We start from the raw sequence: 112,242 nt of genomic DNA, 5'->3' as shown, positions 1-112,242 counted from the left end.
CTTGGCCAGATCCAAACCAATCGTGGTAATCGTCATCTCGGATGGCTCCACTATCAGAGGTACGCAAAGATGGCGTCCTCACCTTTGGCACTATAGATGCCGTGATCGGGAGCCATCCACCCCATCTGAAACAACTGTATCACGAATAAGCCCGGTCTATTGCCGGGCTTATTCATGCGCGCTGCGTATCACCAATATCGCGCGGCAAGAACGCAGGTCAGCGCCAGTGTGTCTGCGGCCAGAAACAATGCCGTCACTGCCATAATGCCCTGATGCATCAGGCGGGATGCGCCTATCTGCCCCGCACGTGCTGCTCGAGGGAAAGCGACGACGAGAAAGGGCGCGATGGGCAGGAAATATCGCCCCTGTATCCCATCGACAACCGGCGCCCCCACCGGCGTCCAGATTACGTAGATCGAGAAATACACAGCTCCGACAGCCAGCAACATCGCGAGAATCGTCACGCTTACACTTGTGAGTGATTGAAGCGCCGCACGCTCCCGCAAGCCAGGCAACAAACTAACGGCAACGGCGAGGACTACAGCGAGATAGATCAGACGGTAATATCCGTGAGGGAGAACGATATCCAACCAACCGAGGACGCCAAAGAACTCATGGATCGTATGGCCAAGATTGCTGCGCAGTGACCGCACAGCCAGCCCAGGGAGATCAAAAGGATGGCTTAGAATCCACGCGATCTGACCGCTATCGGATACGCCAGTCCGATCAGTAAACTCGATTTTTGTAGGTTTCAGCGCGAGCCGGTTCCATATCTCAAAGGCCGCGACACTACATGCAAACGGAATGCCTCGAACAAGCCGCGCATTTGGCAGGCTAAGTCCCAGCGGTACCAGGCTACAAAGCAAGAGTGGCGGCTTACTAATCGTCAAGATGCCGAAGAGAATACCGATCCCGACCCAAGCGCGAATTCCACCGGGATTATCCCGGTCAAAACGGGTGATGAGAGCCGCTGTCAGTACCGAGAGCCCGATCAGAACGCCATCCTGGGAGCAGGAGCCACCCAGGGCAAGCGCCATCGGCAGGCTAGAGAGCACGATCAACAGCAATGTGCCGCGCCGCGCCAAGGCTATACCGAGGGCGCAAAGCGCCAGCATCGACGCCATATTGGCGAGCCGGACAAGATAGAGGGTGTCGATGATCCTGAAATGCGCATGACGTCCTATCCAAGTGACGAACGCGGCCGGAAGATAGGTGACAGGCGCATAGATGACGGTGTTAGGAAACGAGAACCAGCTTCTCTGATCGGCCCAGCGCCTCTCGGAAAGAGCCAGAAACTCAGTCATCGGCATTTTCATGGCGGTATTGGAGTGCAGATCGCCGAGCAATTCCAACTCACTCGGAAAATTCTCAGCCAGATAGCCACCAGCCTCCCGCGTGCCTTTCTTGAACCCGACAATCCCGCCTTGGGAGATCTGGGTGATGCGCGCGAAATGATTGCGTTCATCTGGCACCTGCCCCGGCGGAGTCAGCAGAATGCAGGCCATTCCCATAAGCGCAGCAAAGAACAGATAAAGGATCGCCGGTGAAACCAGCGGCAGGGTTTTCAGGCGCGCGAACACGCGATCAAAACTCTGCTGAAGGGCGGAGAATCAAAGATGCCTGCACCGTCATGACGTCACGCATCCAGGCAGGGCGGAGCCTGCAAGGCGAGATAGGCGAGACGCTTGTTTTCCTGACGGCCAAGAGTGACGCTGTTCAGGATCAGGCCGCAAACCAGAGACAGGGCGGCCAGAAGCTCGAGCCCCATCGCAAGCACCGCCGAGGGAAGATGCGGCACGGAGTGTGTCTCGACAAAATCAAGCACCGATCGCATCCCGACCAGCATTCCGATCACCGCAAGAACGACCCCGATCATCCCGAAGAACAGGAACGGACGCTCCTGCTTGAGCAGATTGACGATCGTCCCCAGGATCCTGAAGCCGTCGCGATAGGTGTTCAACTTCGAGAACGAGCCCTCAGGACGTTCGATATAGCGCGTCGCGACCTCGCCCATGGACATATTGAGCTGAAGCGTATGAACGGTGAACTCCGTTTCGGTTTCGAACCCGGCTGACAGCGCAGGGAAAGACTTGACGAATCGCCGGCTGAACACCCGGTAGCCGGAGAGCATATCGGACTGCCCTCGCCCGAAAAGATTGACCACGAGCCCGGTGAGCACCTTGTTGCCCAGTACATGGCCAGGACGATAGGCTGCGGCTTCTTCATGGATGCGCACGCCCATCACCGTGTCGTGACCATTCTCCAGCGCGAGGCGTACCATTTTTGGTGCGGCCTGGGCCTCATAGGTTCCATCGCCATCAATCAGCACATAGAAATCGGCTTCGATATCCGCAAACATGCGGCGTATGACATGGCCCTTACCCTGAAGGCGCTCACGCCGCGTAATCGCCCCCGCCGCGCGGGCCAGTTCCACCGTCCGGTCGGTCGAATTATTGTCATAGACGTAGATCGCGGCGTCAGGAAGGGCGGTACGCATGTCACGTACCACCCCAGCAATCGTCACTTCCTCATTATAGCAGGGAATGAGCACGGCGATCCGGTGGGCGGACAGCGACAAGGGACTGCCTACTGCGGAATCCGGGCGTGGGGTTTCGGCCTGCATCACTCTCTCTATGAAACGATCCTGATACCGGGCTCCTAGCATCTCGACACAGGCGACGCCAGATCATCCCGCTCGCGACCCCGGCCCCATCCCGGCACGAGGATCAGCAATATGCCGATCATGACATCAAGAATGCGGCGCGTATCCCGCTCTCCTATCCGACAGGACGCATATGACTGCGCAGGATCGTCTGAAGTTTGGGCAAGAGATCCTGGGGGTCCTGCTCCCAGAGCGCCGGACTGATCAACTCGATCGACCAAGGCCCCTTATACCCACTGGCACGCACGGCCTCGGACCATGCCGGAAGATCGATTTCACCCTGCCCTGGCAGACAGGAACGCAGCACGGTTTCATCCCACGCCTCCCCCGCAGCAGGACGACGCCCATCGCAGAAATGCACACCGAAGATCCGCGCGGGATCGAGCCGCGCAACGTCTTCGGGAGTCGCGCCAACTGCATGGAAATGCCAGAAATCAACAACCACGCCGATATTGGGCGCGCCGACGCGATCGAAAACTTCCTGCGCCTGGCTGAGGGTTCGAAACTGCGTGAAAGCGGGTAATTCGATCATGAAGCGAATGCCATGGTCGCGCCCGATCGCGGCGATAGCCCCTATATTGCGGACCATGATGTCCATGATCCGCTCTTGCGGCAGATGATCGATACCATTTCGGGGAAGCACCATCACGGTTGCGGCACCGAGCGCTTCGGCCTCGCGCGAGATCTTCCTTGCCTCCTGTAAAAGCGCCTCAAACTCTGAAGAGTCATGACGCTCGATGTGGTCGAGCGCGCTGACATAACTGACGCGCAGCCCTGCTGCGTTCACATGTTGCCGCACATCTTCCAGAGTGCCGCCACAGGCGAGGTAACGGGCCAGTTTGGGATAGAAGATTTCGAGATCGTCAAAACCTGCCTGAGCGGCGACACGGATATCGGTGATCAGATTATTATGAAAACTGGAAATACCATGAAGGGCCGTACGCATGACGTCTTGTCCTTTGAGCTTCGTTTCGGGGAGGAGTGCCCCTTTGGGACGTACTTCTCGAACCACTCAGAACGTGACCGGTCCCGCTGCTCTGGCCCATGCAGGTCTTGATGGAAAACCATCGAAATCGCCATTCGCTTTCCGCGCCCAAGCCCTAGGCTCAGAAAGTTACATGAATGTCATATTCGAGGTTATCCATGTCTCACAGGGCATTTCTTCTTATTCAGCCGCGGTCGCGCATTGCGCCGGGGTGCTTCGATGATCCCTCCCCAAGGCTTCCCTCTGCCTGTTACCGGAGGGTATGGCCATGAACCGAATCAGTGCGCTCATAGGCGTGTCATCCGAGCGTCATGACGTCTCTTACGTTCTGCGGATCTGTGCCGTCGCTGCGCTCGGCGGAATCTTGTTCGGCTATGATACTTCCGTCATCTCGGGGGCCATCGGCCCGATCAGGGCGCATTTCCAGCTCAGTGACGCCGCCACGGGCTGGGCCGTGTCCAGTGTAATCCTTGGCTGTATCATCGGTGCTTTCTCCTCTGGCTGGCTTGCCCACACGCTGGGGCGCCGCATGGCTCTGTTTGTCTGCGCGATCCTGTTTTCGGTTCAGTCGATTGGAGCCGCCCTCGCACCGGATTTTCTGCAATTCGTGCTCTACCGTATTCTGGGTGGGCTGGCGGTAGGCATCGCCTCCGCCGTGTCGCCCATGTACATGTCTGAGGTCTCTCCCAAGGATATGCGCGGAAGAGCGCTTTCTATGGAGCAATTCGCCATCGTTCTTGGGGCCCTGCTCGTTTACGTCGTGAACTACCTCATTGCCGCCCGCGCCAGCACCGCCTGGCTCGAGACGATGGGCTGGCGCTGGATGCTTGGCTCAGAGATCGTGCCGTGCCTGATCTTCTGCGCGACAATCTTCCTCATTCCCGAGTCACCGCGGTGGCACATGATCCGCGGGCGTGAGGATCACGCTTTCCGCACGCTCAGCCGCATCTCGAATGACGCCCATGCGCGCTCACTCATGGCGGAGATAAGGGAGTCCATGTCCCGACATGGCGGAAAGGGCCATGCACTCGGTACGATTCTGAAAGACAAGCGCGCACGCTGGATCGTGTTTGTGGGCGCGATGGTGGCCGGGTTACAGCAATTCACAGGCATTAATATCGTCGTCTATTACGCCCCAATGCTGCTGAGCGCGACAAGTGGAAGCCTGCAGAATGCCCTGTTCCAGACGATCTGGATTGGTGTCGCCAATCTCGTCGGGGGAATGATCGGTGCCTGGATCGTCGACAGGAAGGGCCGTCGGCCGCTCATTCTCTGGGGCTCCCTAGGCATGACTCTTGGGCTGCTTGTGTCCTCGGTCGCGCTATACACTCAGGATACCGGCCTTCTGGCCCTGTTCGGTCTGCTCTTCTACATGCTGATGTTTGGACTCTCCTGGGGGCCGGTCGCGTGGATTCTCGTATCGGAGATCTTTCCCAATCGCATCCGTTCGGCCGGAATGAGCCTTGCTGTCGCCTCGAACTGGGTGATGAACTTCGTGGTAGCTCAGGGCTTCCCGATGCTCGCAGGCAACAAAGCTTTGAACGAGGCTTTTCACGGCGCCTTTTCGATGTGGCTGTTTGCCTTGCTTTGCCTCGGATCCATGATTTTCGTTCTGCGCTATGTCCCCGAAACCCGTGGTGTGTCTCTCGAAAAGATCGAGGAAACCATGCTCGGTAATCCCAACGCTTCGGCATCACGGCCCCTCAAGGCCCAGAGCGGCATCGGTCATCCGGATCCCGTCTGACGCGCGCGATCCTGCCCGCGCTAACGAGCCCTTCGCCCTCGCAGAACTTTCTGAAGGCGCGAGGGCTCATGAGCATGATTTTTGGAAGACTCAGCGATTCGAAAAGGCGGCGATAGCGCGTTCTGTTATCGCGTGTCGCGCCGAGAATATGCCGGATCATGGCGAGCCTTACGGGTTCTCTGACCCGCCCGGGAAAAGCCCCGGGCCGCACGCCAGGGCGGAAGCAACGCCGGATATAGCGTCCCACACTGAGCCAACTCGGGCAGTCCAGAAGAATAACGCCTGTGGCGCGATCGAGCCGCTCCTGCAGACAGGAGGAATAATTGCCCTCAATGACCCAACCAGGATTGGCTAGAAGCCGGGCATGATCACCATGAAAATCCTGAATGCTCCGCAAGTTCTCGAAGCCGCCCGGCTCATAGCGAATCAGGTCGAGAGAATATACAGGGATGCCGCGCGCTCGGCTGATAAGACATCCCAGTGTGGACTTGCCACTATTCGAAGGGCCGATGATGGCGATACGCGCGCCGAGCGCCTCAAGACAATTCGTCAAAACTAGAATCCCTCCGGCTCTACCCCTGAACGCTCCGCTCGCTTACCTGACGAAGTCAAGCACAGTGATCACCAACCCTTTACCGCTCTGAACCCATGGGCGTCCGGATGCATGATGACCGCTCCTGTGTCACAATATGGGCTCTACCCACCTTATGCGACGCTGCCATCACAGGAGACCATCATGAATCGTCACCACGAACGGGGAATGGGTCTCGCGGAGTGGTCGCTCCTCCTGGTACTGGCCTTGCTTTGGGGCGGGTCTTTCTTTTTTTTCAAGGTTCTTGTCGCCTCGATCCCACCTTTCACGGTGGTTCTGGGGCGTGTGGGTCTGGCGGCAATAGCGCTCAATCTCCTTCTGCTCGTTCGGCGCGATCCGCTTCAGATCGACCGGTCCTGGTGGGGGCAGCTTGCCCTGCTCGGCACACTCAATAATGTCATCCCTTTCACCGCTATCGCCTTTGGCGAGACGCGTATATCCAGTGGTGTCGCTGCAATTCTCAACGCATCCACCCCCGTCTTCACCATAATCGTTGCGCATTTCCTCACACATGACGAGAAGCTGCGTTGGGGCAAGATCGTCGGAATCATCACGGGATTCTGCGGCGTAGCGGTGCTGATCGGTCCAGCCCTGTTCAACACGAACGCCCAGCACCCTCTTATCGGCGAGCTCGCTTGTCTGGCTGCGGCTTTAAGCTACGGATTTGGGGGGGTCTACGCACGCCGTTTCAGAAAACTGGCCCCCATGAAAATCGCAACCGGACAGCTCAGCGCCAGCGCGCTGGTCGTGCTGCCTTTTTCTCTCATCATCGACCGCCCCTGGACACTGCCGACACCCAGCGCCCCGGTCGTCTGGGCCTTCGCCGGGATCGCCTTCCTCAGTACAGCGCTCGCGTTCATTCTCTATTTTCGGCTTCTCAGCACGACCGGTGCGACCAATCTGTCCCTCGTAACCTTTCTTCTGCCCGTCATGGCCCTGCTTCTCGGCACAGCGTTTCTTGGCGAGACCATTCGCTGGTATGCCATTGCTGGGCTCATCCTGATCGGATCGGGCCTGGCCGCGATCGATGGGCGTCCATGGCGCGCAATCACCGGGCGAACAACCTCCGTCAGCACCCCGCCCGTATAAGGCCGATTCTGCCATGCGCGCCCGTCGCTTCATTTGACGCGTGATGAGAGTACCAGGCAGGAATGTCAGGCAGATCTCAACCGTGTACGAGTTCCAGCTTCAGCGCCAGCAACGCAACCTGATCCGGCGAATGCCTGTGAAGATGTAACTGTTTTCCGCGCTCGATCCAATACATCCCGCACGCTGACTCTGCACTTGAGCCGGTCGATGACCCCGGTAGACAATCGATTTCCGTCACGGCTTCCGGCTCGGAGAGCACAATCTTCCTGATCGCCACACAGGGGATGGGCCGACCATCGGCATCGACGACGGGAAGCTGGGGAAACTCGAAGAGAAGAGTCTGGCTTGCGGGTAAAAGTATATAACAACATTCGTCACCGGACATCCCCAGCCGGTCAAGATGCCGGCCGAACTCATCGGTAACAGTGATGCACGGGTCCTCTATTACTGAAGGGTCATTCCGCCTATGACTATTTTTCGTTGGAAACTGGATGATATTCCCAGTATCCGAGTTTTCTATAGACGAATTTTCTTGATCCATTTTGGCAAAATAATGTATCATTCTACAGTTTCTACCCCATCACTACGAACTGGCAACATTAGCTGGTCAATTCTAGCACTGCCGTTACCCGAGTGCTTCGCGGATGACCGGTCTGGTAGATAATTTTCTTCCTACTATAAACTTCGGGCGTTAATAGTAAGTATTTCCTGACGATAGCATCCGAAAACACGGCGCGAATATCGCCTTTGAGGATCGATCATGATCGGAAAGTTCATGATGACGGGTGGTTTGGGATGAGCAGAATACGAAAAAGGCGGCCCGAAGGCCGCCTTTCAACGCCGTGAGGTCACGCAGCCTTACGGCAGGATCTCCGTCTCGGCGAAGAAGAATGCGATCTCGTTCTTCGCATTCTCAAGGCTGTCGGAGCCATGCACGGAATTGGCTTCAATGCTCTCGGCATACAGCTTGCGCACGGTACCATCAGCAGCCTGAGCCGGGTTGGTGGCGCCCATGACGTCGCGATGATGCGCAACAGCGTTGTCGCCCTGCAGCACCTGCACCACCACCGGCTCTGCCAGCATGGAGGAAACGAGGCTGCCGTAGAACGGACGCTCGGCGTGAACGGCGTAGAATGCCTTGGCCTGATCTTCCGTCAGCTTGATACGCTTCTGGGCGACAATGCGCAGACCGGCTTCCTCGAAGACGGCATTGATCTTGCCGGTCAGGTTGCGACGGGTTGCGTCAGGCTTGATGATCGAAAGGGTGCGTTCCAGAGCCATGGGGCATCTCCAGCATTAAAAAAGAAAAGCGTTGGACGCCCCTCCCCTAGAGCAAAACGACAACTCCTGATAGTCCGCTTGGCATCAAAACACGTCCATCCTGCCTGAGGAAATCCCGTGAGCCTGCTGACCATCACCGATCTGACACTGCGCATCGCCGGGCGTGTGCTGCTCGACACGGCCTCGCTCAGTATCGATCCCGGACGCAAGGTCGGTCTGGTCGGGCGAAATGGTGCGGGGAAGTCCACCCTCCTCGCTGCAATTGCGGGCGACATCCACCCCGATGGGGGGGCGATCCAGCTCTCAAACCGGGCGACGATGGGGCGCGTCAAGCAGGAAACGCCCGAAGGCGATGCCTCGCTGATCGAGACCGTCCTGGCAGGCGATCTCGAACGCGCGCGTCTGCTGCACGAGGCCGAGACGACAACTGATCACGCCGCAATGGCAGACATCCATGAGCGCCTCCTGGCGATTGACGCCCATTCCGCCCCGTCGCGCGCAGCAAGCATCCTGTCGGGGCTCGGTTTCGATCATGCGGCCCAACTCCGGCCGGTCTCCTCCTTTTCGGGAGGATGGCGCATGCGCGTCGCACTGGCCACCGCCCTCTTCCTCAATCCGGATCTCCTCCTGCTCGACGAGCCGACGAACCATCTCGATATCGAAGCGACAATCTGGCTGGAAAACTGGCTGAAGAGTTTTCCCGGCGCGGCTATCGTAGTCAGCCATGACCGGTCCCTGCTCGACAGCGTGGTCGACTCGATTGCCCATCTCGACAAGGGAAAGCTCAGCCTGACACCAGGCGGCTATAACGAGTTCGTCCGTATCCGCACCGAGCAGGCGTTACAGCAGAACCGCGCGGCGGAACGTCTTGCTGCCCAGCGCGCCCATATGCAGTCCTTCGTCGACCGGTTTCGGGCGAAGGCGACGAAGGCGCGGCAGGCGCAGGCGCGCCTCAAGGCCCTGGCACGCCTGCCTCAGATCGACTCAGTCGTTGAGGACAGCCCGACGCGTTTTTCCTTTCCAGAGCCTGCGCCCCTGCCGCCCCCGATGCTCATGCTCGACAGGGTAACGGTAGGCTATGAGGGCAAGTCCGTCCTCTCCAACCTGTCCTGCCGCCTCGATCTGGATGACCGCATCGCCCTTCTCGGTCAGAACGGCAAGGGGAAATCAACGTTTGCCAAGCTTCTGGCAGGACGGCTCGAACCGATGAGCGGATCGATGCAGCATTCGCCGCGCCTGCGTATCGGGTATTTCGCCCAGCATCAGGGAGACGAACTGATCCCGGGAGACACCCCGATCGACCATATGAGCCGCGCCATGCCAGAGGCGCCCCCCGTCGCGGTTCGGGCCCAACTCGACCGGTTCGGGCTTGATGCTGGCAAGGCTGAATCCCGTGTGCGGGATCTCTCGGGTGGTGAGAAGGCGCGTCTGCTCCTTGCGCTCGCGACACGCAATGCCCCGCATCTGCTTCTGCTTGACGAACCGACCAACCATCTCGACCTCGATGCCCGCGATGCGTTGATACGCGCCTTGTGTGACTTCGAAGGCGCCGTCGTGCTGATCAGTCATGACGCCCATCTGGTTGAATCGGTAGCCGATCGCCTTTGGCTCGTGGATGACGGCACCATTACCCCGTTCGATGACGACATGGACGGTTACCGAAACTGGCTTGTGGAACGCGCACGAAAAGCTGCAAGCGATACCAAGACAGACGGCGACTCCGAGAATGCTGGCCGCAAGGAAGTACGACGCGACCGGGCCGAGCAACGCAAGGCGCTCGCGCCGCTGCGCAAGGAAGCAAAAGCAGCCGAGCACCTCATGGAGCAGCTCGGCAAGGAACGCTCGAAGATCGAGGCGCGGCTTGCCGACCCTGCCTTGTACGAAAAGAGCGATTCCGGCGAAATTACCAAACTCAACACCCGACTTGGGGCGCTGAAGCTCGAAGAATCTGCCGCAGAGGAGCGATGGCTGGCGGCCGAAGCCGAGATCGAGGCCGCGAACCAGAACTGACGAATATCGTTACAGTGTCATCAATGTATCGAGAGCGGGAAATGATGTCCGAATCCCAAGCCAAAGACGCCCCGACCGCCGGGCGCGAATTACTGCAGATCTTTCGTATCCTGCGCTTCACGCTCATCATCACTGTCGTCGTCCTTGCGGTATGGCTCATTGGCGACGTTCTGATGGTTGTGTTCGCCTCCACGCTCTTTGCGGTTATTTTGCACGGGCTTGCGCGTCTGCTGCGGGACAAGGCCCGCATGCCCTATCAGCTCGCTGTCGGTTTGGTGGCGCTACTGATCCTTGTGGCGATTGCCGCCCTTTTCTTCTTCAGCGGCCCCCAGATCGGCGATCAGTTCGTCAAGCTCAAACAGGCGCTCATCACCCAGTACGGCCAAGTGCGCGACCAGATGGGTACGAGCGCCTGGGGCCAATTTGCGCTCGATCATCTGCCCAAGTCGCTCGGTGGCAATGAGCAGAGCAGCGGCCCCTCTCTAGGAGCCGGAATCGCCAATTCGGTCACTGGCCTTCTCAGCAGCGCCTTTGGTCTGCTGGGCACCATCGCCGTGATCCTGATCGCGGGGCTTTATTTCGCCATGTCTCCCGCCATCTATGTGGATGGCATGTTGCGCCTCGTGCCTGAGAGCCATCGCCCGATGGCGCGCAATCTCATGCTGACCGCTGGAGCGACACTCTGGTCCTGGACCATGGGGCAGGCTTTCGACATGCTCGTGGTCGGCCTCGCCTCCGGTATTGGCCTGGTATGCCTCGGGGTACCTCTTGCCATGGCGCTCGGTGTCGTGGCCGGGCTTTGCAACTTCATTCCCTATATCGGCGCCATTCTGGGTGCGATCCCTGCCGTGCTGATCGCCCTTTCGCAGGGAACACGCACGGGGCTCATGGTGGCCGGACTCTACTGCGTTATCCAGTTTCTGGAAGGCAATGTGCTGGCCCCGTTCATCCAGCGTCATGCCGTGCACATGCCGCCCGCGCTCGCCATTCTCTCTCAGACCGTCTTCGGGACGATCCTTGGAGTGCCGGGGCTGATCCTGGCCTCACCGCTTACAGCCGCGCTGCTTTCGATCGGCGATCACGCCACAGCACCGCTGGAAGAGGAAATGCGCACTGGCAAGGCCATGGGCGATGCGCCCCTAGCCCCTGCAGCAGCTGAATAGCATATGTCGGGCACTCTCCTGGCGGCGGATTGCCGCGCCGCCGGGACAAAGCCCCCTAGACGTCCATCAAATTCCCAGGATAGCGCCTGTCCGCTCCCGGATTTCACGACAGGCCGTTTCGTCCTTGCGTAGATCAAGCCCATAACCTGGGATGACAGCCCTAAGGCGGTCCTGCCATTCAGGCAGCCGGTCAGCGAAATTTTTCTGCACCACCTGCAACGCGACTGAAGCCGCGATGGAGGCACCTGGAGAAGCGCCGAGCACGGCAGCCAGAGTGTGATCGGCGGTGCTAAGCACTTCGGTGCCGAATTTCAGGGTACCCCGGCCATTTTCCTTCTTGATGATCTGAACCCTTTGTCCAGCCACCGCGACGCGCCAGTCATCGGAACGGGCCGCAGGATAGAACGCGCGGAGCGCATCAAAGCGGGCCGTTTTCTTCTGGAGAACCTGACCGATAAGATACCGTACGAGATCCCGGTTATCGACCATGACATCGAACATGGCCTTGGCATTATCGGTGGTGATCGAACGGGGAAGATCGCTCCAACGACCCGACTTGAGAAACTTGGTGGTAAAGCCCGCATAGGGACCGAATAGCAGATAGGGCCTCCCGCCGATGATACGCGTATCAAGATGGGGCACCGACATGGGGGGAGAGCCAACGGCCGCCTTGCCGTAGACCTTCGCCGAATGGCGCTGGCAGAGATCGAGGTTATCGGCGTGCAGAAACAAACCACTGACGGGAAAACCGGCATAGCCATGCGCCTCTGGCAGATCCGCCCCCTTGAGCAATTCAAGAGCTGCGCCCCCTGCGCCCACGAACACGAAGCCGGCTGAAACTGTCTTGGCCTGCCCTGTCTCGAGATCCTGCACGCTGACGCGCCAGCGCCCACCGGTTTCTCGGTTGAGGGACGTCACCTTGTGACGGTAATGCAGATCGACCCCGCTCTCCTGCTCCAGCCTGCTGAACAACGTGCGGGTCAGGGTCCCGAAATCCACGTCGGTTCCCTGCTCGACGCGTGTTGCGGCCAGCGGTGTCCCAGACGAACGACGTGCCATCATGAGCGGCGCCCATTGAGCGATCTCTTCAGGGTTTTCGGTATAGCGCATGGTGTCGAAACAGTGATGACTGACCATCGCCTCGTAACGCGCCTTGAGAAAAGCGACGTTTTCCTCCCCTTGCACAAAGCTCATATGAGGACAGCGACGTATGAAGCTCTGCGGGTGCTCTATCCATCCCGTCTGGGTCAGATGAGCCCAAAGCTGACGCGACAGATCGAACTCCGTGTTGACGTCAAGCGCCTTGGCAATATCGATACTGCCATCCTTGCGGCGGGTGGTGTAATTAAGCTCGCAATAGGCTGCATGTCCGGTCCCGGCGTTGTTCCAGGCCTCGGAACTTTCCTTCGCGCAGGAGTCGAGGGCCTCGAACATCGATATGCTCAGACCAGGATCAAGAGACCGGATCAGGGCGGCAAAACTGGCGCTCATGACGCCAGCACCGATCAGCACGATATCGGGTCGCTCTTGGCAGGTCATGGTCATGAGGCAGCTCTTCCAGTCAGGGGACAGATGGTCGACGCTTGCGAGACGCGTCGTATCGGCACGCGTGCGTCGGGTCTCTTCAAACACAGCTTCATAGCATCAATCGAGCCCCCCCGGCCGTGAATCAGCCGGAGTTGATCAGATAGCGGGTCGAAAATCACAGATTGGGCGATACGCAAGCCGGTGATTTCACAAGTTTCTGCGCCAACAGAACGAGATCGGGCAGAAGAGCCTCGATTGTTGTCTGCACCGCCGCAAAACCCGGCGAGGGCTCCAGGCTCAGCTCGTCCAGATACAGATTACGGCCGATCTCCACCTGGATGACATGCACATTGTCCGACGGGCAACCGTGTCGCGCTGTGATATAGCCGCCCGCATAGGGACGATTGCGACCGACGCTCAGATTTCGCGCGGAAAGCATCCCCGCAAGCCCGTCAACGATCTCCCCCCCGCAGCTTGTTCCGTGCAGATCACCCAGAACGATGTCGGGCAGACGCAAATGCGGCAGCGTGGGCATGGAATGCAGATCGAGCATCAGACAAACACCGAACCGCGCCCTGCACCGAGCGATCAGCGCTTCGAGCGCCTCATGGTAGGGTAGCCAGCATGTCGCTATGCGCGCATGAGCCTCGGACAGAGGCAGTTGATGACGATAGATCCCTTTACCCGGCCCTGCGATGCGCGCCATCATTCCGAGACCGCTCCTGACCTTGGCTGTGTTGGTCAGGGCCCCTTGCGGGAGGCGTTCGCGAAACATCCCGGGGTCCAGCTCCCAGGCGTAGCGATTAACGTCGCAATAGGCGCGCGGAAACTCGGCACATATAAGCGGAATGCCCAATTGAGGGGCCGCCCTGAAAAGCAGATCAACATAAGCATCCTCACTGCGACGAAGCGACAGCAGATCGAGGCGGGACTGACGGAGGAAGAGCGCAGGATAGCGGCGTCCCGAATGCGGCGAAGCCAGGATCAAAGGGGCTACCGGCTGCGCGCTCTCCTGCAAAGAAAAAGCTGAAGAAAGACAAGGCTCTGCATCCAGAGAGGGGCCGAAAATCATTTTTTTTCCGCTTTGGTGATTTTTTTAGAAAACCCATCTTGCCAGCCCCGTCAACGCCCGCTAAAACGCCGCTCACGGACCGGATGGGCGCATAGCTCAGCGGTAGAGCACTACCTTGACATGGTAGGGGTCACAGGTTCAATCCCTGTTGCGCCCACCATCCGGTCCGCTGAATACCCCCGACAATCCAACGCTTAATGACGGTCGCCTTCGAAGCGAAACCGGCACATTGCCTTGCACTTCGCGCTGCTGCCTTGACTACACGACGCTGCGCGAAGAGGTCCGGGTCGCCACCCGCCCCCGGCCGATTGGATGGCCCCAGCGCAGACTTCAAAAAGCGGCCACCCCAGGATCTGTCAGCTTTGATCCACGTGACATGCCCCCCCTTCTGCGTGGAACGCTTCGTGCTCCCTGCAATGACATCTTTCCAGATTGACCGTTACGTTTGGTTACGGTCGGATATGGGCGCTCCCTTCCCTGCGTCGCCCTCCATCCACGGCCTCCCGATAGCGGCCTAAGCTGTCCGAGCGACACCGCCAGATGATTTCTACTCCGAGATTCCTGCCCTCGCGCTCGCTCGCTCGCTTGCAGCGTGACGGGATCGGCGCGTCAGAAAAGCTCGAAGCGTGCGGAACAGCCCAGATGAGCGCAGACATACCGAAGATTAATGAAACCGCACCTAGGGGAATCAAATTAACGTCAACGTTCCGTTTGCCATGCCATGATCCAGGGTCGCACTTTAACGACCAGTCCAGTCCTCTTTCCGGAGGCGAATCGTTTCGTTCCATCTCGGGCATTCTGGACGCGCCATAACGCTTAAAATCCGTAGAGTTCCCGCGTCACGAGAAAAAATTTTGTTCGCGGATTGCTCTTGCTTCTTAAGCGTTAATGAACGTTAAATAACCTTAACACCTCTTTGTGAGGTACGTGACATTTTGTAAGGGAGCCTCATGTTCAGGAATACGATTCTCATTCTCGTCGCGCTCGGCGTCTGGGCGCTTTCCTCAGGCATAAGCGCATGTGCGCTTCCCGACACTACGCAGTTGACGGACATGCTCGACTTGCTGGGCGAGGTCGTGTTCGCGCTTGGCCTGGTAACGGTCTTCGCGCGGCTCGCGATCGGCATGGCGCGCGCACCGGCGCAGCGCCGGCCGATTCGCTAACTTCCGTCGGGGCCAAATGACGGGCCGCGATCGCGCTGATGCGTGACGATGTAAGGGAAACACGCATGGACAGCGAGTGACCTCTTTCAACCCTCAAGCGCATTTTCCTCGGCTTCAGGAGTGATCGACCAAGGTTCACCGGTCGAGAAGCGCCTATTCGTCCCATCGAACGCTTACGAATGTCGCAAGGTGCCTGCCGCTCCGCCCGCCTCAAGAAAACCTGATCCGGGCGGGGAGCGCTTGATCTGTTAAGGATGGCTTGCGACGCTTCCCGAGCCAGCGCTTTCGCGCTGGCTGTCTTGCGGGCTACCAGTCCATATTCGGAGAGCGACGTCATCGGCCCCGTGGAAAATTCACGGCATCGATGTTCTCAGCCCCGGTCAGCGTCGCTTCACGCCCAGTGACCTGAAGAGGGGAAACTGATGCAAGCACGGAGAAACGCGCGCTCATGGCCCAGCCTCGCCCCCCTTCTGAAATCCTCTCCTCCGTTTTCCCCGACAAGCATAAGCTGATGCGCAACCTGGTGCGGAGGGCTGCGGAGCTCGGCCCGGTACCTTATGCCATTGTCTGGCCCTGCAGCGGCCACGCTCTCGGGGGCGCCGTGGAGGCGGCACGGTTTGGCATCATCATTCCCATCCTCGTGGGAGACGGGGATACGATCGCGCGTGTTGCAGAGGAATCGGGACTCGATATCTCAGGAATGCGCATCGAGCAGGCCGATGATCCGGCCAGGGCCGTCTCTCGTGCGATCGCCCTGATCCATGAGGGTGAGGCAAAGGGGTTGACCAAGGGCAGTCTGCACACGGACACGTTTATGGCCGGGGTGATCCGGCAGGAGAGCGGCCTGCGCACGAAACGCCGAATGAGCCATGTTTTCTGCATCGCGGTCCCCGATTATCCCGACCTGATCCTCGTTTCGGATGCGGCCATCAATATCGTGCCCGACCTCATCACCAAGCGCGATATCACCCAAAATGCCATCGATCTGCATCATGCGCTCGGCCTGGGAACGCCACGTGTGGCCCTGCTTTCCGCTGTCGAGACGATCAACACAAAAATCCAGGGTACGCTGGATGCGGCAAGCCTGTGCAAGATGGCTGATCGCAAGGAAATTACGGGCGGAATACTCGATGGCCCTCTCGCCATGGATGCCGCTGTCAGCCTCGACTCCGCTCAAACCAAGGGAATCGACTCCCCCGTTGCGGGCAAGGCTCAGATCCTCATCGCCCCCGATCTCGAATCCGGGAATATATTGGTGAAAGCGCTCGCCTTTCTGGGCAAGTCCGCGACCTCGGGTATCGTGATGGGTGCCAAGGTGCCGGTCCTGCTCACGAGCCGTGCCGATGATGCCACGGCCCGCCTCGCCTCCGCAGCAATAGGCGCGCTTTACGCGCGGGCGCTTGCCGAGCAGGCGGCCTGAGAGCGCCGCAGCCGGAGAGGCCATGGGCAACCTTTCGACATCTGCCGCCGGATACGCGAATGTTGGGTGCCCTTCGAAGCCTCTCCTCAAAGACGGCCGGCGAGCCATTCCTCCTGAGGAGGCGTGAAGCCGTGCCATGCGGCGGCACCCATCTCCATGCTGTTATGCGGAACGTATTTCATGACCATCAGTCTCGCCCCCTGAGGTGCCAGTTTGGCCAGCACATCTCGCAGGTCCGAGATGATCAGATTGGAAGAGATGATCCAGAAATTGTCGATTTCGTGAAATCCCTCCGTAAAGCTAACGAGCTTCTGCTCAAGAGCCTCGTAGGTCATGCCGGGTATCTTCTCATAGGCAACAAGGTAGGTGGTCAACTTAGACAACTCCAACATTAACGGCCATAGCGGCTAAAAAACGGTTTTTGACTGCACTGCGGCTTTAGGTCGTCAAAAAATATGACAGTGACGTGAAATATTTGCCATAGACGTGCCGCTATCAGCGTATTTCTCCCCAGACAGGAGGCACGAAGAATGACCATTTTCGAAACCCATTACCGCTCGTTCCGCGTCTGGCTGCGCCAGTTCGCGGTCAAAGATCAGCGCCTCCCCGAGGCATGACGCTGCCTGGGCCCATGTAGGAACCCGGAGGTGGTCTATCGATCACCGGTGAGATCGCCTCAGCACTGGGCCAGGCCTCCTCACCCGGACGGGGCGGAACCATAGCAAAGCGCGAACGGGGGAGCGCCTCCGGACATTCCGCCCGCATGCGCATGATGATTTTTTCGCGAATGTCGCATCGCAAATCCCAGCTCTGCAGGGCATTGCGGGCGCTGGCGATAATACGAATCTTGAGGGTCTGCGCGTCACAATCGGCCACCTGACAATCGAAGACCTTCCCGTCCCACAGCGGACAGGTCTTGATGATCTCATTCAAAAATCCGCGTATCGTCTCGATCGGGGCCTCGTAATCGACGTACAGAAACACCACCCCGATGATCGCCGCAGAATTATGCGTCCAGTTCTCGAAGCGGTTCTCCAAAAAATAGGAAATCGGGACAATATGACGCCGCCAGTCCCACACGCGCAGCACGACATAGGTCGATGTGATTTCCTCAACCCATGCCCAGTCGCCGTTGATAATGATCAGATCCTCCATACGGATCGGCTGGGTGATGGCGATCTGCACGCCCGCCAGCAGGTTGGTCAGCAATCCGCGCGCCGAAAGGCCCACAATCAGCGAGGCCGCTCCAGCTGAAGCGAAGAGCGACACGCCATATTGTCGCACTGAGTCGAACGTCATCAGCGCAGTGGCCACCGTGACGATACCCACCAGAATTTCGGTAAGCCGACGAAGCACCCTGATCTGGGTCTGATGCGTGCGGATCATGATGTCATCGCTATGGTCGCGCGAGGTGATCCGCTGCAGATAGGCCTCGGTCATGATCCGGAAGGCCACGATTGCCGCGTAGCCGACCATCAGGATACCGATAAAGAGCAGCAGCTTCTGAAGGAGCTGCGTGGTTTCCCAGGTGAAGCCCGAAGCCGCTGGCAAGGCGGAAAGCAATACGGCCAGAACCACCATCACGCGCACCGGCCGACGCATGGCCAGGATGATCTTGCGCAGAACCGCATCCTCCCGGTTGCCGAAAATGCGCAGGATGATCACTGATACGAGCTTGCTGGCGTAAAAGGCGACGGTCGCCAGCGCGAAGAGCATAAGAATGGAGACGAGCTGCGCAGGCAGCCAGTCGAAATAGGAACGCAGGGCGAAAAGTGAGCTCAGAAACTGCTGCTTCAAACTGGAGATCCGGATCCTTGGGAGGGATGGGTCGTACCGGGCTCATGCCCGGGCATCATGGGATAACCCCTTGGGATACAATGCCACAGAGTATGGACTGCGTAAAAACACGAAGCACCAAAAAACCTCGCAGGGGAGTGTTGACACATCGTCCCAACCCTTTTAATTCCACGCCCACCGGTCGCGATGGCGGCGTAGCTCAGCGGTAGAGCAGGGGAATCATAATCCCTTGGTCGGCGGTTCAAATCCGTCCGCCGCTACCATCCGACCGGTATTCCCACATAGACACAAACCGTTTCGCTGCGTAGACATCGCTCATGAGAGCGCCCCTCGCCGTGGTCACAATGGTCTATAACGAGCCCGTGTTTCTGCCGGTCTGGCTGCGCCATTATGCGTCCCAGGTGGGGATGGCGGCGTGTCATGTCATCGATCATGGTTCGGATGACGGCTCGACCAGCGCCCTCCCCTGCAACATATTGCGCCTCCCACGTTCCCCCCAGGACGATGCACGGCGCACGCGGATGATCGGTCTTTTCTGCGCCAGTCTGCTGGAGTGGTATGAGGCCGTCATTTACTGCGACGTCGATGAGATCCTCGTCGCCGACCCCGCCATATATGGCTCTCTTACCGAGCTTAGTCAGGCGCGCCCGGCGCCCTGCCTGACCGCGACTGGCTTCGATCTGCTGCATCGCGTCACGGTAGAACCGGCGCTTGATTTCAGCGCGCCCATTCTTGCACAGCGCAGCGCTCTGCGCTTCTCTGCGGCCATGTGCAAGCCGTGCCTGATCAGGGAACCCGTCACATGGTCGCCGGGCTTTCATAGTATCCGTGAGGACCTGCCAAACCCTAACCCCGCGCTGATGCTCTTCCACCTGCGCTATTGCGATGTCGATGAAGGGCTGAAACGCCTTGCGCGCACACGGACGCAACCCTGGTGCAGCGAGGATGCGGGCGCGCATCAGCGTATGCTTGATGAGCCCTGGCGAGAAATGCTTGGAAACATGGCCGGGCTTCCGTTCCAGCCCGCTACCCTCGGTGAGGAAGACCCCGCCCTCAAGCCCTGGCGTGAGCGGCTCATCCGCGAAGGCAAGGAACGGGCACAAGACCCGTATCCTATCGATCTTGGGTTGTCCGGTGACAGGCTATGGGCCGTACCGGAGCGCTTCAAGACACAATTCTAAAGACTCGGAAACCGCCTTATTCAGCAGTTTCCTCAACAGCTTCCTCGCTCTCATTTTCGGCCGCACCCTCATCCTGGCGTCGGTCGTCCTGATCATGCTGCGCGCGTGCACGTTGCTGATGACGCTCCTGGCGCTCCATCTGGCTCTGCTGTGCGGCCTGGGTCATGGCGTTGAGAATGCGGAAATAATGCTCGGCGTGCTGAAAATAGGCTTCCGCGAGGATGCGATCACCCGTCCCGGTCGCGTCACGACCAAGCTGCAGATACTTCTCGAAAAGCTGCTGGGCCGTGCCACGCACGCGCATATCCGGACCGTTGCTGTCGAACACATGGTTGCGGTTCAGGGGCGTCTGGCCATTCGAATGACGCGACCCGCCACCGCTCGGACGATGGTGACGGCTTCTCATACGTTTCATGTTCATGGATCCGCGTAGCACTTTCGTATTCGCAATCCCGACCCGCTTGCAGCGGGATGCGGCGCGATTGCAGGGAATGAATGACCCTTGGTTTGTCTCTAGCTGGCCGGATGACATGATCAGGCCATAAATCCGCTCAGCCTGATCATACTGATCACTGCACGATTGCGGAAAACAGTTCGTCTTGTCGGTGCATGCACCAGTGACCGCGACGGACCGATCAAAGGAAACTAGCAAGTTTGGCGCGACCTGCCAATCATTATTCGTGACCCGGACTCAGAGTGCTGTCCTTCCTCTCGAAGCATAAGGCCCTGATAACGCCGCCAAGATCAGAGCGGGCCTCACACAGCTTCAGCCCCTCCTCCTGTGCGATCCTCGTGACATCCCTCTCCTGCCCCTGGCCAATCTCGAAGATCACTAAACCGCTCGGAGACAGATAGTCAGATGCCTCAGTCAGAATTGCGCGATAGGCGTCCAGACCATCATTCCCTCCGGCCAGAGCGCGAGTTGGCTCATAATCCCGTACCTCCGGCATCAGTCCGGCGATCTCGCCAACCGGGATGTAGGGCGGGTTGCTCAGAATGAGATCAAATTGCCCCTTCAGAGCGGCAAACCAGCTTCCTGCAAGAAACACACTGCGCGTCTCGAGCCTGTTGCGCGCGGCATTATGCGAAGCGAGACATGCTGCCTCAGGCGCGAGATCGATGCCCACGCCGAAAGCCTCCGGATATTCGCTCAAGGCAGCCAGCAACAGACATCCGGTTCCCGTGCCAAGATCGAGTATCGTCCTGACAGCCACCCGGTTCGGTCGCAGAGCGAGCAGAGCCTCGATAAGGGCCTCGCTATCCCCACGCGGGATGAGCGTTGCCTCGGAAACACCGAGCGTCAGGCTCCAGAATCCCGTCTCTCCCTCGATCATGGCCATGGGCTCCCGCCGGCAACGCCGTGTCACAGCGGAAACGAGCCGCCCTCGAGCGTCCTCCGGAATGGTATCACGCGTCAGAAGTCCCGCTGCATCGCAACCGAGCGCCCAGCAGGCCAGACGACGCGCTTCCATCCTGGCGGACTCGATTCCGGCCTGAGTGAGCGCCCGCGCCATGTCGTCGAGCACTTGTTTGAGCGAGACTGGATTTGCGCTCACCTGTTTCTCCTGAATCGGCTTATAGAACAGCCATGAGAAAGATCGTCTTCCTACTCGCCGGGCTGTTCGGCGCGCGTCCTGCCCTGGCCCTTGCTGAAAGCTTCACAGTCACGGATGACCGGGCGCCCATCGAGATTTCCGAGGTATCGCGTCTCTATATCGACGGAACTTTGGCGGCGACATTCCGGCTGGATGACAAGACCCCGAGCCTGACCAAAACAATCGAGATCCCGTTGGGCAGGATCAACCATCATTACGCGCTGTGCGGCCAGATTACGGTCATCAACCCCGAGGGACGGGCCGAGACGCATCAGGTCAGCAGTGAAGGCACGCTGAACCGCCCAGAGGGGCATCACCTCCTCGCTCTGGGCGACGAAGGCTTCACCGATTTCTTTCTGCGTGATCCCAATGACCCGGAAATCGCCGAGCATCATCCCGGACATGCCGAAATCTGCGCCTCGCCTGTCAGTTGATCGACGCAACGCAGCAAGGATCAATTCAGCCCTTCTGCTGCAAGTAGGGCTGTCTGCTCCTCCTGCGTCAGTGCATCGATGATCTCGTCGAATTCGCCCAGCATCACCCGGTCAATCTTGTGCAGGGTCAGATTGATGCGGTGATCCGTCACCCGCCCCTGCGGAAAGTTGTAAGTGCGTATCCGCTCCGAGCGATCGCCCGTGCCAACCTGTGACTTACGGTCGGCCGCGCGGCTGGCATGAGCCTGAGCGCGTTGCATCTCGTACAGGCGCGCGCGCAGGATCTTCATGGCTTTCGCCTTGTTCTTGTGCTGGCTTTTCTCTTCCTGCATCGCCACCACAATGCCGCTGGGCATGTGGGTGATACGAACGGCGCTTTCGGTCTTGTTGACGTGCTGCCCGCCGGCACCTGAAGCCCGATAGACATCGATACGCAGATCGCCCTCGTCAATCGCTACATCCACCTCTTCAGCCTCGGGCATGATGGCGACCGTCACTGTTGAGGTATGGATACGCCCCTGGCTCTCCGTGGCGGGAACGCGCTGCACACGATGCACCCCCGACTCATACTTCAATCGGGCAAAGACCGATCGACCAGACACGGTGGCGACGCCTTCCCGCAGCCCGGAAAGGTCGCTCTCGTCATATTCCATGATTTCGAAACGCCAGCCATGGAGATCGGCGAAGCGCTTATAGGCGCCGAAGAGTTCGGCCGCGAAAAGTGCAGCCTCATCTCCGCCCGCAGCGGGACGGATTTCCAAAATGGCGCTGCGCTCATCCGCCTCGTCACGCGGCAGCAGGGCAAGACGCACCTGCTGATGCAAACCACCGAGCTGGCGCTCGATGACCTCGATCTCACCCTGTGCGAGCTCACGCATCTCGGGGTCGTCCAGCAGAGTCTGCGCCTCCTTATGCGCTGCCTCCGCCTGACGATAGGCAAGAATGGACGACACAACTGGCTCGAGCTCGGCGAATTCGCGCGACGCCCGCACAAAATCCTCACCCTGCATCTCGCCGCTGGACATCATCGCCTGTAGTTCATCCGACCGGGCGACAATACGCTCCAGCCTGTCGTCCAGTGCCACGGTTACTGTGCTTTCAGAAAATGATCCGCCAGAGCGTCCAGGGCAATTTCGGTTTGCTCACGCTTACCGAGGTCGCGCACCGTCACGGCGCCACGGGCCAACTCATCCTCACCCACAAGCACCATATGGGCTGCACCGGATTTGACGACGCGCTCCATACGCTTCTTGAGCGATGAACGGGTCTCGATCTCGGCAGCAAAACCCGCATTCCGCAGGCTCTGCGCGGCCGCGATGGCGGCAGCCAGCGTCGCCTCACCCGTCGGCAGGATCGCGACAGGGCGCGGCTGAGCAGGAGCGGACTCGATCAGGAGCGCGAGACGTTCGATACCGCCTGCCCAGCCAATCGCTGGCGTAGCCGGACCGCCCATCTGGGCCACAAGCCCCTCATAGCGGCCCCCGGCGAGAACCGTGCCCTGAGCCCCAAGGCGGTCGGTCACGAACTCGAACGCGGTATGGCTGTAGTAGTCTAGGCCGCGCACGATATGTGGATTCTCGACAAAGCCAACACCGAACAGATCAAGCTTGCGACGCAGATCGTCCCAGAAGATTCGCGATGCCTCGTTCAGATAGGCGCCGAATTTCGGCGCTTCTTCCAGAAGCGCGCGGTCCTGCGGCGATTTGCTGTCGAGGATTCGCAACGGGTTGGCTTCGAGGCGGGCACGGCTCTCATCCGAGAGCGCCCCCTCATGCGCCTTGAAATACGCCACCAGAGCCTCACGCCATGCCTGTCGGCTGTCGAGATCCCCCAGTGTGTTGATTTCGAGGGTGACTGCGTCGCCCAGACCCAGCGCCTTGAGGATGGCATGCGCCATAGCGATGGTCTCGGCATCCATCAGAGGATCGGTTGCCCCCAGCAACTCGGCCCCGATCTGATGAAACTGACGAAAGCGCCCCTTCTGCGGGCGCTCGTAGCGGAACATCGGCCCGTTATAAAAGACGCGCTGCGGGAGGGCCTGGGTCAGACCGTTGGTCACGAAGGCGCGGCAGATAGCTGCCGTTCCTTCCGGGCGCAGGGTAAGACTGTCGCCGCCGCGATCCTCGAACGTGTACATCTCCTTGGTGACGACGTCCGAGGTGTCGCCAAGGGTGCGGGAGAACACGCGCGTGTCTTCGAAGATCGGTGTCGACCACTCGTCGTAGCCATAACGGCGCGTGACTTCGCGCGCCGTCTCCACCACATGGGCATGGCGGCGCGCGGTATCGCCAATCAGGTCATGCGTGCCGCGAACCGGCTGCAACTGGCTCATCTTCTCAGACGCCCGCCAGCGCGGCCTCGGCCTTCTGGGCCTCGTCCTGCGCAGCCTTTTCAGCTTCGATCTTCGCCACGCGCTCTTCCACGAGGTCGACGATATGCTCGATCATATCCTGACCTTCGTTCAGTCGATGATCCTGCTTGCCGGCCGAATAGACCATGTGGCGGCCAGCGCCACCACCGGTCACACCCAGATCGGTCATAAGGGCCTCGCCCGGGCCATTCACCACGCAACCGATGATGGAAAGCGTCAGCGGCGTCTTGATGTGCTGCAGGCGGTCTTCCAGGGTCTGCACCGTTTCAACCACGTTGAAGCCCTGGCGCGCACAGGACGGGCAGGAAATGATCTTCACACCGCGATGGCGCAGGCCGAGGGATTTGAGGATGTCCCATCCAACCAGAACTTCCTCTTCCGGAGGGGCGGAGAGCGAGACGCGCATCGTATCGCCCACGCCCGCCCAGAGCAGATTGCCCAGACCGATGGAGGATTTTACGGTACCGGCACGCTTCGACCCGGCTTCGGTGATGCCGATATGCAGCGGGTGGTCGCATACTTCGGCGAGCTGCTGATAAGCCGCGACGGCCATGAAGACGTCCGATGCCTTCACGCTGATCTTGAATTCGTGAAAATCATGATCCTGCAGGATCTTGGCGTGTTCCAAAGCGCTCTCGACCAGCGCATCGGGGTTGGGCTCACCGTATTTCTCGAGCAGGTGCTTCTCGAGTGACCCGGCATTCACACCGATACGAATGGAGCAGCCATAGTCACGCGCCGCATTCACGACCTCACGCACACGCTCGGCGCTGCCGATATTTCCAGGGTTGATACGCAGGCAGGCGGCGCCGGCCTTGGCGGCCTCGATAGCCCGCTTGTAATGGAAATGGATGTCCGCAACGATCGGCACATTCACTTCGCGCACGATCTCGGCAAGCGCTGCGGTGCTTTCCTCGTCCGGGCAGGAAACGCGCACGATATCGACGCCCGCGATCTCCGACAGGCGGATCTGCTCGATTGTTGCCTTGGCATCCGATGTGAGCGTGTTGGTCATGGTCTGGACCGAAATCGGCGCATCGCCGCCGACCGCTACCTTGCCAACATGAATCTGACGGGATTTGCGACGTTCGATATACTGGTAGGGGCGATATCCGCTCATAATCTCGTCTCCGTAACGGGTGGCGCGGCAAGGCCTGCCGTGCAACCCGGGGGCGCTGCCGGAACCCCGTTCCGTGTCACCACCCCTTGTCCATTGTCATGTTGGCCAGAGCATCCCGATTGATCGAGGGCGCTCTGCCCGTCTTGTTAGCGCGGTTGCGCCGTCTTTTCCAATTGGCTTCGATTGAGCCGGTCCGTCTCGGACTCATGCTCGGCTGCCGTAACCTTTGGTGCGGCACCCGTCTTTTTCAAGGCTGCAGAAGCACCCGTCGCGCGTGAGGTGTCGCCATTCTGCGTCTCATCGTGCTGCGGCAGAGCGCCCTGACCCGGCAGGCCCTGCGCCGGACCCGAGGACACGTTGCCGGGCATCGGGGCCGCGACAACGCTGCCCTCCTGTCCCAACTGGCCCGAGCGGATCGCGTCAGCCGTAACCGTCAGATTGCGACGTACTGCGCCGACGCGCCCCAGTGCGGCCGTGGTGACATCGCCGGCACTCAGTGTCAGGCCGCCCGCGTTGCCAAGCGTCATATGGTAGGGGCCGTTCTCTTCCGGCCCCTGCCAGGTCTCGCCCGATTTCAGCACCCGACTAAAAACGGTCGCGTTATTCTTGTCCCGGATCGACACCCAGGCATCTGCGCCCGCATGAAGAACGATCATGTTCGCAGCGGGTGACGCTGCAGTCGTCGTCACGGGATTAGCGGTATCCGGAGTGGCAGCGGCCGCGGGTGCCGGGACAGCGGGCGTCGTCGCGTTCGAGGGAGTCATTCCGGTGCTCGGTAGCGGCGGAGCGACAGTAGCGGGCGCTGGGGTTAAGGCTGCGCTCTGCTGGCCATTCTGCTCAGCCGGTATGGCATTGGCTGGAAGCGGCACGGCACCGGGCTGATTCGCCGCGCCCTGAACGGCATTCCCGGCATTATCCGGACTGGCCGCGTTTCCCTGTCCAGTTCCCGCCTGCGCGGCATTCGTCTGGGCTGGGGCAAGCTGAGGGGACGGAGCAAGCCCCCGATCGGGCATGACCGCCGCAATCTGCGGCGACGTCGTGCCATGCTGCGTGACCCCGGGCATGATCTCCGCCACTGGCGGCATCTGATGGGTCGGGGCGGGATCAGCGCCAAAGAAGTGATAATAGCCGATATAGGTCCCGACCAGGACGGCCAGCCCCGCGCCGACCCAGAGCCCGACCGGCACGCCACGCTCGGAGACGGGCTCAGGAAAACTCAACTCGGGCTTGGCCGCCAGCGCGCCACGGGCATCCTGCCGGAAACGCGCCACGGCCTGATCGGGGTCCATACCCAGGGCCTGAGCATAGCTGCGTAGAAAGCCCAACGCGTAGGCGCTGCCCGGAAAAACCGACAGATTGCCTTCCTCGAGCGCGCGCAGGTAGGTCTCGCGAATACGTAGCCAGTTGGCCACATCTGGCAAGGCCCAGCCGAGCTCATCGCGCCTGGCGCGCAAATCGGCCCCGAGGCCGCGCGCGCCCTCGGCATTGCCGCCCTGCCATCCCGGAATACGGTCTGTCGTCTTCTCTGGCATGATTACCCGATTGCGGTCTCTGTGGGGTGAAGATGCCCGCAACGGGCCTCTCTTGCAACCAGCGCGTCCACGGCCTGCTCAACCAGATCGTGCAGGATCTCGGCAACCGGGCGTACGGCCTTCACCATACCTACCGACTGACCCGCCATGACCGAGCCCTCTTCCACGTCGCCCTCGATCACTGCACGACGCAGGGCGCCCGCCCAGAAATGCTCGATTTCGAGCTGGGCCTCTTCCTTGGTGAGTTCGCCGGAGGTGAAGCGCGTCAGCGTAGCCGCCTGGTGTGCCATGAAACGACGCGTTCCCGCGTTGCTCAAGCCGCGCACCGGAATGACCGGAAAACGCTCATCGATCTGGTTAGAGGTGACCGCATCACGGGCCGAGGCGCGCACAAAGGCCTTCTTGAAGGCTTCATGAGCGATACTTTCGCTGCTCGCTGCGAAGAGCGTTCCGAGCTGCGCGCCCGAGGCCCCCTGCTCGAGATAGCCCAGCACTGCATCGCCACGGGCCAGACCGCCTGCCACGAAAACCGGCACATCATGGATATGGGGCAGGATCTCCTGCGCCAGCACATTGAGGGACACCGGACCGACATGACCGCCAGCCTCCGACCCCTCGATCACGAGCGCTTCGATCCCCTGCTTGACCAGGCGCTTGCCGAGCGCGAGGGCCGGGGCGAAACCGATTGCCCGCGCGCCACCGTCGCGCACCTGCTTGATGGTCGCGCCGCTGGGCACGCCACCGGCCAGAACCACATGGCCAACCCTAGCCTCGACGCAAACATCGACGAGCTTATCCAGCTCGGGATGCATCGTGATCAGATTAACGCCAAAAGGCTTGTCGGTCAGGGCCTGGGTCGCGGCGATTTCCTCGGCCAGACGATCCGGGTTCATCGCACCGCAGGCGATCACACCGAAACCGCCAGCATTCGAAATGGCGGAGACCAGATTACGCTCGCTCACCCACGACATCGCGCCGCCGAGAATGGCGGTCGGGGCGCCCAGAAAGGCGCAGCCCGGTGTCCAGAGGCGCTCAAGCGTTGCGCGGGCTTTCTGACGGGCTTGCTGCTGAGCCTGATCAGTGTCGGTCATGCTCATTCCCCATCCAACCCGTAAGCCGTGTGCAGGGCGCGCATGGCGAGTTCCATGTATTCGGCGTCGATCAGCACCGAGATCTTGATCTCGCTGGTGGAGATCACCTGCACATTGATCCCGCGCTCGGCAAGGGTCTGGAACATGGTGCTGGCCATGCCGGAATGGGAGCGCATACCAATGCCCACGACGCTGATCTTGACCACGTCATTGGCGGTGTGGATCTCGCCATACTGGATATCGGCTCGCGCAGCCTCGAGCGCGGCGAGCGCGCGCGCCTGGTCGCCCTTGGGAACGGTGAAGGTCATGTTGGTCGAGCCATCGGAGCCGACGCTCTGGACGATCATGTCCACATTCACCCGCGCCTCGGTCAGGGGGCTGAAAATGGCGGCGGCGATGCCCGGACGGTCCGGAATGCGGCTGACTGAGATCTTTGCCTCGTCCAGAGAATAGGCGATCCCCGTGACCAGTTCCTTTTCCATCATCTCGTCCTCATCCACCACCAGCGATCCCGAGAGCTCCGTCTCGGGTTCAAAACTCGACAACACGCGCACGCGCACTTTTTCTTTCATGGCCAGACCGACTGAGCGCGTCTGGAGTACCTTGGCCCCTACCGAAGCCAGTTCGAGCATCTCCTCGAAGGTGATGCGATCCAGCTTCTTGGCCTTTTTTACGATACGCGGATCGGTGGTGTAGATTCCATCGACATCGGTATAGATATCGCAACGATCGGCCTTGATGGCCGCCGCCACGGCGACAGCCGAGGTATCGGAGCCACCACGACCCAGCGTGCTGATCCGCTCACCCGGCGCGACACCCTGGAACCCGGCAATGACTGGCACCTCGCCCCGCTCCATGCAGGCGATCAACGCCGCGCCTTCCACATCGCCAATACGGGCTTTGCCGTGCGCCTCGTCGGTACGAAAGGGGATCTGCCAGCCCTGCCAGGATCGGGCCGGAACGCCGAGCGCCTGGAGCGCAATGGCTGTGAGACCGCTCGTGACCTGCTCTCCACTGGCGACGACGGCATCGTATTCGCGTGCATCGGCCATCGGATCGAGCGCATTCACATACCCGACCATCTGATTGGTGACGCCCGCCATGGCCGAAACCACCACCGCGACCTGATGCCCCTTTTCACGCTCCTTGCGCACGCGCTCGGCAACGGCGCGAATGCGGTCCAGATCAGCGACAGAGGTACCGCCAAACTTCATGACGATCCGGGTTGGGCACGGGTCTGAAGACGTCATAATTGTGCACCTGGCTCCGTACGTAGCAGAAAGCGGTCAATCACAGAGCGCCGGGGAAGGATTTTCCAGCCTGCGATGTTGCGCAAGGAAAGGCCGGTCACATACTAAGTCCAGATCGCGCCGTCCAGATACTCTGGAACAACGGACCCATTTCTGTATGCCTGGAACCACAATGCCGGATCACGCAGCCTCTTCCGTCTCTGATCGCGAGATCGCCCATTTCGACCAGTTGGCCGCCACGTGGTGGGACCCCAAAGGCCCCATGAAGCCCCTGCACGATATGAACCCGATGCGTACGGAATGGGTCAACGCCCATCTTCGCCGACTGGTAGGGCTACGGGGCGGTCGGCTTTCTCTACTCGATATCGGCTGCGGTGCAGGCCTTGCGAGCGAGGCCTATGCGCGCATGGGGCATGACGTTCTCGGGCTCGACGCCTCTCCAGAGGGAATCCGCGCGGCTCAGGCGCATCTGGCTGAGCATCCGCTCCCCGATAATTCCGGCCCCCTCACCTATCGTAATGGCAGCGCCGAGGCGCTGGTGCGGGAGGGGCAGAGCTTCGATGCCATCTCGGCGCTTGAAGTGATCGAGCACGTCAATGACCCGCAGGAATTTCTCGGTCTACTGCGCAGCCTGACGCGTCCGGGCGGTCTGATCGCCGTGTCCACGCTCAATCGCACGCTGCTCTCGCTGGCCGTTGCCAAGATCGGAGCCGAATATATTGCGCGGCTCCTGCCGGTGGGCACACATGACTGGCAGAAATTCATCAAACCCGATGAGCTGCACAAAATGGGTCGCGCGGTCGGTCTGCGCATGATCGACGTGGCCGGGATGAGCTATCGCCCGATGCACTGGCGCATCACACGCGATACAAGCATCAATTACATCACGATGTTCGTAAGGGATTGAGGGCCCTCCGGGATCGAAGGGGACAACCCAGCTGGTGTCCCCTTTCCCCTGCAGCGCATAGGGAGATGATCTCCCGGTACGCGCCGCATGACCCTCAGATTTCGGTATCCATGAAAGCAAAGGTGGTCGGGCTGCCCACCGGTGTGAAGTTCTCGGTAAATCCGAGCTGGCCGCTGGCCTTGTCGATGCGGAACGAGGTCACGGCATCGCTGCGCTGATTGGCACAGAAGAGGAAGCTGCCCGAGGGGTCGAACATCATGGCACGGCCGTAATCGGCATGCATCCAGGCTTCGTCCTGCAGGGTCAGGGTTCCATCCTCCCCAACCTTGAACACAGCCAGCGAGTCACCAAGTCGGTTCGACGCATAGACAAAACGGTCATCCGCTGAGATCAGGATCTCTGCAGCCAAGGTGCTGCCCCGGAAATGCGACGTGACCGTGCTGACCGATTGCAGGTTGTTAATTGCCCCGGTCTGGGGATCGAAGGCGCTGACAACGATCTTCGAGTCCTGCTCGCACAGATTATACATCAGCTTGCCGGAGCGGTTGAACTGGAAGTGACGGGGAGCACTGCCCGGCGTCATGTCGTAATAGGGCGTCTTGGCCGGAACGAGCTTGCCGGTCTGGAGGTTGAGCGTCCAGACATAGACGCGATCGAGCCCTGCATCATCGGCGATTACGAACTTTCCGCTCGGATCGCTCTGAATCATGTGGGGATGCGAGCCCGAGTGATCCGAAACCGCGAAATTGCCCTGGGGGTTGTCAGCGGCGCGCTCGGGCTGGCGGGGTCCCGTATTATGCACCACATCGGTTGCCGGTCCGAGCGAGCCATCGGGACGGATGGGCAGTACAGCAACAGAGCCACCCATGTAATTCGCCACCAGAACGTATCGTCCCGAGTGGTGAACGCTCAGATGCGCGGGTACCGCGCCACCGGAGCTGACGGCATTCAGCTTCTTGAGCGAACCGGTCTTGCGATCCACCGCGAAGGCCGTGACCGAGCCGTCACCATCCTTGTTGAAATCGTCGATCTCGCTCAGCGCGTAGAGAAAGCGCTTGTCATGGGACAGGGTGATGAAAGAGGGGCTGGCAATATCGGTAAAAGTCGTCACCGGAGTCAGAACGCCGGTCTGGCGATCCATCTCGAACACCGCAATACCTTCGCCATTGCCCGCGCCACCCGGAGGCGCATGCTTGGTGTAGCCGCCTACGAAGCAGATGGTCTTGGAGACCGGTTTGGGCGGCGGCGGCGGTGTGGCCGGTGCCTGATCCGTTGCGTCCTGTGCCAGCGCGTGGCCACAGCCCAGAAGTCCCAATGTACCCAACGCAAAGCCGCGACGGGAAAGCGAAGTCGTCATGTTCTGCTCTCAAGCTCCTCGAGCGATCCTCCCGCTCAGGGCAGTTTGCACTCCGGACCGATCGTGCCGTGATAACGGGTCCAGGTCTGCGTCTTGCCGAAGAGGGGGATTCCCAGAATGAACCCGCGCAGCTTGAGCACCTCAGACGACTCGGCATGGATACGGGCGTCGTAGGTCCGTCCGGTCTCCGGGTCGAGGATATGCCCCCGCCACACGTTCTCGTCCCTGATTAGTCGGAAATCGGTCAGCATGACCAGCCCACATTGTGAACGTCCCCACACATCCTTGGGAACCGGCCCGTCATATTGCATGCCGATCAGCCTTCCGCAGAGTGTATCGCCACAATGTCCAATCTGGAACACACCATCGTGATCCTGCGCCAGCCACAGCCCCTCCTCAGGAGCAGGCGGATTACCCGCAATCTGGGCAAAGGCATCTCGGGACGGAGAAGAGAGGGCAAGAAGGAGAAGCGAGAACAGGACAAGGCAGCGCACGACCGTTAAACGCACTACCGACGGACGTTCGACAGATCGGCCTGCGACACGGTCAGTTATCCGAGCGATCGATCCACGGAACCGGGGTAAAGTCCACGCCTTCATCTTCGAGCCTTTCGCGTTCGGTATCGCTCATCGTGCCATAGATGCCGCGCGCCGGTTGCCGGTCACCATCCTGGTTCGCATCATGACGCCTCAACGCCTCTTCGGCAAATCGATCACCCACGTCTTCGCACTGCGCCTCAACCTCTTTCCGCAGCTGACGCAGGGCAAGGCGCAGCTGATCTACCGGAGAGAGCGGCGCAGGGTCTTTTCGCGCTATGGCGGGTCTGGCGAGCGCAGGCGCCATGAGGCTTTTGGATACTTCCGTCGCGCCACACTCGGGACAGGAGACGAGCCCGGTTTCCTTCTGTCGATCGAAAGCGTCACCCGAGGGGAACCACCCCTCAAATTCATGCCCTGTCGGGCAATGCAGGCGATAGCAGATCATTCCTGAGCGAGAATACTGTCGAGTTCCCCGGTCGATTCCAGCTGCATCAGATCGGTGCAGCCCCCAAGGCAGCGCCCATCGACGAAAATCTGCGGCACAGTGCGCCCCCCGCCCGAACGACTGATGGAGTCGAGGCGCGCCTGCGTGCCATGGGGAGCATCGATTTCGGTGAAAGGGAGGTTTTTCGAGGCAAGAATCTGCACCGCGCGTACGCAGTAAGGGCAGCCAGGTTGGGTATAGATTTCGATCTTCGCCACGTTGGGGGATCACTCCTCTGCGTCAATGATGTCTCCCCCCGGGTCAGAGGCCACGTGTTTCACTGCCCGGGCTGCAACGAGCAGGTCCACACGCCGCGCACCCGCCTGAAGGAGCCTTGATGCGCAGATGGAGGCGGTAGCGCCGGTGGTCAAGATATCATCGACCAGAACGACATGCCGCCCTGCCACGCGGATACGCGCAGCCGGGCGAAGAACGAATGCATCTTCAAGCGCACGACGCCTTTCACCGGGATCGAGCCGTGCGAGCGTTTTCGTCGCCCGTATCCGGATAAGGGCATCCGGAACAAGGCGCGCCTGAGGCGCCAAGCGCGAAAGGACACGCGCCAGAATAGCCGCCTGATTGAAGCGCCTGTGCCAGAAACGATGCCTGTGCAACGGGACCGGCACGAGGCATTCGGCCTCTGCGAGAATGTCCGCCCCGCCTTGTTGCATCGCTCTGGTGAGGAACGGCGTAATGTCGAGCCGATCGGCGTATTTCAGCTGAAGTACAAGCCTGCGCGCGGTCCCCTCATACTGGAAAGCCGCGCGTGCTGCGTGCCACAGGGGGGGAGACTGCGCACAGGTGGGGCAATACCCTCGGGAATCCGCATAATCCGGCGCGGGGAGAGGCAAGGCACACCGTGTGCACGCACCGGTGAGATGCGACAGCCCGGTGAAGCAGGCAGCACAGACAAGCCCTGATGAGCCGGTTTCGGCACTGCATGCAAGACAGATCGGGGGAAAGAGAAAATCGAGCCCCGCGCGAGCCAGCTTGCGGAAAGGCGTCATGAGGCTCGCGGAGCGATCACTCGATCACCACCAGATCAACGAGCATCGTATTGATCAGGACCTTTCCCTGATTCTCGAAATTGACCGTGACTCGGTGACCCGTAACGCTCTGAATTTGACCAATACCCCAGTCAGGGCAATGCGGATGGGAGACGAACTGACCGGGCTCAAAGAAACTCACATCGTGCTTCATGCGCCGTGCCCCGCATCTGCCGGGTCAGCATCGTTGTTTTTCGGCCTCTCGATCCCGACCCTCGCAAGCATTTCATCGACCCGCGCCAGAAGCGCCGCGCAGACCGTTTCATCCTGTCCCTCAGCGCGGGCAACAAGGGCTGGCTGGGTGTTGGAGGCCCTGAGAAGCCACCAGCCCCCCTTTTCACGCACCCGGACGCCATCGATCAGCGTCATCTCCATCCCTCCCGCCCTGCATCGCGCGATCACGGCGTCGATCACCTGAAATTTGCGGTGATCAGGGCACGCGAATCTGATCTCGGGCGTGGCGACAGCGCGCGGTAGCGCTTCATGCAGCACCGAAACAGGGCGGGACTGATGTGCCAGGAAGTCGATCATCCGCATGGCGGCGTAGAGCCCGTCGTCGAAGCCGGGCCAGTGATCGGCGAAGAAGAAGTGACCCGACATTTCACCGGCGAAGACGGCCCCCGTTTCGCGCATGGCGTTCTTCACCTCGGAGTGCCCACTCGGACAAAGAGCCGCTTTTCCACCAGCCGCGACGATACCGTCGAAAAGAACCTGTGACATCTTGACGTCGCCAAGAATCGTGGCCCCGGGCCGTTCTTCTAGGATCGCCTGCGCCAAGATCAGACTCAGCATGTCCGCAGGGATAATCCTGCCCTGCTCGTCGATAACGCCCATGCGGTCGGCATCGCCGTCAAAACCGAACCCGATATCTGCGCGATGGTGAAGCACTGCGTCGCGCAATTGCACCATGTTTTCCGGCAAGGTCGGGTCCGGATGGTGGGCCGGGAAACTGCCGTCTATCTCCGCGTTGAGGATGACATGTGTTCCCGGCAGGCGCGCGACCAGAGCCTCGAGCACTCTGCCTGCGGAGCTATTCGCATTATCCCACACCACACGCAGTGGGCGTCCCTTTGCACGCAAGGCTGAAAGAAGGGCGCGACAGTAGCTGTCGAGCGATTCGATATTGGCCACGCTGCCAGACTCTGCCGTCTGAACCACTCCCCGACCCAGAAGCGTTGCCACCTGCCGCAAAGCCTCACCGTAGAAGGGTTGGTTGCGCAGCATGAGCTTGAAGCCGTTATAACCCACAGGGTTATGGCTGCCCGTCACCATGATCGCGCCCGAAGCCCCCATCTCATGGGATGCGTGATAGAGCATGGGGGTGGGGCAACATCCGATGCGCTGCACGCGCATTCCCCCGCTAATGAGCCCATTAATCAGAGCGCGCTCCAGTGCGGGAGAGGATGTGCGGCCATCGTGACCGACCACAACGTCCTGGGCGCCATTCTCCCGCAGGATCAACGCAAAAACGACGCCCAGGGCCTGGGCGTCGTTATCGAAAAGCGTCGTACCGACAATCCCGCGAATATCGTATTCTCGCAGGATCGTCGGGTGGAACTCATGCCGGAACATAAAGTCCATCAGGCATTGGCGTATTTCTTGATGAACCCACGCATGGCTTCACGCAGATCAGGCCGCTCGAGCGCGAAGGCAATCTGCGCCTCCAGATACCCGGCCTTGTCACCGCAATCATAGCGCGTACCCTCGTAGCGCAGCCCATGGAACGGCGCATGGCCGATCATCTTCGCCATGGCGTCGGTGAGCTGCACTTCGCCGCCTGCGCCGCGCTCCAGCTTGGAAAGATGCGTCATGATCTCGGGCAAAAGGACGTAGCGGCCGATGATCGACAGATTGGAGGGAGCATCCTCGGGATTGGGCTTCTCAACCAGCCCCTTGACCTCGACCAGCTTGCCGTCATCCTTGCCGACATCGAGAATGCCGTAGCGGTTCGTGTGTTCCTTGGGGACCTCGGACACGGCGACCACGTTGCCGCCGGTCTGATTGTATACCTCGACCAGCTGGGCCACGCAGCCCTTCTCACCCTGAACGATGTCATCAGGGAGGAGAATGGCGAACGGATCGTCACCGATGAAGGAGCGCGCACACCAGATGGCGTGGCCAAGCCCAAGAGGCTCCTGCTGACGGACCGCTGCAAGCGAACCCGCCTCGATCGAGCTCGGCTGCAGCGTTTCCAGCAGAGCATTCTTGCCGCGCTCGCGAAGGGTCGTTTCCAGTTCGAAGGCAACGTCGAAATAATCGATCAGGCTGTCCTTGCCACGGCCGGTAATCAGGCAGAACTGATCGATACCGGCCTTGCGCGCTTCATCGATCGCATACTGGATCAGCGGGCGGTCCACGACCGGCAGCATTTCCTTCGGCATGGCCTTGGTTGCAGGAAGAAAGCGCGTTCCCATACCCGCAACGGGGAGTACTGCTTTTCTGAGCGGCTTGATCACGTTATCCGACCTTTAGATCTTTGTAGGAGTATGGAACAGCGACCGAAGGGGGATTTGATCTTGCCTTTACCCTTCAACCGCGTGCCAACTTACACGACGACTGTCTCGCAACCACTCTCTAGCAACAAGACTTCGACAAAGTGATGGCAGAGGTGAAAAAAACATGAATCGTCATGCGTTAACAAGACTGACCGTTAACGAAAGTTCATTTCATTTTGCGTATTTTTGGGGGAGCCGGTCGAACCGGGGATGAACTGGCACCCCCCGGAGGGGGTGCATCCAGTTCCGATGGTGCGGTCGAGAAGACTCGAACTTCCACGGGGTTGCCCCCACAAGCACCTCAAGCTTGCGCGTCTACCATTCCGCCACGACCGCATCGTGACAAGCGGCCCGCTCTAGGCGATACCGCTCGTGTGAAGGGGGCTATAGCCGATGAGTGATGAGCAGGCAATCGCGGAAAAGGCGATTTTTGAGAAAATATCCTGGAAACGAGAGAAAGACCTCGTTTCCTATGACCATGCATTGACCGCCATGCAGGAAAGGGCAGCGGCGATCCGATCTGGCAAAGCAGAAGAGCTGCTCTGGTTTCTGGAACATCCGCGTCTTTATACCGCGGGCACCTCGGCCAAGGCTGACGATCTGATCAACCCGGAAAACCTGCCAACCTATGACGCCGGTCGGGGCGGCCAATGGACCTATCATGGCCCAGGGCAACGCATCGTTTATGTGATGCTTGATCTGCAGCGCGCCCACGGGCCGACGCCGCCGCGTGATCTGCGTGCCTTTGTTCAAAGCCTGGAGAGATGGATCATCGCCAGTCTCTCAATGCTCGGCATCAAGGGGCGGACCGAATGCGGTCGAATCGGTGTCTGGGTCGATGACCCGATAACGGGTCAGGAAACCAAGATCGCCGCTCTGGGGATCAGGGTCAGTCGCTGGGTATCCTGGCATGGGATAGCGATCAATCTGGACCCGGATCTCGCCGATTTTGAGGGGATCATCCCCTGCGGGATCAGGGAATACGGGGTGACCAGCATCAGGCGGTTCAACCCCGACCTCTCAATGGACGCTCTCGATCACGCCCTTCTGTCGACCTGGACTCAGTTTTTCGGGGAGACGCCAGTCTCACTTACATCGGAAAGCGACAGCACGATGTGATTGCCCCGTGCGTCCACCCCATCGAGCGTCGAGAGAACGAGAGTCCGGTCGTGGTCGATGAAGCGCAGGGTGAGCAGCCCTTGCGAGGGATTATCGGCCTCGGCCAGAGAAATCTGGCTGGCGCCTGGCACACGACGCATATCGGTGACCCTTATCGAGCCGCCAAAGCGCACAGGCACGTGAAGGAGCAGGCCAAGCGGGTTACGCGACAGGCTGAGCCGGGTCACGGCGCCAGTTTGCGAGTCGTCGAGCACCAGATGAGCGCCGCTCGCCCGCAAGGTCATGGGGTGAGGTGAAAGATAGTCGAGGGCCAGCGAGCCTGGCTGATAGGTGAAGCGCCCCGCGCCGCCATTGTCGCGCGGACCGACCTGGGTGAAATTGCCCTGCAACATCACCGGACGGTTCAGATAAGCCTCGACGCGATGAGCCGCGCTCTTCTGCTCAGGAGAGAGCCCGTCCAGCCCCCTTACCGCGCAGCCTGAGAGCAGGCCGCATAGCGCGACAAGCACAAGATGTCGGGGCGCTGCCCCCCTGCGGAAAGATTGCACGAGGGCCTGCCCTTTCATGCCCCACCCGGTGTGGAGAGCGTGAGCGAAAGTGCATGCAGTCCGGTATCGAATTCCGGCTTCAGCAGATCATTGACCAGTCGATGCCGGGCTACCCGGTTCATGCCATCGAAGCGCGCGCTGACGATCGTCAGTGTGAAATGGGTTTCATCCCCCTCAATGCCATTGCGCGCCGCATGCTTGGCATGACGCTTGCTGTCATCACGAATGGTCAGGGCTTCGGGCTGCAGCGCCTCGTCAAGCCGCAGCTTCATTCTGGCCGCGCGTTCCTTCAGTTCAGTCATGAGCACTCCCTTCTTGCATCGGCGTCTCTTAGGACGCACATAAACCCGATCATGCAGCGCAAATCCACCAGACATAGGGCATTCGACCCGGATCCCGACGCGCCCGAGCGCTATTGCGACATGCCCGGCTGCACCGAACATGCCGGATATCGTGCGCCCAAGGACCGGACGCAACTCAGGCAGTATTTCTGGTTCTGTCTCGAACATGTGCGGCAATACAACGCGCGCTGGGATTTCTATAAGGGCATGACGCCCGGTCAGATTGAAGCCCAACTTCGCGCCGACATCTCATGGCAACGCCCCTCCTGGAAGCTCGGCACACGTGGCGGCCAGAATTTCGACGAAGAGGAAGTGCTGGACCCGCTCGATATCCTCTCATCCACGCGCGCGCGACGCGCACAGGCCGCGAAGCAACGTCACAATCCGGGTCGCGACTCTGCGCCCCCTGCCCTGCGCGACCATCTGCGCGCGCTCGCGCTGGACTGGCCTGTGACTGTGGATGCCCTCAAGATCCGGTACAAGGAGCTGGCCCGCAAGCATCATCCTGATGCCAATTCGGGCGATCCCGCCGCCGAGGACCGCTTCAAGACAGTAAGCGTCGCCTATAGTGCGATTCGCGCCCATCTGGTCAATCTCTAGACCCGATTAATGCGCGTTTCCCTCTGGCCATGGGAGGAAACATGACCATATCCTTGGCCGGAACCTGACATGATTGAGTGAAAGACGGATTGAAACCATGAGCGATCTCGCCTCCATCGACGCACCGGAAACGGTTGTCACTGCCGAACAGAACGCGGTGCCGACCCATGTCCTCGGCGCGCCGGACCGGATCGTCTCTGCACGTGACGTTTTCGGAATCGATTGCGACATGGAGGTGCCGGCTTTCTCGATACGCACAGAACATGTCCCCGATATCGACCCGAGCTATCAGTTCGATTGCGATACCACGCGCGCCATACTCGCCGGGTTTGCCAATAATCGCCGTGTCATGGTGCAGGGCTTTCATGGGACTGGCAAATCCTCGCATATCGAGCAGATTGCGGCACGGCTGAACTGGCCCACCGTGCGCATCAATCTCGACAGCCACATTTCGCGCATCGATCTGATCGGCAAGGATGCCATCGTGCTGCGCGACGGCAAGCAGATCACCGAATTCCGCGAAGGGCTCCTGCCCTGGTGCCTGCAGCACCCTGTGGCGCTCATTTTTGACGAATATGATGCGGGGCGCCCGGATGTGATGTTCGTGATCCAGCGCGTACTCGAGGCCGAAGGGCATTTGACCCTGCTCGACCAGAACCGCGTGATTCGCCCTCATGCCGGATTCCGCCTTTTTGCCACGGCGAATACCGTGGGGCTGGGCGACACGACCGGGCTGTATCACGGTACGCAGCAGATCAATCAGGGCCAGATGGATCGCTGGAACATCGTGGCATCGCTCAATTATCTGCCCCTCGAGCAGGAAGTGGGGATTGTCCGTGCCAAGCTCGGCCTAAACGACGACGCCACCGTGACCAAGCGCCTCGAGAGCATGGTCGCGCTGGCCAACCTGACGCGCGCCGGGTTCATGGCAGGTGATATCTCAACCGTCATGTCACCGCGCGCGGTGATTACCTGGGCCGAGAACGAGCGCATCTTCGGTGATCTGGCTTTCGCCTTTCGCCTGACGTTTCTCAATAAATGCGACGAGGCCGAGCGCGGAATCGTGGCCGAATATTATCAGCGCTGTTTCAATCACTCACCGTTGAACAGCTGACAGGCGCGCGCTCATGGCCTCTCCCAGAGCAAAGACCCCTGACAGGAGCACGACCGATCTGGCTCTTCCGGGCAGCGAACGCACGGATGCCTTTCGTCGCGCAACGACTGCTGCCCTGCGTGCCATGTCCGGCGAACCCGAGACGGAAATCAGCTTCGCAGCTTCTGCGGCTGCCAAATCCGGCAGTGGTATCCAGCTTCCCTACGTCTCGCGTGCGCTGACCCCGCAGGAGATGACACGGGTGCGCGGCGCGGCCGATGCGGCTGCCCTGCGTCTCAAGCATCATGACGCGACGCTCTCTCCCCTGCCCGCCAACGCCGACAGTGCCGAAACGCGACCGCTCTACGACGCATTGGAGCAGGTGCGTTGCGAGGTTTTCGGCGCGCGTCATATGGCGGGGGTTCAGGCCAATCTGAGGCAGAAACTCGCACTCGACTGCAATGAAGGCGGCTACGGCCGCATGATCGCGCGTGACGACATGCCCGCGACTGTTGCTCTACCCCTCCTGGTGCGCGAGGCCCTCTCGGGTGAGAAATCACCAAACCAGGCTGGCCCCGCCCTTAAATCGTGGCGCGACACGCTTTCCCCCGAAGCTCAGAACGCCCTTGCGCGTCTGGCCTCGGCGCAAATGGATCAGACGCGCTTTGCCGAGGCCTGTTCGGGGCTCTTCAAGGCGTTCGATTTGACCGAGGAGCCCGAACAGGAAGATCAGAGCGAGGCGGATGATCCGGACGAGGATGATGACAGTCAGACGGAGTCGGACCAGCCGGATGACGAGCCCTCCCCCCAGGATCAGGACGACAGCGAGACACACGGCTTTCAGCCCGAGCCGACCGAGCAGCCTGACAGCCGCGAGGCGAGCGACTCCGAGCTCCAGGATGAAGGCGCTGAGCAGCCCGCAGGAACCCTCGAAGACGACGAGGGCAAGGAAAGCGAGGGCGCCTCTGCCCTCCCGGCGTATAAAGTCTTCACCACGGCCTTCGACGAGGAAGCCGATGCCGCAGATCTTTGCGATCCCGATGAACTTGCTCGCCTGCGTCAGCAGCTCGATCAGCAGCTGAGTAGTCTGCAGGGCGTCGTTTCGCGCCTCGCCCATCGCCTGCAACGCAAGCTCATGGCGCAGCAACAGCGCTCCTGGGCCTTCGATCAGGAAGAAGGCATTCTCGACGCGGCAAGGCTTGCCCGCGTGGTGGCCAATCCGACCTTGTCGCTGTCTTACAAGGTCGAGCGTCAGGCCGAATTCCGCGACACCGTGGTGACGCTGCTGATCGATAATTCGGGCTCGATGCGCGGGAGACCGATCTCAGTGGCCGCCATGTGCGGCGATATCCTCGCCCGTACGCTGGAGCGTTGTGGCGTCAAAACCGAGGTGCTCGGCTTTACAACGCGCGCATGGAAAGGCGGCCAGAGCCGCGAACGCTGGGTTGCGGCCGGACGCCCGCCCGATCCGGGACGTCTAAATGATTTGCGCCATATCATCTACAAGGACGCCGACACCCCGCTGAGACGGGCACGCAATAATCTCGGGCTGATGCTGCGCGAGGGGCTCCTCAAGGAAAATATCGACGGCGAAGCCCTTGTCTGGGCCTGGAACCGCCTACGCCGCCGCCCTGAACACCGGCGCATCCTGATGGTGATATCAGACGGTGCACCCGTGGATGACAGCACGTTCTCGACGAATCCGAGTTCGTATCTGGAAGATCATCTTCGCTCGGTCATTGCCCGCATCGAAGCCTCACCCGAAACCGAACTCCTCGCTATCGGGATTGGCCACGACGTAACGCGCTATTACCGGAATTCGGTCACGCTCACGAATGCGGAAGAACTCGGCGGCACCATGATCAAACAGCTTTCAGATCTCTTTGTCGCCCGCTGAGAGGCTTTCCTGAATCGAACCGCGCCCACCGGCCCCTGAAGGCCGGTGGAGAGACGTCAGACCCCGGCAAGTACTTCTATTTTCGAGAGCATGGCGTCGATAGTCTTCCGTGTTGTCCGGTGATTGACGATAGCAGCTCTGATGACCAGCCGCCCTTCGATACGCGTGGTCGAGGGAGCCGCAACGCCACTCTCATGCAGATCCTTCACCAACTCATCGATCGCCTTATCATCGCGATCAGCCAGAGTGAAACAGACGATATTGAGCGCTACGGGCGCCATGAGCAGATAGCGTGCATCTGCCTCCACGCGCTCTGCCAGATACCGGGCCACGGCGCAGCATTCTGCCACCATCTCCCCCAGGCGGCGAGCGCCATAATGGGCAATCGTCATCCAGACCTTGAGCGCCCGGAATCCACGCGAAAGATCAGGTCCAAAATCGCAGGGCCAGGGCGCGTTAGCCGCCAGCCCTCGGTCAGCACGCGTCAGATAGCTGAGCGATTGCGCGAAGGCCTGGGCATGGAGCGCCCGGTCACGCACGAGAACACATCCCGCGTCATAGGGCGCCTGCCCCCATTTGTGGAAATCAAGGGCAAGGCTATCCGCCTGCTCAATTCCGTCCAGCATGATCGCATGCTCAGGGGAGAGCCTTGCGAAGGCGCCGAACGCACCATCGACATGAAACCAGCATTTCTCTGCCCGGGCGATGGCGGCCAGTTCATCGAGCGGATCAACCGCGCCACAATCCACGCTGCCGGCCGTGCCCACGATGATGAAAGGGGCATACCCTGCCTGCCGGTCCTGCTGGATGCGCGCCGCAAGGGCTGCGCTGTCCATGCGACAAAGCTCATCGACAGGAATCAGACGCAGCGCATCGCTCCCGAGCCCGGCCAGATCAAAGGCGCGGCTCACGCAGCCATGGGCGGTCTCGGCGGCGTAGCCAACCAGCTTGCGGTGCCCTACCCCACCTGCCCGTAATCCGGGATCAGTTGCACGGCTGGCTGTAATGATCCCGATGAAATTGGCCAGTGACGAGCCTGTGACCAGACAGCCGGAGGAATCGACCGGCATCCCCACCATTTCAGCCGCCCAGCGGATCACCTGACGTTCGACCTCGATGGCCGCATGATCCCGCCCGCCGCAATTATCGTTGAGGCTTGCCGCGAGCAATTCGGCCAGTATGCCAATGGGCGTACCCGCGCCCTGAACCCACCCCATGAAACCGGGATGGGTGTTGCCATTCGAATAAGGGCGTATCTGCCCCAGAAACCGGGAGTAGAGCACCTCGGCCGCCTCACCCTCCTGCGGCAGGTCGTGGCGGAACGCGTCGCGTGCCTCCTGAGGCATAGGCTGCCAGACCGGCCCCTCCCCCATATGCTCGGCACGATCGAATACATCATCCAGCATGCGATGCGACAAGGCGCGCAGCGCCGTCCAGTCTTTCGGATCGAGCCCACTCATCGCCAACACTCCCCTATGCCATGAACCGGCCTGACCGGCCTTTCCTCTCTCATAGCGGGCTAGAGGCGGCGCGCCCAACTCCTGCCGCAAAATTCCGGTTGTGTGCCGGTATGAAGAGCCCCATCCTCCCCCATATGAAAATAGCTGCCGCCTCTCTTATCGGTGTGATCGCCCTCGGTACCCTGTCGGGTCAGGCACGCGCCGATGCTATCCCCGCCGCCTGCATGAGCGTCTCTGCCGCATCACGCACCATGGGCTCGGCCAGCCTTACGATGACGGGATACGGGGCCACGCTTTCGGGCAACAGCGCCCATCTGACAGTAGGGCAGGTTTCAGTTCAGGATCGACAGGGCCATCTCACCCTGCCGAATCTGCGTGACGCGAACGCCCTGATCTCCTTCGGGCTGCTCAAGCTCGTCCATAACGGCAACCCTGCCGGGTGCCGTGGCGTCGATGGGCGCCCTGCACTGAAAAATCTGCGTGAAGCCCTGCATCAGGGCGCTGTTGCGGAGCTCGTCTGGCATCAGATCGGCCTGTCCGAGGGAGACTCCCGTTACACTGCGGATCGGATTACCGCGACGCTGCGAGCCGGTCAGGCGCCGGGAAGTATCGACATCGTTTTCTCCGCGAACGGGCTGACCTCGCCTGGCGGCTCGGCCCTGCCAGGCAGCGTGCGCACGACACTGACGATCCCCGAGCAGATGCTCGACGACACCAAATCGCCTACCGGACGCATCACGATTTCGTCTCTTGAGGGGGTCTGGGCGAAGGGCAGACTGGATGGCAATGGCTGGGTCGCTCCGGGTCATGCCGCAAACTCGAGCTCAGGCGAGCTTCACCTGACAATCACCGATCTCAACGACCTGCTTGCCGTCATCCGGCCTGTCCTGCCGACCGGAGTCAGTACCGCTCTCTCGGTGGCCCAGTTCATGGGGCATCGTGACGGGAACAAGGTGACTTGGGATCTGACGCTCTCCAACGGGATCCTAAAGGTCAATTCCATCCCTATTCCGGTGAACTGAGCGAAAGTCAGGACGCCCCGTGGGCGCCCTGAGTATCGGTTATCCAGGATGACGCAGGAGCCCGCCCTCGACACGGAGCGCCGCTCCTGACGTCGCAGAGGCGAGAGGTGAGCACACATAAGCCACCATGTTCGCCACCTCCTCCGGATCAGCCAGTCGGTTGATCAGCGTGGTCGGGCGGTTCTCCTTCAGGAAGCTGGCCTCTACTTCCTGCGGAGAACGACCCGACTTCCCAGCTGCTTTCTCGATCATGCTCATCACGCCCTCGGTCCGCGTTGGTCCCGGTAATACGCTGTTGATCGTCACGCCGCTGCCGGCCACGCTCTCCGCAAGACCGCGCGCGATAGCAATCTGTGCAGCCTTGCTGAACCCGTAATGGATCATCTCCGCCGGGATATTCAGACCCGACTCGCTGGAAATGAACACGATACGCCCATTCTTACGTTCCACCATTCCTGGCAGATAGGCGCGCGAAAGCCGCACCCCGCTCATCACATTGATCTCGAAAAAACGAAGCCATTCCTCATCGCTGATCTCACCGAACGGCACCTCTTCGAAAATGCCGAGATTATTGACCAGCACATCGATTTCCGGGTGGCTCTCAACCAGCGTCGCAATGATCTCGGGCTTGGCAACATCGCCAGCGAACCCCGTCAGACTAGCCTGGGGTATCCCTTCTCTGATCGTCTCGATCGCCGCCGAGGTGCGGTCCTCCCCACGGCCATTGACGATTACATGGGCGCCCGCTTCCGCCAGCCGCGTAGCGATCGCCAGCCCGATCCCGCCTGTCGATCCCGTGACGAGCGCCTTCTTTCCTGAAAGATCCAGTGCAAGCATCATCCGCCTCCATTCATTCGATATGAATCGAACAAACTAATCCGAAGGAAGTTTCCCAAATTTGCACATGAGGCGGGGTACCAGATCGTGAGAGGCTACGCAAATGGGGCATTGCCCCTTTCTCACCAAAGGAAGGTCGCCCTCTGATGACGCCGGCCAATACGGTTGAAAAGGAGGCCCATCTCAAAGACTACCGCAAGGCATTTCTGGATCGCCTTTAATGGTGTACGCAACTTGTTCAACGAGAGACGCCTCATGCTCCCTTGAGAAGGGCCGCCCCTTTTTAGAGGACAGGACAGCGCTCCGCGCTCTAGCTATCCGCCTTCTCCGCCAGTTTTTTGAGCGCCCCCATGACCTTGCGGGCCATCGTGATTCTCTGGGCGTTCGTCATCTCACGCACGACCGCCAGTTTCTGATCGGGGCGCAACTTGACGCCCTGATCCTTGTGACGTTCCACCCATTTCAACAGCCCCATGGGATTGCGGAATTTGCGGTTGCGGAACTGGATGACCATGCCCTTGGGACCCGCCTCGAGGCGATCGACCCCGGCAGCAGAACAAAGACGCTTGATCACAACGACATCAAGCAGGTTTTCGACCTCCTGCGGCAGAGAACCGAAACGATCGACCAGTTCAGCGCGAATGGCCTCCAGTTCGGCCTCTCCTTCCAGACCCGCAATCCGTCGATAGAGACCCAGACGGACGGGAAGATCGCGCACATAGGCTTCGGGGATGAGCACTGGCAGTCCGAGAATGATGTTCGGCGTCCAGTCCTTGTCCTCCGCCCGCTTCTGGTCCTTCTGCAGGCGCATCGTGGTCACGGCGTCTTCGAGCATCTGCTGGTAGAGCTCGATCCCGACCTCCTTGATATGCCCGGACTGTTCATCACCCAGCAAATTGCCAGCCCCACGCAGATCGAGATCGTGCGAGGCAAGGGTAAACCCTGCACCAAGCGTATCGAGCGTCTGCATAATCTCAAGACGCTTCTCAGACGCGGGGGAGAGGCGATGGCTCTGCGGCCACGTCAGATAGGCGTAACCACGCTGCTTGCCGCGACCAACGCGCCCGCGAAGCTGGTAGAGCTGCCCCAGCCCGAACATGTCGGCCCGATGGATGATAAGCGTATTCACCGCGGGCATATCGAGCCCACTCTCCACGATATTGGTAGAAAGCAGGATATCGTAACGCCCGTCAGAGAACTCGGTCATAACGCGCTCGAGCTCAGCCGGGGTCAGGCGACCATGTGCCTGGACGGTCTTCGCATCGGGCACGATATCGCGCAGACGATCCGCCATGCGGTCCATATCCTCGATGCGCGGGACGACGCAGAAGACCTGACCTCCGCGGAACCGCTCACGCTGGATGGCTTCACGAATCATTACACTGTCAAAAGGCGTGATGAAGGTCCGTACCGCGAGCCTGTCGGTCGGCGGCGTGGCGATCAGACTCATTTCGCGCACGCCGGTCAGCGAGAGTTGCAACGTTCGCGGCAGCGGCGTGGCCGAGAGCGTGAGCACATGCACATCTTCGCGCATGGTCTTGAGGCGCTCCTTGTGCGCCACACCGAAATGCTGTTCCTCATCGATGATCAGCAAACCCAGATTCGCGAAATTGATCGATTTGGCGATCAAAGCGTGGGTTCCAACCACGATATCGACCTGGCCCTCCTCTAGGGCACGACGCGTCTCAGCGGCCTCCTTCGCCGTGACGAGGCGTGAAAGCTGCGCGATGCGCACGGGAAAGCCCTCGAACCTGGTCGAGAAGCCACGAAAATGCTGACGCGCCAGAAGCGTGGTGGGAACCACGACGGCCACCTGCACGCCCGAAAGCGCAGCAACAAAAGCCGCACGCAACGCCACCTCGGTCTTGCCGAAACCTACATCGCCGCAAACGAGGCGGTCCATGGGACGGCCGGAGGTCAGATCTTCCAGCACGTCGGCAATCGCGCGGGACTGGTCTTCGGTTTCCACAAAGGGGAAGCGGGCGCAGAACTCATCCCACATTCCCTCAGCGGGCATGAGAGAAGGCGCTTCCTTCATGGCGCGACCCGCAGCCGTGCGGATCAGCTCGCCCGCCATGTCGCGGATACGCTCCTTCATCTTGGCCTTGCGGGCCTGCCAGGCCTGACCGCCCAGCTTGTCCAGCGCGACTCCGCCCTGTTCGGAGCCAAAGCGGCTCAGCAATTCGATGTTCTCGACGGGCAGGAAGAGCTTCTGCGCCCCGTCATAAAGCAGCCTCAGGCAGTCATGGGGCGCGACGCCATCGCTGACCGTCTCGAGCCCCTCGTACCGTCCGATTCCGTAATCGGCATGAACGACGAGATCCCCCTCGGCAATCTCAGAGGCCTCGGTGATGAACTGTTCAGCCCTTCGCTTGCGGCGCGGCGGCCGGGCTATACGCTCACCCAGCAGGTCCTGCTCGGAAATGAAGGCCATGCGTTCGGCCACGAAGCCACGTTCGAGCCCGAGCAGGACAAGCCCGATCGTGCCCGGCGCGATGCCGGCCGCACTCGCCCAGCTGTCATGGGATTCGGTAGTGAATTTGTGCTCCTTGAGCAGCGATGCGATGCGCTCGCGCGAGCCTTTGGTCCAGGCCGTGACGTAGCAGCGCCGTCCGGCCTTCTCCCAGTCCTCGAGCTGGGTACGAAGCGCCTCGAATGCGCCCTCGCGCGTGCCATCCTTGCCGCGCACGAAGATTGGCCCGGGACGTCCACCGGCATCGATCCCTTCGGCCATGTCCGGCTTGGCGAAGGGATTGAGCGCGAGACAGGGTACGCGCGCCAGCATGGCTTCCCAGCCCGTGCGGTTGAGATACAGCAGATGTGACGGCAGAGCGCGGTAAATGGCTTCTCCCTCACGGGCAGGCGCCTTGCGCGCCTCGAAATGGTCAGCAACCATCTCCAGCCTTGCCGCAAGGATATCGGGCACCTGATGGTCCATGCTGATCGACGCATCAGGCAGATAATCGACCAGCGTGTCCATATGCTCGTGAAAAAGCGGGATATAGTGTTCGAGCCCCGGGAAACGACGCCCCTCCGAGACATTCTCGTAGAGCACATCCGACGCCGAAGACGGCCCGAACAGGTCCCGCCATGCGGACCGAAAGCGACTGATGGCATCGGGGCTGAGCGCATATTCCGAAACCGGGCGCAGCTTGAAGGCTGCGAGCGTCTCGGTAGAGCGCTGGCTCGACACATCGAAGCGACGGATATTATCCACCTCATCGCCAAACAGATCGAGGCGGATCGGCTCGCTCTCTCCCGCGGGGAACAGATCGAAAATCCCGCCACGCGTGGCAAACTCCCCTGCCTCCATCACCGTATCGGTACGGGTATAGCCGCTCGCGATCAGAAGCTCGATCAGCATCGCCTGATCCAGGCTCTCGCCCTTCTTGACCGCGATGGCCTGGTTACGGAACGCATCGCGCGGCGGGACGCGCTGGACGAGCGCATGAACCGTGGTGAGCACGATCCGCCGTATCTTGCCCGCAGGCTCGAGCAGCCGTGTCAGAGTCGCAGCCCGTTCCGCCGTGATCGCCGGGTTGGGCGATACGCGGTCATAGGGCAGGCAATCCCAGGCGGGAAAGCGCAACACGTGCACGTCAGGCTCGACATAGGCCAGCATGTCGGCAAGGGCAGCGACAGCGGCATCGTCGCGCGCCACATGGATCAGAGGGCCATCATGCTCACCCAGACGGCGGCGCAGCAGAAAAGCGGTATAGGCTTCCGGCACGCCCCAAACGGTCGGCCAGCTGGGGGTATCGGTCATCCAGAAATCCAAAGCACGCGCGCCACGATGCAGTCAGGCTGCCTGGCGATGGTTTCGTTTTGTTCCATGACGGTTCTATCCTATAGCCTGTCAAATTCCCGCTGTCAGCCCATGTTCCATGAAGGCCATGTCCCCAGAAATCGACCGGATTTCACCCCTGCTCGCGCCGCTCGGCACTCTGTCCGGCATCGGCCCCCGTTACGCCGATCTCCTGCGCAAGGTTGCCTGCGGCCCGCGCGTGATGGATCTCCTGTTCACCCTGCCGAGCAGTTACACCGACAGACGCAGCTTCATGACACTGGCCGAAGCCCGGACGCGGCTTATGCCTGGCGCGACCCTCACAGCACGGCTGCGCGTACTCGATATCGCAGCGCCGTCCCGCCCCCGGCAGCCCTTCCGGATACGCGCGACGGATGACAGCGACGATGTCGAGATCCTGTTCTTTCATCAGGCCTTTATCCGCTCGGTCGCGGCAGGAGATGAACTCGCGGTTTCGGGGAAGCTGGAACGCTACGGCCTGAGCCTTACCATGCCCCATCCGGATTACATGGTGGGTTGGGCGCGCCGCGACACCATTCCGGCAATCGATCCGGTCTGGCCCCTGACGGCGGGGCTCTTCCCCTCCATCATGCGCCGCGCCATGCACAGGGCGCTCGACCTGCTGCCGCCTCTGGCAGAATGGATCCCGCCCGATCGGCTTGCGCGCCACGACTGGCCGGGGTTCGCCGCAGCGCTCGAGATCCTGCACCGCCCCCCGATCGCGCATGACCCTGCCGGCACAGCCAGAGACTGGTCCCGTCTCGCGCTCATGGCTCGAGAGCGTCTTGCCTATGATGAGTGTCTTGCCGACCAGCTTTCTCTGGCGCTTGCCCGTCAGGAGGCACGCGCCCAGCAAGGACGCAGCCTGAGAGGCGATAATTCCCTGAGAGCGGCTGCGCTGGTGCGGTTCGGCCATGAGCCGACCGGCGCCCAGAAAAGGGCGATCAGCGAGATCGACGCGGATATGGAAGCGCCCGTGCCCATGATGCGTCTGTTGCAGGGAGACGTCGGCGCAGGAAAGACGCTCGTGGCCTTGCTCGCCATGTTGCGGGCTGTGGAAGCGGGGGCTCAGGCCGCGCTCATGGCGCCCACCGAAATTCTGGCAAGCCAGCATTTTCAAACCCTGTCCCGCCTTTCGGGCGTCGCCTGTGTGTATCTCTCAGGCAGCGTCAAGGGCAAGGCGCGCCGCCTGGCACTTGACGCCATTGCTGATGGTACCGCGCGGCTCATTGTAGGCACCCATGCGCTGTTTCAGGAAAAAGTCGTCTTTCATGACCTCGCACTCGCCGTGATAGACGAACAGCATCGCTTTGGCGTTCAGCAGCGCTCTCTTCTGGGTAGCAAGGGTGCCCAGACCGATATTCTGGTCATGACCGCCACCCCTATCCCGCGCACGCTGCTGCTCACACAATGGGGCGATCTGAGCGTCAGCCGCCTGAATGAGAAACCGCCCGGCCGCAAACCTATCCAGACCTCGCTGCATCCGCTTTCGACGCTGGACGAGGTAATGGGAGGGATCACGCGCATTCTTGCACGAGGGGCGCAGGTGTTCTGGGTCTGCCCCTTGGTGGAAGAAAGCGAGGTGCTCGATGTTGCTGCGGCGGAAGCGCGCTGGGCCGATCTGTCACAGCGTCTGACCGTTCCCGTCGGACTGGCGCATGGGCGTCAGGAAATCGCGCAGCGACAGGCCGAACTCGACCGCTTCAGACTGGGTGAGACGCGCCTTCTCGTGGCAACGACCGTCATCGAAGTGGGGGTGGATATTCCGAATGCCTCGATCATGGTGATCGAGCATGCCGAACGCTTCGGTCTCGCCCAGCTGCATCAGTTGCGCGGCCGGGTTGGGCGCGGCGCAGCAGCCTCATTCTGCCTTCTGATCTACGACGACGCCACAGGCGCGACCGGCAAGGAGCGCCTTTCCCTGCTGAGGGAAACAGAAGACGGATTTCTGATCGCTGATCGGGACTTCAGGTTGCGAGGAGGCGGCGACCTCACGGGAAATCGACAATCGGGCCTACCGATGTTTCGCCTAACTGAAAATGTCGATGCCGAAGCCATTTTGCAAGAAGCGCACCACGATATGGGCGACTTAATTTCAAATTCTCATATACTCGCCCAGAACAAGACCAGTTTACGAACATTACTCAAGCTGTTCGACCGTGATGACACAACCCGCGTCAACCGGGCTGGATAGGATTTGACTTGATGTTCAGGAAATGGCTTATTTAATCTTTTGCAATAATACTCGAAATGATGTCATGATCCGACGCGGTGTTGTGCTTGCCCAAACCTGCGTTACCTTTCATAAGCGGATTTCCCCGATCGAAGAGAGGCGACATGTCATCCATCACCCAGCTTCAGCCTCATACCGCGATACTCGAAATCGCGCGCAGGCTGCTCAGCGCCTCCTCGATCTGTATCTGCGGTTTCGATCCCCGGGACGAACTGATCGAGATCGCTAGCGAGGGTATGGTTGAAACCAAGATTACGGTCGAGTGCGTCAAATCGGTGTGCGAAGCGCCCGACGGGCTTTACCTCAACAGGAACGGGGAAGGTTTTCAGCTCGGACTGGCTCTCGAACAGGACCTCACCCTCCTCGCGCAGATCCCGGGGTCGGTGGATGAAGCCGAGTTGCGGGACCTCGCGCCTTATCTCGCGGTGTGTGCCCGGACGATCCTCGGGAACCAGACCCTCCAGACACGACGTCCCGACCTCCCCGATCGCGGGCTTTGCGGCGCACATATCCATCGCCTGATCGACAATACGGCGGACGACACACGCAAGGCCAGCTTTTCGGTGATCGAAATTGATCTCGATCACCTCAACGCTCTAAACCTCCGCTTCGGATGGGAAACCTCAAATCTCGTGATTGACGAGGCAATCCGGCGCGTCCAGACGATCCTGCCTGCTCATGCCTTCCTCAGCTATGCAGGCGGTGGCAGCATCCTCGTCGTGTCGCCGCCCGGTACCTCGATGGTCATGTCCAGAAGCCTTGTGGATATGGTCAGGCAGACACTTTCACCTGCCATCCGGATCAATGGGAGTGAAATCCAGGCGTCGTTCTCGATCGGCTGGGCGCTCTATCCTGAGGACGGCACGAACTCGGCCTCCATGCTCCAGGCAGCCGACGCCGCAATGGCCGAGGTCCGGCGTCATGGCGGGGCGCATGAGCGGCGCGCAACCTCGCTCAGCATCGCCACCCTGATCGGCACCTCTGATCTCGAGCGCGACCTGGCAGGCGCTGTGGCGCGTCACGAACTCTCCCTGAACTGGATGCCGATCATCGCGCCGGGCTCGCAAACAGTGGTGGCGCTTGAAGCCCTTCTGCGCTGGGAACGACCGGGTTCCGGGCATGTGCCGCCCGATGTGTTCATCCAATGCGCGGAAAACGGCGGTCTGATCGAAAAACTCGATCACTGGAGTCTCAAACACGCTTGCGAAGCTGCCGCGGGGTGGAGTCACCCTTTGAGGGTGTGCGTGAATATCTCGCCCACCTGGCTCGCGAAGCGGCAACTTTCCGCCATGGTCGAGCGCGTACTGCGGGAGACGGGGCTCTCTGCGGAACGCCTGCAGATCGAACTTTCTGAAAAGAGAGCTTTCGGCCCGCGCGATATCGCCTATCAGGAATTGTCCCGCCTCCGCGCCCTTGGCGTGCACGTGGCCCTTGATGATTTTGGCGCGGGTTATTCCTCACTCGAACGCCTGGCCAATTTCCCGGTCGACCAGATCAAGTTCGATCGTTCCTTCATGCTTCGGCTCAATGACGATCGTCGCGTGAACGAGGTCATGGGACAGGCCATTCAGATGGCGCGCCGACTCGGAATCTCGTGCTGCGCGAAAGGGGTCGAGACCGAGCGCCAGATGGCTTTCCTCGACTCCTACGGCTGCGAAGAGGTGCAGGGCTATCTGCTGGGCATACCGACGCCCGACTATCTCTGAACCGAGGCCCCCAACCGGACGCGCTTCCCGAGCCGCGGCCCGACCTGCCCGGGAGATCGAACAGAAAAGGCCCGGTCGCCTGATGGCAACCGGGCCTCTTTTTCAGGATGGCCAAACCAGCCTGGCCGCTGCTCTCAGAACTTGACCGAGAGCTTGAGCGATCCATAGTTGAACAGGCCGGCTTTGGCAGTCTTGAACTGCGCCGTCTGCCAGTTCTGGCTATAAGAGAGGCGCACGCCGTGCCACATAACCGCGAGACCGGCATGAATCATGCCAACATCCCAGGTCTTGCTGACATGGGGGGAGTTCGAACGCAGTGTATTGCCCTGAAGAGTCGAGTCATAGGCCACCGCCTGACCTTCGACGCCCCCATACAGATACCAGGCAACGGGACGGGTCGCGACGAACGCATCCGTGCCGTCGAGCCCCGGCCCGATGGTCGCATTGCCGAAGTCGCTGTCGAGACCCTGACCGATACGGAACGTGCCCGCTGCATCGGCATAGGTGCGGTAATCACCCGCTGCCCCCGAAACAGCAGGCAGCACATCGGCGCTGATACCGTAAAGATTGACGACTGGCAGACGCCAGATACGCCCGGCCTGGATCTGGAAGATCGGCTGGTTCTGAAGCTGGGTGTGCCAGCCACGGTTCTTGGTGTCGCCGATGGCCCCATGGAAGCCATTCTGCAACTGACGACCCAGACCGGCAGGACCCATCACGCCAAACTGGATACCCGCAACACTGCGCGACAGATCGGTGTCGTTGATGAAATTGACCGTACCCAGGAGAAGGCTCGAATAGGGGCGATCGCCTTGGAGCGGCTGGGCGAGCTGCGTGTCACGCGGGGTATAGATGAGCTGCTGCACACCCAGGCTCACGCGCTGTACGCCGTCACCAAGCAGGAACCGGTTCACATCTGCAAAAGGCTTGGGCAGGTTATCGGTGCCCGAGGTCCAATTGAAACGCAGACCCGAGGTGTAATACTGGTCGGATGTTCCCTTGAACGTCGAGACGGCGTCGTTTTCACCCTGCAGCGTCCATGTGCCGTAAGGATCCTGCTTCGGTGTGGCGTGGGCGGCAACCGCGCTGGCCAGCGCAAGACCGACAATCGAGAGCGAGCCGGTCGTTACCTGTCTGGCTTTCGGCCAGCGCGACTTTGAACAGCGCAAATCCATCCCCTTCCGAAATAATAGGCCGCCACCTTATCGCATTCCACGTATCTGGAAACAGTGCTCCGGCGGAACAGCAAGACTATCCCCTCATAAAAACGCGATATGAAGAAGATCGTGGTAATCGAGCCACGTTTTCCAGTGGCATAGTCGGAAAAAACCGTGTTAGGGTCTGGATGAAACCCCCTGTGGACATAGCCCGTTCCGTACCAGCCGGCAGGCCCGTGCACACCGTTTCGACTTACAACACTGGTGATTCTCACGCAGATGGATCACCGCTCAGATCTCGGGATTAGACCGTTGAGAAGCAACCGTACCGACCGCAGCCCACGTTCCCCGCGCCGCGGCGGATTCGACGACGATTTCATGACACCCTCCTTTGGTGACCGCGGCGGGATGCAAAATCGTCGTCCCCCTTCGGGCGGCCCACAGGTTCTGGCGTCTGGCCCGGAAGTGGGCGCCAGCGTCAAGTGGTTCAACAGCGAGAAGGGCTTCGGCTTTGTTGAGCTCGCTGATGGATCGGGCGACGTTTTCCTTCACGCCAATGCGCTGTCCACCGCTGGCCACACCAGCGTCAATCCGGGCACCACGCTGAACGTCCGCATCGGCCAGGGCCCCAAGGGTCGTCAGGTCGCTGAGGTCCTCAACGTAGACACGAGCACGGCTGAAGCACCGCGCCCGCGCGCCGCCTTCAACCCGGCTGGCCCGCGCCCCGCTTTTGGCGGTGGTCGTCCGGCCCGCCCGGCCCCTGACCTTTCGCAGGCTCAGGACCTTCGCGGGATCGTCAAGTGGTACAACGCCACGAAGGGTTTTGGCTTCATCACGCCGGAAAATGGCGGCAAGGATATCTTCATCCATGCTTCCGCTCTCGAGCGCTCGGGCCTTTCCGGCCTGAACGAGGGCCAGGCTGTCGATGTCAAGGTTGTTCAGGGCCAGAAGGGTCCGGAAGCAGCCGACATCAACATCGCCTGATCAGCTTTATGATCCCGAAGAAACCCGGCCATCGCGCCGGGTTTTTTTGTACCTGCGTGTCAGATCTGCTGTGGCAATACTCGCTGACCAGGAGGTCGATTACCCAAGCATCAGGGTGTGCAATCGTCGAAGTGAATGGCGCAGCCATTCCTCACGCTTCTCCCCATCTTTCCACGGGCTCAGACTCCTTCGTCACCGCTCCAAAACGAGAGTCGCGAACGGGACTCCTCTACCAGTCAGCTTCGAGCGTGTTTCCAGATAGCGCTCAAAGCGCGGCCTCATCCCACCAGGGAAGCGCCGTGCGGCCACCGAACCCGCGTGCCCGTGACATTGCCCCTCTCTCGCCCGCCCGTCTCGGCACATCGACAATCCACCAAATGAAAAAAGCCATGCACCGAGAGGCATGGCTTTCCTTATGGGCAGCGTTGGAAAATGGGATAGCGAGTCGAGGATCGATTATTCAGTAATCCTTACCCTTGCTGCGCAGCAGGCGCGCCTTATCGCGCTGCCAGTCGCGCTCGGCGATAGCATGGCGCTTGTCTTCCTTCTTGCGCCCCTGGCCGAGACCGAGCGTCAGCTTTGCGCGGCCACGTGCGTTGAAATGCACATCCAGCGGCACGAGCGACGCCCCGGCGCGCGAGACTGCACCAAGGAGGTGCGCCACCTGCTTCTTGTGCAGAAGAAGCTTGCGTGGCGCGCGCGTGTCGAAACGCGAAAGCACGCCACCCTGATATTCCGGGATATAGGAGTTGAACAGCCAGATCTCGCCATCGCGTTCACCAGCATAAGCCTCGTTGATGGCGGCGCGCCCCATACGGAGGCTCTTTACCTCCGGCCCTTTCAGGACCAGCCCTGCCTCAACGGTTTCGAGAATGGTGTAATTGAACCGGCCTTTACGATTTTGCGCGGCGATGCCGTGCGAAATGAGACCGGATTTCTTCTTTTCAGCCACTTTTTATCCTGACAGGCCGGTTTTCTTCATGGCCTCGTCGATGACAGCGCGCGAGGCCGCGCCCGGTTCGCAGAGCGGCAGACGCACCGTCGCTTCACATAGTCCCAGACGAGATGCTGCATATTTCACCGGGCCGGGATTGCTTTCACAGAACATGGCATCGTGAAGCGGGGTCAGGCGCTGCTGGATCTGCATCGCTTTGGCTACATCGCCGGCCTGCCAGGCTGCATGCATCTCGCTACAAAGGCGTGGCGCGATATTAGCGGTCACGCTGATGCAGCCCGTACCGCCTGCGGCCAGAAAGGAAACGGTGGTTCCGTCATCACCCGTCAGCAGCGTGAAAGGCGTGTCCCCCAGCAGAGCACGAAGCTGCAATGGGCGCGATAGATTGGCTGTCGCATCCTTCGTGCCCACAATGTTGGGATGCTGGGCCAGCCGCGCCATCGTTTCCGGTAGGACTTCAACGACCGAACGTCCCGGCACGTTGTAAACGTAAAGAGGCAGATCGGTCGCATCGGCCACGAGCATGAAATGCTGATACAGCCCTTCCTGCGTCGGCTTATTGTAATAGGGCGCGACAACCAGCAAGGCGTCGGCACCGACCGCCTTGGCATGACGCGCCATGCCGATTGCCTCATGCGTGCTGTTCGAACCTGCGCCGGCCATCACCGGCACACGACCGCCGGACACCTTGACCGTATGCGCAACGACCATACCGTGCTCGTCATGGGTCAGGGTCGGGCTTTCCCCGGTGGTTCCTGCCGGAATCAGTCCCGCGGTGCCCTGATCGATCTGCCAGTCGATAAAGCGCTCAAGGGCGGCCAGATCGACGGTTCCGTCTTTGCGAAAAGGCGTCAGCAGCGCGGTCAGAGACCCGTTGAAATCCTTGTTCCGTGCCATGTTGCCTCACCTGCCGCGTTGAACGAATCTGCTGCTAAATAGAACTCTAAACGCCGCTGTCAAATGGATATCGCGGCGCGCGTCCCTATTCCGGATAGCGGGACGGACTGCCCGGATAGACACCCAATATGGCAATATTTTCGCTGCACCCCTCGAGCACCGTCAGGGCGCGACGCAGAGCAGGTTGCTCTGGATGGCCTTCGACATCGAGCAGAAACCCAGTGGCTGTCAGTGTGCCAGGGCTCATATAGCTCTCGAGACGGGTCATGTTCACCCCGCTCTCGGCAAACCCGCCCAGCGCTTCATAGAGAGCGCCCGGACGATTGAGCACGCGAAAGACGAGTGTGGTCATCACACGTTCGGCATCGGCGGCGGGCCAGGCCGCCTCGCGCGCAACAAGATAGAAGCGTGTCGTGTTATGCGCAGCGTCTTCCACATTGGCGCGCAGCACTTCCAGCCCGTTCAGTTCGGCCGCGAGCGAGGACGCAATGGCGGCGTCTTCACGCGACTGCCATTTGAGGATCATCTCCGCCGCCCCGGCCGTATCGAAGGCGGAACACGCCTCGACTTCGAGTTCACGAAGCAGATTGCGTATCTGCCCCAGCGCCACAGGATGGGTGTGAACGCGCTTGACCTCTTCCAGCTTCGTCCCGGGAAGAGCGATCAGGCAATGCTCGACACGCTGGAAGTGCTCGCCAATGATCGGCAGCCCTGCGTCAGGCAGCAGGGCATGAATTTCCGGCACGCGGCCAGCCAGCGAGTTCTCACAGGCGAGCATCCCAAGCGTCGCGCGCCCTTCACGCACCGCGTCGATAGCGGCCTGGAATGTCGGGCATGGGAGCGTTTCCCAGCCCGGCCGCGCGACGCGGCAGGCGAGATCGGAATAGGCGCCGGGGCGCCCCTGAAAAGCGATGATCTGTGTCATGAACGGAGCGCCTGACGGATACGAACGAGATCTTCAGGCGTATCAACGCCAAGCGGCGCTTCGTCAATCGCCGCACAGCCTATCGACATACCCGCCTCGAGCGCACGCAACTGTTCCAGCGATTCCCTCAGCTCCAGCGGCGAGGGTGGCAGGGAAACGAATTGCACCAGCGCCTCGCGACGCCAGGCATAGACGCCGATATGATGCCAGAGAGGCCCCGCGCCCCAAGGGACAGGCTGACGCGAGAAATAAAGAGCACGGGCCACAGGCCGCCCCGGCGTGAAGGCGCAGGCGGCCTTCACGACCGAATTGCGCTCAGCCTCTTCCTCTGTATCGACCGGGGCGACGAGCGTGCCGATATCGAACCCTTCCTGCGCAACGGGCATCAGAGCGGAAGCAATGCTGTCAGGCGCTATCAGAGGAAGATCCCCCTGAAGATTGATCACGACATCATGGCGCCCTTCGGGGTCATACTCACGCAAGGCGGCATGAACCCGGTCAGACCCGCTCGGGAGCGCGGGATCAGTCAGAATGCCCTCGATCCCGTGTCCCGCCAGCGCATCGAGGATCGCCTGATCTCCGGACGCGACGAGAACTGGACCGAGTGAAGCCGCTCTGGCGCGCAGCGCGACATGCAGGATCATGGGGGCGCCGTCGATTTCCGCCAGCGGCTTGTCTGGCAGGCGCGTCGAAGCGAGACGCGATGGGATGACGATGATGGGGTTCATGAGATAGAAGCAGGCTTTCCGCTTGTCTTGTGAAGGTCACAGCGCAGAGCCAGACATGCCGCACCCCCCAGGATGCGTCAATCGGCGCGTTGCTGCCCCCGTCACGCGAGGGGCGCCCGTCTTCTCTGGCCCCTTCCCTTTCCGGATTGCCTGCCATGTCACCGCTGCCCGATCTCGCCATTTGTCTGCAAACCGCGCTCGCCTGCGCCGATGCTGCCCGTCATGCCGTAACCCCCCATTTCCGGTCAGGGCTGACGGTGGATGACAAGAGCGATGAGAGCCCGGTCACGCGGGCCGATCGCGAAGCGGAAACGGCAATGCGCAGCATGATCGCGCAGACCCATCCCGACCACGCGATCCTCGGCGAGGAATTCGGCCTTTCCGGCATCGAGGGAGAATTCGTCTGGGTGCTGGACCCAATCGATGGGACACGTGCGTTCATCACGGGTCGCCCCAGCTTTGCTACGCTGATCGCGCTCTTCTGGCGCGGCAAGCCTGTTCTCGGCATCATCGACCAGCCACTCACCCGCGAAAGATGGATCGGCGTGGAAGGCGAGACGACGCGCTTCGAGTCCGGCATGCTGCCCGGTATCGTCGGCACGCGATCCTGCCCGGAGTTGAGTGCGGCTGAGCTTTCCTGCACCTCGCCAGACATGCTGATCCCGCCTTTCGATGCGCGTTTCGCCGCTCTCAAGGCGGCAACGCGGCGCACGAGCTGGGGCGGTGATGCCTATGGGTACGGGCTGCTTGCTTTGGGGCAGATCGATGTGATTGCCGAATGCACCATGAAGCCGTGGGACTGGGCCGCACTCGTACCCGTGGTCACCGGCGCGGGGGGGGTGATGACGGACTGGCAAGGCGCCCCTCTGACACTGGAAAGCGACGGCACGGTACTGGCCTGCGGGGACAAGGTGCTTCTCTCCCAGGCCATCGCCAGTCTTCGCCCTTCCCCCTGACCCGCGTATGGGCTAGCACCGCTTTTCGGATTTGCGCCGCTGACAGGAGCCAGACATGGAAGCCTCGTTTTCTCTCCCCAAAGACCGCATTCGCATCCTTCTGCTCGAAGGCATTCATGAAAGCGCCGCCCAGCATCTTGCCGCCCAGGGCTACAAGCAGGTGACCTGTGTGAAGACGGCGCTCGAGGGCGAGGCCCTGTCAGAGGCTCTGAAAGGCGTGCACATGGTGGGTATCCGCTCACGCACGCAACTCACGGCACCGGTGATCGAGGCTGCTGACCGCCTGATGGCGATCGGCTGTTTCTGCATCGGAACCAACCAGGTCGATCTCAACGCAGCACGCATGGCAGGTATTCCCGTTTTCAACGCTCCCTTCAGCAATACGCGCTCGGTGGCCGAACTGGTCATGGGCGAGATCGTGATGCTCCTGCGCCGCATTCCCTCGCGCTCCGAGCAATGCCATGCCGGTGGTTGGGACAAATCTGCCGTCAACGCCTGGGAAGTTCGCGGCAAGACGCTCGGGATTGTCGGCTATGGTTCCATCGGCTCGCAGCTCTCCGTCCTGGCCGAGGCCTTCGGCCTGCGCGTTATCTATTACGACACGGTGGACAAGCTGCCTCATGGCAATGCCACCCCGGTCGACACGCTGAATGATCTGCTGGCCCAGTCCGATATCGTCAGCCTGCATGTCCCGCAGACCGAACAGACCAAGGACATGATTGGCGAGGCCGAAATTCGGGCGATGAAGCCGAACTCGATTCTGCTGAACAACGCACGCGGCACGGTGGTCGATATCGACGCGCTCGCCGCCGCGCTCCGCGACGGCCATCTGATGGGTGCCGGCGTGGATGTGTTCCCGAAAGAGCCCAAAGGCGCTGGAGAGAGCTTCGTCTCACCGCTTCAGGGCCTGCCCAACGTCATCCTCACCCCGCATATCGGGGGTTCGACCATGGAAGCTCAGGAACGTATCGGCGTGGAAGTCGCGAAGCGCTTTGTTGAATATTCCGATGTCGGTTCCACGCTGGGCGCAGTGAATTTTCCCCCCGTTCAGTTGCCCGAGCGCCCGCGCGGCACACGCTTCATGCATGTGCATGAAAACCGCCCGGGCATCATGCGCCAGATCAACGAGATCTTCTCGAGCGAGGACTGCAACATCGTCGCGCAATATCTGCAGACGGATGGCGAGGTCGGCTATGTGGTGGTGGAAACCGATGCCAGCCCCGATAGTGAACTCGACACACGTTTGCTGAACCGCCTGCGCGACCTCAAGGGCACCATGCGCGCCAGGCTGATCTATCAGCGCTGAAGTAATTTGATGAATTATTGATGCACCGCTGGTAATGATCAGGAACAAAATTTTCTGCTCCTGATCATTCGTTGGTGCCGTGACCGTTTCTTCTTCTATCGCCCGTATCCAGAGCTTCGCGTTTGCGGGCATCGACGCCATTCCGGTCACCGTCGAAATCCAGATTGCCTCAGGCCTGCCCGCTTTCGTGATCGTGGGCCTGCCAGACAAGACCGTGGGTGAGGCTCGTGAACGCGTCCGTGCCGCCCTCGGCGCCCTGGGTCTGGCCCTGCCGCCCAAGCGTATTCTCATCAATCTGGTGCCCGCCGACCTCCCGAAGGAAGGCTCGCATTTCGATCTCCCCATCGCGCTGGCCATCATGACTGCCATGGGGACCCTCACGCACGAAGCGATAAGCGCGTATGCCGCAATCGGCGAATTATCGCTGGATGGCCGCTTGCAGGCCACAGGAGGCGTACTCTCGGCAGCGCTCGAGACGATCGGGCTTCAGCTGGGGCTCATCTGCCCCGCCCCGCAGGCGCAGGAGGCACGCTGGGCCAGCGATGCGCTCGATATTCTCGCCCCGCAGAGCCTGCGCGCCCTTCTGGGCCATTTCAACGGGGACCATGTCCTGCCGGCGCCCGAGCTGGAACGCGTGCCCCCCACGCCGCAAGGGGCTGATCTGTCGGCCATCAAGGGTCTCGATATGGGGCGGCGCGCACTCGAAATCACGGCCGCCGGGGGGCATTCCCTCCTGATGTCGGGCCCGCCCGGTGCGGGAAAATCCATGCTCGCGCAATGTCTGCCGTCCATCCTGCCTGACTTGACCCATGAACAAATACTCGAATGCAGCCGCATTCACAGTCTCGGCGGTCAGGCCGCAGGCAGCACACTCATCACGGAGCCGCCATTTCGTGCGCCGCATCACTCCACGACCTTGCCCGCACTAGTCGGTGGCGGAGCACGATCGCGCCCGGGGGAAGTCAGCCTTGCCCATAACGGGGTGCTGTTTCTTGACGAGCTTCCGGAGTTTTCCCGCGCCTGTCTCGAGTCCCTGCGTCAGCCCCTCGAAACAGGGGTGATTACTGTCGCCCGTGCGCGGCAGACGGTGCTCTACCCGTCCCGTTTCCAGTTTATCGCGGCCATGAATCCGTGCCGTTGCGGCTATCTGGGCGATGCGGAACGGGCGTGTCGCAAGGCCCCTCAATGCGGGGAAGAGTATAAGGCAAGACTATCAGGCCCGATGCTGGACCGGCTCGATCTCTCGCTCTTCGTCACCCCGGTCTCCCCGCTCGACATGATAACTGCTCCCTCTGGGGAGAGAAGCGCGGTCGTCCGGGCGCGCGTAGTGGCCGCCCGCGCCAGGCAGATCGCCCGACAGGGCGTTTCCAATGCCCAGGTCAGCGCCCTCGACATCGCTCTGAGTGCCGATGCCCGTGCGCTGGTCAGCGAGGCGGGGACGAAACTACGCCTCTCTGCCCGCGGTCTGACACGGCTGCTGCGCGTTGCACGCAGCATCGCCGATCTCGACCAGGCTAATGATGTGGAGGCACCGCATCTGCGCGAGGCCCTGGGGTTCCGACTTCGCTGAAACGTCAGCCCGCTACCGAGGCGCGGAGCACTTCCATACCGCCCTCGAGATCGGCGATGAGGTCATTCGGGTCTTCCAGCCCGATATGCAGGCGAAAGCTCGGCCCCTCCGGCATGGCGTTCGGCAGCGAGCGCCTCACCCCGCCAGTAGTCGGAAGAACGAGACTTTCATACCCGCCCCAGGACGCGCCAATACCGAATAATGCGAGCGCGTCGATCATGTCACGCATCGCCGCGACTGAAAGATCCGCGCGCAACTCAACGCCGAAGAGTGAACTCGCGCCCTCGAAATCACGTGCCCAGAATTCGTGACCCGGGCATTCCTCGAAGGCGGGATGAAGGACTTTCGCCACTTCGGGCCGACCTCGCAGCCATTGTGCCACCAGCAGAGCCGAGGCCGATTGCCGCTCCAGACGTACGGCCATGGTGCGCAATCCGCGCAGCGTCAGCCAGCATTCGTCCGGCCCGGCTAGCTGGCCGATCTGAATGGCTGAATCGCGCAGATCTTTCCAGAGCGCGCCATCGGCGACCGTGATCGCCCCGGCGATCACATCGGAATGTCCCGCCGGATATTTGGTGAGGGCCTGGATCGACACATCCACCCCGTGGCGGAAAGGCTGGAAGATGCCGATCCCCCAGGTGTTGTCGAGCATCAGCAGAGCACCATGCTCATGGGCCACGCGCGCCAGCATCGGGATATCCTGAACCTCGAAAGTATGGCTCCCAGGACTCTCCGCAAAAACGACGCGCGTATTGTCACGCAACAGGCCACGCAAGGCCTCTTCATCGGCCAGAGGTGCGTAATAGCTTGTCTCGATCCCCATGCGCGCAAGCATGGTTCCGGCAAAACGCCTCGTCGGCCCGTAAACCGAGTCAGGCAAAAGCAGATGATCGCCCGCATTCAGAAAAGCGAGCAGCGGAAGGGTGCAGGCGGCGAGGCCCGAGGAAACCACCTGTGTATGCGTTCCACCCTCGATCAGTGCGATCAGCTTTTCGAGCTCATGCTGAATGGGAGAGCCCATGGCGCCATAGATGAGCTCATGCTCGTGGCTGCGCAGCCCCTGCTCCTTCATGGCATCCAGCGAGGGGAAAAGCACGGTCGAACCCCTCGTGACCGGGGCATTGACGAAACTTCCCTCCTGCGGTGTCGGCTCCGGGCGACCACCCTGAACCAGGAGGGAGGACAGGCGCTTCCAACCGGAAGTAACCTGCTTTGCGGTGTTTTCCACTCTGTTCAGTCTCCTATGAGGTCTCGATGGGGAGAGTGGGGTCGCTTCCCCATTCTGCCCAGGACCCGTCGTAAAGCTGCCCGGGCGCATGCCCCGCAACACGCAGCGCCATGGTCAGCGTGGCGGCTGTCAAACCCGAGCCGCAACTGGTGATGACCTGCCTCGCGCCGATTGCGCAGGCCGCCAAACGCGCCACAAGCGCCTCAGGCTGCAGGAAATACCCCTCGGCATCGAGCACATCTCCGTAAGGCAGATTGACTGCCCCTCTCATATGCCCGCCACGCGTGTTCGGCCTCGGTTCAGCGACACGGGCGTGAAACCGCCCCGCGCTTCGAGCATCGAGGATCACGCGATCCGGATCCCCAAGCGCGGCAAGCACATCACCCTTCCCGGCGAGACGGGCATAGCGGGCACGCGTTTGATAAGCAGTATCGGAATGCGGCGCCGGTTCAGGGAGGGCATCGAAGGCGATCCCCGCTTGCTGCAGGGCCGCCAGCCCCCCATCGAGCACGTGGGCGCAGTCATGACCAAATAGATCAGCCATCCAATGAGCGCGACACGCCCCGATGCTGCCAGCACGGTCATAGAACACCAGCCCTGTCTCACGATCGATGCCATGCGCCGTCATGAAATCGGCGAAGAGCGCAGGTCCCGGCACCATATGCGGCAGGGTGTTGCCATGATCACAGATCTCGTTGATCCGGAAACGAATGGCGCCCGGGAGCGCTAACTCCCTGAAATCCGCTTCAGGATCGCCCTCCTGCCCGGGGAGCAGGATCGAGGCGTCGAGGAAACGGTAGCGACGCGCTGGCAGCGTCAACAGGGTCTGCGCATCGATGAGGGGTTTCAGCGTCATAGGCAGACCTTGCAAGAACGGGTTGAGAACCGCACGATAGCAGCCAGAACGACTATCCGGTCAACTGGTGCCAAAGGCGGCGACGGGAGATTTCGTGACGACCGAACGCATCATGCTTGGCTTGCTCCTGCTTGGCGTCGCTTATGGCTGCGGCGTGGTCTTATGGCCTTTTCTCTCCGCCATTCTGTGGGGAGCCATTCTCACATTCACGACATGGCCCGTCTTCAAGCGTCTGCGCCGGCATATGCGCCCCTCCCTGGCGGCGGTCGTGATGATGGTAGGAAGCGCCATCGCCATCGTGATGCCACTCGCCCTTCTCACCTCGACCGGCATTGCCGATCTGCCGCTGATCATTGGCGGGATCAACACCGAGATCGAGGCGCTCGGGCGCACTCACCCCACGCCGAGCTGGCTGGCTTCCCTGCCTGCCTTCGGCCCACAGCTCTCCAATGCCTATCTGCACTGGAGCCATGACGTTCGCGGGCTGGGCGAGGCGCTGCACCCCTATGCGGGGCAAATCGCGCGCTACGCCCTGAAGGCCCTGATGCAGATGGCAAGCGGGCTGGCGGAACTCGTGATGGCCCTGTTCATCGCCCTGTTTTTCTGGATCAGCGGCGACTCGCTCGGCCGGGTCATCAAGGCGGTGCTGACGCGCATCACCGGCACCTATGCGGATCGGCTGATCACGATCATCGGTGGAGTCATTCGTGGCACGGTTTATGGCATTCTGGGCACAGCCATCGTCCAAGGCGTCCTGACCTCGATCGGGCTTTTCATTTCGGGTGTTCCCGCCCCCGTTCTTCTGGGCGGTGTAGCCGCCTTCGTTGCGGTTTTCCCGGTCGGGGCGCCGCTGGTCTGGGCGCCCGCTGCGATCTGGCTCGCACTCCATCATCACCTGGGATGGGGGCTCTTCCTCGCCGGATACGGCATCGTCTTCATCTCTGGCGCCGATCATATCATCCGCCCTGCCTTCATCGCGCGCGGTGCACAGCTTCCCTATCTGCTCACGGTGCTGGGAGTGCTGGGCGGCGTCGTCACATTGGGCGGATTAGGCATTTTCCTGGGGCCTGTGCTGCTCGGCGTGGGCTATACACTCACAACTGAATTCGCGCGCGGCGCCTATCAGACTGAAAAGAAACTGGTGCAATGAGCCTGGCTCTCTCCCAAGAATCGCCTCTTCAACCAATACAGGACAGATCTGTCCCGTATATAGGACAGAGTTTTACGATTCTGAGCTGGAATTTGCTTCGCGCTGTCGGCGCGCCATTGGATGAAGTGGTCGATCTCGCGCGCAGCCTGCAGCCGGATATTTTTCTGATGCAGGAGGCCGTCGGTACGTTTGATCGCCTGCCCTCCATCCTCGGTGGCCATTACGCCCGTATCCCCTTGCCCGACCGCATTCACGGAACGGCCTGCTGGAGCCGCTTTGCTTTCAGGCGAGCGCCGATCTCCTGTGCGCTTCCTTCCGGGCTGGTCGTCAAACGGACCGCGCAGCTGATCGATTTCGGGTCCTTCTCCATCGCCAACGTGCATCTGTCTCACGGACAAATCCTCAATCGCCGCCAGTTGCGCCGCATCGCCCCCATCCTGCGCCCCCACGCGCTCGTCATGGGTGACTTCAATCTGGTCGGGCCGACCCTCCTGCCCGGGTTTCGTGACGTTGGCCCGCGGGAGCCAACGCATCGCATGGCGGACATCCTGCCGATCAGGCTCGATCGTTGCCTCGTACGCAACATGACCCCGTTGCGGAGTTCGGTCCTGCCCAATCAGAGCTCCGACCATCATCCCATAAGCGTCACCCTGCGTCTGGACGCTCCTGATGCCCATCGCGCGTTTTTTCAACGGCTGGCAGACCGCAGGCGACTCAAAGATAGGGCATGAATAGTCTGACAGAGGCGTTTCGTATCTTCCGCCACGCGCTCATGCTGTCGAGGGCATGATGGGTCAGCCGACCTGAGCGATGGCTTTCCATGAACACGGCCAGTTCCTGGGCCACAGATTCGCTGTAGATCTCGAGATTGATCTCGAAATTGAGCCTCAGACTGCGCGCATCGATGTTGCTGCTTCCGACGAAGGACCAGGAATCATCCACCACCAGCAGCTTCGCGTGATTGAAGGGAGGGCGATTCATCCAGATATGGCAGCCTGCCTGCAGGAAGGGCGCCAGACTTGCATCACGCGCATAATCGATCAGGCGGTGGTTGCTGCGCCGAGGAAGGATAATGTCGATCCTGACGCCGCGCAGCGCGGCGAGGCAGAGCTCGGAAACAAGCCGTTCATTGGGCAGGAAGTAAGGCGTCATGAGGCGAACGGAATGACGCGACAGCGCAATCGCCTGCAGCATGGAGAATTCGATCTTCTCCAGATCGTTATCCGGTCCTGACGTCACCACGCGCATCGGGATGTCGCCCTGACGCTGAAGCTCCGGAAAATAGACCGCCCCGTCGAGTTGCTCGCCGCAGGTAAAGGACCAATCCCGGGCAAAAGCTTCGCTCAACTGATGAACGACCGGCCCCTCCAGCCTGAAATGCGTATCCGCGACAGGATGCTTGATCCGCAGTCGGCGCAGATTCTCCTCACCGATATTCAGCCCCCCCATGAAGCCGACGCGGCCATCCACGATCAGCATCTTGCGGTGATTGCGCAGATTGATGAACGGCATCTTCCAGGGCCAGAGCGAGTGCATGAAGCGCTCGCAGGCGATGCCGCGCGCCCGCAGGGCCTTGTGGATACCGCTCATGAAGTACCCGCCGCCAATGCCGTCGACGAGAACATGCACGGCCACGCCGCGCTTTTGTGCAGCGGCGAGCGCCTCCACAAATTGCTGACCGATGCGGTCATCGCGAAAGATGTAGGAGCAGAGCAGGATCGAAAGCCGCGCAGAGGCGATATCGTCGAGCATGCGCGGATAGATGTTGTCGCCATCATGCAGGCAGATGATGGCATTACCCCCCAGCAGGGGACGCTCGGTCAGCTTGCCGATCATGCGTGCCAGAGGCGCGAACTCTCCCTTGAGCCGGATCTGCGCGGAATAGGCCATTCCGCGACCGCGCCAGTGATGATCGCTCACCAGACGTCGGGCCAGACGCCGCACACGGTTGATCCCGAACATGAGATAGAGCAGCGCACCACAAATCGGCATGAGCCAGCTCACCCCGATCCAACCGGCGCATGCCGCCGTGTTCTGTTTCGTTCTCAGAACGTGAAGGGTCACCGCCACCGCCAGACCCAACCGAAGCAGGATCATGAAGGCATCGAACAGGGTTACAGGCCAGCTCATCATTCATAACGTTAGCGTATTCGAGCGAAATTCAAAGACCGGCACCTTGCAACTCTGAAATTCATCGTAAAATATGGAGGAAAGGCGCATCCTGCTCGTCCACGGGCCCCACGGGCCGCAAGGGTTATGGGCATGGTCGGGATGCGGAGGGCGTCCGGGACGCGTCGGGCAGAGGCGACGATCGCAGTTCTACAGAACGGCTGGCCAATCTCGCAGCGCCGTCCTCTCATACGGCCCGGTCAGTCAGGACCGGATCGGCGGCCTTGCGGGGCTTGAGTGCTTGCGTCGAGATCGGCCCCCGAAAAACGGGCCTCTGAGGTGAATAATGGGCCGCCGCCGCTCGGTACGCCCTTTAAGTGAAGGAGAGAAAGGGTGGTTATGTCCGCGCATCGACCCCAGCTCTTCTACACGACCGAGCCCTCACCCTGCCCCTATCTGCCTGGTCGCACCGAACGCAAGGTCATGACCGAACTCTCGGGGGTGGATGCCGATCAGTTGCATGACCGGCTTTCGCGCGCGGGCTTCCGCCGCAGTCACGGCATCGTCTACGCGCCCGTCTGCAGCAATTGCCAGTCCTGTATTCCCATACGCCTGCCGGTTTTCGCCTTCAGACCCGATCGCACCATGCGACGTGTGCGACGCGACCACGCGGATCTCGTGGTTACCGAGCGGCCGATCATCGCCACTGAAGAGCAATATGAGCTGTTTCGCGCCTATCAGGAGCATCGCCATGGCGATGGTGACATGGCGCTGATGGGACTGGATGATTATCAGTCGATGATCGAAACGAGCCCGGTTGAGACGAGCGTGTTCGAGTTCCGGACCCGCGAGGGCAGACTGGTTTGTGTGTCCCTCGTCGATATGCTCTCTGACGGGCTGTCCGCGGTTTATACATTCTACTGCCTGGACGACCCGCACCGGTCCTTTGGGACCGCCTCGATCCTGTGGCTCATTGCCGAGGCTGCAAGCCGCGGCAAGCCCTATCTCTATCTTGGCTACTGGGTGCCTGGCAGCGCCAAGATGGGATACAAATCGCGCTTCCAGCCCGCCGAGATCCTGAGAGCCGGACAATGGCACCGTCTGGCCGATCAACTGGGAGCAAAGGCCTCTCCCCTGCCCGGTTCGACAGCACCCGGAGCGCCGAAATTCGATCCTCTTACAGCCATGCAGCCAGCGCCCGACCAATCGCCCGATGGCGCTGCCCTGCCGGACAACGCTGCGAGCGAGCCGATCTGATCAGCTTCGTGCCGGAGCCTTGCGGGTCATCCACTGAGGAGCTGCCTTGCCCTGATCGGCGCGCTTGCCTGCGATAACCGCCAGATCTGCTTCGCTGCGCGGTTTTTGTCCCTCATGCCAGACGAGCCCCGGCTCCCGGCTGAACAGACGCAGTTCGACAAGTCTGACACCTGCGGGGAGCTTCTGGATGGTCACGCCCATACCCTTGGTCAATTCGGGCAGGGCTTCCACCGCAAAACTCAGTGCCTTGCGGTTGCTCCCCATGGTGACGATCTGATCACCGGTCACCGCCACGCAGAAGGCCGCCCGATCACCGTCACGCAGGGTCAACACCTGCTTGCCTGTACGCTTTTCGGCCGCCATATCCGCGTCCCTCACGATCATGCCACGTCCGGACTCACTGGCCAGAACGTGACGCCCGCTCTCGTCGAGGGTGAAGAAGGCGATGATCTCCTCATCCTGAGGCAAATCGGCCAGAACGCGTATAGGCTGGCCAAAGCCACGGCCGCGCGGCAGGTCGGCCGCCTTGAGCGTGAAGGCGCGCCCACCGCTCACGAGCAGGCACAGACGCTCGGTACTCTGACATTCGAGAGACAGGCCGAACGCATCTCCCTCCTTGAACTTGTGGCTCTCGGGATCGATCCCATGCCCCTTGATGGCGCGCACCCAGCCCTCTCGTGACAGCAGCACGGTCAGGGGTTCGCGATCGACCTGTATGGCGGCGCTCAGATCGATCGGTTCGGGGGGCGCGGCAATCTGCGTACGCCTCGTCCCGAGCGCGCCCTCGCCGAAGCTGGCCGCCGTCGCATCGAGTTCCTTGCCAATGCGCGTCCACCGCTTGCGCTCGCTGCCCAGCAGGCCCTCAAGCCCCGATTTCTCCTTCAGCAGGGCATCGCGCTCCTTGCGTATCTCGATTTCCTCGAGACGGCGCAGCGAGCGTAGGCGCATGTTGAGCACATATTCGGCCTGCAGATCGGTCAGGCTGAACACACGCATCAATTCGGGCTTGGGCTCGTCGCTTTCACGGATGATGCGGATGACCTCGTCGAGATTGAGATAGACGGCCAGAAAGCCCTCGAGGATTTCCAGACGCCTTTCGACCGCTTTCAGACGATGTTGAGACCGACGCACGAGGACGATCTCTCGATGGTCGAGCCAGGACTGGATAACCTCGCGCAGCCCCATGACGCGGGGCACACGATTGGCATCCAGAACGTTCATGTTCAGGCTGAAGCGGCTCTCGAGCGGCGTTACCCGGAAAAGCGTCTCCATCAACACTTCCGGCTCGATCCCCTTGGTCTTGGGCTCCAGAACCAGACGGATATCTGTCGTGCTCTCATCACGTATATCGGCCAGGAGCGGCAGTTTCTTCTGCTCCATGAGCTCCGCGATCTGCTCGATCAGGCGTGATTTCTGCACCTGATAGGGGATCTCGGTCACGATCACGGTCCAGGTGCCAAAACGCCCCTGTTCCACTTCCCAGCGTGCGCGGGTCCGAAAGCTGCCGCGCCCCGTCTCATAGGCTGTGACCATACTCGCGGGGTCTTCGATCAGCACGCCACCGGTGGGAAAATCCGGGCCCGGCATAAACTGCATCAAGGCTTCGACGGGCGCCTGCGGGTTATCGATCAGATGGCGCGCGGCGCGACAGATCTCAGCGGCATTATGCGGCGGAATACTGGTGGCCATGCCGACTGCGATGCCAGCCGCGCCATTGGCCATCAGGTTTGGAAACGCGCCCGGCAGAACAACGGGCTCGGCGTCCTCGTTGTCGTAGGTGGGTCGGAAATCGACCGCGTCATCCTCGATCCCCTCTAGAAGGGCCTTCGCCACAGCCGTCAGTCGGGACTCCGTATAACGCATGGCTGCTGCGTTATCGCCGTCGATCGAGCCGAAATTGCCCTGCCCCTCGACCAGCGGATACCGCACGGCGAAGTCCTGCGCGAGACGGACCAGTGCCTCATAGACGGCGGCGTCACCATGGGGATGGAACTTACCGATCACGTCACCGACCACACGGGCGCATTTCTTGAAACCGGCAGTCGGGTCCAGCTTGAGTTGCTGCATCGCGTAGAGAATGCGCCGGTGAACCGGCTTCATTCCATCACGCACATCGGGCAGTGAACGCGCCATGATGGTCGACATGGCATAGGCGATATAGCGCTCGCTCAGCGCGTCGGCGAGCTTGGTATCCTCGATATGACCTGCCAGATCCTGACTCATGCGACGCCCTTTCGTTTCAGGGCAGATAAGGCGGGGGAGCGCGCCCTGTCCAGTGCAAATACCCCGTTTTTGTTCCCGTTTGCGCTCTGCCCCACCGGCACGATGCACGCCCCCACTATGGGAGGGCGTCATGGACTTGTCGCGGGGCGCAGCCGGGGATGGATGATGTCAATATAATCGATTTACAACTTTATGTGTCAACCGCCGTTCATCGCTCTCCTCTTCTCGTGAAAGACAGCGAATATGACCCTGACGGTTCTCTGGCTGACGGCCCTGATCATGTTTGCCGGTGGCACGGCCCTGCTGCTCCTGGGCAGAAGGCGCACGGAAACCGAAGGGGTGATGAGCCTCGCCCATGGCATCGTGCCCATCATTGCGGGATGCCTCTACGTGGCCATGGCAACCGGTCAGGGTGCTGTTCTCCTACCCACCGATGCCACTCTCGCTGGCGCCGCCAGCACGACCCGGATCTTCTGGTTTGGCCGCTATATCGACTGGGTGTTCACGACGCCGCTTCTGCTCGTCGGTCTCGGTTTCCTCGGCATGTTTCGCGGGCGCAAGCGTGCCGACCTTCTGCTGGGCGCTGTTGCGGCGGATGTGATCATGATCATCACGGCCTTCGCCTTCAGCGGGTCTGAAAACGTGATCGATCGCTGGATCTGGTTTGTCCTGTCCTGCGTCGCCTTTCTGGGCGTCTATTACGTCATCTGGGTGTCGCAACTGCAGGCCAATCGGCTCGAACGCCCGGAAGTGCAGAGCGCTTATCTGCGCAGCGCCGCCATCTTGTCGGTGCTCTGGATGGTCTACCCGATCATTCTCGCCCTCTCTCCGGACGGGCTCGGCATCGTGCCGGATTCTGCCAGCGTGCTGATCATCGCTATCACCGATGTCCTCGCCAAGGTGGGGTTTGGCTTCCTGAGTCTCAGCGATGATCGCAAGCTGACCACGATCTGAAGGCGCAAGGCCCGGTATGGCACAGTTGACCACTATCGGGCCGCGCAACAGGTTCAATCTGCTTTACTGGAGCATCGCCGCGCTTTCCTGCGGTACCGCACTCTGGTTGGGCAACACGATCATGGCGTTGGCCGTGATCATCCTCTTTGGTCTGCCACATGGGGCGCTTGACGGCGAAATGGCACGGCAGAAACTGCGTCCGTCCTTCGGGCCGCTCTGGTTTCCCGTCTTTGCCCTGCCCTATCTGCTGCTGGTGCTGCTCGTATTGCTCTCATGGCGGCTCTTTCCAGTCGTCACGCTCAACGTCTTTCTTGCGCTCTCGCTATGGCATTTCGGCACGGAGACGCGAGAAGGCAGCAACGCTCTGCCCGCTCTTCTCGTGCTCGGCGGCGCCCCCCTGATCCTGCCCAGCGTTTTCCACCCAGACGCTACCGCTCTGTTATTGAGCGCCATGGCCCCCCCGTCACGGCTGGACATGCCACCGGCATGGCTTGTCTGGCTGTTTCCGGTCTGGAGTCTCGTCGCATGCGCCTGGCTGGGGGCATCTCCTGCTCAAGAGCGGTTCCGGAAGGTCTTCGCGCTGATTGGATTGCTTGCCCTGTTTGCTGCACTTCCGCCGCTTCAGGCTTTCATGATCTATTTCGTCTTCCAGCACGCTCCGGCCCATGTTGCATCGCTGATCAGGGACCCGACCTGGCCAAGGCTCGTCTCGCAGGCATCAGCCATGCGCTATGCCCTGCCTTTGACGATCGCAACGCTCGCCATCGGGGCAGCGCTTTATCCGCTCTATACAGGGACAATCCCCGAGCGCCTGCTGGCGCTTACCTTCCAGCTCCTGGCTGCGCTCACTCTGCCCCATATGCTGTTTGCCCTCGTGCTGGAACGCGAGAGAGCCGCCCTCTCCGGATGAGCATTCCCGTCTGAATGTGCTGCCCGAATGCCCTATGTCTGGGTACCTTCTATCAGGAGACCCTCAGGCAGGTCTGTATCAGAAGGAGGAATCGTCCCGCTGGGACGATATAACCGCATCGTCGCTTTGTTCTGCGGCTATTTGCGCGTCGACCAGCGCCCGTACACGCTGCTCCAGCCGTTCACGGGCGCCGGGCACGGGCTTGTGGCGCGCTCCGAACAAGTGTCGGGAGAGGAAATGCCCTGTCAGTGCGAGGCCCTCGGCCCAGGCAGGGGGGTCATCTCCCTCATTTTCAGCGCCCTGCAATGTCAGATAGCGGGGCAGAGGCAGGAGACGATCGACCCAGACGCCCGCAGCCGATCGGCTCACGGCACGTCCCGTCCGGGGAGAAACGAAGGCGAGATCGCTCGTATCCCCGGAAATGGCACAGCTATCGAGCGTCAGCCCATAGCCTAGCGTCGCCAGAAGGGCCGTTTCCCAGCGTACATAATCGACGACAGGCGCAGGATCGGCCAACACGCAGAATGCCGCCAGATCGCGCACGGTTTGCAGGAAAAAATCGGGATGAGGCTCTCGATCCGGGAGGGCAGCGTCGGCAAGTTCTGCCGCAGACTGAACCAGAGCGAGTTGTAAAGGGCGGTCAAGAAGCCTGACGGCTGTTTCCTGCACCATCTCACCGCTCAGATGCCCGAGTTGGTCGGACAGGCGGGAGGAATAGCGAGCAAGTATCAGATTGCCCGGTTGCCAGAGCGCGGCCTGACGTCGTGACGAGCCGCCACGCACCAGACCGGCAATGCGTCCATGCTCTTCAGTGAAGAGATGGACGACCGCCCCGCCCTCGCCGTAGCGGCGGGCGGAGAGGACGATCGCGGCGCACTCGAAATTCATGCTCCGCGCCCGTTTCGAAGCCTGATCAGACGATCAGGCGCCAGCAGCAGCAGCCACTTCGGCAGCGAAATCGCTGGTCTCCTTCTCGATGCCCTCGCCGAGCTGGAAGCGCTCGAAAGCGATCAGCTTGGCGCCGGCCTTCTCGACAACCTTGGCCACGCGGGTCTCGCCGTCATGCACCCAGACCTGCTCAAGAAGAACGACTTCTTCATAGAACTTGCGGATACGGCCTTCGATCATCTTCTCGATGATGGCTTCCGGCTTGCCGGACTCGCGGGCCTGCTCGATCAGAACCTGGCGCTCACGCTCCAGAGCTTCCGGATCGACGCTGGCAACTTCAAGAGCGGCCGGACGCGTTGCGGCAACATGCATGCCGATCTGGCGCCCCAGCGTCAGCAGGGCTTCGGATTCCGAAGGAGCTTCAACAGCAGCCAGAACACCGATCTTGCCAACGCCCGGACGCAGCGCGCCGTGCACGTAGGAAGCAACGATGCCCGAAGGAACGGTCAGAACCTTGGCGCGACGCAGCGACATGTTCTCACCGATCGTGGCGATCAGGTGTGTCAGCTCTTCAGCAACCGTACGGCCCGTGGGCAGCTTGGCCTGCGACAGGGTGTCGAGGTCGTCACCGGCCTCGAGCGCCGCGTGGGCCACGGACTCGACGAATGCCTGGAAGGCTTCGTTACGACCCACGAAATCGGTCTCGGCATTGACTTCGACCATGGCGGCCTTGTTCTTGCCCGAAGCAACAGCCACGAGGCCTTCAGCCGTGGTGCGGCCCGACTTCTTGGCAGCCTGCGACAGACCCTTGGCACGCAGCCAGTCGATGGCGGCATCCATGTCGCCAGCAGCTTCCGTGAGAGCCTTTTTGCAGTCCATCATGCCGGCGCCAGTCTTCTCGCGCAGGTCACGAACGAGGGCAGCAGTGATTTCCGCCATGTTCCAAACTCCTCTTGAGCATTGTCCCGTCAGACCCGATCGACTGATCGGACGACAATGCTCGCCACAATAAAAGAACCTGAGCCCTTCCCCGCACCCCGAAAGCGCGGGGCAGGCTCTAGGAACGAAACGGCGCGCCGCAGCTTTTCAGCCGGGCACGCCAGAAATTTCGAATGCAGGGGGAGATCTTATGATCTCCCGCACGCATCTCAGGCTTCAGCCGGAGCTTCAGCCGGGGTCTCTTCCACAACGGTCTCGACCGGCAGCTCTTCAGACGCACCGAAATCGGCACCCGAAGCAGCCATCTCGGCGGAGATACCGTCGAGCACGGCCTGCGACACGAGGTCGCAATAGGTCGTGATGGCGCGGATGGCGTCGTCATTTCCCGGGATCGGGTAGGTCACGCCAGCCGGGTTGGAGTTGCTGTCGAGGACCGCAACAACCGGAATGCCAAGCTTGTTGGCTTCCTCAACCGCCAGCTTCTCCTTGTTCGTGTCGATCACGAACAGGATGTCCGGCAGGCCGCCCATTTCCTTGATACCGCCGAGCGAACGCTCAAGCTTCTCGCGGTCACGGGTGATGTCGAGGATTTCCTTCTTCGTCAGGCCGTGCGTGTCGCCGGAAAGCATCTCGTCGATCTGGCGCAGACGCTTGATCGAACCCGTGATGGTCTTCCAGTTGGTCAGCATGCCGCCGAGCCAGCGATGGTTGACGTAGTACTGACCGCAGCGGGTTGCTGCCTCAGCCACATGCTCGGCCGCAGCGCGCTTGGTGCCGACGAACAGCACGCGACCGCCACCGGCCACCGTGTTGCGAACGGCCTGCAGGGCGCGATCGAGCATCGGAACGGTCTGCTGCAGGTCGATGATGTGAACCTGGTTGCGGACACCGAACAGATACGGTGCCATCGCCGGGTTCCAGCGACGTGTGTGGTGACCAAAGTGAACGCCGGCTTCGAGCAGCTGACGCATGGTGAATTCAGGCATCGCCATGATGCAAATTCCTGTTCTTCTGGTTGTGCCTCCGTATGACATTGCGCGTTTTCACGGGCACCAGAGAGTCTGACGTCATACGTGCGAATTGCCCTTCTCCCCGACAGCAGAGCCGCCAGAGAAGCCAGACGGGCGCGGTATCGCCTTTTTTGTCCCAAAAGGCAAGGACGAAGCGCCTCATCGCAGAGGAAACACGCATCCCGCCCTGGAACGATGTGGGGAGAACGACGCTCTTTCCGCCCCGCAGCGCGTCGCCGGATGCTTTGAGCGGCGGCGGCCCTTGCCTGGCCCGTGAGCCCCAAGCGCGCGCATCAGGCCACAGGCTTTTACAAAAGCGAACCGGAGCCGCTGATTCGATGCGATTTCGAAAGAAGAATCCTGTGCGTGCACACCGGGCGTGTCATGTTCACGCAATGTTGCCCTGCTAAGCGCTCCGCCGCGCACAGGGTCCCTCACACCCGCGCCATACCTTTTGACCTGGGTGGCCCCGGCGGCACACCCATTTTCGGAATTACGTCAATGCGGATCCTGTTGATTGAAGACGAGCTGGATATGGCGGCGCTGATTACCAGAAGCGTTCAGGATGCAGGGTTCGCGATCGATTCCGCGCGCACGCTCGCCGATGCACGGGAAATGGCGGCCCTCGCCTCCTATGCGCTCATCATCCTTGACCGCCGTCTCCCCGATGGGGACGGCCTCAGCCTTATCCGGAGTTTACGCACTGCGCAGCCCGGTGCGCCCATCATCGTCCTCTCCGCACTGGACGCCGTGCCGGACAGGGTCCAGGGGCTGGATGAGGGAGCGGATGACTATCTCGCCAAACCCTTTGACATGGCGGAGCTTCTTGCGCGGGCAAGGGCCGCGCTGCGTCGCCCCGGCGCTGAAGACACGCCGCCCATGATCTGCGGCCGTCTTGGTTTTCATCCCTCAACGCGAGAGGTCACGATCGATGGAACCCCGGTGCTGTTCAAACGGCGCGAGCTTGCTGTCCTCGAGACACTGATACGGCGCGCCGGCAGGGTCGTCAGGCGCGAGACCCTGATCGAGGAAGTCTATGGCTTCGACGATGAGATCCAGTCCAACACGCTAGATGCGCATATCTCACGTCTGCGCGTCCGGCTTACCGCCTTCAAGGCGGGTATCGTGATTCATCCGATCCGCGGGGTCGGCTATCTTCTGGACCAGTGCTGAATGTGGATTCCCCGTTTCACCTCTCTGCGGATACGCATAACGGCCCTGCTGCTCGGCGTTCAGCTCGTCTGTGTGCTCTTCGTGGTCTTTCTGCACCCGTTTCTGATACCGGATACGAGCTATACCGACATCGCGGATATCACGACCCAGGACCTTATCGAGGACTCGCTCACCACTGACGCCTCTGGTGCGCTGGTCATCGCCCCCACACCGGCCCTGCGCCGTTATGCCGCCACCCGGCCTGACCTGATCTACGCAATTGCAGGCGCTGACGGGCAGATCGCCCGTGGCTCGAACAAATATCTCAGCGACCTGCTAAAGCAGATTGCCCCCGTGCGACTGGAAGACTCCGAAGGCTTCGATACGAGGCGGCCCGGCAAGGGACCGATCTATTTCGACACGCTCGATACCCGTTTCGGCAAGCTCTGTATTGCAGTGACAGGAGAGTCATTCGGGATCGCGGACATCCCGAGCTTTTTCGAGTTGTTCAAGCCCCTCGTTCTTGTTTACAGCCCGCTGATGATCGGGGTCTTCATCTCCCTCCCCCTTCTGATCATCTGGGCTCTGCGCCCGCTCAGCCTTGTCAAACGCGCTGCGGCCTCGATCGATCTTCATAATATCGATCATCCGCTTCCGACAGACGGATTGCCCAATGAGCTTCGTCCCGCCGTCGAGGCAATCAATGCTGCTCTGGCGCGTATTGCTGTTGGCTGGCAGCAGCAGCATTTCTTCATGGCCAATGCCGCTCATGAACTGCGTACCCCCGTTGCCATACTCCAGGCACGCATCGACCAGATCAGGCTCGATAGCGAAAGCCGGACGAGTCTCGGGCGCGATGTGCATCGGCTGCGCCGCCTGGTCGACCAGCTCCTGATCATCGCCCGTCTGGACCGGCAACAGACGACCTCTTTCACGCCCCTCGACATCGTGGACCTCTTACAGGGCGTGGTGGCGGATTGCGCGCCTTATGTCCTGCGCAGCCGCCGATCGATCGATCTGCAATGCAGCGTTCCGAAATGCGAATTCACTGGTGATCGTCAGGCGCTTGGCAGCCTTCTGACGAATCTGATCGACAATGCGACGAAGGCCGAACCCGAGGGAGGGACAATCTTTGTAAAGCTGGACGCCGAACCTACGCATATTACCATCACGGTTTCCGATCATGGGGCGGGGATTGCCGAGGAAGATCGTCAGCATGTGTTCGAGCCGTTCTGGCGCAAAGACCATCACGAGCCAGGGACTGGTCTGGGCCTCGCTGCTGCGAGGGACATCGTGACGCTCCATGGCGGTAGCATACAGATCGACCAGACACCGGGGGGCGGCGCAAGCTTCAGAGTGGTCCTTCCCCTAGACCCGTCCATTTCCTCCAAATGATGATACCGCATTGGAAGAAGAAAATACCTTCCATGAGGTCTCGCCGTCAGGCTCCTGCAATGTCCAGGAACTAGACTCCTCAAAGCCGGTCATCCTGACGACGCAATTGTCGTCAGCCCCGGCCACGAGGCAAGACTGCGATGATGCAAGTAAGCATGATTCCGCCGCACCGCATGGTTCTGAAAACGACGGGCACTTGCCACCTCTCCTCCCAGCGGCGTCTGGCAATCTCCGTTCCCTTGCCCTCTAAAGCCATGTCCCATGAGCGAAAACGGATACCCCTCCTCTCGGCCTCTCCAAACGCCACCATGGCAACGTCTGGAGCCGAGTACGGGCTGATGGCCGCATGGTGCGCCACGGCAAACGAGACATTCGGACGCGCTGTGCTCAGGGCCGTCGCCCTCCTGCGCAATGTTCGAGAAAACTGAGCAGATCTGCTGCTCACCCAAGGGACTCCACTTCGCATGATACCGACACGATCACGTCCGAACTTCCCGTCATCGCCTCGCTCCCGGCAACCCATAACACGGTGGCTTGACGTCAAACCGCTCTACCCGGAATTCCGGGTGGAGATGCGCGAGAGCCGGCCCTCTGCACGCGATGGTCTCGGCAACCCGGTCCTCTCCCACGATGCACGACAAGACGGTCTGGCCGAGACATGGCCCGACGCCCCGAAGCGCGCCTTCTGGCATACGCCGTTATCGAGACGCGTCACGGGGCGCGCCGTGCAGATACTCAAGCTCGCCCCGGTGATGATCACAGAGGCGGCACCGTTACGTCCCCTCTCGGCGGCGCTGATACTCGGGCTCCAGATCCGTCTTCTGGAACTCGCGCGTAAACGGGGCCTCGCGGTGAAACGCGGGGGATGAGGACATTGCCGGAGTGCGCAGAGCCCGGCGTGTTGGTCCGAAACGCCGGTCCAGGGAGGGGGTGCGACGAAATCACAGATGATCGATTCGTGATACCCCCTGGATCGTGCGCATTTGCTCGCCCAAGCGTGGCGTGACCGGATAATGCCCGGTCAGCGTCACTTCCACGGCCTTGGTCTCGTCCACAGCGGGCACCAGCACGATCTTGCCGCGTCCCCTGCCCTGGCTGCTTAGCAAGTCGCGCACCTTCGTCACCGCTGCAGCCTCGCTGATCCACACGCGCATCTCCGAGCTTTCCTGAGCGGCGGCCTTCTCCAGATCGGTCACGTCATTGGCCGTGATGCGGAGCGCGTCGCCCTCAAGCTTGAGATCGGCCGTCACCATCACGGCCTGACCAGCCACAAGCAGATCGCGGCAGCGCGACAACACTTCCGAGAACAGGGTCACTTCGCAACCACCCGTCGCATCGGACAGACGCACCCACGCCATCTTGCTCCCGCTCTTGGTGGGGCGCTCCTTCTTGTCGACCACGCAGCCCGCGATACGCACGCGATAAGACCCGTTTTCGGCTGCGGTCATGAGATTCTGGGATGTCAGCACATTGGCCCGCTTGAGGACCGAGCGATAGGCATCCAGCGGATGGGCCGACATGTGGAAACCGATCGCCTCGGCCTCGGCGGCCAGACGTTCGAATTCGGGCCAGTACGGGGCCTCGGCCAAACGCAGCTCCTCGGGCTCGGCCGAGGCACCGAACAGGCCGATCTGGCCGGATGCCGCCTCCTGCGCGTCAGACTGCGCGCGGCGCATGATGATTTCCGAGCTGGCAAAGACGATATGACGCGGCTTGTCGAGGGAATCGAACGCCCCCGCCTTGGCCAGGTTTTCGATCTGGATCTTGTTGAGCTGTTTCGCATCGCAGCGCGACGCCAGATCGGCGAGACTGGCGAAGGGCTTGTCGCCGCGCGCATCCACAATGGCCTGCATGGCTGTGAACCCCACACGCTTGACCGCAGCCAATGCGTAGCGGATGGCCCAGCTTCCGTCCTCCTGCTTTTCGAGCGAGAAATCAGCTTTCGAGCGATTGATGTCGACGGGCAGCACCTTGATTTTCATCCGACGCGCCTCCTGACAGAGCGAGGCCAGCTTGTCCGTCTTTTCACGGGCGAGCGACATGCATCCGGCGAGGAAAGCCACCGGATGGTTCGCTTTCATCCAGGCCGTCTGATACGAGACGAGCGCATAGGCTGCGGCGTGTGATTTGTTGAACCCGTAATCCGCGAAGCGCGCCATGAGGTCGAACACCTCGGCAGCCTTCTCAGGGGTGATCCCGCGTCCGGTCGCACCCTTGACGAAGATCTCGCGCTGCGTGTCCATCTCGGCGCGGATCTTCTTGCCCATGGCGCGACGCAGCAGATCAGCGCCGCCCAGGCTGTACCCGGCCATTTTCTGCGCGATCTGCATGACCTGTTCCTGATAGACCATGATGCCATAGGTCTCAGACAGGATATCGCGAATTTCCTCATGGGGCGGCTCCCAGGAAGCACCATGTTTGCGCGCGCAGTAATCGGGGATATTCGCCATGGGCCCCGGACGATAGAGCGCCACCGCTGCGATCAGATCCTCAAGCCGCGTCGGGCGCATCTGCTTGAGAACGTCGCGCATGCCCGCGCCTTCGAACTGGAAGACGCCGCCCGCATCGCCACGGGCCAGCATGTCATAGGTCGGCGCGTCATCGAGAGGCAGGGTGGCCAGATCGACCTCGATGCCCTGCTGTGCGATGAAATTGATCCCACGCTTGAGAATGGTGAGCGTAGTCAGGCCGAGGAAGTCGAACTTCACTAGCCCCGCCTGCTCGACGAATTTCATATTGTACTGCGTGACCAGCATATCGCTCTTGGGATCGCGATAGAGCGGCACGAGCTCGACCAGTTCACGATCCCCGATCACCACGCCCGCGGCATGGGTCGAGGCATGACGATAGAGCCCCTCGAGCTGCAACGCGATTTCCATCAGGCGGCGCAGCGCCTCGTCGCTCTCGCGCATTTCCTGCAGACGCGGCTCGCCATCGATCGCCTGCTTGAGCGTGACGGGCTTGGCCGGGTTGTTCGGAATCAGCTCGGCCACGCGGTTGACCATGCCGAAAGGCAAGCCGAGCACGCGCCCGACATCGCGCACCGCAGCGCGCGCCTGGAGCTTACCGAAGGTGATGATCTGCGCCACGCGCTCGCCACCATATTCGGTGCGCACGTAGCGGATCACCTCATCGCGCCGGTCCTGACAAAAATCGATATCGAAGTCAGGCATCGAAACGCGTTCGGGATTCAGGAAGCGCTCGAACAGCAGGTTGAACGGCAGCGGATCGATATCGGTGATGGTCAGCGCCCAGGCGACAAGCGAGCCAGCGCCCGATCCACGCCCCGGCCCTACCGGAATATCATGCTCCTTGGCCCACTGGATGAAATCTGCAACGATCAGGAAATATCCGGGGAAGCCCATGCGCCCGATAATCCCGAGCTCCATCTCGAGACGCTCTTCATAGCGTCTGCGTGTGTCGTCATCAGCCTCCATGCGCGACAGGCGCTGGCGCAGCCCCTCTTCCGACATGGCCCGCAATGTCTCTTCCTCGGTCGCTCCCTCATTGACCTTGGGACAGACCGGCAGGAGCGGCGGGCGGGTCGAAACCTTCACCGCGCAGCGCTGCGCGATCATGAGCGTGTTGTCGCAAGCCTCCGGCAGATCGGCAAAGAGGGCACGCATGGCGTCGGGAGATTTGAACCAGTGCTCGGGCGTGACGCGCCAGCGCTCCTGCTCCGCCATCGTACGTCCCTGCGCGATGCAAAGCAGGGCGTCGTGGGCTTCATGCATGGCCGGTTTGGAGAAGAAGCACTCATTGGTCGCCACGAGCGGCAGGCCGAGACGATCTGCGGCGGCGATCATGCCGGGCTCGACAGCCTTCTCCTTAGGAAGGCCATGGCGATTCAGTTCGACGGCCATATGGGCGCCAAAGCTCTCCTGCAACCGGCGCAGCAGCGCCATGGCCTGATCTTCCTGCCCCTCGGCCAGCAGACGAAACAATGGCCCGCGCGTTCCGCCCGTCAGCAGAAAGAGACCGTCCGCATGGGCACAGAGAGTCTCAAGCAGAATGGCCGGGTCGGAGGGATCGCCCTTGAGAAATCCCTCGGAAGAGAGGAACTGCAGATTGGCGAGCCCCGCCTCATTGCGGGCCAGCGCCACCATGGGCTCCGACGGGGCACCGGGCTTGTCGCTGCGTGATGGCAGCGCGAGCTGACAGCCGATGATGGGCTGCACGCCCTTGCCCGAGCAATACTGGGAGAATTCCAGCGCCCCGAAGAGATTACCGGTGTCCGTCAGAGCAACGGCGGGCATGGCAGCATCGGCAGCCAGAGCCACCAGATCGGGTATGCGTATCGCCCCCTGGCTCAGCGAATAGGCAGAGTGATTACGAAGATGAACGAAGGGGGCATGGGACATGGGTCATGCTCTATCAGACCCTAACGCCCCCTTCATCCCTTTCTTTATTTTGCGACGATCTGACCGTCGCGCAGGGTCACGACGCGATCCATGCGCGACGCAAGCTCCTCGTTGTGCGTTGCGATCAACGCCCCCACATTCTCGCTTCGAACCGCATGCAGCAACTCGTCAAACACGGCGTCAGAGGTGTGCACGTCCAGATTGCCGGTCGGTTCGTCGGCCAAAAGAAGCTTCGGTCGATTGGCCAATGCGCGAGCAATGGCCACGCGCTGCTTCTCTCCACCCGAAAGCTTGCCCGGCAGATTATGCAGGCGGTGCGCCAGACCAAAGCGCGTCAGAAGATCAGTCGCGCGCGCGCGCGCATCTCGGGGGGAAACGCCGGCAATATGCTGGGGGAGCACCACATTTTCCAGCGCCGTGAACTCGGCCAGGAGATGATGGAATTGATAGACGAAGCCTACCTCATCACGTCGTATCTGGGTCCGTGCCGTATCAGAGAGAGCCGCCGTGTCACGCCCGGCAATGCGCACCCTGCCTTTCTGCGGGGCTTCCAGCAGGCCAGCAATATGAAGAAGCGTCGATTTGCCCGTACCGCTGGGCGCGACCAGAGCCACGATCTCACCGGGGAACAGATCGAACGACGCACCCTTCAGGATTTCAAGCGTCTCTTCGCCCGAGCGAAAACGGCGCGTAACGTCATTCAGGGAAAGCACCGGGACGGTCGCAGGGCTTGTTTCACTCATGGCGCAGCGCCTCGATCGGATCGGTCTTGGCGGCGCGCCAGGACGGGTAAAGCGTTGCGACGAAAGATAAGGCAAGGGCCATGACCATGACTTCGATGACCTGCGACCAGATCAGCTTGGCTGGCAGATGTTCGAGATAATAGAATTCCGGGTTGAACAGGCTGGTATGGGTCAGATGCTCCACACCATGCTGGATACGCTCGATATTAAGGCAGAACACGACCCCGATCCCGAAACCGATCAGCGTGCCGGACACGCCCACCGAGGCGCCGCACATTAGGAAGATGCGCATGACGGCACCGCGGCTGGCGCCCAACGTACGCAGCACCGCGATATCGCGCGTCTTGTCCTTGACCATCATGATCATGGAGGAAATGACGTTGAATGCGGCCACCAGAATGATCAGCGTGAGAATGAGGAACATCACGTTCTGCTGCACGGTCAGAGCGCCCAGAAACGCGTTATTACTCTGGGTCCAGTCCATCACGCGCAGCCTGGGATCATCCAGTCGCTGGGCAATGGCGCGTGTGACAGGCGTAACCTCGAGCGGGTCGCGGGTCGCCACCTGAATGAGCGATACCGCGCCGGGCATCATCAGATAGCGCTGTGAGGCTTCCATTGGCATGAGGACAACGCTGGTATCGTAGTCGTTGACGCCCGCATCGAAAATCATGACGACATGATAGGCCTTGACGCGCGGCATGTTCCCGAACGGTGTCGCACGGCCATTCAACGAAACAACCGTCAGCTTGCTGCCCACACTCAACCCGGCACGTGCGGCCAGAGTCGTGCCGATCGCAATGGCATCGTCACCCTTGAAATCATCCAGCTTGCCGTCGGTGATGTTGTCGCTCAGGGCATGCAGGTCTCGAAGGTCGGAAGGCAAAATCCCGCGCACTACGCCGCCCGTCGAATAATTCCCGGCATCGATGAGCACGGTCCCCTCGGTCATGGGCGTGACACGGGTGACATTCTTCACTTCACGTATGGCGACGACATCATCCTGGTAATTGGTGATGCTGTGCCCCGCGCTGAAGATGTTCAGATCGCCATTCAGCCCGAGCACGCGGCCCATCAGATCAGCGCGAAACCCGTTCATCACCGCCATGACGATGATGAGTGTGGCGACACCCAGCGCAATACCGATGAGCGAGAAAATCGCGATGATGGAAACGAAGCGTTCTCCGCGACGGGCGCGCAGATAGCGCCCCGCCACCACGCGCTCGAAGCGGTTGAACATGATCAGGCGGCGTCCTTGCCTGCTGCGTCGGTACCAAGCACTTTCGCAAGCGCGTCTTCCACAGTCAGCTCGAAGCGTTCACCTGTCGCGCGGCGCTTGAGTTCGACCTTGCCTTCCTTTGCACCACGCGGCCCGACGATCATCTGCCAGGGATGGCCCATCAGATCGGCATCGTTGAACTTCACGCCGGCGCGCTCACCGCGATCATCATACAGAAACGCATCCGGGGCCGCGGCATAGAGCTGCTCGCACAGCGCATCCACCGCCTCATCGCCAGGCTTGAGGCTCAGAATGGCGGCGCGATAGGGCGCAACCGAGTCCGGCCAGATGATGCCGGCCTCGTCATGGCTGGCTTCGATAATGGCTCCGACGAGGCGCGACACGCCAATGCCGTACGACCCCATCTCCGGGAAGAACTGGTTGCCATCGGCACCGCTGACCGAGATCCCCATGGACTCGGTGTATTTGGTACCGAAATAGAAGATATGCCCGACCTCGATACCGCGCCCTTCACGACGACGCTCGGCGGGCACGTCTTCCCACGCCTTCTCGTCATGCATCTCGTCAGTCGCGGCATAGAATTTCGTGACGCCGCTGAAGAAGGCGTCAAGGCTCGCATGGTCGGCGATATCGACCGCTTCATGCAGCCAGTCCTGCTCCTCTAGGGCTGCGTCGAAGAAGACGCCGCTCTCACCTGTGGGGGCCAGCACCAGGAATTCATGGCTCAGATCGCCACCGATCGGCCCGGTATCGGCCTTCATCGGGACGGCGCGCACGCCCAAACGCTGGAAGGTGCGCAGATAAGCCAGCATCATGCGGCGATAGGCCGCAACGGCGTCCTCATAGGACGCATCGAAGGAATAGGCATCCTTCATGAAGAATTCACGGCCACGCATCACGCCAAAACGGGGGCGGAGCTCATCGCGGAACTTCCACTGTACGTGATAGAGCGCCTGAGGCAGCTCACGATAGGATTTGACCGCCTGACCGAACAGATCGGTGATCATTTCCTCATTGGTCGGTCCATAAAGCAGCTCGCGGTCCTGCCGGTCGCGGATACGCAGCATTTCCGGGCCATAGGCGTCATAACGGCCAGAGCGCTTCCACAATTCGGAAGACTGGACGGTCGGCATCAGCACTTCCTGCGCGCCGATGGCGTTCTGCTCTTCCCGTACGATCTGCTCTATATTGCGCAGCACGCGCAGACCTGCCGGAAGCCAGGCGTAGATGCCCGCCGACGTCTGACGCACGAGACCGGCGCGCAGCATCAGTCGATGCGAGGCGATCTGGGCCTCGGCGGGCACTTCTTTGAGGGTGGGCAGGAAGCTGCGGGACAGGCGCATCGTGAATGACCGTTCTGGAAAAGAAAAATGGCGCGCCCGTCAGGGCGCGGTGGTAGCTGAGGCTGCGGAATCAGACCCGCAGCAGATGGACATCGACCAGAGGGCGCTTCTGGAGCTTGCGCCCCAATGCGCGGCGCAGAGCCGTCTTGGCCGCGTCACGGAAGGCATCGTCGTCCTGCCGCAGATCATCAGGGATCTCGTCAATGGCATCTGCGAACTCCTCCGAGATGCGCGTGCTTTCAGGGTCCTCTGACTCGAGAAGGCCGGGGGCGCTGATCTTGGGCATGCCAATCACATATCCCTCATCGTCAACCGCGAAGCTCGCGATGACCATGCCGTTGAACAGCATCTTGCGACGCGCCGCCAGAACGCCGCCGGTCATGGGCAGCAGACGCCCGCCATCGAGCGCCAGACGACCCGTCGGGGCCGTATCCACCACCTCTGCATGGTCCGGGCCCAGTCGCAGCAGATCCCCGTCTTCGAGCAGGATCGCCTCGGCCCCGGTTTCACGGGCGAGGGCCGCGTGAGCCGTCAGGTGGCGCCATTCACCATGGGTCGGAACGCTCAGCTTGGGGCGCACAAGGCTGTAGAGATGACGCAGATCATCCGCCGTGGCATGGCCCGACACATGGACCAGATGGTCCTTGTCGGTCAGCACTGTGGCGCCGCGACGGGTGAGATTATCCTGCACCGCCATGACCGCCTGCTCATTGCCGGGAATCATGCGCGATGAGTAGATGACCGTATCACCCTCACCCAGCGAGATATTGGGATGGACGTCCGAAGCGATACGCGACAGGGCCGAGCGAGGCTCACCCTGGCTTCCCGTGATGATCATCAGCAGCCGGTTATCGGGCACCGAATTCGCCTCACGCTCATCGAGGAAAGGCGGGATATCCCGGAGATAGCCGCATTCGCGCGCGGCAACCTCGAGATTACGCAAAGAGCGCCCGACAACCATCACCTGACGTCCGGCCGCCTTGGCAGCGCGCGCGATGCTCTCGACACGTGCGACGTTACTGGCAAAGCAGGTGATGGCGACGCGGCCATGCAGCGTCTTGATCAAATCGGCCATGGAGTCCCGCACCTGGCCTTCCGTACCGGAAATCCCGTCGCGGAAGACATTGGTGCTGTCGCATACCATGGCCAGAACGCCCTCATCGCCCACAGCCTTGAAAGCATCGAGATCGGTCAGGGGGCCCACTACAGGCTCGCGATCCAGCTTCAGGTCGCCTGTGTGCACGATCGTGCCATAGGGGGTGCGCAACACCAGCGACTGGGCCTCGGGCACAGAATGGGTGACATTGATGAATTGCAGGTCAAACGGCCCGACCGCAAAATGCCCGCCCATCGGGATCGTATGAATCGTCACCTGCGACAGCAGATGCGCTTCTCCCAGCTTGCGGCGCAAGACGGCGCTTGCAAAAGGTGTGGCGTAGATCGGGCAGCGCAACTGCGGCCAGAGATGCGCGACGGCGCCGAGATGGTCTTCATGCGCATGGGTGATCACGAGACCGCACAGGCTCTTGTGTCGCTCGGTGATGAAAAGTGGGTCAGGCATGAGGATTTCGGCTTCAGGCGTATCATTGCCCGAAAACCCGATACCGCAATCAATGGCAAGCCATTTGCCATCGAGACAGTACAGGTTGAAATTCATGCCGATCTCACCTGTCCCGCCGAGCGGCAGGAAGGCCAGACCTTTTTCAGTAATGCTCATTGAATAGTCCTAAAAGAGTCAGAAAACGCACCTTCATCCTGGTGCCGGAATAAATTCGCCCGTGGCATTGCGCGCAGCCAGAAGGCGCAGCCCGTCGAGCGTGAGTGTTGGGGCAACATGCTGGAACAGATCTGTTCCCTCAGAAAAAAGCGGGGCAAGGCCGCCTGTGGCGATCACCTTGATCGGTGTGGCCATCTCAAGCGCAATGCGCGAGACAATTCCTTCCACCAGACCAACATAACCCCAGAAAAGCCCTGATCGCATGGCAACAGTGGTGCTGCGTCCGATCGCCGAGGACGGACGCCCGACGCTGATGCGCGGCAGTCGCGCGGCAGCCTGATGGAGCGCCTCGAGCGACAGATTGACTCCCGGTGCAATCGCCCCACCGCAAAATGCGCCCTCCTCATCGACTACGTCGAAAGTCGTCGCGGTCCCGAAATCGACCACCACAAGAGGGCCACCGAAAAAATGCTGGGCCGCGAGGCCGTTGAGGCGCCGATCCACGCCGACTTCGGCCGGTGTGTCGACCTTGACCGGGCAACCCCAGTCCAGCGCGTTATTGGCAATAAGCGGCTCTATATCGAGCCATTCGCGACAGAGACGCCGCAGGTGATACAGCGCGGCGGGAACCACGGTCCCGATGATGGCACGGGAGATGGCGCGATGGTTGAGATTGGAGAGTTCGATCAGTCCCAGAAGCCAGACAGCGTATTCGTCAGAGGTCCGCTGGTCATTCGTCGAGATACGCCATGTGCCACGCCAATCCTTCCCGTCATGGACGGCAAAGACAATGTTCGTATTACCGGCATCGACAACGAGGAGCACAGACCATCCTTCACCCAAGCAACAGAATATCCCCCGCCGCGACCGTCTGAACCTCGTCCCGGTCGGTCTGAAGGAGAAGCCGACCGCACTCATCGAGACCCGCGAAGAAACCCTCAATATAGTTCCCCCCCCTCTGGACCGCAAGCCGCGAACCCGGCTCATGCGCACGGTCCAGCCAGGCGGCGCGCACAGGTGCAAAACCATCGCGCTCCCACCGGGCAAGCCATACCCCGAATTGGGTCAGGATATCCCGCGCAAGTCGCTCCGGCTCCACCGACCCGCCGAGAGCGGCTATCGAGACCGTTTGACGCCCTTCGATCTGAGGGGCGGATTTCAGATTGGCGCCGATACCGGTCACGATCCAGGCTTCCGTGCCCTGGCCGCCCCGCTCGATCAGAACCCCACTGAGTTTGGCCCCGTCGCACTGCACGTCATTGGGCCATTTGAGCCGCAAAGAAACGCCGGGCAAATGGGAAGAGAGCGCATCATGCAGGGCGACCGCCACGAGAAATGGCATGGCCTGAACGAGCGCCTCGATACGCGGATGACGGCAGATGAACGAAAAGGAGAGATTGCCCTCGGGGGCACTCCAGACGCGCCCTCGTGTGCCACGCCCCGCGCTCTGGCGAAAAGCCAGGACGGCACTACCATTCGGCGCGCCATTTTCTGCGTCGAACTTGCAGGTATCGGAGGTGGACCCCAGTGTCTCGTGACAGGTCAAGGTCCAGGGAAAGCCTGGTGTCAGGCTCATCGCGCTTCCGTAGTCTGAGGAATGGTGGGCGATGACGGGATTGAACCGCCGACCCTCTCGGTGTAAACGAGACGCTCTACCGCTGAGCTAATCGCCCTCAGAACAGGCGAAAACGAATCGCCGCCTGTTGTGAAACAGGGGATACGTTAACTGACGGCATCCTTCAAGCCCTTGCCGGGGCGGAAACGGACAGAAACCGAAGCGGGGATATCAATTTCCTCACCCGTGCGTGGATTACGCCCCTTGGCCGCCTTGCGCGTGGCGGTCACGAAGGAGCCAAATCCGACAAGGCGGACTTCCTGCTTGCGGGCCAGTGCCTCTTCAATGCTCGAGAACAGGGCTTCGACCACGTCGCCCGCCTTCGCCTTGGGAAGATCGGTCTTCTCCGCGACGGCCGCAATGAGCTCCTGTTTGTTCAGCGGCTTGTCCATCTCATTCCCTTTTAGAATTCGTCATGATCCGTTGCGATGCCGATCCCTCGGCGCTTCATGCACCGCACTATGAAGGCGTTTTCCCTAACGTCAACAGCGCAGATAACGCCCCGGGCGGGCCAATTAACGCTTTGACCCCTGATGCGTCTTTCCTGCACCGCCCTCGGGCCGATCAGGAGAGGATCCACCGCCTCAAACGACAAAGGCCGCCCAGAAGGGGCGGCCTTTGTTTGATGTTGGAGACGAGATGCCCTTCAATGTGGCAACTGGCTGGAGAGGCTCTCTGCCGCCCGTGCCGCGGGGACGTCTTCCTCCTCGTCCCACTCGATTGCCTCCGGCGGCCGCACGAGTGCCGCGGCCAGAACCTGATCGACGTGGGAAACGGGGATGATCGTCAAAGCATCTTTCACGTTAGCCGGAATTTCGGCCAGATCCTTTTCGTTATCCTTCGGGATGAAAACGGTCGCAATTCCGGCACGCGTTGCCGCCAGCAGCTTCTCCTTCAACCCGCCGATTTCGAGCACCCGCCCGCGCAGAGTGATCTCACCCGTCATCGCGACGTCGCGCTTGATGGCAATCCCGGTCATAACGCTGACGATGGAGGTCGCCATGGCCACGCCAGCGGACGGACCATCCTTCGGGGTTGCCCCTTCGGGGACATGCACATGAATATCGCGCTTCTCGAACAGCGAAGGCTTGATGCCGAAGGTCTGGGCCCGCGAGCGCACGTAAGAGACAGCTGCGGACACACTCTCCTGCATCACCTCGCCCAGCTTGCCCGTGGCCTTCACATGGCCCTTACCCGGCAGCATCACACTCTCAATGGTCAGGATTTCACCGCCGACCTCGGTCCAGGCCAGACCTGACACCATGCCGACCAGATCTTCCGACTCAGTCTCACCATGCTTGAAGCGACGAATACCTGAGAACTCGCCCAGATTCTCCGGGGTGACGGCAATCGTCTCGACCGAAGACGTGACCAGACGCTTGACCACGCGGCGCGCGATCTTGGCAATCTCGCGCTCGAGGTTACGGACGCCTGCCTCGCGGGTGTAATGCTGGATCAGGCTGCGCAGCGCGGCGTCGCTGATCGACCATTCATGCGGCTTGAGGTTATGCGCCTCGGCCTGCTTGCCCACCAGATGACGTCGGGCGATCTCGACCTTCTCATCCTCGGTATAACCCGACAGGCGGATGACCTCCATGCGATCCAGCAAAGGCTGGGGCATATTGAGGCTGTTCGCCGTCGTCACGAACATCACATCCGACAGATCGTAATCCACCTCGAGATAATGATCGTTGAACGTGCTGTTCTGCTCAGGGTCCAGCACCTCGAGCAGCGCCGAGGACGGATCGCCACGCCAGTCCGACCCCATCTTGTCGATTTCATCGAGCAGGAAGAGCGGGTTCGACGTCTTCGCCTTTTTCATGCCCTGCACGATCTTGCCCGGCATCGACCCGATATAGGTACGACGGTGACCGCGAATTTCGGACTCGTCATGCACGCCACCCAACGACATGCGCACATACTGACGGCCTGTCGCCTTGGCGATAGAACGCGCGAGAGAGGTCTTGCCGACGCCCGGAGGCCCGACGAGGCAAAGGATCGGCCCTTTGAGCTTCTGCGAACGCGTCTGCACCGCCAGATACTCGAGAATGCGTTCCTTGACCTTCTCCAGCCCATAGTGCTCCGATTCGAGCACTTCTTCCGCTGCGGCGAAATCGCGAGACACCTTGGAGCGCTTTTTCCAGGGGATGGACAAAATCCAGTCCAGGTAATTGCGCACAACGGTGGACTCAGCGGACATCGGGCTCATGCCACGCAGCTTGCGCAACTCACCCAGCGCCTTTTCGCGTGCTTCCTTGCTGAGCTTCGTCTTGGCGATACGTTCCTCGATCTCAGCCGTCTCGTCACGACCGTCCTCGCCCTCACCCAGTTCCTTCTGGATCGCCTTGAGCTGCTCGTTCAGATAGTATTCGCGCTGCGTCTTTTCCATCTGGCGCTTGACGCGGTTGCGAATCTTCTTCTCGACCTGCAAGACGCCGATTTCCTGCTCCATATGAGCGAAAACCTGCTCCAGACGCTGACTGACTGAACCGCCTTCCAGGATCTCCTGTTTTTCGGCGATCTTGAGATTCAGATGGCTCGCAATCGTATCGGCCAGCTTCGAGAGGTCCTCGATCTGGTTCAGCGAGACCATGACTTCCGGTGCGATCTTCTTGTTGAGCTTGATATACTGCTCAAACTGGGAGATCGCCGTGCGGCCAAGAGCCTCGGCCTCACTGCCGGCTTCGTGGGTATCTTCGACTTCCTCGATCTCGGCCTCGAAATGGCCGTCAACATCGTGGAATTCCTTGATCCGGGCGCGTCGAATTCCCTCGACCAGTACCTTCACCGTTCCATCAGGCAATTTCAACAGCTGCAGGATCGTCGAAACCGTACCGAAGCGATAGATGTCCTCGGCCGGCGGATCATCCTGCGCAGCGTTCTTCTGCGCAACCAGAAGGATCTGCTTGTTGTCACGGGTCACCGCCTCCAGGGCGCGGACCGATTTCTCACGCCCGACAAAGAGCGGAACAATCATGTGCGGGAAGACGACAATATCGCGCAGGGGCAGGACAGCAATCGTCTCGACAGTCTTGGCCTTGGCCTCTTCCGCACGGGATGCGGTGTTCAGCTTGGCCACCGCAGTCTTCCTCTTTTTCTCAGTCATGGAATATTGATCTCCTCGAGGACGATCTCGGCATGGTCACCCGAAATATGGCGTGAACGACGCCGCGTCAGCGCTGCCTGTCCAGGCAGCAACCTTGTATATGAGAGCGGAGGAGCGCTGCGGCAAGTCGACCCTCCGGTTTTGCCCTGCAGGGTCAGGCAGACTGCTCAGCCGGTTCGCTGGCCTTGCCACTGCCGTAGACATAGACGGGCGCCGCACGATTTTCAGCGACATCCTTGTTGATCACGACCTCCTCAACGCCATCGAGGCCGGGGAGATCGAACATGGTACCGAGCAGAATGGCTTCCATGATCGAGCGCAATCCGCGCGCGCCCGTCTTGCGGGCGATCGCGCGTTGCGCGATCTGCACGAGTGCGTCATCGGTGAAGGTTAGAGCCACACCCTCCATCTGGAAGAGGCGCTGATACTGCTTCACGAGCGCATTCTTGGGCTTGGACAGGATGGCGACCAGCGTGTCCTCGTCCAGATCCTCAAGCGTGGCGACCACAGGCAGACGACCGATGAACTCGGGGATCAGACCGAATTTGAGCAGATCCTCGGGCTCGACGTCGTGCAGGACGGCACCCAGGCGACGGTCATCGGGGTTCTGCACATCGGCCCCAAAGCCAATGCCCGACCCTTTGCCGCGCGCCGAGATGATCTTGTCCAGCCCGGCAAAGGCACCGCCGCAGATGAAGAGCATGTTGGTCGTGTCGACCTGCAGGAATTCCTGCTGCGGATGCTTGCGGCCGCCCTGTGGCGGCACGGATGCAACCGTGCCCTCCATCAGCTTCAGAAGCGCCTGCTGCACGCCCTCCCCGCTCACGTCGCGCGTGATCGACGGGTTGTCGGATTTGCGCGAGATCTTGTCGATCTCATCGATATAGACGATGCCGCGCTGAGCGCGCTCGACATTGTAATCGGCGGCCTGGAGCAGCTTCAGAATGATATTTTCGACGTCCTCACCCACATAACCGGCTTCGGTCAGTGTGGTGGCATCCGCCATCGTGAAGGGCACATCGAGAATGCGCGCCAACGTTTGGGCCAACAGGGTCTTGCCCGATCCGGTCGGACCGATAAGCATGATATTGGACTTTGCGATCTCGATATCATTGCTCTTCTGCGCGTGCGCCAGGCGCTTGTAATGGTTATGGACAGCCACAGACAGCGCACGCTTGGCGATGAACTGGCCGATCACATAGTCATCGAGAACCTTGCAGATTTCCTTGGGGGTCGGCACACCGTCGCGCGACTTCACAAGATGCGTCTTGTGCTCTTCGCGGATGATATCCATGCACAGTTCGACGCATTCATCGCAGATGAAGACGGTTGGACCGGCAATGAGCTTGCGTACCTCATGCTGCGATTTGCCGCAGAACGAGCAGTACAGGGTGTTTTTCGAATCGCCGGTCTTGTTCGTCATCGTTGCTCCTCCTCCCCGACCCGGGCGACCGTGAGGTCACGTCGCGTCGGGGGAATTCCAAACTTAGGCCAGGCAGCGAGAGCCCGGCAAGCCCCTCCCGGCACGGGGCAATAATAGGATACTTGGCATGGGGGCGATGCAGGGCCTGAAAACCCAGCAAGTGGCCCGGCAGGAGGGCCGGACCTCACAACCGGAAAGCAGGATCAACCCTGCTCGGCAACACTCTTGGGGCGAGCCTGAACGACCTCGTCCACCAGCCCGAAAGCCTTGGCCTCGTCAGCCGAGAGATAGGTATCGCGCTCGAGCTTCTGCTCGATTTCCTCTAGGCTGCGGCCCGTATGGTGGCGATAGATCTCGTTCAGACGCTTGCGGATCTCGAGAATCTCGCGCGCCTGAATCTCGATGTCGGAAGCCTGTCCCTGAGCGCCGCCGGAGGGCTGATGCACCATCACGCGCGCATTGGGCAAACAGAAACGACGTCCCTTCTCACCGGCTGCCAGAAGCAGCGATCCCATGGAAGCGGCCTGACCAATGCACACCGTGCTCACGGGGCAGCGGATATACTGCATGGTGTCATACATCGCGAGACCGGCCGAAACCACACCGCCGGGGCTATTGATGTAGAAGGAAATTTCCTTGCTCGGGTTCACGCTCTCAAGATACAGGAGCTGGGCCGAGATGACAGCGGCCACCTGGTCATAGACAGGGCCTGTCAGAAAGATGATCCGCTCCTGAAGCAGGCGGGAATAGATATCGAAAGCGCGTTCGCCGCGTGACGTCTGCTCGACGACCATCGGTACGAGCGCGTTGTTGAAGATCTCGACAGGATCGCGATCCCTCATGGCCATTTCCGTTCCTAACTGGCACCGGCCCCATCAGGGCCGGTGCGTGACTTCTCTCATCTTGGTATGGCCACCATGAACGCCTAGAGCCCGTCCGTCAAAAAACGAACGGACTCCAAGAGTCGCGGTGCGACTCAGCCGATCAGAGATCGGCGGGCGGGATTTCGGCCAGCTCTTCCGGCGTCACTTCCTTGTCGGTGACCTTGGCCAGCTCGATCAGGTAATCGACGACCTTGTTCTCCAAGATCGGGCCGCGCAGACCATCGGCTGCCTGCGGGTTCTTGCCGAAGAACTCGAAAACGGCCTGCTCCTGACCGGGGTAGCGCATGGCTTCCTGACGAACCGCCTGCATCAATTCTTCACGGGTGACCGTGATTTCCTTGGTACGGCCGATCTCTGCCAGAAGCAGACCCAGCTTGACGCGGCGCTCGGCAATCTTGCGGTAATCGGCGCGCAGGGTGTCTTCATCCTTGCCCGCGTCTTCCTCATCCATCTCACCCGAGGCGCGATCCTGCTCCACGCGCTGCCAGATCTGGCCGAACTCGCTCTCAACCATGCTTTCGGGCGCTTCGAAATCGGTCTTGCCTGACAGGGCATCCAGCAGCTCGCGCTTGATGCGCAGACGCGACAGCTGGCCGTACTCGCCTTCCGCCTGCTTGACGATGATGTCACGCACCTGAGCGATGTTTTCGAAACCGATCTTCTTGGCGAGTTCGTCATCAAGCGCCGGATCGACCGGGGTCTTGAGCGCATTCGCCTTGATGTCGAAAGTCGCTTCCTTGCCAGCCAGTTCCTTGGCCTGATACTCGGCGGGGAACGTGACCGTGATCACCTTCTCTTCGCCAGCCTTCATGCCTTCGAGCTGCTCGGCGAACCCGGGGATGAAGCCCTCGCCACCGATTTCGACATTGACGTCCTGCGCCGTACCACCATCGAACGGCGTGCCGTCGAGCTTGCCGACGAAGTCGCAGTTCACGACATCACCCGTGCCAGCAGCGCGGTCTTCCTCGATCGTCTCGAAGTTGCGCTGGCGCTTGGCAAGCTCGGCGAGTGCCTTGTCGATCGTCTCATCGCTCGGCTTGGCCGTCAGGCGGGTCAGTTCGAGACCGGACAGGTCAGGAACAGAGATTTCGGGTAGCACTTCGAGGTCGATCTTGAATTCCAGATCGCCTTCGCCCTCACCACCGGAAACCAGCTCCACCTTCGGCTGGACAGCCGGGCGCAGCTTGTTGTCTTCGAGCACCTTGTTGGTGGCTTCGTTGACGGCCTGCTCGAGGATCTCGCCATTTAGGGCGGCGCCATAACGCTGCTTGACCAGCGAGGCAGGCACCTTGCCGGGGCGGAAGCCAGGCAGGTTGATGGTGCGGCCGAGCTCGGCGAGACGAGCGGCGCGTCGCGCCTCCAGATCGCCAGCCGGCACAGTGACGGTAAAGCCGCGCTTCAGACCTTCGGATTGCGTTTGGGTAACCTGCATCTGTCAGGCGATCCTCTATTGACCGGGTTGCCATCGGGGCCCCGCACCCGGCTTCATCGCAGCACGGGCAAGGCAGGAAGCCCCGACTAAGGAGAAATTTTTGGTACGGGCGGAGGGACTTGAACCCCCACGACTTGCGCCACCAGAACCTAAATCTGGCGTGTCTGCCAATTCCACCACGCCCGCACACACTCGGTTCAGCCAGAGCTGCACCGTCAAGCGCGCCGCTTTACAGCAAGATCATCCTTTTCACAAGACAGGCGCCGCGCCCGATCGATGGCCTCGGCGCGGGCATCGCCCAGATGGGCGTCCAGCGCCTCGACTATGGGCCAATTTCCGGCGCGCAACCCTGCCTCGCCATGGAGCCAAGCCCCCGCACAGGCGGCCTCCCAATGAGGCATGCCCGCTGCAAGCAGCGTTCCGATCACACCGGCCAGCGTATCGCCGGAACCCGCCGTGGCCAGAGCCGGGCTTGCATGATCATTGAGGGCAGCGCGGCCATCAGGGGCGGCGATCACGCTAACCGCCCCCTTGAGCAGCACCACCGCCCCGATGCGTTTCGCGGCGTCTCGCGTCGCACTCACGATATCCTCACCCGGCGCCCCAAAGAGTTTGGTAAATTCTCCGATATGAGGCGTGATGACTGCTACGCCAGCCAGCTTCTCCGGCGCATCGGCAGCCCAGCCCAGCGCCCCAGCATCGGCAAGAATGCATTTCCCGGCCGCAATCAGCTGCGGCAGGCTCTTCGCAACCTCTCCAGGGGTCAGCCCAGGCCCGCAGAGCCATGTTTCGCGCCTGGGGTCCCCGAGCAAAGCATCGAGCGGTTCTTCGTCGATCACGAGTCCCGGTGCGCCCAGCCTGTAGGCTTCGGCACTCGCTCCGGCGCTGATGCGCACGAGCCCCGCCCCACTGGCACGGGCACCCGCCGCCGCGAGACGCGTTGCCCCCGGCATAACTTGTCCGGCGCAAAGGCTTACGACACCCCTGCTGTATTTATGGTCCTGAGGGGTCATCTCGGGGATAGACCAGAGCCCCGGCTGGTTGAGAAAGAGATTCGGCTTTGCATGAGCCAGGCAATCCTGCGGCATCCCGATATCCGCGCAAACAATGTCGCCACACAAAGCGCGGCCGGGATAGAGCACATGACCGGGTTTGGGCCTGACGAAAGTCACGCTGGCCTCGTACTGCGGCCCCTCGACGAGCAGAGCGCCGGTCAGGCCATTCACAAAGCTCGGCAGGTCAACGGCAATCAGTCTACGCGACGCTGAAAGCACTGCCATGATGGCATCGGAGGGCGCCCGGTCGAGCCCTGCTCCAAAAATCGCATCGATCACCAGATCCGCTCTGGCAGCATTCACGGCCGTAAAGTCAACACGATTACCCCGGAAGCGTTCGGCCGCCTCCGCCGCAGGACTGCCTGCCCGCGGCTCGGCTAGTGGGGCAACCTGCACTGGCCAGCCAGCCCGTTCCAGGTAACGCGCAGCTACATAGCCATCCCCTCCATTATTGCCGGGACCGCACAGCACCAGCACGCGACACGGGGCATAACGTGCGCGAATTGCCTGCGCGACGACCCAGCCCGCGCGCTCCATCAGGGCGCTGATTCCGGTCGAACGGCTGGCCATGGCATCCATGGCGGCGCATTGCGCAGGCGTGGGAAGGGAAAAACGCAGGACTGAACGCATCTGGGGCTTACTCCGCTGTTGATGATTTTGCGCAGACTGCTAGGGAACGTTGCATTAAACCGCCGGTATGCATGATCCCGCCCTTTTGAGGGACGAGCACCCCTGGCCCTGATTTCTTGTGGAGCATTCATGTCCAACCCGTATCTGTGGAGCGTCATCCTCGCGCTGCATCTTCTATGCATGGCCTATTGGATTGGCGGCGGGCTGTATGCGGCGCTCGCAAGCCGCAGCACGGTGGCCCTGCTCGAGCCGGCGCAGCGCCAGAATGTCCAGATCCAGTTGATCGCACGCTATTTCCGTGCGCTCCTGCACATCATTCCAACGGCTCTGATCACGGGCTGGCTGCTCGTCATTCACGCTGGCGGCTTTGCGACAATGAGCCTGCCGATCAATATCATGCAGGGGCTTGCAATCGTCATGGCCCTGGTTTTCGTCAATGCCTATCTCGGGCCGTTTCAGAGCCTGCGCCGCGCCATACGCCCCCAACCCGCACTGTTCGACGCCGTGCGCAAGCGCGTGATGCTGATGGTAGCGATCGGAGTTCTCACGGTGTTTTTCGCCGCCATGGGCGGTAATGTCTGACCTGACGAAGCCCTGCTGTTTCAACCACAGATCATGGGTCGCGATGCCTTGCGGCGTCCCCTCTGGCTAGGATACCGTAAAACCTTGCCTTTTGCGGGATTTCCAGATAACGCACAGTCGATTGGCCAGCCATCTCAGCTGGCCGCTCTGTAAATATGCCGTGCCGACGCATCGCATTATTTCTAGACCTCCAAAGTTATCAGAGAGCAGTTTGACCGCAAAATCGATCGCAGGTTCCGCAAAGACCTCCCCCACACGCAAGAAACGTTCCACCTCGAAGACGGAACTCCCCGTGATGGAGGCTGTGTCTGACACGCAGCCGCGCGACGCGCAGCCCGCAACAGAGACCGGTGCTACCAAGGTCAAATCTGCTCGTAAGCCAAGGACTGCAACGACGAAAGCACCTGGCACCGCCACGAAAGCGGCGTTGAGCAAGCCCGCCAAGGCAGTGAAGACCGGTGTCGAGGCGGACTCTGTCAAATCAACGAAGCCCAGGGCGACCAAGGCCCCAGCGAAAGCGGTTGCCGCCAAGGCTTCCGAGGTCAAGTCCGAGCCCGTCACTGCCGCGATGCCTACGACTGAAGCACCGCCCATCAAGCGTGGTCGCGGTCGCCCGCGCAAAAATCCGGTCGTAGCGCCTGTCGTCGAGGCCCCCGTGCCGAGCCCGGCAGAGTCTGAGGCGGCAAAGCCTGCGCGCGGTCGCAAGCCCGGCCCGAAGGCCACAGCGAAGACCTCCCCGGCAAAGGAAATCGCCGCAAAGGCGGCGAAAGCAAAGCCTGCCGAGGCCGCAGCCGAGATACAGGCAGAGCCCCCTGCCGAGCTCCCCCGTGACGCAGCCCCGGCAAAGGGGCGTCCAGGGCGCAAGCGCAATGCCGCGAGCACGACCGCTGCACCGGCCCGTCGCGCCGCGGTGAAGGATGCCAAGGCAAAAGCCGACGCGCAGGAAAATGCGCCGGAAATCGCCCCGAATCCCGTAGAGAAGACCGAGCCAGTCTCATCCGTCGTTGCCCAACCCTCCGATGAAGCCCCGGCGGAGGCTCAGGCCGCCTCGCGTGGGCGTCGCCGACGCAGTGGCCGCAAGAGCGCGGAAGGCTCTTCAGCACCCACCGCTGAAACCGCCCCAGCGCCCGAAACCGAGATCGCGGCTGCGCCTCTCGATGAGGCGATGAAGGCTCTTGTCGACGCGCCCAAGCCGCTTTTCTCCGAACTCGGCCTTTCCACGCCAATCATGCGCGCCATTGAGGAGATGGGGTACGAGCATCCAACCCCGATCCAGGCCCGGGCTATCCCTGTGGTTCTGGGCGGTCAGGACGTGCTCGGCGTGGCCCAGACAGGAACGGGCAAGACGGCCTCATTCACGCTCCCGATGCTCGAGCGTCTGGCCGGGTCGCGCGCCCGCGCACGCATGCCGCGCTCCCTGATTCTGGAGCCGACGCGTGAACTCGCGCTTCAGGTAGCGGAGAACCTGACCCTTTACGGCAAGCATCTGCGCCTGAACCACGCGCTGCTAATTGGCGGCGAGAGCATGGCCGATCAGCGCGCGGTGCTGAACCAAGGCGTGGATATCCTCATTGCAACGCCGGGCCGCCTGATGGATCTGTTCGATCGTGGCGGGCTATTGCTGACCCAGACAAGCATTCTCGTGATCGATGAAGCCGATCGCATGCTCGATATGGGGTTCATCCCCGATATCACCCGTATCGTCTCCATGCTGCCCGTTCGTCGTCAGACACTGCTTTTCTCGGCAACCATGGCGCCGGAAATCCGTACACTGGCCGATCAATTCCTGCATCTGCCGGAAGAGATTACGGTATCACGCCCCTCCTCGGTCGCGACAACCATCGAGGAAGCGCTTCTTGTCGTCGACGAGGCCGACAAGCGCCGCGTTCTGCGCAAGCTGCTGAAGCGCGAGAACGTGCAGAACGCCATCGTGTTCTGCAATCGCAAGCGCGATGTCGATGTCCTCTACAAGTCGCTGCACAAGCATGGTTTCGCGGTCGGTCATCTCCATGGCGATCTGGCTCAGTCCCTGCGTTTCAAGACGCTCGAGCGTTTCAAGGCGGGTGAACTGCAGATCCTTGTCTGCTCCGATGTAGCCGCGCGCGGCATCGATATCGGCGGGCTTTCGCATGTGTTCAATTTCGACCTGCCGTTCAATGCAGAGGATTACATCCACCGTATTGGACGCACCGGTCGTGCAGGCAAGACCGGCCATGCATTCAGCCTGGCCACACCGCGCCAGAAGCAGCTGGCCGAGGCGATCGAGAAGCTGAAGCACGCCCCGCTTCCAATGATTGAGATCGATGGTATCGAGACCCTGCCCTGGGCCGATCCGGAGCAGGACGGCGCTCAGCCGGAGCGCCGGGAGCGCCGTCACGGGAAGGATCGCGGTGGCCGTCACAACCGCCATGGCGAGAGCCGTGACCGTGACCGTGACCGTGACCGTGACCGTGACCGTGACCGTGACCGTGACCGGGTTGCACCTCAGGAAGCGCTGCGTCAAGAAGCCGCGCCAACGCAGGAAGTCCCGGCTGAGCGCGGCTCTGTGGCCCCTACCTCGTCCTTCGATCACGATACGCCGCGCACCGGGTTCGGCCATGAAACGCCTGCCTTCATGCTCTTGCCGCGCCGCAATCGGCGCATCGAGCAGGACGAGCAGGTCGGACCGATCCAGCATCGCGGCACAGTCTGATCCCTGATGCCCAGTATCGTTGAAGCCGAAATTCGCGCCTTTGGCGCGAATGGCGACGGGCTTGTGCTGATTGATGACAAGCCCGCCTACATCCCTCACGCCGTGCCGGGTGACCGGATGCGTCTTCGCGTGGGGGATGACCGGCATGTCGAGGTGCTCGACCTGCTTTCCCCTTCCCCTGAACGCGTATCGCCCGTCTGCGCGCTCTTCGGGCAGTGCGGCGGTTGTTCCATGCAGACCACTGCCCTCCCCGCATTGCTCGACTGGAAAACCGCGCTTGTGCGCCACGCTCTTGAACGGGCAGGCTTCCGCACGCTCCCGCGCGTCACCTCCGTCCAGGTTCCTCCCGAGACGCGCCGCCGTATCGATCTGGCCTTCCAGCGACAGCCGGGTCGACTCGTTCTCGGCCTCCATCGCCGTCACGGCGATGTCGTCGACATGACAGAGTGCCATGTCGTGCATCCTGCGCTCCTGGCGCTGCTCGACCCGTTGCGCCACGTCCTGTCTTCGCTCGGCGCAGTGACAGGAGGCGGTGATCTCCAGATCAATCTCTACAGTTCGGGTCCGGATATCCTGCTCTCGACCGATTCTGCGTTGGCGCCGACCGACCGCGTAAAACTCGCGGCGTTCGGGCGAGATCACAGGATTCCCCGTATCTCATGGAAGTCGAGGCGCCGCCCCGAGCAGGGATTCGAGATCGTCGCTCAGCAGGGACCCGTCTTCCATGCCTTCGGTGCGGTCAAGCTGTGCCCGCCCCCTGGCGGGTTCCTGCAAGCGACGGAACAGAGTGAGAGCGCCATCGCTCAGGCAGTGCTCGATGCGCTGCCCTCGCTGAACAGGCGCGATCCTATCGTTGAGCTCTTCGCGGGCTTTGGTACGTTGACGGTTCCCATGGCCCAGAAAGGGCGCGTTCTCGCCTATGAAGGGCATTTCGAGGCGATCTCAGCCCTCAAATCAGGGGCGATCGGTCAGAGAATCGAAACGACGCACCGCGATCTGACACGCCAGCCCCTGATCGCCAAGGAATTTGCCAAGGCCCGCGTGGTCGTGCTCGATCCGCCCCATGCGGGAGCGTTGATCCAGATGGACCATATCGCACGCTCCGGCGTGGAAGATATCGTCTATGTAAGTTGCAACCCGCAAGCGCTCCAGAAAGACTCTGCTCTTCTGCAGAAAGCGGGATACGAGGTGCTATCCGTTTCGGTTATCGACCAGTTCCTTTGGTCTACGGAAGTTGAAGCCGTCGTCAGCTTCACAAAAAGCAAAAAGAGACTTTCACGCCGTCAGACGTGAAAGCTCTCACCGCACCCGCAGCGGCCCTTTTCATTGGGATTGGTGAAGGTAAAGCCTGATTCGAGATCCTTGACCTCATAATCCATTACCGTCCCGATCAGAAACAGGGTCGCCTTGCGATCGACCAGCACGTCCACCCCATGATCCGTCACACGCTCATCACCGGGCAGGGCCGCATCGACGAAACTCATGTCATAAGACATACCCGAGCATCCGCGCGTGTTCACCCCGATACGCAGGAGCTGGCCCTTGTTCGCGCCTTCATACAGTTTCCTCAGACGCGAGGCTGCACGCTCGGTCATCTGCATGAGAGGAGGCAGCGCCCGGGGGACCGCGACCTTGATCGGGGCCTGTTCTGTCTGTGTCGCGCTCATACTCGTTTCCCTGTTCAGAACATGTTCAGTGCAAGCCGGGCATCGTCGCTCATGCGGCTCATATCCCATGGCGGATCCCAGACGATAGCGACGCTGGCCTTGCTCACCCCGGGAAGAGCGGCCACGGCCTCGCGCACCTGCTCGGGTAATTCCTGTGCGCTCGGACAATTGGGCGCCGTAAGTGTCATTTCAATATCGACGCGCCCGTCATCATGCAGATCGATCGCATAGATGAGCCCCAGCTCGTAGATATTGACCGGGATTTCCGGATCATAGACCGTGGCAATGGCGGAAATGACGCTGTCCTCATCGGGAACACCGGCCTGGTCTGCAGCAACGGTTTCCTCGGGCGGAGCGCCGAGCGGTCTGGTCAGGATGTGACCCTCTTCAGACATGAATGACCTCCCTCAATCAGACCAGCATCTGTCGGGCGCGCGCAACGCCCTTGACCAGTGCATCGATATCGTCGCGTGTGGTGTAAACACCAAAGCTCGCCCGTGCTGTGGCGGTGAGCCCGAGCCGACGGATCAGCGGTTCGGCGCAATGCTGTCCAGCGCGTATGGCAATGCCCTGGCGATCCAGCAGAACCGCCAGATCATGTGGGTGCGCCCCATCGACAATGAAAGAGACTACCCCGCCCTGATCGGCAGGCGCGCCTACGAGCTTCACGCCCTCACTGCCGCCCAGCACGTTACGGGTATAGGCCACGAGCGCCTTTTCATGGGCGGTGATCGCTTCGGCACCCAGCTCTTCCATGAACGCGAGCGCCGCGCCGAGCCCGATGACCTCGATGATCGGCGGCGTCCCTGCCTCGAATTTATGCGGCAGCCCGGCCCAACTCGATTTCTCGAAGCTGACGCTCTCGATCATCTCCCCACCACCCAGGAAAGGCGGCATGGCATTGAGCAGCTCGGACCGGCCCCAGAGCACCCCGATGCCGGTCGGGCCATAGAGCTTGTGCCCCGTGCAGACGAAGAAATCCGCCCCGAGCGCCTGCACATCAATGGCGCGATGCACGGCTGACTGCGACCCATCGAGCAGGATCTTTGCGCCATGCGCATGCGCCAGACGCGCCAGTTCATGCGCCGGCGTCAGCGTCCCCAGGACATTCGACATATGGGTGATGGCCACAAGCCCGACACGCCCGTCCGAGAGCAGGCTCTCGTAAGCGTCGAGGTCCAGATCCCCGGTCTCGGTGATCGGCGCCACGCGGAGTTCCAGCCCGGCTCGATCGCGCAGCATCTGCCACGGAACGAGATTGGAATGATGCTCCAGCTCGGAAATCAGGATCGCCTGGCCCGGCTTCAGCAACATGCCATAGGAATGCGCGACGAGATTGATGGCCTCGGTGCTGTTACGCGTGAAGATGATTTCACGGCGATCCGGCGCCTTGAGAAACAAGGCGGCCTGGGTACGCACCGATTCATAGGCCTCGGTCGTGCGCTCGCTCATCCAGTGCAGGCCACGATGGATGTTGGCGTATTGATGCTGCATGGCCTGAGCCATGGCCGCAATCACGCTATCCGGTTTCTGTGCCGAGGCCGCGCTGTCCAGGAAGACCAGCGGACGGCCATGAACTGTCTCAGACAAGATCGGAAACCGGTCCCGCAAGGACGCGAAACGGTCGAGCACGTCTCCTGACATGATCACCCTTCCCTGTTCAGCCACCAGGCTTCGACGCGCTGGTCCAGGAGGGCATAAGCAGCCTCATCGGTGACCAGAGCGAGCGCGTCGAGCAGGAAGGCCCGGACGAGCATGGCTTTCGCGGTTTCATAGGGTACACCACGCGCCCGCAGATAAAAAAGCTGCTCGTCATCGAGTGCGCCCACAGTGGCACCGTGGCTGCACTTGACGTCATCAGCGTAGATCTCAAGCTCGGGCTTGCTGTCGATCTGCGCCTTTTCGGACAGAAGCAGCGCCTGATTCATTTGATAGCCATCGGTCTTCTGGGCGATACGATCAACATAGATCTTGCCCTGAAAAACACCATGCGCCGCATCCATCAGCACGTTCTTGACCGTCTGGCGAGAATTGCAGTCCGGTGCAGCATGGGTGATGACGGAGGTCAGATCGGCGTGCTGCGTACCAGCCAGAAGCTGCGCCGCATTCACATGCACGGTCGCATGCTTGCCACCCAGATGCGCCAGAACCTCATGACGCGACAACCTGGCGCCGAGCGTCAGAGTGAAACTGTCATAAGTCCCATGCTCGGCAATGCTTGCATTCACAAGCGTCAGGTTCGCAGCCTGCACATCATCCTGCTGGACACGCAGATGGGTCAGGTGCGCCCCTTCGGCCACGGATACCGTCAGAGACGGATTAGCCAGATAAGCGCCTTCACCCGACTGGATATCGAGAAGGGTCAAGGTCGCTTCTTTTTCGAGCGTGACCTGATGCGTGAGATGCGTCGAAACCGGCCCTTCCCCCGAAACCAGAGAGACGAGACAGATCTGACCGGCCTCCATGCCTGCGGGAACCGTCAGGGACAGACCCGGCTGCTGCAGGGCGCTGTTGAGAACGCTGAGCGGACGGTCCGCCAGAAGCGGCGCCTCAAGCGCGGTCAGGACGACCGCCTCGGGAAGGCGCGTCAGCTCGGGAACAAGCACGCCGTTGACGAACACGACACGAGAGCCGCTGCGGGCCTCGGGAGCAAGGCGCGCCAGAAGGGCTTCCGCCTCGCCCAGCGAAACGGGCGCCGGCTGCTCGAACCCGATGCGATCAACATCGCGCAGCGGTGTATAGCGCCACGCCTCGAGACGACGCTGGGGCAGACCCTGACGGGCCAGGAGCTCTCTCGCTTCGCCTTTATGGGCGCGTGCGAGAAAAGACCCGATTGCAGGCGAAAAAGCGACGCTTTCGCTCATGCCACCGCCTCGAGATATTGCTGATAACCCTGCGCCTCAAGCGCCAGTGCGACCTCGGCACCGCCACTATGAATGATCCGGCCCTTGGCCATGACATGTACGCGATCCGGCTTGATGTAATCGAGCAGACGCTGGTGATGCGTAATGATGAGCGCGGAGAAATCAGGCCCACGCAGGCTGTTCACGCCCTCGGCCACAATACGCAGTGCATCGATGTCGAGGCCGCTATCCGTTTCGTCGAGGATCGCGAATTTCGGGCGCAGCATACGCATCTGAAGCACCTCGTTGCGCTTCTTCTCGCCGCCGGAGAAACCGACATTCACGTTGCGCTTGAGCATCTCGTCCGAAATGTGAAGATGCTTGGTTTCCGCACGCACGGCCTTGAGGAAACCCACGGCATCCAGCTCGTCTTCCTTGCGGGCGCGACGCACGGCATTTACCGCGGTGCGCAGGAAATTGGCGTTGTTCACACCCGGCAGTTCCACAGGTGCCTGAAACGCCAGGAACACGCCAAGAGCCGCGCGCTCCTCCGGCTCGAGGGCGAGCAGATCCTCACCCATGAAATGCGCGCTGCCGCCCGTCACTTCGTAATCCTCGCGTCCGGCAAGCACGTAGGACAGGGTGGATTTGCCCGACCCGTTCGGCCCCATGATCGCGTGGATCTCGCCCTTGGGCACATCGAGATCCAGACCGCGCAGAATCTCCTTGGGGGTTCCGTTATCGTCGATCTGCGCACAGAGACCGGAAATTTTCAGAAAATCATTCATGTTGCGGCTCTTTACCCGACGCTACCTTCAAGACTGAGTTGCAGGAGCTTCTGCGCTTCCACTGCAAACTCCATGGGGAGTTCCTTCAGGACATCCTTGCAGAACCCGTTGACGATCAGACCCACAGCGTCCTCTTCGGAGAGGCCGCGCGAGCGACAATAGAAAAGCTGGTCTTCGGAAATCTTCGAGGTTGTCGCTTCATGCTCAACGCGTGCCGTCATGTTGCGGTTTTCGATATAGGGCACCGTATGGGCGCCACACTGATCCCCGATCAGGAGGCTGTCGCACTGCGTGAAGTTACGCGCGCCGCGTGCCTTGGGCATCATACGCACCAGACCGCGATAGGTACTGTCCGAATGACCCGCTGAGATGGTCTTGGCAATGATGGTCGAGCGCGTATTCGGCGCCAGATGGATCATCTTGGTGCCCGTATCGGCCTGCTGGCGATTATTGGTCACGGCGACCGAGTAGAATTCGCCCACCGAGCCCTCGCCTGCCAGAATGCAGGACGGATATTTCCACGTGATCGCGGAGCCCGTCTCGACCTGCGTCCAGGAAATCTTGGCGTTGCGACCACGACATGCACCGCGCTTGGTCACGAAATTATAGATGCCGCCCTTGCCATTCTCATCACCCGGATACCAGTTTTGCACCGTCGAGTATTTGATCGTGGCGTCATTCATCGCCACCAGCTCGACCACGGCTGCGTGAAGCTGGTTCTCGTCGCGCATGGGTGCCGTGCACCCTTCGAGATAGGAAACGGTCGCGCGGTCCTCACAGATGATCAGCGTCCGCTCGAACTGCCCTGTGTTGCGGGCATTGATGCGGAAATAGGTCGAGAGCTCCATCGGACACCGCACGCCCTCCGGCACATAGACGAAAGAACCATCCGTGAAGACAGCCGAATTCAGCGCTGCAAAGAAATTATCGCTGACCGGCACGACGGAACCGAGATAACGCTTCACGAGCTCGGGATGCTCGCGAATGGCATCCGAGATCGGGCAGAAGATTACCCCGGCCTCTTCCAGCGTCTTGCGGAAGGTCGTCACAACCGAGACGGAGTCGAATACCGCATCCACGGCCACAGGCAGCCGCTCGGCCTGATCGGCACCCTCGACACCGGCCAGGATGGCCTGCTCATGAAGCGGGATACCGAGCTTTTCGTAGGTGCGCAGCAACTCGGGATCGACTTCTTCCAGCGATTTCGGACCGGGCTTCTTCTTCGGCTCGGCGAAGTAGAAAGCATCCTGATAGTCGATGGCCGGATATTCCGGCTTCTGCCATGTGGGTTCTTCCATCGCCTGCCAGGCGCGGAAGGCCTGCAGGCGCCAGTCGAGCATCCATTCAGGCTCCTGCTTGCGCGCAGAGATAAAGCGGATGGTTTCCTCGCTCAGCCCCTTGGGCGCGAATTCCATCTCGATATCGGTTTCGAAGCCCCATTTATAGGTCGACTGGCCAAGGGTTTCGACGGCTTCGCGTGTTTCGGTTACGGCTGGCATGTCATCCCTCCCCGGCAGGCTGATGATCCGGCATATGGTCCGGGGCCACGCACCGCGACGCAGGCATGATGCTGCCTGACAGATGGGCGCGGCTCATATCGGCTAGATTGATGGATTCGAGGGTCGAACGGATGGCCTTGTTGACCATGTCCCACTGTCCGGAGGAGAGCGCGCAAAGCGATTTGGCCTCGCAAACGCGCCCCTCGACACAGGCTGTAAGAGCGATCGGCCCGTCGACTGACGTGATCACGGCAGCGATCGAGATATCGGAAAGCGAACGCGCCAGGCGATAGCCGCCACGAGCCCCGCGATGCGAGGCGACGAGGCCATCGGCAGCGAGACCCTTCAGCAATTTCGCGACAGTCGGCTCCGGCACACCCGTGGCGCCCGCAAGCGCGGTAGCCGTCACGAGCGCGTCCTGTTGGCCAAGCTGCACAAGCAGAACCGTAGCGTAATCGGCGAGTTTCGATAACCTGAGCATTCTGCTCCCTCGATCAGTTCCGCATAAACAGAAATTAAAGACCTAAATGGTGCTATTTTTCTAGCAGATGCGCGCGCGAAGGCGCTGCGTCAACCCTTTTCGCCTTTTGTGATGCCGATAAAAACAGGGTTCAGCCGAGATGGCCGAAACACAGCCTCATGAGCATGTCCAGAACGGCCCCCACCACGAAGCCGACCAGCGTGCCATTGATACGAATGTATTGCAGGTCGCGGCCAACACGCTGCTCCAGTCGTGCTGAAAGCTCCTGCGGGTCCCAGCGCTCCATGACCGAGGCGATATAAGCGGCAAGTTTGTCGCGCAGCGAAGGCAGGATACGGACGAGCGTGGTCTTGAGCGTCTGCTCCAGACGCGCCCGCATGGCCGGATCATGATCGAGCTGATCGGCCAAGCTCAGCAGCGCCGCCTCGATGACACTGCGGCTCCATCCGTCCTCACAGGCCAGATCGGCTTCGGCCAGTCCCCTGAAGCGCTGCCAGATCTCGGACCACCACAGCTTCAGGCTGTCATGGCCCAGATAGCCCGATATCGCATCGCCAAAGCGCGCCCGACGCTCCGGGTCTTCTTCCAGACGGTCTATTTCCTGCCTGATCCACCCGGTAAATCCCTCGCGCAGTTCCGAGTCCTGCGGGTCTATCCGCTCCAGCTCCAGATAGAGCGCGGTGATCACGCGGTTGGCAACGGATGGGCCAATGGCCCAGCCGATCATGCGCCCCCCCTGCTCGCGCACGCGCTCCTCGATAAAGCTGCGCAGCGTGGCTTCACGCTTTTGCACGCCGAGCTTGAACCGCTCGAGCAGGGCGGACAGAACCTCCTGATGCAGTTCATTATCGACCAGCGCCCGGAGCGCCCTGGTCACGACCTTGATCGAGGTTTCGCCGCGCGCCAGAACAGGCAGCGCCTTGCCTATGGCGGCAGAAGCGCGCCCGTCCTCAAGCCGATCAAGCATATCGGGCACGCTACGTCGCAGGGCAGAGGCGGTGGCATTGGCCGTACGCGGCTGGCGCAGGAGATTGGCGAGAATGCGCGCCACATCTGCCGAGGCGAGCGCCCGTCCGGCATCTTCTTCCGTAAAGAACTGCGTCGAGACGAAACGCCCCAGCGCACGAGCCAGCCTCGGCTGCTGGCGGGGCAGAACCGCAGTATGCGGAATGGGGAGCCCCAGCGGATGGCGGAACAGCGCCGTTACCGCAAACCAGTCGGCAATACCGCCGACCACGCCCGCCCGCGCACCCGAACGCAGCACCTCCAGCAGATAGCTGTCACGCACCCAACCCAATGCCGGGAGCCCGGCGGAGATGACCATCAGACCGCCCATCGAAACCAGAAGACCACCCGCCAGACGACGCGAAGCCCTTAGGCTGGCCAGCGCCTCGGCCTCGGTCGCAGCGACATCGCTCATACGCTCGGACGGGATCGACTGATCGGAATTCGGATGATGCATGAAGGATCGATTAGCACCGCCGGAACAAAAAGTCCTGCGCTCCCGCGATCCTCCATTGCCATTGCCCTGCGGGCATGGAAAACCGGTCACAATCCGTGAACCGACTTCAAGCGAGAGTGCCTTGTCCAATACCGCGCCGCATCACGCCTCTTCCGGAACGCCCGCCGCCAAGGCCGATCAGAAAATCGCTCCAGATATGCGAGAAGGCGCGGCTTTCGCCGAGCGCCTGACGGGCGAGATGCAGGCCCTGCAGGACCGGGCCACCCATGAACGCCACGCTCCCGACCCGATCGAGGCCCTGTCGAGCCAGATCGGCGACGAACTGATTGACGGCGCCGTATCGGTCTCGACGCTCGAAAACGCCGTACGTGTGCTCCGCGACGGCAATCTCAAAGGCCGGGCCGCACGGTTGCGCAGCTATGTGGGTCTGAAGGATGATGGCGCGCCCCAGGACAGGTTGGTCGAGGCCGCCCGGAAAACGGTCGAGAGTTGCGACACGCTGGAGGCGCTCGTTTCACGCCTTTCCCGTCCGGGATTTGCCGCCGTCTTCACGGCACATCCGACTTTTGCTTTGGCCGACAACGTCTATCGGCACATTGTCGAAATGGCGACAGACCCCGCCCATCGTCTTCCCGAGCTGAAATCCCATCGTCGGGAGGCGGCGCCTACGCTCGCCCATGAGCAGAATCTCGCCCTCACGGCCATTTTGCGCGGACGCGACGCGCTCGATATCTTCAACGCGGCCATTCTGGAACACGCCGCCAAGCGCTGGCCTGACCAGATCGAGGAACTGAACAGCCTCGATATCAAGACACTGATCCTGGCGACCTGGGTCGGGTTCGATACGGATGGCCGCAGCGACATTCATTGGTGGGACACGCTGCGCATTCGGCTGGCGCTCAAGCGCACACAGCTGGAGCGCCTGCGTACCCAGCTCGAATCCCTGCTGCCCCATTGCTCGCAACTCGTCGCGCGTATCGATGTCGCCCTGGGAGCCGTCAAGGAGCAGGAAGCCGCCTGCCCCGATCAGCACAGCCATGATGCCAGCGCCATCGCCGCCTTCGCGCAGGCTCTCGTGAGCCGTCGCGAGGCTGCTCTGATCTCGGCCGAGACACTGGCCCCACTTTTTGACGAGGCGCTCGCCCGGATCGACGCGAACCAGCGCGCAGCCCTTCTAACCGCGCGCTCGGGCTTCATGGCTCACGGGCTGGGGGCGGCGCATATCCATACACGCCTGAATGCTACCCAGATCTATAACGTGGTGCGCCATCGTCTGGGTATAGAAGACGATCCCACCATTCCGTCGCGTCGTCGCCTTGTGCTGTCGCAGATCAATGAAGCGCTCGAATCTCTGAAGGCACCGATCCCGGTCGATTTTGGCGCGGTCATGATGGAGCAATCCTCCGCCGGCCGTCTGATGATGACGATGGCGCAGATCCTCAAGCACATCGACATGGCTACCCCTATCCGCTTCCTGATTGCCGAGACCGAGAGCGGTTACACGCTTCTGGCCACGCTCTGGCTGGCCCGTATGCTCGGCATCCGAGACGAGCAAATTCAGATCTCTCCGCTTTTCGAGACGCAGAGCGCACTCGAGCATGGCGAGATCATCCTGGAGGAAGCGTTCCGTTCTCCTCACTGGCGTCAATACATCCGCAATAACGGACGTTTGTGCCTGCAATTCGGGTATTCGGATTCGGGCCGCTATATCGGCCAGCTCGCTGCAACCAATCTGGTCGAGCGCCTGCGTCTGCGCACGCTCGCACTCATGCAGAAGCATGACATGAAGGATATCGAACTCGTTCTGTTCGACACCCATGGCGAGAGCATTGGGCGCGGGGCTCATCCATTCAGTCTTTCCGATCGATTGAGCTATTTCTCGCCCGACCATACGCGCGGTCTTTTTGCGAAGGCCGGTATCAGTTTGCGTGAGGAAGCCGCTTTCCAGGGCGGCGATGGCTATACCCTGTTCGGCACGGCACCGCTTGCCGCCTCCACCATCGCGACCCTGGCGGAACATCTGGTGCGCCCGCTCTCGGCCACGCGCGACCCGATTTATGACGAGCCTGATTTTTCTGCGGATTTCTTCTCGACCATCGCGCTTGATATGAGCAGTCTGGTGGAAGATCCCGGCTATGCCGGGCTTCTGGGCGCCTTCGGACCTGCTCTGATCGATAAATCGGGCTCGCGCCCCTCAGCCCGCCAGGGTGACGGGATCAGCGTCACGCGCATCACGCATCCGAGCCAGCTTCGCGCCATTCCGAATAACGCCATTCTGGAACAGCTCGGCTGGTGGACCAATGTGCTGCAGGGTTTTGGCACTGCAGCATCGCGCCATCCGGAGACGTTCGAGAAACTTGCCCGTAGCAGCCGTCGCTTTGGTCTTGCGCTTGATTTTGCCCGTCAGGCGGCCGCCCATTCCGATATCGGGGCGCTGCGCGGCATCGTACGTCTGCTGGACCCGGGTACCTGGCTGGATCGCGCGGCCTCGGCCCGCAATGAGGAACAGCGCAGCCAGCATCTGGTGCTGGCCCATGGTCTCGAAGGACTTGAGTTCTGGCG

General features: G+C 61.0%; 97 protein-coding genes and 5 tRNA genes (1 of these 102 running past the window's edge). 34 read left to right on the top strand and 68 right to left on the bottom strand.

What is annotated here, in order from left to right:
- Positions 1 to 188: 188 nt before the first annotated feature.
- From WFJ47_RS11480 to WFJ47_RS11470, 3 genes are all read right to left on the bottom strand, one after another.
- Positions 189 to 1,580, bottom strand: coding sequence for a DUF2142 domain-containing protein (locus tag WFJ47_RS11480; protein ID WP_336763114.1), 1,392 nt, complete (start codon positions 1,578 to 1,580; stop codon positions 189 to 191).
- Positions 1,581 to 1,636: 56 nt separating this feature from the next.
- Complete coding sequence (locus WFJ47_RS11475) at positions 1,637 to 2,623, bottom strand: glycosyltransferase (protein ID WP_336763113.1); 987 nt, start codon at positions 2,621 to 2,623, stop codon at positions 1,637 to 1,639.
- A gap of 154 nt (positions 2,624 to 2,777) precedes the next feature.
- Positions 2,778 to 3,608 carry a sugar phosphate isomerase/epimerase gene (locus WFJ47_RS11470; protein ID WP_336763111.1) on the bottom strand — a complete coding sequence of 277 codons (831 nt, stop codon included), beginning with the start codon at positions 3,606 to 3,608 and terminating at the stop codon, positions 2,778 to 2,780.
- Between the two features lie 307 nt (positions 3,609 to 3,915).
- On the opposite strand from WFJ47_RS11470, the gene WFJ47_RS11465 reads away from it, so the two are divergent.
- Positions 3,916 to 5,391: a sugar porter family MFS transporter gene (locus WFJ47_RS11465; protein ID WP_336763109.1), complete on the top strand. Its 1,476-nt coding sequence runs from the start codon at positions 3,916 to 3,918 to the stop codon at positions 5,389 to 5,391.
- On the opposite strand, the gene WFJ47_RS11460 is transcribed toward WFJ47_RS11465, so the two are convergent.
- Positions 5,351 to 5,944, bottom strand: a complete 594-nt coding sequence (locus WFJ47_RS11460; RefSeq protein WP_336763107.1) for an AAA family ATPase — start codon at positions 5,942 to 5,944, stop codon at positions 5,351 to 5,353. The two genes, WFJ47_RS11465 and WFJ47_RS11460, sit on opposite strands and share 41 nt — an antisense overlap.
- 111 nt (positions 5,945 to 6,055) lie before the next feature.
- On the opposite strand from WFJ47_RS11460, the gene WFJ47_RS11455 reads away from it, so the two are divergent.
- The gene (locus tag WFJ47_RS11455; RefSeq protein ID WP_336763105.1) at positions 6,056 to 7,072 is read left to right on the top strand and encodes a DMT family transporter; all 1,017 of its coding nucleotides are present in this window, start codon (positions 6,056 to 6,058) and stop codon (positions 7,070 to 7,072) included.
- A gap of 76 nt (positions 7,073 to 7,148) precedes the next feature.
- Here the strand turns inward: WFJ47_RS11455 and WFJ47_RS11450 are convergent, their stop codons facing one another.
- A complete protein-coding gene (locus WFJ47_RS11450) occupies positions 7,149 to 7,634 on the bottom strand; it encodes a hypothetical protein (RefSeq protein ID WP_336763104.1) in 486 nt (161 codons plus the stop codon).
- A 296-nt stretch (positions 7,635 to 7,930) separates the two neighbouring features.
- Positions 7,931 to 8,353, bottom strand: a complete 423-nt coding sequence (gene ndk / locus WFJ47_RS11445; RefSeq protein WP_336763103.1) for a nucleoside-diphosphate kinase — start codon at positions 8,351 to 8,353, stop codon at positions 7,931 to 7,933.
- A 117-nt stretch (positions 8,354 to 8,470) separates the two neighbouring features.
- Between ndk and WFJ47_RS11440 the strand changes: the two genes are divergently transcribed.
- Both WFJ47_RS11440 and WFJ47_RS11435 read left to right on the top strand, forming a co-directional pair.
- A complete protein-coding gene (locus WFJ47_RS11440; RefSeq protein ID WP_336763101.1) occupies positions 8,471 to 10,363 on the top strand; it encodes an ATP-binding cassette domain-containing protein in 1,893 nt (630 codons plus the stop codon).
- Between the two features lie 41 nt (positions 10,364 to 10,404).
- Complete coding sequence (locus WFJ47_RS11435) at positions 10,405 to 11,526, top strand: AI-2E family transporter (protein ID WP_336763100.1); 1,122 nt, start codon at positions 10,405 to 10,407, stop codon at positions 11,524 to 11,526.
- A 66-nt stretch (positions 11,527 to 11,592) separates the two neighbouring features.
- On the opposite strand, the gene mqo is transcribed toward WFJ47_RS11435, so the two are convergent.
- Entirely contained in the window at positions 11,593 to 13,071 is a 1,479-nt protein-coding gene (mqo, locus tag WFJ47_RS11430; RefSeq protein ID WP_336763099.1) for a malate dehydrogenase (quinone), read from the bottom strand.
- Positions 13,072 to 13,228: 157 nt separating this feature from the next.
- On the bottom strand, positions 13,229 to 14,125 hold the full coding sequence (locus WFJ47_RS11425; RefSeq protein WP_336763098.1) for an N-formylglutamate amidohydrolase: 897 nt from the start codon (positions 14,123 to 14,125) through the stop codon (positions 13,229 to 13,231).
- 85 nt (positions 14,126 to 14,210) lie between these two features.
- Here WFJ47_RS11425 and WFJ47_RS11420 point away from each other — a divergent pair.
- From WFJ47_RS11420 to WFJ47_RS11410, 3 genes are all read left to right on the top strand, one after another.
- A tRNA-Val gene (locus WFJ47_RS11420) sits at positions 14,211 to 14,285 on the top strand.
- A 790-nt stretch (positions 14,286 to 15,075) separates the two neighbouring features.
- Complete coding sequence (locus WFJ47_RS11415) at positions 15,076 to 15,288, top strand: hypothetical protein (protein ID WP_336763097.1); 213 nt, start codon at positions 15,076 to 15,078, stop codon at positions 15,286 to 15,288.
- Positions 15,289 to 15,736: 448 nt separating this feature from the next.
- Positions 15,737 to 16,708: a bifunctional enoyl-CoA hydratase/phosphate acetyltransferase gene (locus WFJ47_RS11410; RefSeq protein WP_336763095.1), complete on the top strand. Its 972-nt coding sequence runs from the start codon at positions 15,737 to 15,739 to the stop codon at positions 16,706 to 16,708.
- 86 nt (positions 16,709 to 16,794) lie between these two features.
- Here WFJ47_RS11410 and WFJ47_RS11405 read toward each other — a convergent pair whose 3' ends face one another.
- Positions 16,795 to 17,082, bottom strand: a complete 288-nt coding sequence (locus WFJ47_RS11405; protein WP_127102516.1) for a hypothetical protein — start codon at positions 17,080 to 17,082, stop codon at positions 16,795 to 16,797.
- Between the two features lie 214 nt (positions 17,083 to 17,296).
- The gene (locus WFJ47_RS11400) at positions 17,297 to 18,505 is read right to left on the bottom strand and encodes a mechanosensitive ion channel family protein (RefSeq protein WP_336763093.1); all 1,209 of its coding nucleotides are present in this window, start codon (positions 18,503 to 18,505) and stop codon (positions 17,297 to 17,299) included.
- Positions 18,506 to 18,693: 188 nt separating this feature from the next.
- Here WFJ47_RS11400 and WFJ47_RS11395 point away from each other — a divergent pair.
- Both WFJ47_RS11395 and WFJ47_RS11390 read left to right on the top strand, forming a co-directional pair.
- A tRNA-Met gene (locus WFJ47_RS11395) sits at positions 18,694 to 18,768 on the top strand.
- Between the two features lie 54 nt (positions 18,769 to 18,822).
- Positions 18,823 to 19,686 carry a glycosyltransferase family 2 protein gene (locus tag WFJ47_RS11390; protein WP_336763091.1) on the top strand — a complete coding sequence of 288 codons (864 nt, stop codon included), beginning with the start codon at positions 18,823 to 18,825 and terminating at the stop codon, positions 19,684 to 19,686.
- 16 nt (positions 19,687 to 19,702) lie between these two features.
- Here the strand turns inward: WFJ47_RS11390 and WFJ47_RS11385 are convergent, their stop codons facing one another.
- Positions 19,703 to 20,107 (bottom strand): DUF4167 domain-containing protein, encoded by a 405-nt coding sequence (locus WFJ47_RS11385; RefSeq protein WP_127102519.1) that lies wholly within the window; start codon positions 20,105 to 20,107, stop codon positions 19,703 to 19,705.
- Between the two features lie 253 nt (positions 20,108 to 20,360).
- Positions 20,361 to 21,242 carry a peptide chain release factor N(5)-glutamine methyltransferase gene (gene prmC / locus WFJ47_RS11380; protein ID WP_336763088.1) on the bottom strand — a complete coding sequence of 294 codons (882 nt, stop codon included), beginning with the start codon at positions 21,240 to 21,242 and terminating at the stop codon, positions 20,361 to 20,363.
- 32 nt (positions 21,243 to 21,274) lie between these two features.
- Here prmC and WFJ47_RS11375 point away from each other — a divergent pair, with 32 nt between their 5' ends.
- Complete coding sequence (locus WFJ47_RS11375) at positions 21,275 to 21,715, top strand: hypothetical protein (RefSeq protein ID WP_336763086.1); 441 nt, start codon at positions 21,275 to 21,277, stop codon at positions 21,713 to 21,715.
- 20 nt (positions 21,716 to 21,735) lie between these two features.
- Here the strand turns inward: WFJ47_RS11375 and prfA are convergent, their stop codons facing one another.
- The 6 genes from prfA to WFJ47_RS11345 all read right to left on the bottom strand — a co-directional run bounded on the left by prfA (position 21,736) and on the right by WFJ47_RS11345 (position 29,079).
- Entirely contained in the window at positions 21,736 to 22,800 is a 1,065-nt protein-coding gene (prfA, locus tag WFJ47_RS11370) for a peptide chain release factor 1 (protein ID WP_336763085.1), read from the bottom strand.
- A gap of 2 nt (positions 22,801 to 22,802) precedes the next feature.
- Positions 22,803 to 24,047, bottom strand: a complete 1,245-nt coding sequence (gene hisS, locus WFJ47_RS11365; protein ID WP_336763082.1) for a histidine--tRNA ligase — start codon at positions 24,045 to 24,047, stop codon at positions 22,803 to 22,805.
- Positions 24,048 to 24,051: 4 nt separating this feature from the next.
- On the bottom strand, positions 24,052 to 25,206 hold the full coding sequence (ispG, locus tag WFJ47_RS11360) for a flavodoxin-dependent (E)-4-hydroxy-3-methylbut-2-enyl-diphosphate synthase (protein WP_127102524.1): 1,155 nt from the start codon (positions 25,204 to 25,206) through the stop codon (positions 24,052 to 24,054).
- 146 nt (positions 25,207 to 25,352) lie between these two features.
- Positions 25,353 to 26,738, bottom strand: coding sequence for a RodZ domain-containing protein (locus WFJ47_RS11355; protein WP_336763080.1), 1,386 nt, complete (start codon positions 26,736 to 26,738; stop codon positions 25,353 to 25,355).
- Positions 26,739 to 26,740: 2 nt separating this feature from the next.
- Entirely contained in the window at positions 26,741 to 27,829 is a 1,089-nt protein-coding gene (locus WFJ47_RS11350; protein WP_336763078.1) for a nitronate monooxygenase, read from the bottom strand.
- A gap of 2 nt (positions 27,830 to 27,831) precedes the next feature.
- Positions 27,832 to 29,079 carry an aspartate kinase gene (locus WFJ47_RS11345; RefSeq protein ID WP_336763077.1) on the bottom strand — a complete coding sequence of 416 codons (1,248 nt, stop codon included), beginning with the start codon at positions 29,077 to 29,079 and terminating at the stop codon, positions 27,832 to 27,834.
- A 157-nt stretch (positions 29,080 to 29,236) separates the two neighbouring features.
- On the opposite strand from WFJ47_RS11345, the gene ubiG reads away from it, so the two are divergent.
- Complete coding sequence (gene ubiG, locus WFJ47_RS11340; protein ID WP_336763076.1) at positions 29,237 to 29,986, top strand: bifunctional 2-polyprenyl-6-hydroxyphenol methylase/3-demethylubiquinol 3-O-methyltransferase UbiG; 750 nt, start codon at positions 29,237 to 29,239, stop codon at positions 29,984 to 29,986.
- 94 nt (positions 29,987 to 30,080) lie between these two features.
- Here ubiG and WFJ47_RS11335 read toward each other — a convergent pair whose 3' ends face one another.
- The 9 genes from WFJ47_RS11335 to WFJ47_RS11295 form a co-directional block, all read right to left on the bottom strand.
- Entirely contained in the window at positions 30,081 to 31,343 is a 1,263-nt protein-coding gene (locus tag WFJ47_RS11335) for a lactonase family protein (protein ID WP_264814959.1), read from the bottom strand.
- A gap of 35 nt (positions 31,344 to 31,378) precedes the next feature.
- Positions 31,379 to 31,837, bottom strand: a complete 459-nt coding sequence (locus WFJ47_RS11330; RefSeq protein ID WP_336763073.1) for a DUF2147 domain-containing protein — start codon at positions 31,835 to 31,837, stop codon at positions 31,379 to 31,381.
- A gap of 52 nt (positions 31,838 to 31,889) precedes the next feature.
- The gene (locus WFJ47_RS11325; protein WP_127102531.1) at positions 31,890 to 32,327 is read right to left on the bottom strand and encodes a DUF1178 family protein; all 438 of its coding nucleotides are present in this window, start codon (positions 32,325 to 32,327) and stop codon (positions 31,890 to 31,892) included.
- Positions 32,324 to 32,584: a glutaredoxin 3 gene (gene grxC / locus WFJ47_RS11320; RefSeq protein WP_336763071.1), complete on the bottom strand. Its 261-nt coding sequence runs from the start codon at positions 32,582 to 32,584 to the stop codon at positions 32,324 to 32,326. The genes WFJ47_RS11325 and grxC overlap by 4 nt, the downstream gene beginning before the upstream one ends.
- A gap of 9 nt (positions 32,585 to 32,593) precedes the next feature.
- Complete coding sequence (locus WFJ47_RS11315; protein WP_336763069.1) at positions 32,594 to 33,373, bottom strand: ComF family protein; 780 nt, start codon at positions 33,371 to 33,373, stop codon at positions 32,594 to 32,596.
- Positions 33,374 to 33,389: 16 nt separating this feature from the next.
- On the bottom strand, positions 33,390 to 33,554 hold the full coding sequence (locus WFJ47_RS11310; protein WP_408868652.1) for a DUF3553 domain-containing protein: 165 nt from the start codon (positions 33,552 to 33,554) through the stop codon (positions 33,390 to 33,392).
- Between the two features lie 8 nt (positions 33,555 to 33,562).
- Positions 33,563 to 34,984 carry a phosphoglucomutase/phosphomannomutase PgmG gene (gene pgmG / locus WFJ47_RS11305; RefSeq protein ID WP_336763066.1) on the bottom strand — a complete coding sequence of 474 codons (1,422 nt, stop codon included), beginning with the start codon at positions 34,982 to 34,984 and terminating at the stop codon, positions 33,563 to 33,565.
- An 8-nt stretch (positions 34,985 to 34,992) separates the two neighbouring features.
- Entirely contained in the window at positions 34,993 to 35,868 is an 876-nt protein-coding gene (galU, locus tag WFJ47_RS11300) for a UTP--glucose-1-phosphate uridylyltransferase GalU (RefSeq protein WP_127102536.1), read from the bottom strand.
- Positions 35,869 to 36,157: 289 nt separating this feature from the next.
- Positions 36,158 to 36,243, bottom strand: a tRNA-Leu gene (locus WFJ47_RS11295).
- A gap of 57 nt (positions 36,244 to 36,300) precedes the next feature.
- Here WFJ47_RS11295 and lipB point away from each other — a divergent pair.
- Positions 36,301 to 37,026 (top strand): lipoyl(octanoyl) transferase LipB, encoded by a 726-nt coding sequence (gene lipB, locus WFJ47_RS11290; protein WP_336763064.1) that lies wholly within the window; start codon positions 36,301 to 36,303, stop codon positions 37,024 to 37,026.
- Here the strand turns inward: lipB and WFJ47_RS11285 are convergent.
- Together WFJ47_RS11285 and WFJ47_RS11280 are read right to left on the bottom strand one after the other, a co-directional pair.
- On the bottom strand, positions 36,969 to 37,592 hold the full coding sequence (locus tag WFJ47_RS11285) for an outer membrane lipoprotein carrier protein LolA (protein ID WP_336763063.1): 624 nt from the start codon (positions 37,590 to 37,592) through the stop codon (positions 36,969 to 36,971). The genes lipB and WFJ47_RS11285 overlap by 58 nt on opposite strands.
- Entirely contained in the window at positions 37,589 to 37,876 is a 288-nt protein-coding gene (locus tag WFJ47_RS11280) for a BolA family transcriptional regulator (protein WP_127102539.1), read from the bottom strand. Before WFJ47_RS11280 ends, WFJ47_RS11285 begins: the two co-directional genes overlap by 4 nt.
- Positions 37,877 to 37,927: 51 nt before the next feature.
- Here WFJ47_RS11280 and WFJ47_RS11275 point away from each other — a divergent pair, with 51 nt between their 5' ends.
- From WFJ47_RS11275 to WFJ47_RS11265, 3 genes are all read left to right on the top strand, one after another.
- Positions 37,928 to 38,515 (top strand): DnaJ domain-containing protein, encoded by a 588-nt coding sequence (locus WFJ47_RS11275; RefSeq protein ID WP_336763061.1) that lies wholly within the window; start codon positions 37,928 to 37,930, stop codon positions 38,513 to 38,515.
- 97 nt (positions 38,516 to 38,612) lie between these two features.
- Entirely contained in the window at positions 38,613 to 39,629 is a 1,017-nt protein-coding gene (gene cobS, locus WFJ47_RS11270; protein ID WP_127102541.1) for a cobaltochelatase subunit CobS, read from the top strand.
- A 13-nt stretch (positions 39,630 to 39,642) separates the two neighbouring features.
- On the top strand, positions 39,643 to 41,505 hold the full coding sequence (locus WFJ47_RS11265; protein WP_336763058.1) for a cobaltochelatase CobT-related protein: 1,863 nt from the start codon (positions 39,643 to 39,645) through the stop codon (positions 41,503 to 41,505).
- A 56-nt stretch (positions 41,506 to 41,561) separates the two neighbouring features.
- Here the strand turns inward: WFJ47_RS11265 and WFJ47_RS11260 are convergent, their stop codons facing one another.
- On the bottom strand, positions 41,562 to 42,965 hold the full coding sequence (locus WFJ47_RS11260) for a pyridoxal-dependent decarboxylase (protein ID WP_336763057.1): 1,404 nt from the start codon (positions 42,963 to 42,965) through the stop codon (positions 41,562 to 41,564).
- A 110-nt stretch (positions 42,966 to 43,075) separates the two neighbouring features.
- Between WFJ47_RS11260 and WFJ47_RS11255 the strand changes: the two genes are divergently transcribed.
- On the top strand, positions 43,076 to 43,987 hold the full coding sequence (locus tag WFJ47_RS11255; protein WP_336763055.1) for a hypothetical protein: 912 nt from the start codon (positions 43,076 to 43,078) through the stop codon (positions 43,985 to 43,987).
- A 39-nt stretch (positions 43,988 to 44,026) separates the two neighbouring features.
- Here the strand turns inward: WFJ47_RS11255 and WFJ47_RS11250 are convergent, their stop codons facing one another.
- Both WFJ47_RS11250 and mfd read right to left on the bottom strand, forming a co-directional pair.
- A complete protein-coding gene (locus WFJ47_RS11250) occupies positions 44,027 to 44,824 on the bottom strand; it encodes an SDR family oxidoreductase (RefSeq protein WP_336763123.1) in 798 nt (265 codons plus the stop codon).
- A 310-nt stretch (positions 44,825 to 45,134) separates the two neighbouring features.
- Positions 45,135 to 48,590, bottom strand: coding sequence for a transcription-repair coupling factor (mfd, locus tag WFJ47_RS11245; protein WP_336763053.1), 3,456 nt, complete (start codon positions 48,588 to 48,590; stop codon positions 45,135 to 45,137).
- A 118-nt stretch (positions 48,591 to 48,708) separates the two neighbouring features.
- Between mfd and recG the strand changes: the two genes are divergently transcribed.
- Both recG and WFJ47_RS11235 read left to right on the top strand, forming a co-directional pair.
- Complete coding sequence (recG, locus tag WFJ47_RS11240) at positions 48,709 to 50,823, top strand: ATP-dependent DNA helicase RecG (protein WP_336763051.1); 2,115 nt, start codon at positions 48,709 to 48,711, stop codon at positions 50,821 to 50,823.
- Between the two features lie 143 nt (positions 50,824 to 50,966).
- The gene (locus WFJ47_RS11235; RefSeq protein WP_336763049.1) at positions 50,967 to 52,568 is read left to right on the top strand and encodes a GGDEF domain-containing phosphodiesterase; all 1,602 of its coding nucleotides are present in this window, start codon (positions 50,967 to 50,969) and stop codon (positions 52,566 to 52,568) included.
- Between the two features lie 134 nt (positions 52,569 to 52,702).
- Here the strand turns inward: WFJ47_RS11235 and WFJ47_RS11230 are convergent, their stop codons facing one another.
- On the bottom strand, positions 52,703 to 53,677 hold the full coding sequence (locus WFJ47_RS11230; protein ID WP_233582106.1) for a lipid A deacylase LpxR family protein: 975 nt from the start codon (positions 53,675 to 53,677) through the stop codon (positions 52,703 to 52,705).
- 360 nt (positions 53,678 to 54,037) lie between these two features.
- Here WFJ47_RS11230 and WFJ47_RS11225 point away from each other — a divergent pair, with 360 nt between their 5' ends.
- Complete coding sequence (locus WFJ47_RS11225) at positions 54,038 to 54,709, top strand: cold-shock protein (protein WP_305006501.1); 672 nt, start codon at positions 54,038 to 54,040, stop codon at positions 54,707 to 54,709.
- 265 nt (positions 54,710 to 54,974) lie between these two features.
- Here WFJ47_RS11225 and WFJ47_RS11220 read toward each other — a convergent pair whose 3' ends face one another.
- The 5 genes from WFJ47_RS11220 to WFJ47_RS11200 form a co-directional block, all read right to left on the bottom strand.
- Positions 54,975 to 55,100, bottom strand: a complete 126-nt coding sequence (locus WFJ47_RS11220; RefSeq protein WP_336763043.1) for a hypothetical protein — start codon at positions 55,098 to 55,100, stop codon at positions 54,975 to 54,977.
- A 69-nt stretch (positions 55,101 to 55,169) separates the two neighbouring features.
- A complete protein-coding gene (gene smpB / locus WFJ47_RS11215; protein WP_127102550.1) occupies positions 55,170 to 55,661 on the bottom strand; it encodes an SsrA-binding protein SmpB in 492 nt (163 codons plus the stop codon).
- A 3-nt stretch (positions 55,662 to 55,664) separates the two neighbouring features.
- Positions 55,665 to 56,561, bottom strand: coding sequence for a 4-hydroxy-tetrahydrodipicolinate synthase (gene dapA, locus WFJ47_RS11210; protein ID WP_336763042.1), 897 nt, complete (start codon positions 56,559 to 56,561; stop codon positions 55,665 to 55,667).
- Between the two features lie 85 nt (positions 56,562 to 56,646).
- Entirely contained in the window at positions 56,647 to 57,486 is an 840-nt protein-coding gene (locus WFJ47_RS11205) for a prephenate dehydratase (protein ID WP_127102552.1), read from the bottom strand.
- The gene (locus tag WFJ47_RS11200) at positions 57,483 to 58,214 is read right to left on the bottom strand and encodes a 3-deoxy-manno-octulosonate cytidylyltransferase (protein WP_336763039.1); all 732 of its coding nucleotides are present in this window, start codon (positions 58,212 to 58,214) and stop codon (positions 57,483 to 57,485) included. Before WFJ47_RS11200 ends, WFJ47_RS11205 begins: the two co-directional genes overlap by 4 nt.
- 155 nt (positions 58,215 to 58,369) lie before the next feature.
- Between WFJ47_RS11200 and WFJ47_RS11195 the strand changes: the two genes are divergently transcribed.
- The 3 genes from WFJ47_RS11195 (at position 58,370) to WFJ47_RS11185 (ending at position 62,046) form a co-directional block, all read left to right on the top strand.
- Positions 58,370 to 59,170, top strand: coding sequence for an inositol monophosphatase family protein (locus tag WFJ47_RS11195; RefSeq protein ID WP_336763037.1), 801 nt, complete (start codon positions 58,370 to 58,372; stop codon positions 59,168 to 59,170).
- Positions 59,171 to 59,225: 55 nt separating this feature from the next.
- Positions 59,226 to 60,476 (top strand): phosphoglycerate dehydrogenase, encoded by a 1,251-nt coding sequence (gene serA / locus WFJ47_RS11190; protein WP_336763035.1) that lies wholly within the window; start codon positions 59,226 to 59,228, stop codon positions 60,474 to 60,476.
- 79 nt (positions 60,477 to 60,555) lie between these two features.
- Positions 60,556 to 62,046 carry a YifB family Mg chelatase-like AAA ATPase gene (locus WFJ47_RS11185; protein ID WP_336763033.1) on the top strand — a complete coding sequence of 497 codons (1,491 nt, stop codon included), beginning with the start codon at positions 60,556 to 60,558 and terminating at the stop codon, positions 62,044 to 62,046.
- A gap of 4 nt (positions 62,047 to 62,050) precedes the next feature.
- On the opposite strand, the gene metC is transcribed toward WFJ47_RS11185, so the two are convergent.
- Both metC and WFJ47_RS11175 read right to left on the bottom strand, forming a co-directional pair.
- On the bottom strand, positions 62,051 to 63,274 hold the full coding sequence (metC, locus tag WFJ47_RS11180; RefSeq protein WP_408868651.1) for a cystathionine beta-lyase: 1,224 nt from the start codon (positions 63,272 to 63,274) through the stop codon (positions 62,051 to 62,053).
- A gap of 13 nt (positions 63,275 to 63,287) precedes the next feature.
- Positions 63,288 to 64,130: a sulfurtransferase gene (locus WFJ47_RS11175; protein WP_336763031.1), complete on the bottom strand. Its 843-nt coding sequence runs from the start codon at positions 64,128 to 64,130 to the stop codon at positions 63,288 to 63,290.
- 94 nt (positions 64,131 to 64,224) lie between these two features.
- Here WFJ47_RS11175 and WFJ47_RS11170 point away from each other — a divergent pair, with 94 nt between their 5' ends.
- Both WFJ47_RS11170 and WFJ47_RS11165 read left to right on the top strand, forming a co-directional pair.
- Positions 64,225 to 65,280, top strand: coding sequence for an AI-2E family transporter (locus WFJ47_RS11170; RefSeq protein ID WP_336763029.1), 1,056 nt, complete (start codon positions 64,225 to 64,227; stop codon positions 65,278 to 65,280).
- 92 nt (positions 65,281 to 65,372) lie between these two features.
- Positions 65,373 to 66,011 carry an endonuclease/exonuclease/phosphatase family protein gene (locus WFJ47_RS11165; protein WP_336763028.1) on the top strand — a complete coding sequence of 213 codons (639 nt, stop codon included), beginning with the start codon at positions 65,373 to 65,375 and terminating at the stop codon, positions 66,009 to 66,011.
- Here the strand turns inward: WFJ47_RS11165 and cls are convergent.
- Entirely contained in the window at positions 65,995 to 67,413 is a 1,419-nt protein-coding gene (gene cls / locus WFJ47_RS11160; RefSeq protein ID WP_336763026.1) for a cardiolipin synthase, read from the bottom strand. The genes WFJ47_RS11165 and cls overlap by 17 nt on opposite strands.
- A 375-nt stretch (positions 67,414 to 67,788) precedes the next feature.
- On the opposite strand from cls, the gene WFJ47_RS11155 reads away from it, so the two are divergent.
- Positions 67,789 to 68,646: an arginyltransferase gene (locus WFJ47_RS11155; RefSeq protein WP_336763024.1), complete on the top strand. Its 858-nt coding sequence runs from the start codon at positions 67,789 to 67,791 to the stop codon at positions 68,644 to 68,646.
- On the opposite strand, the gene parC is transcribed toward WFJ47_RS11155, so the two are convergent.
- Entirely contained in the window at positions 68,647 to 70,869 is a 2,223-nt protein-coding gene (parC, locus tag WFJ47_RS11150) for a DNA topoisomerase IV subunit A (RefSeq protein ID WP_336763022.1), read from the bottom strand. It lies immediately after the preceding gene.
- Between the two features lie 243 nt (positions 70,870 to 71,112).
- On the opposite strand from parC, the gene WFJ47_RS11145 reads away from it, so the two are divergent.
- Together WFJ47_RS11145 and WFJ47_RS11140 are read left to right on the top strand one after the other, a co-directional pair.
- Positions 71,113 to 71,823 (top strand): bacteriorhodopsin, encoded by a 711-nt coding sequence (locus tag WFJ47_RS11145; RefSeq protein WP_336763020.1) that lies wholly within the window; start codon positions 71,113 to 71,115, stop codon positions 71,821 to 71,823.
- A 16-nt stretch (positions 71,824 to 71,839) separates the two neighbouring features.
- On the top strand, positions 71,840 to 72,733 hold the full coding sequence (locus WFJ47_RS11140; protein ID WP_336763018.1) for a Brp/Blh family beta-carotene 15,15'-dioxygenase: 894 nt from the start codon (positions 71,840 to 71,842) through the stop codon (positions 72,731 to 72,733).
- A gap of 78 nt (positions 72,734 to 72,811) precedes the next feature.
- Here the strand turns inward: WFJ47_RS11140 and recO are convergent, their stop codons facing one another.
- The 3 genes from recO to rpsB form a co-directional block, all read right to left on the bottom strand.
- Positions 72,812 to 73,621: a DNA repair protein RecO gene (gene recO / locus WFJ47_RS11135; RefSeq protein ID WP_336763017.1), complete on the bottom strand. Its 810-nt coding sequence runs from the start codon at positions 73,619 to 73,621 to the stop codon at positions 72,812 to 72,814.
- Positions 73,622 to 73,654: 33 nt separating this feature from the next.
- Positions 73,655 to 74,560, bottom strand: coding sequence for a translation elongation factor Ts (tsf, locus tag WFJ47_RS11130; RefSeq protein ID WP_127102566.1), 906 nt, complete (start codon positions 74,558 to 74,560; stop codon positions 73,655 to 73,657).
- A 209-nt stretch (positions 74,561 to 74,769) separates the two neighbouring features.
- Positions 74,770 to 75,552, bottom strand: coding sequence for a 30S ribosomal protein S2 (gene rpsB, locus WFJ47_RS11125; RefSeq protein ID WP_127102567.1), 783 nt, complete (start codon positions 75,550 to 75,552; stop codon positions 74,770 to 74,772).
- 519 nt (positions 75,553 to 76,071) lie between these two features.
- Between rpsB and WFJ47_RS11120 the strand changes: the two genes are divergently transcribed.
- From WFJ47_RS11120 to WFJ47_RS11110, 3 genes are all read left to right on the top strand, one after another.
- Complete coding sequence (locus tag WFJ47_RS11120; RefSeq protein ID WP_127102568.1) at positions 76,072 to 76,743, top strand: response regulator transcription factor; 672 nt, start codon at positions 76,072 to 76,074, stop codon at positions 76,741 to 76,743.
- Positions 76,744 to 78,117 (top strand): HAMP domain-containing sensor histidine kinase, encoded by a 1,374-nt coding sequence (locus WFJ47_RS11115; RefSeq protein ID WP_336763015.1) that lies wholly within the window; start codon positions 76,744 to 76,746, stop codon positions 78,115 to 78,117.
- Positions 78,118 to 78,581: 464 nt separating this feature from the next.
- Positions 78,582 to 78,986 carry a hypothetical protein gene (locus WFJ47_RS11110; protein ID WP_336763013.1) on the top strand — a complete coding sequence of 135 codons (405 nt, stop codon included), beginning with the start codon at positions 78,582 to 78,584 and terminating at the stop codon, positions 78,984 to 78,986.
- Between the two features lie 72 nt (positions 78,987 to 79,058).
- Here the strand turns inward: WFJ47_RS11110 and dnaE are convergent, their stop codons facing one another.
- From dnaE to WFJ47_RS11035, 15 genes are all read right to left on the bottom strand, one after another.
- Positions 79,059 to 82,478 (bottom strand): DNA polymerase III subunit alpha, encoded by a 3,420-nt coding sequence (gene dnaE, locus WFJ47_RS11105; protein ID WP_336763011.1) that lies wholly within the window; start codon positions 82,476 to 82,478, stop codon positions 79,059 to 79,061.
- 44 nt (positions 82,479 to 82,522) lie between these two features.
- Complete coding sequence (locus WFJ47_RS11100) at positions 82,523 to 83,221, bottom strand: ABC transporter ATP-binding protein (protein ID WP_336763009.1); 699 nt, start codon at positions 83,219 to 83,221, stop codon at positions 82,523 to 82,525.
- Complete coding sequence (locus tag WFJ47_RS11095; RefSeq protein ID WP_264815008.1) at positions 83,214 to 84,461, bottom strand: lipoprotein-releasing ABC transporter permease subunit; 1,248 nt, start codon at positions 84,459 to 84,461, stop codon at positions 83,214 to 83,216. Before WFJ47_RS11095 ends, WFJ47_RS11100 begins: the two co-directional genes overlap by 8 nt.
- Before the next feature lie 2 nt (positions 84,462 to 84,463).
- Positions 84,464 to 85,804, bottom strand: coding sequence for a proline--tRNA ligase (proS, locus tag WFJ47_RS11090; protein ID WP_336763006.1), 1,341 nt, complete (start codon positions 85,802 to 85,804; stop codon positions 84,464 to 84,466).
- Between the two features lie 70 nt (positions 85,805 to 85,874).
- Positions 85,875 to 87,521: a ribonuclease J gene (locus WFJ47_RS11085; RefSeq protein ID WP_336763004.1), complete on the bottom strand. Its 1,647-nt coding sequence runs from the start codon at positions 87,519 to 87,521 to the stop codon at positions 85,875 to 85,877.
- Between the two features lie 33 nt (positions 87,522 to 87,554).
- Positions 87,555 to 88,346, bottom strand: a complete 792-nt coding sequence (locus WFJ47_RS11080; RefSeq protein ID WP_127102576.1) for a type III pantothenate kinase — start codon at positions 88,344 to 88,346, stop codon at positions 87,555 to 87,557.
- Positions 88,347 to 88,356: 10 nt separating this feature from the next.
- Positions 88,357 to 89,097, bottom strand: coding sequence for a biotin--[acetyl-CoA-carboxylase] ligase (locus WFJ47_RS11075; protein WP_336763002.1), 741 nt, complete (start codon positions 89,095 to 89,097; stop codon positions 88,357 to 88,359).
- Positions 89,098 to 89,119: 22 nt separating this feature from the next.
- Positions 89,120 to 89,194: transfer RNA gene (locus WFJ47_RS11070), tRNA-Val, on the bottom strand.
- Between the two features lie 49 nt (positions 89,195 to 89,243).
- On the bottom strand, positions 89,244 to 89,528 hold the full coding sequence (locus WFJ47_RS11065; RefSeq protein WP_127102578.1) for an HU family DNA-binding protein: 285 nt from the start codon (positions 89,526 to 89,528) through the stop codon (positions 89,244 to 89,246).
- A 254-nt stretch (positions 89,529 to 89,782) separates the two neighbouring features.
- Positions 89,783 to 92,242, bottom strand: a complete 2,460-nt coding sequence (gene lon, locus WFJ47_RS11060; protein ID WP_336763000.1) for an endopeptidase La — start codon at positions 92,240 to 92,242, stop codon at positions 89,783 to 89,785.
- A gap of 154 nt (positions 92,243 to 92,396) precedes the next feature.
- Entirely contained in the window at positions 92,397 to 93,665 is a 1,269-nt protein-coding gene (gene clpX, locus WFJ47_RS11055) for an ATP-dependent Clp protease ATP-binding subunit ClpX (protein WP_336762999.1), read from the bottom strand.
- A 203-nt stretch (positions 93,666 to 93,868) separates the two neighbouring features.
- Positions 93,869 to 94,507 (bottom strand): ATP-dependent Clp protease proteolytic subunit, encoded by a 639-nt coding sequence (locus WFJ47_RS11050; protein WP_127102581.1) that lies wholly within the window; start codon positions 94,505 to 94,507, stop codon positions 93,869 to 93,871.
- A 142-nt stretch (positions 94,508 to 94,649) separates the two neighbouring features.
- On the bottom strand, positions 94,650 to 95,981 hold the full coding sequence (tig, locus tag WFJ47_RS11045) for a trigger factor (RefSeq protein WP_127102582.1): 1,332 nt from the start codon (positions 95,979 to 95,981) through the stop codon (positions 94,650 to 94,652).
- A gap of 101 nt (positions 95,982 to 96,082) precedes the next feature.
- A tRNA-Leu gene (locus WFJ47_RS11040) sits at positions 96,083 to 96,167 on the bottom strand.
- A 29-nt stretch (positions 96,168 to 96,196) separates the two neighbouring features.
- Complete coding sequence (locus WFJ47_RS11035) at positions 96,197 to 97,666, bottom strand: NAD(P)H-hydrate dehydratase (RefSeq protein WP_336762996.1); 1,470 nt, start codon at positions 97,664 to 97,666, stop codon at positions 96,197 to 96,199.
- A 129-nt stretch (positions 97,667 to 97,795) separates the two neighbouring features.
- Here WFJ47_RS11035 and WFJ47_RS11030 point away from each other — a divergent pair, with 129 nt between their 5' ends.
- The 3 genes from WFJ47_RS11030 to WFJ47_RS11020 all read left to right on the top strand — a co-directional run bounded on the left by WFJ47_RS11030 (position 97,796) and on the right by WFJ47_RS11020 (position 102,233).
- Positions 97,796 to 98,248, top strand: a complete 453-nt coding sequence (locus WFJ47_RS11030; protein WP_336762994.1) for a hypothetical protein — start codon at positions 97,796 to 97,798, stop codon at positions 98,246 to 98,248.
- 211 nt (positions 98,249 to 98,459) lie between these two features.
- A complete protein-coding gene (locus WFJ47_RS16555) occupies positions 98,460 to 100,940 on the top strand; it encodes a DEAD/DEAH box helicase (RefSeq protein WP_408868650.1) in 2,481 nt (826 codons plus the stop codon).
- Between the two features lie 6 nt (positions 100,941 to 100,946).
- On the top strand, positions 100,947 to 102,233 hold the full coding sequence (locus WFJ47_RS11020) for a class I SAM-dependent RNA methyltransferase (protein ID WP_336762992.1): 1,287 nt from the start codon (positions 100,947 to 100,949) through the stop codon (positions 102,231 to 102,233).
- Here WFJ47_RS11020 and WFJ47_RS11015 read toward each other — a convergent pair.
- The 8 genes from WFJ47_RS11015 to WFJ47_RS10980 form a co-directional block, all read right to left on the bottom strand.
- Complete coding sequence (locus tag WFJ47_RS11015; protein WP_336762990.1) at positions 102,224 to 102,607, bottom strand: iron-sulfur cluster assembly accessory protein; 384 nt, start codon at positions 102,605 to 102,607, stop codon at positions 102,224 to 102,226. The two genes, WFJ47_RS11020 and WFJ47_RS11015, sit on opposite strands and share 10 nt — an antisense overlap.
- A gap of 14 nt (positions 102,608 to 102,621) precedes the next feature.
- Positions 102,622 to 103,002, bottom strand: a complete 381-nt coding sequence (locus tag WFJ47_RS11010; RefSeq protein WP_127102587.1) for an SUF system Fe-S cluster assembly protein — start codon at positions 103,000 to 103,002, stop codon at positions 102,622 to 102,624.
- 16 nt (positions 103,003 to 103,018) lie between these two features.
- Positions 103,019 to 104,251, bottom strand: coding sequence for an aminotransferase class V-fold PLP-dependent enzyme (locus tag WFJ47_RS11005; protein WP_127102588.1), 1,233 nt, complete (start codon positions 104,249 to 104,251; stop codon positions 103,019 to 103,021).
- A gap of 2 nt (positions 104,252 to 104,253) precedes the next feature.
- Positions 104,254 to 105,471: a Fe-S cluster assembly protein SufD gene (gene sufD, locus WFJ47_RS11000; protein WP_336762987.1), complete on the bottom strand. Its 1,218-nt coding sequence runs from the start codon at positions 105,469 to 105,471 to the stop codon at positions 104,254 to 104,256.
- Entirely contained in the window at positions 105,468 to 106,238 is a 771-nt protein-coding gene (sufC, locus tag WFJ47_RS10995; protein WP_336762985.1) for a Fe-S cluster assembly ATPase SufC, read from the bottom strand. Before sufC ends, sufD begins: the two co-directional genes overlap by 4 nt.
- An 11-nt stretch (positions 106,239 to 106,249) precedes the next feature.
- A complete protein-coding gene (sufB, locus tag WFJ47_RS10990; protein ID WP_264815033.1) occupies positions 106,250 to 107,737 on the bottom strand; it encodes a Fe-S cluster assembly protein SufB in 1,488 nt (495 codons plus the stop codon).
- Between the two features lies 1 nt (position 107,738).
- The gene (locus WFJ47_RS10985; protein ID WP_336762981.1) at positions 107,739 to 108,218 is read right to left on the bottom strand and encodes an SUF system Fe-S cluster assembly regulator; all 480 of its coding nucleotides are present in this window, start codon (positions 108,216 to 108,218) and stop codon (positions 107,739 to 107,741) included.
- Between the two features lie 130 nt (positions 108,219 to 108,348).
- The gene (locus WFJ47_RS10980) at positions 108,349 to 109,680 is read right to left on the bottom strand and encodes a DUF445 domain-containing protein (protein WP_336762979.1); all 1,332 of its coding nucleotides are present in this window, start codon (positions 109,678 to 109,680) and stop codon (positions 108,349 to 108,351) included.
- A 196-nt stretch (positions 109,681 to 109,876) separates the two neighbouring features.
- Here WFJ47_RS10980 and WFJ47_RS10975 point away from each other — a divergent pair, with 196 nt between their 5' ends.
- Positions 109,877 to 112,242, top strand: partial view of a phosphoenolpyruvate carboxylase gene (locus WFJ47_RS10975; protein ID WP_336763116.1) — the 5' portion only. Its footprint extends 430 nt past the window's final position; the window shows 2,366 of its 2,796 coding nt (coding positions 1–2,366); it begins with the start codon at positions 109,877 to 109,879; its stop codon lies off the right edge, out of view.

The organism is Asaia sp. VD9, assembly GCF_037150015.1.
Lineage (GTDB): Bacteria > Pseudomonadota > Alphaproteobacteria > Acetobacterales > Acetobacteraceae > Asaia.
This window is presented reverse-complemented; position numbering and strand designations above follow the sequence as displayed.

Excerpts from the sequence above, each read along its gene's own strand:
- WFJ47_RS11010 (WP_127102587.1), bottom strand. The coding sequence starts at position 103,002 with ATGTCTGAAGAGGGTCACATCCTGACCAGACCGCTCGGCGCTCCGCCC.
- WFJ47_RS11035 (WP_336762996.1), bottom strand. The coding sequence starts at position 97,666 with ATGCGTTCAGTCCTGCGTTTTTCCCTTCCCACGCCTGCGCAATGCGCC.
- ubiG (WP_336763076.1), top strand. The coding sequence starts at position 29,237 with ATGCCTGGAACCACAATGCCGGATCACGCAGCCTCTTCCGTCTCTGAT.
- WFJ47_RS11155 (WP_336763024.1), top strand. The coding sequence starts at position 67,789 with ATGTCCGCGCATCGACCCCAGCTCTTCTACACGACCGAGCCCTCACCC.
- tsf (WP_127102566.1), bottom strand. The coding sequence starts at position 74,560 with ATGGCGGAAATCACTGCTGCCCTCGTTCGTGACCTGCGCGAGAAGACT.
- WFJ47_RS11110 (WP_336763013.1), top strand. The coding sequence starts at position 78,582 with ATGATACCGACACGATCACGTCCGAACTTCCCGTCATCGCCTCGCTCC.
- lipB (WP_336763064.1), top strand. The coding sequence starts at position 36,301 with ATGAGTGATGAGCAGGCAATCGCGGAAAAGGCGATTTTTGAGAAAATA.
- dapA (WP_336763042.1), bottom strand. The coding sequence starts at position 56,561 with ATGGCACGGAACAAGGATTTCAACGGGTCTCTGACCGCGCTGCTGACG.
- serA (WP_336763035.1), top strand. The coding sequence starts at position 59,226 with ATGGAAGCCTCGTTTTCTCTCCCCAAAGACCGCATTCGCATCCTTCTG.
- WFJ47_RS11425 (WP_336763098.1), bottom strand. The coding sequence starts at position 14,125 with ATGATTTTCGGCCCCTCTCTGGATGCAGAGCCTTGTCTTTCTTCAGCT.
- WFJ47_RS11475 (WP_336763113.1), bottom strand. The coding sequence starts at position 2,623 with ATGCAGGCCGAAACCCCACGCCCGGATTCCGCAGTAGGCAGTCCCTTG.
- tig (WP_127102582.1), bottom strand. The coding sequence starts at position 95,981 with ATGCAGGTTACCCAAACGCAATCCGAAGGTCTGAAGCGCGGCTTTACC.
- recO (WP_336763017.1), bottom strand. The coding sequence starts at position 73,621 with ATGAATTTCGAGTGCGCCGCGATCGTCCTCTCCGCCCGCCGCTACGGC.
- WFJ47_RS11275 (WP_336763061.1), top strand. The coding sequence starts at position 37,928 with ATGCAGCGCAAATCCACCAGACATAGGGCATTCGACCCGGATCCCGAC.
- WFJ47_RS11115 (WP_336763015.1), top strand. The coding sequence starts at position 76,744 with ATGTGGATTCCCCGTTTCACCTCTCTGCGGATACGCATAACGGCCCTG.
- ispG (WP_127102524.1), bottom strand. The coding sequence starts at position 25,206 with ATGAGCGGATATCGCCCCTACCAGTATATCGAACGTCGCAAATCCCGT.
- WFJ47_RS11335 (WP_264814959.1), bottom strand. The coding sequence starts at position 31,343 with ATGACGACTTCGCTTTCCCGTCGCGGCTTTGCGTTGGGTACATTGGGA.
- WFJ47_RS11470 (WP_336763111.1), bottom strand. The coding sequence starts at position 3,608 with ATGCGTACGGCCCTTCATGGTATTTCCAGTTTTCATAATAATCTGATC.
- WFJ47_RS11085 (WP_336763004.1), bottom strand. The coding sequence starts at position 87,521 with ATGAGCATTACTGAAAAAGGTCTGGCCTTCCTGCCGCTCGGCGGGACA.
- cobS (WP_127102541.1), top strand. The coding sequence starts at position 38,613 with ATGAGCGATCTCGCCTCCATCGACGCACCGGAAACGGTTGTCACTGCC.
- WFJ47_RS11450 (WP_336763104.1), bottom strand. The coding sequence starts at position 7,634 with ATGATACATTATTTTGCCAAAATGGATCAAGAAAATTCGTCTATAGAA.
- WFJ47_RS11220 (WP_336763043.1), bottom strand. The coding sequence starts at position 55,100 with ATGGCTTTTTTCATTTGGTGGATTGTCGATGTGCCGAGACGGGCGGGC.
- WFJ47_RS11390 (WP_336763091.1), top strand. The coding sequence starts at position 18,823 with ATGAGAGCGCCCCTCGCCGTGGTCACAATGGTCTATAACGAGCCCGTG.
- WFJ47_RS11265 (WP_336763058.1), top strand. The coding sequence starts at position 39,643 with ATGGCCTCTCCCAGAGCAAAGACCCCTGACAGGAGCACGACCGATCTG.
- WFJ47_RS11235 (WP_336763049.1), top strand. The coding sequence starts at position 50,967 with ATGTCATCCATCACCCAGCTTCAGCCTCATACCGCGATACTCGAAATC.
- mqo (WP_336763099.1), bottom strand. The coding sequence starts at position 13,071 with ATGACCATGACCTGCCAAGAGCGACCCGATATCGTGCTGATCGGTGCT.
- WFJ47_RS11050 (WP_127102581.1), bottom strand. The coding sequence starts at position 94,507 with ATGAGGGATCGCGATCCTGTCGAGATCTTCAACAACGCGCTCGTACCG.
- WFJ47_RS11455 (WP_336763105.1), top strand. The coding sequence starts at position 6,056 with ATGATGACCGCTCCTGTGTCACAATATGGGCTCTACCCACCTTATGCG.
- WFJ47_RS11100 (WP_336763009.1), bottom strand. The coding sequence starts at position 83,221 with ATGAGTGAAACAAGCCCTGCGACCGTCCCGGTGCTTTCCCTGAATGAC.
- WFJ47_RS11145 (WP_336763020.1), top strand. The coding sequence starts at position 71,113 with ATGACCCTGACGGTTCTCTGGCTGACGGCCCTGATCATGTTTGCCGGT.
- sufB (WP_264815033.1), bottom strand. The coding sequence starts at position 107,737 with ATGCCAGCCGTAACCGAAACACGCGAAGCCGTCGAAACCCTTGGCCAG.
- WFJ47_RS11255 (WP_336763055.1), top strand. The coding sequence starts at position 43,076 with ATGAAGAGCCCCATCCTCCCCCATATGAAAATAGCTGCCGCCTCTCTT.
- proS (WP_336763006.1), bottom strand. The coding sequence starts at position 85,804 with ATGCGCCTGTCCCGCAGCTTCCTGCCCACCCTCAAAGAAGTGCCCGCC.
- WFJ47_RS11250 (WP_336763123.1), bottom strand. The coding sequence starts at position 44,824 with ATGCTTGCACTGGATCTTTCAGGAAAGAAGGCGCTCGTCACGGGATCG.
- WFJ47_RS11325 (WP_127102531.1), bottom strand. The coding sequence starts at position 32,327 with ATGATCTGCTATCGCCTGCATTGCCCGACAGGGCATGAATTTGAGGGG.
- hisS (WP_336763082.1), bottom strand. The coding sequence starts at position 24,047 with ATGAGCCAGTTGCAGCCGGTTCGCGGCACGCATGACCTGATTGGCGAT.
- WFJ47_RS11120 (WP_127102568.1), top strand. The coding sequence starts at position 76,072 with ATGCGGATCCTGTTGATTGAAGACGAGCTGGATATGGCGGCGCTGATT.
- WFJ47_RS11345 (WP_336763077.1), bottom strand. The coding sequence starts at position 29,079 with ATGACGTCTTCAGACCCGTGCCCAACCCGGATCGTCATGAAGTTTGGC.
- WFJ47_RS11065 (WP_127102578.1), bottom strand. The coding sequence starts at position 89,528 with ATGGACAAGCCGCTGAACAAACAGGAGCTCATTGCGGCCGTCGCGGAG.
- WFJ47_RS11385 (WP_127102519.1), bottom strand. The coding sequence starts at position 20,107 with ATGAACATGAAACGTATGAGAAGCCGTCACCATCGTCCGAGCGGTGGC.
- WFJ47_RS11410 (WP_336763095.1), top strand. The coding sequence starts at position 15,737 with ATGGCCCAGCCTCGCCCCCCTTCTGAAATCCTCTCCTCCGTTTTCCCC.
- mfd (WP_336763053.1), bottom strand. The coding sequence starts at position 48,590 with ATGACCGATACCCCCAGCTGGCCGACCGTTTGGGGCGTGCCGGAAGCC.
- WFJ47_RS11175 (WP_336763031.1), bottom strand. The coding sequence starts at position 64,130 with ATGACGCTGAAACCCCTCATCGATGCGCAGACCCTGTTGACGCTGCCA.
- WFJ47_RS11280 (WP_127102539.1), bottom strand. The coding sequence starts at position 37,876 with ATGACTGAACTGAAGGAACGCGCGGCCAGAATGAAGCTGCGGCTTGAC.
- cls (WP_336763026.1), bottom strand. The coding sequence starts at position 67,413 with ATGATGAGCTGGCCTGTAACCCTGTTCGATGCCTTCATGATCCTGCTT.
- clpX (WP_336762999.1), bottom strand. The coding sequence starts at position 93,665 with ATGACGAACAAGACCGGCGATTCGAAAAACACCCTGTACTGCTCGTTC.
- pgmG (WP_336763066.1), bottom strand. The coding sequence starts at position 34,984 with ATGTTCCGGCATGAGTTCCACCCGACGATCCTGCGAGAATACGATATT.
- WFJ47_RS11435 (WP_336763100.1), top strand. The coding sequence starts at position 10,405 with ATGATGTCCGAATCCCAAGCCAAAGACGCCCCGACCGCCGGGCGCGAA.
- WFJ47_RS11285 (WP_336763063.1), bottom strand. The coding sequence starts at position 37,592 with ATGAAAGGGCAGGCCCTCGTGCAATCTTTCCGCAGGGGGGCAGCGCCC.
- sufC (WP_336762985.1), bottom strand. The coding sequence starts at position 106,238 with ATGAATGATTTTCTGAAAATTTCCGGTCTCTGTGCGCAGATCGACGAT.
- lon (WP_336763000.1), bottom strand. The coding sequence starts at position 92,242 with ATGACTGAGAAAAAGAGGAAGACTGCGGTGGCCAAGCTGAACACCGCA.
- WFJ47_RS11005 (WP_127102588.1), bottom strand. The coding sequence starts at position 104,251 with ATGTCAGGAGACGTGCTCGACCGTTTCGCGTCCTTGCGGGACCGGTTT.
- WFJ47_RS11355 (WP_336763080.1), bottom strand. The coding sequence starts at position 26,738 with ATGCCAGAGAAGACGACAGACCGTATTCCGGGATGGCAGGGCGGCAAT.
- WFJ47_RS11030 (WP_336762994.1), top strand. The coding sequence starts at position 97,796 with ATGTCCAACCCGTATCTGTGGAGCGTCATCCTCGCGCTGCATCTTCTA.
- WFJ47_RS11260 (WP_336763057.1), bottom strand. The coding sequence starts at position 42,965 with ATGAGTGGGCTCGATCCGAAAGACTGGACGGCGCTGCGCGCCTTGTCG.
- parC (WP_336763022.1), bottom strand. The coding sequence starts at position 70,869 with ATGAGTCAGGATCTGGCAGGTCATATCGAGGATACCAAGCTCGCCGAC.
- ndk (WP_336763103.1), bottom strand. The coding sequence starts at position 8,353 with ATGGCTCTGGAACGCACCCTTTCGATCATCAAGCCTGACGCAACCCGT.
- WFJ47_RS11415 (WP_336763097.1), top strand. The coding sequence starts at position 15,076 with ATGTTCAGGAATACGATTCTCATTCTCGTCGCGCTCGGCGTCTGGGCG.
- WFJ47_RS10980 (WP_336762979.1), bottom strand. The coding sequence starts at position 109,680 with ATGCATCATCCGAATTCCGATCAGTCGATCCCGTCCGAGCGTATGAGC.
- WFJ47_RS11020 (WP_336762992.1), top strand. The coding sequence starts at position 100,947 with ATGCCCAGTATCGTTGAAGCCGAAATTCGCGCCTTTGGCGCGAATGGC.
- WFJ47_RS11375 (WP_336763086.1), top strand. The coding sequence starts at position 21,275 with ATGAGAAAGATCGTCTTCCTACTCGCCGGGCTGTTCGGCGCGCGTCCT.
- WFJ47_RS11075 (WP_336763002.1), bottom strand. The coding sequence starts at position 89,097 with ATGAGCCTGACACCAGGCTTTCCCTGGACCTTGACCTGTCACGAGACA.
- WFJ47_RS11350 (WP_336763078.1), bottom strand. The coding sequence starts at position 27,829 with ATGACCGACACTGATCAGGCTCAGCAGCAAGCCCGTCAGAAAGCCCGC.
- WFJ47_RS11315 (WP_336763069.1), bottom strand. The coding sequence starts at position 33,373 with ATGACGCCTTTCCGCAAGCTGGCTCGCGCGGGGCTCGATTTTCTCTTT.
- recG (WP_336763051.1), top strand. The coding sequence starts at position 48,709 with ATGAAGGCCATGTCCCCAGAAATCGACCGGATTTCACCCCTGCTCGCG.
- WFJ47_RS11195 (WP_336763037.1), top strand. The coding sequence starts at position 58,370 with ATGTCACCGCTGCCCGATCTCGCCATTTGTCTGCAAACCGCGCTCGCC.
- WFJ47_RS10985 (WP_336762981.1), bottom strand. The coding sequence starts at position 108,218 with ATGCTCAGGTTATCGAAACTCGCCGATTACGCTACGGTTCTGCTTGTG.
- sufD (WP_336762987.1), bottom strand. The coding sequence starts at position 105,471 with ATGAGCGAAAGCGTCGCTTTTTCGCCTGCAATCGGGTCTTTTCTCGCA.
- WFJ47_RS11015 (WP_336762990.1), bottom strand. The coding sequence starts at position 102,607 with ATGAGCGCGACACAGACAGAACAGGCCCCGATCAAGGTCGCGGTCCCC.
- dnaE (WP_336763011.1), bottom strand. The coding sequence starts at position 82,478 with ATGTCCCATGCCCCCTTCGTTCATCTTCGTAATCACTCTGCCTATTCG.
- WFJ47_RS11200 (WP_336763039.1), bottom strand. The coding sequence starts at position 58,214 with ATGAACCCCATCATCGTCATCCCATCGCGTCTCGCTTCGACGCGCCTG.
- WFJ47_RS11465 (WP_336763109.1), top strand. The coding sequence starts at position 3,916 with ATGAACCGAATCAGTGCGCTCATAGGCGTGTCATCCGAGCGTCATGAC.
- rpsB (WP_127102567.1), bottom strand. The coding sequence starts at position 75,552 with ATGGCGATGCCTGAATTCACCATGCGTCAGCTGCTCGAAGCCGGCGTT.
- WFJ47_RS11095 (WP_264815008.1), bottom strand. The coding sequence starts at position 84,461 with ATGTTCAACCGCTTCGAGCGCGTGGTGGCGGGGCGCTATCTGCGCGCC.
- WFJ47_RS11205 (WP_127102552.1), bottom strand. The coding sequence starts at position 57,486 with ATGACACAGATCATCGCTTTTCAGGGGCGCCCCGGCGCCTATTCCGAT.
- WFJ47_RS11140 (WP_336763018.1), top strand. The coding sequence starts at position 71,840 with ATGGCACAGTTGACCACTATCGGGCCGCGCAACAGGTTCAATCTGCTT.